Consider the following 108,267-nt stretch of genomic DNA (forward strand, 5'->3'; position numbering starts at 1 on the left):
GGTGCACATGAAGACGTTGAGCACGTCGTGGACATGATGCTCCACTGCGGCCGGATCTGCCTTCAATTCGGTGGCGAGGGCGCGGGACAAGTTGGAGTGACAGCAAAAATCGTAAGCCTTGCCGTTCAGCAGGAGATTCGTATAGGGATCGCAGCGCGTGCCGATCACATCGTGAATGCCGGCGCCGTCCGCGTCGAAGCCGTACCAGCCGAGCGTGTCGTGACTGATGGTCGCCATCGGCCGAAGATAGGGCATATTGCTCCAGAGCCGGTCACCGATGCCGACATGCGTGCCATGGAGCGCCCGCGTCTTGCCGCTGAAGAAGCGCTCGGAGAGATTGTGGGCGTTCCAGAGATTGAGGTCGCCGACCTGAGGACCTTCGATGCTGACTATGCGGAAGAACTGGCCGCGCGCCACGCGAAAAGCACGGGCATCGCGTGGCGGCACGATGAGCTCGTGCGTCTTGATCATCGCACGGCGGGCAGCTTCGAGCGTGGCCATATCCGGCCCGGGCATCGTCCCGGCCGGATAGACGATGGCCGGTTTGGCGGCACGGCGCGAGGCGGCATCGGCGGGGGCGGGTGGGATATTTGGCATTGTTCGGTCTCGGATCGACGCAGCAAGAGAAGGGGGCGGTGCCTCCCGGCGGAAGCGGTTGACCCTACCGCCTTGCCTCAGCCGCCCGCAACACACCCCTCCATGATCCCGTCAATCTCGGCCTTCGAGAGCACGCCGAGCTCGGCGATGAAGACGATCCGTGTCCGCGGCACGCCTTGCGGCGGCGCCTCGCCTGGCGCGAGCGTGGCGCGGCCGGCGGCGAACTGAAACACCATCATGCGGCCGGGCTGCTCGACCGTCTCGAACAGGCCTTTGGCGCGCGCCAGCTTCGGCGCGAGGCGGCTGATGGCCTGCTGCAAGCGCGGCAGCGAGACCGGCTTGTCCGAGATCCAGCTCAGCGTCTCGAAGCGCTCTTCCGCGGGCCGTTTCGGTCCCACCTCGCGCGGCGCCGGAGCGCGGTCGGCGCCGGCGGGAAATAGCAGCGCGGGCGGAATCTCGCCATGGTGTGCGTCGACCACCACGGCGGGGACCCGCTGGGCGCGGATGGCTTCGCGCATCCGGACGCTGGCGCCCGCATCCGCAAGATCGAGCTTGCTGAGCGCCACGATATCGGCGACGCGCAATTGCGACCGCAGCAGCGCGTCGTCCAGGGCCGATGGCGGTGTTCCCGCGTCGATCACGCAGAGCACCGTCTCCAGCGGCGCCTCGCGCAGGATCACCGGGTCCATCAGGTTGCGCACGATGTCGGCGGGATCGGCGACGCCGCTGGTTTCGATGACGATATAGTCGGGCTTGGGATCACGGCGCAGCAGCGTCGCGAGCGTGCGCAGCAGATCGCCCTCGAGCGAGCAGCAGATGCAGCCATTGGCGAGGCTGACCACGCCGTCGCTCGCGCCCGCGATCAGCTCCGCATCGATGTTGATGGCGCCGAAATCGTTGACGACGGCGGCGATGCGCCGCCCGTCCGCATGCGCCAGCAGATGGTTCACGACGGTGGTCTTGCCGGCCCCGAGGAAACCCGTCACCAGGAGAACCGGGACCGGCATGGCTCAGCTCTCCACGACGGGGCGCCGCACCGGTCTTCCCGGCCGCGCCGTCACATCGAGGATGCCGTCGCTGATCAACGGCTGACCGCTGACGATCAGGTGCCGCACGCCTTCCGACGGGCGATTCATCGCCGTGAAGGTCGCGCGGTCAGAGAGCTTCTCATAGTCGAACACGACGATGTCGGCATCCGCGTCCTTCGTAAGCCGGCCCTTGGCGCGCATCGCCGGCGTGCTCTGCGACAGGATCTCGGCCGGGATCAGCGCGCATTTGCGAACGCCTTCCAGCAACGACACCGCCTTGCGCTCGCGCACCCATTCGCGGATGAACTTCGTGAAGCAGCCCGCCGAGCGCGGATGCGAGGTGGCATCATCCGGAAGCGGCCAGGCGTCGCCGGTATATGTCGAGCCGTCGGACAGCGTCCACGGCATCGCGTCGGAGGCGATGGCACCGCCGGGATACAGCACCGACATGTCGAGCAGGTCGCGGTGATGCGCATTGTTCTCGGTGTCGAGGATGTGCCAGAGCACCAGCGAGGACGGCTCTTCGGCCTGCGCCTTCAAGAGCTCCTCGCGGTCGTGGAAGCGGTAGCCGTCGGTGACGCGCTGCACGGAATCGTAGCCAGTGCCGTTGCGCTCGACGAATTTGGGATCGCTGAAGAAGGCGGCGGCCAGCACGGTCGAGCCGGTGCCGTAAGGATAGGCCTCGACCGTAATCGGCAGTCCTTGCGCCTGCGCCTTTTCGATCAGCACGCGGCAGCGCTCGATGTCGGTCTTGCTCGACGAGTTGAAATGGCAGATGTGCATGTGCGCGCCGGTGGCGCCGGCATAGCCGATCAGGCGGATATAGGCTTCCACCGCGCTCTCGGGATCGATGCGCGACATGAAGGCGACATGGGTGAAGGTCGGCACGTCCTTGGCCGCCGCGAGCTGACACACCGCGGTCAGTTCCTGCACGCCGGCGCCGGGCGCATAGGCGTTGAGAATGCCGATGCCGATGCCGCCCTCGTTGAGGCCGCGCCCGAGACGTTCGAGAATGCCTGCGACCTCCGCATCGGTCGCGACGTTGTCCATCCAGCGGCGATCGCGCATGGCGTTGCCGAACGCCTCCAGCGAGCTCTCCGCGTTGGACCCCGTCATCGCGCCGATGCGGGCGAAGGCCCAGTTGGTGGCCGCGCCGTAGTTCAGCACGCGGCCCTTCCGCGCCTGGCGCTCATACCAGGACGCGACCGGCAGCACGCCGGCCTCGAGATCGAGCGTCGTCGTGACACCGTCGAAGGCCTGCATGCGGTCGGCCGGGATCGACTGGCCGTGGGCGTGCAGGTCGATGAAGCCGGGCGCAACCACGAGGCCTGTGGCGTCGATCACCCGCTCGGCGCCGCCGAGACCCGTGCCCATGGCGGCGACCTTGCCGTCCACCACCGCCACATCACCGACGGCGTCCATCCCGCTCGCGGGATCCACCACCCGGCCGCCAGAGATCACCAAACCACTCATCTCGTCACTCCGAAAAGCAAATTGCCAAATCTCCAAAGGCCCGGCAGCAGCTTCGGAGGCGCGTCGGCGCGCATAGTGCATATTCTGGTGAGAACGACCACCACCACTGATGCCGATGCAGCATGCTTGCAAGCGAGGCCGGTGAACGCAGGAGGTGTATCGGGACCGGAGCGCAACAATGCCGCTGCGTCAATCCGCGGGTCCAATCGGCATACGCTCGCATCCTCGCGGCAGGATTTGCCCGAGCTATGCTCCGCTTCACACCCTCAGAGAAGAAAGGACGCAGGGAAGACCGGGCGCCGGCTGGCACCGATTGGATACCGATAGGACCCCTGCGCTGCTATAGGCCCGGAGTTGGTATCTCAGCGAGATACGGAGGTCTTGAAATACGTATCTCGACGAGATACGTATAACGATGATCAGGAGCTTCAGGGGAAAATTCGCCGAGCCGATTCTTCAGGGCCGGTCGATACCGAAGGGCTTTCCGGCAGACCTCGCAAAGATCGCGCGCCGAAAGCTCGTCATGGTGGACGCCGCGGATTTTATCGAAACCCTCAGATCGCCTCCCGGTAATCGCCTCGAAGCCCTCAAGGGCGACTTGGCAGGCAAGCACTCGATCCGCATCAACGATCAATGGAGGATCGTATTCAGATGGACGGACGCAGGCCCGGAAGAGGTCGAGATCATGGACTATCACTAGTTCGGCAGTAGGATTGTAGCCAATAGAAGGAGTTCGCAGATGGCAAGGAAACTTCCGCCGATTCATCCCGGCGAAATCCTGCGCGAGGAATTTCTCGTACCGCTGAAGCTGACGCCCTACGCGGTCGCGGCGGCTTTGAACGTGCCGCGCACCCGGATCGAGCGCATTGCGCGCGAGGAAAAGCCCGTCACGGCCGATACTGCTCTGCGACTCGGAAAATTCTTCAAGACAGGCGCCGCGTTTTGGATGAACATTCAGACGCGCTTCGACCTCGAAACGGCCGAAGACGAGCTTGCACCCCAAATCAGGAAGATCCCGTCTTACGAACCAGTTTGAATGCTGCAGCCACGATGAGATCACGCCAAGCCCGATGCCCGTGAAGTTCGACGACATTTACACGGCCTTCGAGTTCGCCAACACCGACGGCGGCGGGGCGGAGTTTCGCGCCTTCGTGTGCAAACAGACCGGACAGATCTACCACCAAACCGAGGGCCTGGATTCAGAAGATTTCAGCGACGAACTGCCTGACGACATCGACGATCCGACAAAATACATCCCGCTCCCGGACAAGCGCGAGCTCGGCCTGGGCAAGCCGCTGGTGCTCGATTTTGCCCGCGAGTTCCTGCCTGATGATTTCGATGACGTTCGCTATTTCTTCAGCAAACGGGGCGCTTATCCGAAGTTCAAGTCGCTGCTCGCCAGACGAGGCGCGATCGACCGCTGGCACGCCTTCGAGAACGAGGCGACAAAGCGCGCGATAGGCGCGTGGTGCGCGCTCCATTCGATCGAAATCACGAACTGACCTGGCAACTGACTTGCCAAACGACTTGGCGTTCGTGCAAACAGCATGACTTGAACCGACCGGAAAGCTGTTCTGCCGTCTTCTCGCCCCCATTCTCCTTCAGGGAGCTAGGCGGGGCGGCGTTACGGTGGGCAAAGTTCCCTGAGGTTCCGTGTGATCGTCCGACGTCTTCTGCAACGAAACTCACATTCCATGTCGCGCCGCGCGTTTCTCGGCGGACTCCTGCCGGCAGGGAGTGCGCTCGCGCTCGGCGGATGCGCCGGGCTCGGTGCGACCGGGGCGCGCTTTGACGCATCGTCACTGTCCGCTGACCCCACGTTGCTTGTCGTCACCACGCGCAAGCCCGTTAACGGTGCCCGCGCGAAACCCTGGTTCGGGCCGGAGCGTGCGACGAGCATGACGGTCGCGCGGGCGAAGCTGGCGGCGCCGGACGAGAGCCGACTTTCCCTCGCCTCGGTTGGACTCGAGGATTGGCGTCTTGACCGGATCGAGCCGGTGCCGACTGACGCCGGCGATCTCGCTGCGCAGGCCGGCGGAGGAGACGTGCTGATCTATGTGCACGGCTTCAAGCAGACATTCGAGACGGCGGTGCTGGATGCGGCCCATCTTTCCGATGGGATCAAGTTCCGCGGCCGGACCATGGCGTTCTCCTGGCCTTCCAAGGCAGGACTGTTCGACTATGCCTATGACCGCGACAGCGCGATGTGGTCGCGCGACAATTTCGAGCGCGTGCTCTCTGCGCTGGTGTCGGCGCCAGGCGGCGGCCGCGTGCACATCGTCGCGCACAGCATGGGAACCATGCTGACGCTCGAAAGCCTGCGCCAGCTCCATGGGCGATACGGCGACACGGTGACGAGCAAGATCGGCGCGGTGGTGTTTGCTGCGCCCGACATCGACATGGACGTGTTCTCGTCGGCGATCCAGCGCATCGGTCCGCTCGCCGGCAAGATCACGGTGATCGCCTCGACCAACGATCGTGCACTGGCACTGTCGGGGCAGCTCGCAGGCGGCATGACCCGCGTCGGCGCGGCCGAGAAGGCCGCCATCGCGGGGCTCGGTGTGCGCGTGGTCGATGCCTCCCAGGAAGGCTGGGGCATCATCAACCACGATCTGTTCCTGTCGAATACGGAAGTGCAGAAGGTGATCCGCCGCTCGATCGACGGCACGACGGCGTGAAACAGCGCCTGCACGCATTCTTCTAAGCGATCAGCCGCTGCACCAATGCCGATTCGCTCGAATACGTCAGGAGCGCCTCGTGAGTTGCCCGGGTCACCCCGACATAGGTCAGGCGGACACATTCCTCGACGGTCTCGCCGTGGCGGCCGAGCAGGCCCAAGCCGCCAATGGCGACGCAGGGAAACTCCAGCCCTTTCGCGCTGTGCATGCTCAAGAACCGCACGGCCACCCGCTTGACCGAAACCCTGTTGCGATTGTCCTTGGCCATGTCGATCGGCACGCCATGCCTGGCGAGAATCTGCGCGACCCGCCCGCCGATCCAGTGCTCCGGGTAGAGACACGCCATCTGCGACCACTCGTAGCCGGCTTTTTTGCGGTCGAGAAACCACTCGGCGACGCAGTGAGCTTCTGCGTCGATGCTCACGCACCGCCGTACGTCCGGCTCCAATCCCTGCCGGCCCGCATCTTCCGGCAGCAGGATGGCGTGCTCGTCGTCGGCCGTGATGCCGGGAGCGCCGATGACATCCGCGGCGAACCGTCTTGCGAAGGCAACGATTTGGGCGGTGTTGCGATAGTTGACCTTCAAGACGGTCGTTCTGCCTTTGGCTTCAATGCCGAGCTGGCTCCAGACCGGGCGCTCGCGCCCCTTATAGATGGCCTGGATATCGTCGTAGACGACCATCAGCGCCTTGGTGCGCGGGTTCACCATCTTGGCCGCAAGCGCGAGCCATTGCGGCTCGAAGTCGTGTGCCTCGTCGATCAGGACGGCGTCGTACTGCTCCGCCGGGATATGGCCTTGATCGACCGCCTTCACGACCTCTGAAACGCTCGCAGCCAGGCGCTCTGCGTAGTCTGGATAGTCTCGCTCGGATGGGGCGGGAATCCCGTAAGTCCGCAGCATCCGGTAGCACCACGAGTGGAAGGTGAGAACCTGAACGCGGTCCTCGACGCCCCTGCTCTGCATGGCATCCTCGAGCCGGCCGGCAATGCCGTTGGCGTAACACAGGATGAGCACCGGCTTCGCCGCCGCTCGCGCCAGATACTCGGCGCGAAAAGCGAGGATCAGGGTCTTGCCCGATCCGGCGACGCCGCGAATGATGCGATGCCCCTCGCCCAGGCTGCGCGCGAACTGCTCCTGATGCAGGTCCATGACCGCAAGCGTCCGGTCCGAAGAATCGGCGCGAGGCGCATCGTCCAAAGGCAGGGCAATCTGTCGTATCCGAATTTCCGGAAACAGCAGCGCGCGCAGGCGGTCGAATTGCGGCATGGACAGCGGCTCTTCGAGACGCGGATGAACCATGCGCCATAATCTCGACCGGAATTCCTCGGGGTCCGCGCCCTCCGTCATCTCGTCCTTGAACAGGCAGAGATGCTCGGAGAACACCTCCTTGAGATCGGTCTGGTCGAACTGCTTGCGCGTGATGTTGGTGAACACGGCCCCGAAGCCGAACGGAACGATGGACCGGCCCGCGAGGCGATGCCCCCGCGGAAACAACAATTGGCCGTCGCGCTCCAGCGTGCGCACGACCTCGAACGTATACTTACGAGCCTGCTCCAGCGGATTGCTTTCCCGCACCTCACCACGACTTGTCAGCAGCTCGACCTTCGTCTTGTCCGCTGAGACGATCGTCTCCAGGCGCCAGTCCTTCACCTCGAGCACGAGCAGGCCGTTCGCGGGATGAATGATGATGAAATCCGGATGCCGGTTGCGAGGCCCGACAGGCAGGTTGTGCCAAACGACGGCGTTCTCTTCGAGGAAGTCCTTCAGTCGTTCCGCCAGTCGTAGCTCCCCACGACTGTCGAAGCGCGCGAAGCCGAGACTCGGGATCAGGATTGCCATGTCACGACCGCGAGCACCATTAGCGGACCACCTTGTGAGCTACATGCAACAAGGCGTCTCTCCAGGCTCACATGGTTGCCTAGAGTGTGCGGGTTTTCAATGGCTTAGGATTGGATGGCGCGCCTTCAGAACAACATTGCAAACGCTTATGTCATTGAAATTATTATATAACTTCGATGATGCCTGATGTCACCAAACGGAGCGCAGCCGGCGCCGGTTCGAAGGAGGAAGCGCAGTGCGGCATCACCATACTCTCACCGCTGGACAGTACGATTGGCTGACCATCTCGCCATGAAGTTGGTCAACCATGATGAATTGCAGCTTGCGGATGGAAGACCTATGTTGGGTCTCTAGTCAGGCAGCCGCCCATCGTATGGCGAGAGACTGCAGGATCGACCTCACGATGGATGGTTTGCATTCCGCATCGGAGGTGATGCCATGGCCATTGCTCCCACGCTCCAGAAATACCTCGCCGCTGAGAACATCCAGTACGAGGTGATCCCGCACGAACTCAGCATGACGTCCGCTCGAACGGCCGAGGCATGCCATATCTCCGGCGACCGCCTCGCCAAGGGCATCGTGTTGCGGCGCGACGGCGGATACATGCTGGCGATCTTGCCCGCATCGCATCATCTCCGCCTCGCGGACCTGAGGACAAGCCTCGGCGACAATGTCCACATGGCCAATGAAACCGAGGTCAATCGGCTGTTCAGCGACTGTGCACACGGTGCGGTTCCCGCCGTCGGCAAATGCTACGGATTGGAAACCATCGTCGACGACAGCATCGAGGCACAGCCGGACATCTATATGGAAGCCGGCGATCATGAGACGCTGCTCCATATGGGTCACGCGCAGTTTGCGCGCCTGATGGCCAACGCACCGCATGGGCGCTTCAGCGCGCATGACTGAGGATCTTTTGGAGACCGCCCATTGCCGTTGCGATCCTGGGCGGGAACTCTGGCCGCGAGGTCGCCGTCATACTGTTCAGCAGGTGGCCGCGAGAGTGTCTGCGCCTGTCTGGTCGGAGTTCGGAAGATTGGGGGTGCCGCTGCATTGCATCAACGCACTTGATACCCACCAACGGAGGCTCGCCATGAAAGTCAAAGACGTGATGCACAAGGGTGTCGACTGGGTCAGCCCCGACACGCCAATCACCGAGATTGCCAAACTGATGCGGGCGCATGACATCGGCTGCATTCCGATCGGCGAGGATGACAAGCTGGTCGGAATGGTGACCGACCGCGACATCGTCTGCAAAGGACTCGCGAGCCACAGCTTCGATGCCGGCCGCGCGAAGGCACGTGACGTGATGACCGAGGGCATCCATTGCTGCCGCGAGGACGATGACCTCGCCAAGGCGATGCATCACATGGAGAAGCTGCAGGTCCGCAGGCTGCCGGTGATCAACAAGAGCAAGCGGATGGTCGGCATCATCAGCCTGGGTGACGTCAGCCATTCCTCATCGGGTGACATGCTGACCGAGACCGTCAGGAGCATTTCGGCGCATCACTGAACTTGCGGCCAGGAACGTAGGGCCAGGGCTCCTCTCGCGATCCCCCGCTCCCGAACAGGCGGCAAGGGGAGCCCGAGTCATGCGCTCATGCAACCATCGCGCGGCGCAGAAGCAACGTCGCGATATGGCCTATTTTGCGTTTTGCGCTGGGATATCGAGAATTTGGCGCTCCCTAGGGGAATCGAACCCCTGTTTCAGCCTTGAGAGGGCCGCGTCCTAACCGCTAGACGAAGGGAGCGTGAGGGCTAGCCAATAGCCTCGAAATTTGTCCGCCGCAAGGACCCCGACGGGCCTTTTACGGCTCATTGGCGAATTTCAGCCGTCCGGCCGGCTTCAATGTGCGGGCGTCGAAGGTGCGGATCTCGATGATTCCGCCGAGATCCAGCGTGACCACGAGGCGGTCGCCGGCGACCCCGATCGAGACGATTTTGGCGCCCTTCGGCAGGGTTGCGGTGACATCGCCCACCGGCTCGGCCGCTCTTCCCTCGGACTTGAAAAGGCGGTAGCCCACCGCGATCAGCACGGCGCAGATCGCCAGCGCCGTGGTCAACCCCGCGATCAGCATCATCCGCCGCACCCGCGCGAACAGCACGGCCTGCTCGGGGGTCGGTTCGGGAACAGCGGTATCAGACGTCGTCATGGAAAGCTCTGGGTCAGCGCAAAGGTTGGAGGTTGTCGTCGCCGGCTCCGAGGGCTCGCCCCGGCTCGACCGCGTGCTGGCGGCGCGCCTGCCGGAGCTGTCGCGATCGAGGCTGAAAGCCCTGATCCTGGCGGGCGCAGTGCACCTGAAGGCCTCCGCGGTCCGCGACCCCGCTTATCACGTCGCATCCGGCGATACGATCATAATCGACGTGCCGGAGGCCGCGCCCGCCGAGCCCAAGGGGGAGGATATCGCCCTCGATATCGTGTTCGAGGACGACGACATCATCGTCATCAACAAGCCCAAGGGCCTCGTCGTCCACCCCGCGGCCGGCCACGAGACCGGCACCTTGGTGAACGCGCTGATCGCCCATTGCGGCGCCTCGCTGTCGGGCATCGGCGGGGTGCGCCGGCCCGGCATCGTGCACCGGCTGGACAAGGACACGACGGGGCTGATGGTCGTCGCCAAGAACGACCTCGCCCATGCCTCGCTGTCGGCCCAGTTCGCCGACCACGGCCGCACCGGCGCGATGCGGCGCGGCTACATGGCGTTTGCCTGGGGAGCGCCGAACCGCCACCGCGGCACCGTCGAGGCGCCGATCGACCGGCATCCGCATGCGCGGGAGAAGATGGCAGTGCGCCAGGGCGGCCGCGAGGCGGTGACGCATTGGGAAATCCTGGAGAGCTTTCATGGGCGCGACGGCAAGGGCGTCGCCGCCCTGCTCGCCTGCGAGCTCGAGACCGGCCGCACCCACCAGATCCGCGTCCATCTCGCCCATATCGGCCACCCGCTGATGGGCGATGCCGTCTATGGCCCGCATTTCAAGACCAAGGCCAACCAGCTCGGCCCCGAGTCGCGGGCAGCTTTGGCGGCGCTGGGGCGGCAGGCCTTACACGCTTACCTGCTGGTATTGGAGCACCCGAGAACGGGAGAATTACTGCACTGGGAGGCGCCTTTGCCGGAGGATTTGCTTCTCCTCGAACGCACCCTCAAAGCGGCGCTATGACGCAGGCCGCTTCAGAAAGCCTTTACATTACAAAAAGTTATAGCCGCCACACGGGGACGTGACGTCAGCAATCCTTCCCTTTTTGACCCCCGATGGGGTATATTGCGCCTGCGTTGAAATCACCAACGCGGAACATCGCAGCTACGGCCGGCTTTAACACAGCGGTCGTCTGCCTGGCCCGCCGCTATCGGGGGCCTGAACCTTTTGGAGGGCGCACTATGGCCCGTACCGCTGCTTTGCCGGTCCTCAATGGAGAATCCGGCCTTTCCCGCTACCTCGCCGAGATCCGCAAGTTCCCGATGCTGGAACCGCAGGAGGAGTACATGCTCGCCAAGCGTTGGCGCGAGCATGACGATCGCGACGCGGCGCACCAACTCGTCACCAGCCATCTCCGCCTCGTGGCCAAGATCGCCATGGGCTATCGCGGCTACGGCCTGCCGATCTCCGAGGTCGTCTCGGAAGGCAATGTCGGCCTGATGCAGGCGGTGAAGCGTTTCGAACCCGAGAAGGGATTCCGTCTCGCCACCTACGCCATGTGGTGGATCAAGGCGTCGATTCAAGAGTACATCCTGCGTTCGTGGTCGCTCGTGAAGATGGGCACCACCGCGAACCAGAAGAAGCTGTTCTTCAACCTGCGCAAGGCGAAGAGCAAGATCAACGCACTGGACGAAGGCGATCTCCGCCCCGACCAGGTCAAGGTGATCGCCAAGCGCCTCGGCGTCACCGATCAGGACGTGATCGACATGAACCGCCGCCTCGGCGGCGACGCGTCGCTCAACGCACCGATCCGCGACGACGGCGAAGCCGGCGAATGGCAGGACTGGCTGGTCGACAACACGCCCAACCAGGAAGCCATGATGGCGGAGCACGAGGAATATGATCACCGCCGTGACGCGCTGAACGGCGCCATGGGCGTGCTCAACCCGCGCGAACGCCGCATCTTCGAGGCCCGCCGCCTCGCCGATGAGCCGATGACGCTGGAAGACCTTGCTGCCGAGTTCGGCGTGTCGCGCGAGCGCGTCCGCCAGATCGAGGTTCGCGCCTTCGAGAAGGTGCAGTCCGCGGTCAAGGGCACGATCGCAAAGGCCGAACAGGCCGCGCTGGAAGCCGCGCATTAAGCGCGGCGGTTCGGCGGGAAGAGATTGGCGGATCGAAAGAGACAGAAAGCCGGCGGCAACGCCGGCTTTTTTGTTGCTGTGATGGGAGCTGCACCCGATAGCGGTGTGTGCGGGCTCGCCGTCTATTCCCCCCATTCCCTTGCCATCGTCGCGAGGATGCAGCCTTCGCAATAGCGGGCGTCCTTGTAGTCGATCCAGTTGTGCGCATAGACGCGCTCGGGCGGGATGTCGTAGCGCGCGCGCAGCACCCGAACGAGGATCTTCCACGCCGCGACCTGCGCCTCGGTCGGCCCCGCCGTCACGTCGGGATAATTGCCGGCGAACTCGACGCCGATCGAGTTGTCGCGCACGACCTGGCGATAGGTCGGCCGGTTGTCGATGTACTTGTTGTCGTTGCGGTTGGCGCCGTCGCCGTGGGTCGGCACGAGGGTCTCGGCGACCGCCCAATAGACGGTGCCGTCGGTCTCGACCCAGACCGTAACGCCGCGCCGCGTCGGGTTCTTCGCCTGGGCCTGCGCGCCGCCGCGGGCGGAGCCCGCAGGTCCCTCGGTCTGGTGCACGATGATGTTGCGCCAGGGTCTTGCGTTGTGGACCTCGCCCCACGGCGCCAGCCAGACGATCTTCAGGCCGGGGATCTCGGGCGTGCCGGAGGCGCGCGCGAGCCTGGCGAGCTCGACGTCCGCAGCAGCGGCGGCGATCGGAAGGAGAGCGGCCAGGACGGCCGCGAACAGGCGAAACATCATCATGCAGGGCCCCATGCGACGCCGAGCCTAACAGGCTTTACGCGAATGTCCTCACCGTCCCGACAGACTCGGGCGCAAGCGGCGGGGCGGGGTCATAGACCGCAAAATCGTTCTTGCCGTTCTTCTTGGCGGCATAGAGCGCGTGGTCGGCATTGGCCATCAGCCGGTCGGGGAATGCGCCGATGCCGCGATCCCACTCCGCAACCCCGATCGAGATCGCGATCGGAATGTCGCGGCCGCTGCAGCTCGCGGCGTCCTGACGGCAGACCTCGAGCACGCGGCGGGCGATCGCGGCAGCCTCGCGCAGGGACGAGGACGGCAGCACGACGCAGAACTCGTCGCCGCCGGTGCGGGCGAGCATGTCGCCCGGTCGCAGGCGGGTCTGCGCCATCAGGGTGAAGTGCTTCAGGCAGGCATCGCCGGCGGCATGGCCATGGGTGTCGTTGATGGTCTTGAAGCCGTCGAGATCGATCACCAGCAGCGAGAACGGCTCGCCGCTGCGCTCCGACCGTGCGCATTCCTCGGTCAGGCGCTGCAGCAGATGCCGCCGGTTGGCGACGCCGGTGAGATCGTCGAGCAGCGCGAGGTCGGCGACCTCGCCCCGCAAGCTGTCCATCGCCATCAGCAGGAAGCCGAAATTGAGGGTCATCGACAGGAACAGCAGCCCGAGCACCATGATGGCATGGGCCTGGCCGCCGGCGCGCGCCGAGAGATCGTAGCCGAGCAGATTGCCCACGGTGCGCACGAGCAGAATCGCGATGATGCTGAGGATGACGATGCCGGACAGCTTGGCGCCCGGACTGACGCGGCCTTCCGGCGACAACAACAGACGCAGCGCCAGCACCAGCGGCAGGGCCTGACCGAACGTGTAGCTCAGCATGCGCAGCTGCATGTGCTCGAAGCCGACCATGAAGACCACGACGCCGACGAGGCTCAAGCACCCCGTCGCGGTCATCAGGCGCCACGAGACCGGCCGATCGTAGAAGCGCTGAATGCCCATGGCGGCGAGGCAGCTCGCAGCGATGACGCCGCCAGCGCCGAGCAGCAGCGGCAGGGGAGAGACGACGAACAGACGGATCAAGGCGGTCATCGCGCCGGCCGCACCGACGAAGGCCGATGCCATCCAGAACCGCGCAGCCGCGAAATTCGGATAGGAACGCGTCACGTAGGCCCAGATCACGCCGAGCGCCAGGAAGTTGACGACGAAGACCGTCCACAATGTCGGTACGTTCAGCATGGCGCGTACAGCACGCGCAGCGTCCCGCCCCCCGCTCCCGGCAGCCGTCCGTCCATGACCCATCCCCGTTTTCTTGCGGACGACAATGCGACGGTTGCGCTTAATGGAGTCTCACTGCGACCTGCGAAAACGCGCCCTTGGTTTTGGATTCATGAACGACACGCGCCATTGTCGGATCGTTAAGGCTGTCGCCGCCGATGGCCGTGCTGGCACGTGAGGCGGATTCGCGACCAAAAATCACCCGAAAATGCATCTGAGCTGTGGATAACAGGATGACACGGATGTGACGACGCGGGGCAGCCGGCTGCGAATCTGCTGAGTTTGTCGTCGAGGATGTTGCGAGGCTGGCCCTCCGCCGAGCATCCCTCGTGTCGCGTTCCACCATTAACCCTTGAGAGGATACTATGGCTAAGAAAGCGAAGAAGGCGGCGAAGAAGAAGGCGAAAAAGGCCAAGAAGGCGAAGAAGAAGTAACGAGGCTTCTGTTTCTTTGCCCGGGTGGAGTGAGCTCCGCCCGGGCGTCGGGTCGATCGAAGGTGGCGGGCGCAAGGCCCGCTTTTTTATTGCGTGAGAATTCGCTCCTCGCCCCGCCCTTGCGGCAAGAGATGACGAGACACCTACCGCTCCGACAACGCCAGCCTGGCGCCGAGTGCGGCGAAGCCGGCGGCAAAGCTGCGGCGCAGCCAGGCCATGACGGCCGGGCGGGAGATGACGCGCTCGCGCACCGCGGCAGCGCAGAAGCCGTAGAGGACGAACACCGCGAAGGTCATCGCCATGAAGGCGCCGCTCAATTCCAGCATGCGCGCCAGCACATGGGCCTCGTCCGCCGCGATGAATTGCGGCAGGAAGGCGAGGAAGAAGATCGACAGCTTTGGATTGAGGATGTTGATCAGGAAGCCGGTGACGATGACGCGGCTGTTCGATCTTTCCCTGATCTCGCCGCCAACCGCCAGCGCCCCGGTCTCGCGCAGCGCCTGCCAGGACATGTAGAGCAGATAGGCGACGCCGCACCATTTCAGTGCGGCAAAGGCCAGCGCGCTGGTGTAAAGCACGGCGGCAAGGCCGAGCATCGCCGCCGCCATGTGCGGCACGATGCCGAGCGTGCAGCCGAAGGCGGCCGCCACGCTGGCGCGCGAACCGCGGGTCAGCGCCGCAGCCAGCGTGTAGAGCACGCCGGTACCGGGCGAAGCGACGACGATGAGCGAGGTGAGCAGGAAGGACCAGGTCATGGTCCCGACCTTATCACCGCAGCGCGCTGCGAGAAAGCGAGCGCGTCAGGACAGCTGAGCGATCTCGGCCTCGCGCAGCACGTCGAGCGGCGCCCAGGGCTTGGCCCAGAACTTGGCGCCATCGGGCAAGGCCTGCTTCAGCGGGCGGCCCGAGGTGACGACGACGTCGAGCTTGGGATTGCGATGCTTGGCAACATGCGCGAGCTCGACGCCGTTCATGCGGCCGGCCAGCTGCACGTCGGTCAGCATCAGGCAGAGTGCGCCGGCGTTGTTGTCGAGAACGCGCTCGGCGGCCTCGGCGCTTTCGCACTGGATGACCTGATAGCCGCTCTCCTCCAGCAGGACACAAAGCATCTCCCGCTGCATGGCATCGTCTTCAACGATCAGCGCTGTCGCGCGTAATGGCGTCGCTTGTCCCATCGGCGGCTCCCAATGCATGCCCTCATAACGAATGTTAAAAACCGAGGCCGGCTACGGTTCGGTTCCATTCTGAAAAAATGTAAAGCATAGTTCCGGCAACAGGGCTTGACGGGGAACCTCATGACGACGATTCGCGGCGCTGCCGCCATCACGGGAGCCGCGAGCGGCATCGGCCGGGCACTGGCGATCGAGCTCGCGCAACGCGGCTGCGACCTCGCGCTGGCCGATCGCGACGAGGGCGGATTGAAGGCGCTCGGAGCAGAGATCGGAACAACGCGCAAAGTCAGCCTGCATCGCGTCGACATCGGCGAGCCTGATGACATCGCGCAATTCGCAAGCGAGGCGATCGCCGCCCATCCCGCCCTCGGCATCGTCGTCAACAATGCCGGCGTTGCGCTGATGGGCTCGTTCGAGGAGATCGACCAGGCGCAGATGGACTGGTTGTTCGACGTCAATTTCTGGGGCGTGGTGCACGGCACGCGCGCCTTCCTGCCGCATCTGAAGACGATGGGCGAGGCGCACATCGTCAACCTCTCCTCGATCTTCGGCATCATCGCCCCGCCGGGCCAATCGGCTTATGCAGCCGCAAAGTTCGCGGTGCGCGGCTTCTCGGAAAGCCTGCGGCACGAGCTCAGCGTCGCGGGAAGCCCGGTGAAGCTGTCGGTCGTGCATCCCGGCGGCGTCGCCACCGCGATCGCGCGCAACGCGCGCACCGGCGTCGGCGTCACCGACAATGCCCGCCGCGCGCAGTCGATCGAGCGGTTCGAGAACGCGGCGAAGACCTCGCCGAAGGACGCCGCACTGCGCATCATCAGAGGCATCGAGCGGAACGAGCCGCGCATCCTGATCGGCAACGACGCCCGCTTCATGGACCTGCTGCAGCGCTTCCGCCCTGGGACGTATTGGGCGCCGCTGCAGCGGCGGCTGGAGAAGATGGCGAAGGGGACGTGAGGCGCGTGGCTCTTCACCAGCGCTGCGCTGTCGCCCCATCCACCGCTGTCATGCCCCGGCTTGACCGGGGCATCTAGTACGCCGCGGCTTCTCGGCTCAATCGCCGCTCTCTGGGATACTGGATCGCCCGGTCAGCCGGGCGATGACAGCGAGTATGTGGGACGCTCGTGCCACCAGCCCTCACTGCCCCATCAGCCGATCGGCGAAATAGCCGATCGTCTTGCGATAGACCACCGCGCGGTTCCACTCGCGCATCGCCTCGAAATTCGGCGTGCCCTCGCCATAGGGCTGGCCCATTTTGAAGCCGCTCGTTTTCAGGAGGTTCGCGGTCGAGGCGAGCACGTCGGGGATGCTGTGGCGGAGGTCGACATGGCCGTCGCCGTCGAAATCGACGCCGTACTTGATGTAGGACGACGGCAGGAACTGGGTCTGGCCGATCTCGCCGGCATAGGCGCCGATGAGGTCGCGCAGCGGCAGGTCGCCGCGCTGCACGATCTTGAGCGCGGCGAGCAGCTCGCCCTGGAACAGATCGGTGCGGCGGCAATCATGCGCGAGCGTCGCCAGCGTGCGGATCACGGGCAGCTTGCCGGTGTCACCCTTGCCGAAATCGCTCTCCAGGCCCCAGATCGCAACGAGGATGTAGCGCGGCACGCCGAACTGCTGCTCGATGCGCGACAGCAGCGCGGCATGACGCTGCAGCAGCGCACGCCCGCCATTGATGCGGCCGGGGCCGACGCGGGTCGAGACGTACTGCTCAAAACTCTTGTTGAAGGTGTAACGCTGGCGCCGGTCGAAGGCGAGAACCGCAGGGTCGGGCGTCACGCCGCCGAGCGCCGCATTGGTCACGCTTGCCGAGACGCCGCCAGCCTGCGCCTCCTGCGCCATGCTGGCGATGAAGCCGTTGAAGTCGCCGCCGCAGCGAGCGGCCTGCGCCGATCCGCCGGCCAGAGTCACGACGAAGGCGGCGGCGAGAAGCAGTCTCGGCATGTGGAGCAAACCCCCAGAGAATCCCAGTGCGAAGCAGTGCTAAGGATCATGCCCGGGAACGCCGCGAGCGTCAAAGCGACCAGATCAATGATATCGGTGCCCCCGACCGACGGCGCCGAAACAAAAACTGCAAAACAACCCCATGCACAGTAGAAGTCCCGCGATGACACTTGCGCTTTTTCCGAATCCACATTGACTGTCGGGCAAAACAGTGGTATTGTGCCAACATCGCAAGCTCCAGACGTTGAGGCCCGCGCGCTCTCGCTGCGTTGCGAGCGCGCGGCAAGATGAATAAAATACTTCGATGATCCAAAGCATCTGCTTTTCGAAATTTGTGGGAACTCGCGATGTTCATCAGCTGCATATCTGATGCGCCTGCTGCGACATCGTCACGCGACGATTTGCCTTGCCATCGCAGCGCGCAAGCGATAGCCTTCTATTTTAGGTTGTCGCCCCTGCCAGCCCCGGGCGACGCTGAAGAGATAAACGGCGGGCTTCGGCCCGCCGTTTATTGAAGGGCGTGGCGACGGTCCCGAAAGTCATTTGACTGCGGCGTCCTGATCGAGGACAAGCCGCCATGGCCAAGAAACCCGGAACCAACCCCAAAGGCGAATTCGCCTTCTTCAACGTCGTCTACGCCGACGATTCCCAACGCTCCAACCGCCGCGTGCCAGCCGAACTCCTCGGCGGCCTCGACGGCGACGAACCCGCCCGCGCCTTCATCATGGAGCAGGACCGCGAGATCGCGGAGAAGAGCGGCAAGCCGGCGCTGGAGATCAAGCGGATCGAGCGGGTCGGGGCGAAGAAGAAGTAGGCGGGCACAGGCAGGCGCTCACCAGCGCCCGCTCCATCTATTCCAGGCAAACAGCAGATCGGCAAACCGGTCGTAAAAGAATCGCGTGACCGGCAGCGCCGCGCGATTGCCGAGCATCGTCGCAAGCCACCCCTGCCCCGGCGTCAGCCGCCAGAGCGCAATCGCGACATCCGCGCCGACGATGAGCCGCCCGGCCTCATCGGTCGCATGCAGGCGCCGTCTGATGTCATCGAGCGAAGCGCTAAAGCGCGCCAGCGCATCGGGCTGCTCGTTGATGTCCCTGAACTCGACCGTGCCCGCCCGCACCAGCGCCAGCAGCTTGTTGCGCTGCCAGTCGATGCCGGCGTCGCAGACCGGGTTGACCCGTAGCGGACTTGTGTGGGACTCTCGACCTAATTTGTTTTTCGCCATTTCCACGTGGCTGTTAGATATGCGGAAACACCTAAGATCGCGATCCACAGTATGATCCGAATTGGTTTCGATTCGCCGCTATCGACGAGGCGTATAGCGTCAGGAACAAGTATACGATTGCGCATCCTAGCAGGGTCCATTTCAACGCACCTCTCGACATTCCAGAACCCTATTCCTCCCCGGCCGCGTCGAGTAACGATCTCCTTCATACCCTAACGACGTCCACTGTGGCTCATCTCGGAAGTCGGGCACCGTCCGCTCTTTTTGTAGCTGTAGGAATAGAAGCGGACATGGGGCAATCGCCTGGTGAGTACAAGCCGCAACCTGGATTGCTTCGTCGCAAGCGCTCCTCGCAATGACGTGGCGAGAGCCGGGTCAAAGGAAAACGGCGGGCTGTTGGCCCGCCGTTTTCGTTCTGATTGGAATCGGATCAATTATCCAAAAAGCTCCGCAGCTTCCTGCTCCTTGACGGATGCTTCAGCTTCCGCAGCGCCTTTGCCTCGATCTGACGAATGCGCTCGCGCGTCACGCTGAACTGCTGTCCCACCTCTTCCAGCGTGTGGTCGGTGTTCATGCCGATGCCGAAGCGCATGCGGAGCACGCGTTCTTCGCGTGGGGTCAGCGAGGCCAGCACGCGCGTGGTGGTCTCGCGCAGGTTGGACTGGATCGCGGCGTCGATGGGGAGGATCGCGTTCTTGTCCTCGATGAAATCGCCGAGGTGTGAATCCTCTTCGTCACCGACCGGCGTCTCCAGCGACAGCGGCTCCTTGGCGATCTTGAGGACCTTGCGCACCTTCTCCAGCGGCATGCCGAGCTTTTCGGCGAGCTCTTCCGGGGTCGGCTCGCGGCCGATCTCGTTGAGCATCTGGCGGGACGTGCGCACGATCTTGTTGATCGTCTCGATCATGTGCACGGGGATGCGGATGGTGCGGGCCTGGTCGGCGATCGAGCGGGTGATCGCCTGCCGGATCCACCACGTGGCGTAGGTCGAGAACTTGTAGCCGCGGCGGTACTCGAACTTGTCGACCGCCTTCATCAGGCCGATGTTGCCTTCCTGGATCAGGTCGAGGAACTGCAGGCCGCGGTTGGTGTACTTCTTGGCGATCGAGATCACGAGACGGAGGTTGGCTTCCACCATCTCCTTCTTGGCCTGGCGTGCCTCGCGCTCGCCCTTCTGCACGGAGTGCACGATCTTGCGGAACTCGACGATCTCGAGGCCGGTCAGCGCGGCGAGCTGATGCACCTCGTGGCGCAGGTCCTTGATGCGGTCCTTCTCGTGGTGGACGAAGTTCTTCCAGCCCTTGGCCGACAGCTTCGAGACGCGGTTGAGCCAGCGCGGGTCGAGCTCGGAGCCGGTGTAGTTGCGCAGGAAATCCTCGCGCGCGACGCCGTGGCTGTCGGCAAGGCGCATCAGGCGGCCCTCATGCGAGACGAGGCGCTTGTTGATGTCGTAGAGCTGCTCGACGAGTGAGTCGATGCGGGCCTGGTTGAGGCGCAGCGACTTCACCTCGACGATGATCTCGTCCTTCAGCTTCTTGTACTTGCGCTCCTGGTGCGGCGAGAGCGACTCGTTCTGGAGCTGGTTCTGAATGTCCTGCTCCTGAAGCTTGCGCAGCTTCTTGTAGCTGTCGGCGATGCGATCGAAGATCTCGACCACCTTCGGCTTGAGCTCGGCCTCGATCGCCGCGAGCGACATCTGGTTCTCGAACTCGTCGTCGTCCATGTCGGCTTCGGCCGCAGCCTCGCCGGGATCCTTCTCCTCGCCGGCCTCAGCACCGCCACCGGCAGGCGCGGCGCGGAACGGGGTCGGCGACGGCGGCGCGGCGGGCGGCGCGACATGGGCGGGCGCGGCGGCAGACGCGGCGGCTTCGCCACCCTCGGCGGAGGCTTCGCCGCCCTCGCCATTGGGACCTGCGATCATCGCGTTGTTCATGCCGCCCTTGGCGTCCGGGCCGGCATAGGTCGCTTCGAGATCGATGATGTCGCGGAGGAAGATCTTGCCCTCGTTGAGCTCGTCGCGCCAGATGATGATGGCCTGGAAGGTCAGCGGGCTTTCGCAGAGGCCCGCGATCATCGCCTCGCGGCCGGCCTCGATGCGCTTGGCGATCGCGATTTCGCCCTCGCGGGAGAGCAGCTCGACCGTGCCCATCTCGCGCAGATACATGCGCACGGGATCGTCGGTGCGCTCGCCCGGCTCGCTCTTCTTGACCTCGGTGACGGCCTTCTGGGTGACCTCGACGAGCTCGTTATCGGTCTCGTCCTCGCCCTCGTCCTTCTCCTCCTCGCCTTCGCTATCGTCGGCTTCGGTGACGTTGATGCCCATGTCCGAGAGCATCGACATGATGTCCTCGATCTGTTCGGGCGAGGTCTGGTCGGACGGCAAGACTTCGTTGAGCTGATCGAAGGTCACGAAGCCGCGCTTCTTGGCCTGCTTGATCATCTTCTTCACGGCCGCGTCGGACAGGTCGAGCAAGGGCGAGGGCGCGTCCTGGGAATCCTTCTCCGGCGCATCCGCTGCCTTGTCGTCTTTTTCCTTGTCCTTCGCCTGCAGCGTCTTTGCCTTGGTGGCCATCCATTGCTCCTAAACGCGCTTCATGCGAGACGCCCGCCGCGCCTTCGCGTGAATTCACATGAACCTGTTGCTCGACGCTCTCGCTTCGGCAGCTCTCGACACGGAAAGGGCGGCGCACAAACCTCTCGCCACCCCCAACTTTCTCTCGCCGGAATTGCCTAACGCTTCGTCAGCCTCTTTGTCGCGGCGGATGCAGGTGTAGTGCCAACAGCGATTGCGCGGATTCATTCCTGACGCGTCTGTTATGCCTGCGGCCGCCTCTGGGCCAAAGTGCTACAAGACCGTTAAGCCTCGATTAACCCTGTTTTTGCCGCCAAATCATGGATTTGGCGAGTCTTTTAGCGGTTCCGGCCGCGGCCGTCCGCATGATTCTTTCATCACATGCTCTTCTGGAGCCGGCCCGACAGCTCGCCAAAACCCTCGATCAGGGCCTCGGTACCGTCGACTTCCCCTATCCGAGCCTTGACGTCACGCAGCCACGCCAAATTGGCCTCGCTGGGATCCTCCCCCAGGGCCAGCTCGGCGTCTTTCAGCTCTCTAAGTAGTGAATGGTATTGCCGATGCAAGGCAACCAGCTGGTGCCAGGTGGCAAGAACGTCATCCCGGGCCGCGCCCTCGCGGGCGGCCCACACCGCCTGGGTCGTGATGACATTCTCAACCCTTTGAAGAGCTTGAGAAAATCCGCCCTTCTCGAGGTCGCCGCGCATCCTTTCGGCCTGCTCGCCGGGGTCCGGCGAGTGGTGATGGTCGTTGGCGAAGGCGGCGATGATGCCGGCCCGGAGCTTGTGGGCCTCGGGATGGGCCAGCTCCAAAGCGGCGACCTCCTCCAGATGCTCGTGCAGCAGCCAGGGGTGGTTGATCAGGCTTTGCAGGATCAAGGCTTCGCGACGGGAGATGGCGCTGCGCTGGCCCCGCATGATCGGGCTTGCCGCCAACTGGGGGCTCGCCGCCTGGTAGGGGCCGGAGGGCAGCAGGGTCGGACCCGGGGCGCCGCGGCGGCCGCCGCCTAACCCCTGTCCGCCGAATCGATTCGGCCCGCCCCGCGGCTGGAACGGCCGGCCGCCACCGGGGCGGAAATTGCCCCGGCTGCCAAAGCCGCGCCCGCCTTCGGGCGCGAAGGTGCGCTGCAGCCGCTCGACGAAGTCATCGCGATAATAGCGCCGCACCACCTCATCGCGGATGCCGTTGGTGAGGTCCTTGATGCGGGCCTCGAGCGCGGCGCGCCGCTCGGGCGTGGCGAAATTGCCGCCTTCGAGCTCGCGCGACCAGATCATGTCGGCGAGCGGACGGGCGGCTCCGATCACCTCCTCGATCGCGCCGCGCCCGCCGGAGCGCACGAGATCGTCAGGGTCCTGACCTTCGGGCAGCAGCGCAAAGCGCAAGCTCTTGCCGGGTGCGAGGAATGGCAGCGCGAGATCGGCGGCGCGATACGCGGCCTTCTGTCCGGCGCGGTCGCCGTCGAAGCAGAGGATCGGCTCGTCCGCCATTTTCCAGAGCAGCGCGAGCTGGCTCTCGGTCAGCGCGGTGCCGAGCGGCGCGACGCTGCCGGCAAAGCCCGCGGTGACCATGGCGATGACGTCGACATAGCCTTCGACCACGATCAGCGGGCTGCCGTCATGGGTGGCTTTGCGCGCGGTCTGGTGGTTGTAGAGATTGTCGCCCTTGTGGAAGAGCGGCGTCTCCGGCGAATTCAAATATTTTGCCGGAACGTCCTTCTCCAGCGCGCGCCCGCCGAAGGCGATGACGCGGCCGCGCAGATCCGTGATCGGAAACATCACGCGATCGCGGAAGCGGTCGTAAGGCACGGGAATGTCCTCGCCGCCGATGAGCAGCCCGGTCTCGACCATGTCCTCGACGGAGACGCCGAGCTTGCCGAGATGCTCCTTCAGCGCGAATTTTTCACCCGGCGCATAGCCGAGGCGGAACTGCAATTGCGTCGCCGGCGAGATGGCGCGATCGGCGAGATAGCCGCGCGCCTTCGCACCCACGCGCGAAGCCAGCGTCTCGGCGAAGAATTTTGCCGCGAGCTCCATCACGTCATGCAGCGAGCGCCGCCGCTGCTCCTCGCGCGCCGCGTTGGGCGTCACCGCCGGCAGCGGCAGGCCCGCCATGTTGGCGAGCCGCTCCACCGCCTCGGCGAACGGCAGGCCGTCGGTCTCCATCACGAAGCTGATGATGTCGCCGTGCTTGCCCGAGGAGAAGTCGTGATAAAAACCCTTCTGGTCGTTGACGTAGAAGGACGGCGTCTTCTCCTGCTGGAACGGCGACAACCCCTTCCACTCCCGCCCCGCCTTCTTCAGCTTGACGCGCTTGCCCACGACCTCGGAGACCGAAAGCCGGGCACGAAGCTCGTCGAGGAACTGGGGTGTGAAGCGCATGGGCTCTGTGTAGCGCGAACCGGGTGAGTCGGGCGAAGGATCAGGGATATAGGTGCGGCGCGGCCAAAGGCCAGGTTTGTCGGGCTTATCCTGACTATTCGACCTATGCACAGGGCCGTCATTCCGGGGCGATGCGGAGCATCGAGCCCTGAATCCATTTCTCCCAGCATTCCCGCGGCCCAATGGATTCCGGGCTCGCGCCAAGGGGCGCGCCCCGGAATGACGAGCCACTTGAACCGCGCCCAGTTCCACGCTTCCATACCCCCATGTTCAGGACCTTTCGCGGCGGCCACAGCGGGGGCTGGCGGGTGACCTCGATTTCGCCAGTGACGGGCGAGCCCCTGCCCTTCGTGCCGGCGCTGTCGGTGACCGACAGCGACGCCGTCTCGTTGCCGCTGGTGCCCTCGCGCAATGCCTGGCGGCTGGTCGGCGTTGCGAGCAGCCTGCGCTACACCGAGCGGGCCGAGAAGCAGCAGCTCGTCGCCGTGCAAGCCGGCCTCGGCCGGCTGGAAGCCACCAGCGCGGCGTTGATCCCGATCCGCAAGTCGCAGGCCTGGTGGGAGCTGACCCAGGAAGAGCGCCGCAAGATTTTCGAGGACAAGTCGCACCACATCGCCAGCAGTCTTCGTTTTCTGCCGGCGATCGCGCGCCAGCTCTATCACTGCCGCGACCTCGGCGGCCCCTTCGATTTCCTGACCTGGTTCGAATTCGCCCCCGCGCACGCCTCGCTGTTCGAGGAGTTGGTGGCGATGCTGCGGCGGACCGAGGAGTGGACCTATGTCGAGCGCGAGGTCGACGTGCGCGTAGTGAAGGAAGTGCTGTCGGGCTAGTGCTCGAGAAAGCGCCCGGACTCGATGATCGGCAGTTCAGTGACGGGCCAGTTGTAGATGTAGGTCCAGGCCTTCTCGATAGTCCCGTCCGGACGCGTCACGTCAATCAGCCGGCGCAGATATTCGGTCGGCTCGGGAAAGCCCTCGCCGCAGGCCTCGTACATGTCGAGCTCGCGCAAGAGCTCGTCCGGCACGCGCAGGTGAAAGAGCTCGCCATGAACAATGTCCGCCGGCGCCTCGGAGAGCAGCAATCCCGGATAGTGCTTCACCAGAACGAGCCGGCCGCGGCAGGTGGCTTCGCCGAGGAATTCGGCATGGCCCGCGAGCAGCCGCGCCATCGGGTGGTCGAAGCCGCGCATCAGGGTGCCGTAAACGAAGAGTCGATCCGAGCTCATGCTGTTCCAACGTTGCGGCGTCGGTGCGATACCGCTACTCCGTTTACACAGATTGTCATTCCATAGGCAAATCAGGATGGCTTTGGACATTGCCGACGTAGCAGATCAATTGCTCGGAGAGGGCGACATTCCGCCCGTGCATGAGGTGAATGCGGCAGGGACATCGCCGTTCCTGCTCACCGCGGACCATTACGGACGGGTGCTGCCGCGCGCGCTCGGCGATCTCGGCGTCGCGGACAGCGATCTCGTCAGGCACATCGGCTGGGACATCGGCATCGCCGGTGTCGCCGAGCGGCTCGCCGAGATGCTCGATGCGCATCTGATCGCGCAGCGCTATTCGCGGCTGGTGATCGATTGCAACCGCCCGCCCGGTGTCGCAAGCTCGATCCCCGTGATCTCCGAGGCGACCGCCATCCCCGGCAATGAGGATCTGTCGGCCGCGGCCAAGGAGATGCGCCGGCGCGAGATCTTCGACCCCTATCACCGCCGGATTGGCGCGGCGATCGAAGCGCGCGTCAACGCTGGCAAGCCGACGGTACTGGTGGCGCTGCACAGCTTCACGCCAGTCTATTACGGCGAGCCGCGGCCCTGGCACATCGGCACGCTCTATCGCCGCGACACCGTGCTGCCGCGGCTGATGCTGCAGCATTTGCGGGACGAGCGCGCGCTCGTCGTCGGCGACAACCAGCCTTACGCGGTGAGCGACATCACCGACTACACCATCCCGGTCCACGGCGAGGCGCGCGGCCTCGTCAACACCGGCATCGAGATCCGCCAGGATCTGATCACTGAGGAGAGCGGCCAGCAGCAATGGGCCGAGCGGCTGGCGCGGATCCTTAGAGAGATCGAGACAACGCTGCGCAACCAGGGAATGGCGTAAGCGGTCACTTCGCCCGCGTCAGCGCCAGCCAGATGCCGCCGCCGATCATGAAGCCGCCGGAGATGCGCGACATCATCCGCGTGCGCCGCGCCGAGAAGAATTTTCGCGCGCGCCCGGCGGCAATCGCGTAGAGCGCATCGGTCAGCACGGCCGTCACCATGAAGGTGACACCCAGCAGCGCGACCTGCGGGAAGTGCGATTGGCTCATGTCCATGAACTGCGGGATGAAGGCGCCGAAGAACACCAGCACCTTCGGATTCGACAGCAGCACCAGGAAGCCCTGCAGGAAGAAGCCGCCGCGCGGCGGCGGTGGCGGCGCGTCGATATCGACGCCCTCGACCGGCGCCCAGATCAGCTTGATGCCGAGCCAGACGAGATAGGCGGCGCCGGCAAAGCGCACCCAATCGAACCAATAGCCCATGGTCGCCATCAGCGAGGTCAGGCCGATCGCGACGATGCCGATGACGATGGCAAGCCCGGCCTGCGCGCCGGCCACGTTGATGAGCGCCGCACGCGTGCCGTGGCGCAAGCCATTGGCGATGACGAGGGTGACGATCGGCCCCGGCAGCAGCGCCAGCGCAATGCAGGCGGCGACGAAGGCGAGGTAGGCTTGCATGGACATCATGGAAGAGACTCGCTGAAGGCGGTTTTGCCGCATTAATGCATGGCGAGGGCTGGAACGGAAGACGTTCCCTCTCTCTTCGCCTTCTTGACATGCAACCGTTTGGTTGCCTATTATCGCGACCATGGATGAAGTCTTCAAAGCGCTCGCCGATGCGTCACGACGGTCGCTGCTCGACAGGCTTCACACCAGGAACGGCCAGACGTTGAACGAGCTTTGCGAGGGCCTCGCCATGACGCGGCAGGCCGTCACAAAGCACCTTGTCATTCTCGAAGAGGCCAATCTGGTGACGACCATCAGGCAGGGCCGCGAGAAGCTGCATTATCTCAACCCGGTGCCGATCCATCAGATCGGCGAACGCTGGATCAAGAAGTTCGAGCGCAGCAAGTTAGCCGCGCTCAGCGAACTGAAACGCCAGTTGGAGAAGCGCGATGAGTAAGCCGAAGTTCGTCTACGTGACCTACATCGAGACCACGCCCGAGAAGCTGTGGCAGGCGCTGACGTCGAGCGAGTTCACCAGGCAATATTGGTTCGGCGCCGAGGTTCGCTCGGACTGGAAGCTCGGCTCGCCCTTCGCGCTTCTGCTCGATGGCGAGGTCACCGATTCCGGCGAGATCCTGGAATCCGATCGGCCGCGGCGCCTGTCCTACAGCTTCAAGCACCACAAGTTCGAGGAACTGCGCGACGAGCCGGCCTCGCGCGTCGTCTTCACGCTCGAACCGTTCGGCCCGCTCGTGCGTTTGACCGTGCTGCATGACGGCTTTGTCGAGGGCGGCAAATATCTCGGCGCCATCTCCAACGGCTGGCCGGCGATCCTGTCCGGGCTCAAGAGCCTGCTGGAGAGAGGCCAGGTCCTCGCCATCCCGCGCACGGCGCTGAACAAGGGATTCGACGCAAAATGAACCTCGATCAATTCAAGCCGCTGACCGTCTACACCATCTACATCGCCTCGACACCGGAGAAGGTGTGGGAGGCGCTCACATCCGCCGCGTTCAGCCGAAAATATTTCTCCGGCTTTGCGGTGGAGATGGAGCCGAAGCTCGGCGGCAGTTTCATCGTGCACGCGCCCGACGGCTCCGAGCACATCCGTGGCGAAGTGTTCGAGTACGATCCGCCGAGGAGGCTCACGGTGAGCTGGAACGTCAATTGGCCGGGCCTCGTCGAGAAGCTCGGCATCACCATTGTCACCTACGAGATCGAGCAGGCCGGCGAAGCCGTCCGCCTCACCATGAGCGAACGTCACGACCGCGAGCTCAGCGACGACATCCTTTCCGGCGGTCGCACCGGCTGGCCCGCGATCCTGTCGGGCCTCAAGAGCCTGCTGGAAACGGGCAAGGCGCCGCAGATCAAGATGGCCCCGCCGGTGAGGTTGCTGGAGGCGCTGAAGGCGATGGGCATCAAGACGCCGTAGGCGCCGTGGCATTCCGGGGCGCGCGGAGCGCGAGCTATGATGCGCAATTGCGCATCAGAGAATCCATCATGCAGATATCGTAGGGTGGGCAAAGGCGCACTTGCGCCGTGCCCACCATTGACTCAATACAGCACAGAGCGGTGGGCACGCTTCGCTTTGCCCACCCTACGGCACTTCGCGGGGGCCTACACCGGCACCACCAGCCGCCGGTAGAGATGCCAGGTCGCATGCCCAAGCACCGGCAACGTCACGATCAGCCCTAGAAAATACGGCAGCGCCGAGACGATCAGCAGCATCACGATCACGGCGGCCCAACCGATCATCGGCAGCGGGCTCGTCACCACCGCGCGCACGCTCGTCACCATGGCCGTGACGAAATCAACCTCGCGATCGAGCAGCAGCGGGAACGACACCACGGTCAGCGAGAACAGGATCAGCGACAGCACGGCCCCGACCGCATTGCCGATGGCCAGAAACAGCAGGCCCTCGCTGGTCGTCAGCACCACCGTCATGAACTCCTGCAAGCTCGAGAACGAAGCGTTGAGGCCGAGCAGCAGCGCGATCAGGAGCCGCACCTGGTACATCCAGATCACGAACATGAACAACGTCACGAAGGCCATCCAGCCGATCTCGCTGCGCGCGCGGATCGCGAACCAGATCGCAGAGAACGAGACCGGCTCGCCGCGCTCGCGGCGCCGGCTGACTTCGTAAAGGCCGATCGCAACGAACGGACCGATCAGCGCAAAACCGGCAGCGAGGGGATAGACCAGATAGACCATGCCGAAGGCGGTGAGACAGAGCATGATGACGATGCCGCCGCCGGCGTAGAGCGCGCCGAAGCAGAGACCATAGAGCGGCAGCGCCTGGAAATCGCGCAGGCCCTCCACCAGCGCCTCGGCGATGTCGGCCGCCGCCACCGGACGCACCACCGGATCGACCTTGCCCGAGATGGACATCAGCTCCCTCCGCCCATCGGCGCGATCTTCGTCGCGCGCATGCCGCGATATTAGCGCCGCCGCGCGGCGGCGCAACTCGAGGCCGGCCGGCGCGATCGGGAGCAGCGACGCAACACCGCTCCCGAAATCTTAAGCCTTTCGCGCGATTTTCGCGCGGGCGGCTATGGACGGGGCGGATGCTCGTGCCGCAAATTGTACCTCCGAGCACCCTCGCCCGAGAGAGCAGATCACCCACCGATGAGCCTGCGTACCCGGTTACTGATCCTCGTCATCGCGGCCATGCTCGTGCCGGCGATTCTGGTGGGGCTGCGGTTCGTGCAGAACCGGGCCAGCGAGATCGACGCGGCGCTGGCCAATCTCGCCGCATCGGCCGACGACATCGCCAGCGATCTCGGCGAGAAGATCCAGGGCACTTCGCAACTTCATTACGGGCTCGCCCGCGCCCGCGACCTCGACACGCGCGACAAGGCGGCATGCTCGGCGTTTCTGTCGGACGTCCGCGAGGAATATCCGCAGTTCACGGGTATCCTGACCATCGATCCCGACGGCAGACTGTTCTGTGACTCGCTGCGGACCAACCGCACGCTCGACCTGAACGACCGCAGCTATTTCAAGGAGGTCAAGAATCTCCAAGGCGTCGTCGCGGTGGAGCCGGTGTTCGGCCGTCTCACCGGACTGTCGGTGCTGCAGATCGCCTATCCGGTGCGATCGGATACGGGCGCGCTGAAATTCGTGCTGCTCGCATCGTTCAACCTGAACAAATTCGCGGAGTTTCACCACAAGCGGCTGCTCGCCGAGAAGGACATCCTGTTCGTCGACGCCAAAGGCACGGTCCTGGCCGCGCCCAAGGGTGGCGGCTGGAGCGTACCCGTCGGCGGATCCATTGCGGGCTCCGACCTGTTCCGCTTCGCGGCAGCGCCCGATGGCGAGCCATTCCGGGAGATCACCGATCGCGGGGGCCGCACGCAGATCTGGGGCGCTGCCCGCTCGCCGGCGATCCGCAAGGCCGGACTCTACATTTTGGTGGGGCGGTCCAAGGACGGACTGGTCGCGGCAGCGAACCGCCGGCTCTACGAGGACATGGCAATTCTGGCAGTGGCCTCGCTGCTGCTCCTCGCCGGCCTCTGGATTCTCACGACCGTGAGCATCGGACGGCAGGTCGGGCGGCTCGCCGCCATGGCGAAGAGCCTCGGACGCGGCGATCTCAGCGCGCGCATTCCGGAGCCTCACCCGGGCGGCGAGCTCGGCGGATTGATGACCCTGCTCAACAGCACGGCCGAATCGCTCGAGCAGCAGCGCGCCGCCATCGCCGATCTCAGCCACAAGCTCAGCCAGTCCCAGAAGATGGAAGCCATGGGACAGCTCACGGGCGGCGTGGCGCACGATTTCAACAATCTCCTGACCGTCATTCTCGGCAATTCCGAGCACCTCGCCGACAGGCTTGCGGGCAACAAGGAATTACACCGGATCGCCGACGACATTGCCACCGCCGCCGAGCGCGGCTCCGACCTGACACGAAGCCTGCTCGCCTTCGCGCGCAAGCAGCCGCTGCGGCCGCGAGAGATCGACATCGCCGAGCAGGTGACCGGCATGAGGCAGCTTCTGCAGCGGACCCTGGGCGAGCACATCGAATCAAGCTTCACGTTCGCGCCGGATCTATGGCTCGCCAGCGTCGATCCCGGCCAATTGGCGACGGCCGTGCTCAACCTCGTGCTCAACGCGCGCGACGCGATGCCTGACGGCGGCAAGCTGACGGTCGAGGTGCGCAATGCATCGCTCGGCGAATCCGACCTCGACGTCAACGGCGAGCCGCGGCCCGGCGACTACGTCATGCTGGCCGTGAAGGATACCGGGTCCGGCATGAGCAGCGAGGTGTTGGGGCGCGCGTTCGAGCCGTTCTTCACCACCAAGGAGGTCGGCAAGGGGACCGGCCTCGGCCTCAGCATGGTCTACGGCTTTGCGCAACAATCCGGCGGGCTCGTGCAGATGCAGTCCGAACCGGGTCAAGGCAGCGTGGTCCGGCTGTTCTTTCCCCGCCTCGCGACGTCGCCGAACGAGGCGCCGTCACCGGCAGAGCGTGTCGCCGCACCCGAGGGCCACGAGACGATCCTCGTCGTCGAGGACGACGACATGGTGCGCGCCTATGTCGAGAACGAGCTGAAGGCGCTCGGCTACCGCGTCATCTCGACGGCGAACGGACCCGCGGCGCTGGACGCGCTGCGCCAGTCCGGGGACATCCAGCTTTTGTTCACCGACGTCGTGATGCCCGGCGGCATGTTCGGGCCGGAGCTGGCGAGACAGGCCGTTCAACTGCGGCCTGGACTCAAGATGCTCTTCACGTCCGGCTACAGCCAGGATCCGGTCAAGACGCCCGACGGGATCGACGCGCGCATTCTGACCAAGCCGTTCCGGCGCAAGGATCTCGCCGCGATGCTGCGCACGGCCCTGTCGGAGCCGCCGCGGTAGATCAGGACGCGATCGTGAGCTGCAGCGCTACTGCGAGATTGGCCGCGAACAGAGCCGCATCGATGACGAAGATCCGCAGCATCGGGCCCTTCAACACCGGCCAATAGGCCACTCCGACGCGGCCGCCGCGCATCAGCACCGGGACGTTGTAGGCGAACTGGCTGAAATGGCAGGCGGCGAAGAACAGAAACAGCGCGAGCTGCGCTTCGACCGGCTGGAAGAAGGGCGGACGGGCCGCCAGCAGATAGAGCGACAAGAGACCGATCGGCAGATTCATGCCGCCGAGGAACGCGACGCTCGCCGCAAGGGTCGGCGCGATCGGATTGCTGCGCTCTTCCCGCGGCAGCAGGATTTTCAACGTGTTGGTTTGCGCGATGCTGAACTGGATGAACGCCCCGACGAACCAGAGCGTGTTGAGGAGCAGGACGATATATGAAAATCGCATCGCTATTTCCCGTAAAAAGCTTCACTGCGCACTACACGGCCCGCATCGTCGAAGTCCATGAATTCGCTGGCGCGCGTGTCGCCCAATTGCCACCACACCGTCAGCCGCGCGATCGCCTCGTCCCAGCTCCAGCCCAGGATCTTCAGGTCGGCAGTTTCGATGTGGCCGTAGGCTTTGCGCCAGTAGACGCGGATGTTCTCGGCGCCGGTGACGGTCGGAGACCCCGTCAGAGTGAGAGCGAGAGGGCTGCGCATCTGCGCATCGTCGGCGAAATGGGCGACGACCGCGTCGATGTCCACTTTGCACCAGTTCGCGCACCATGCCGCGACGAAGCTTGCGGCGGCCGCGCGGTCCATTGCGTGTCCGCTCACGACACGGATCCTCCCCTTGGCTTGTGGCCGGCAAGGTGGCAAAGCGCACGCCTCATGTCAACTATGTTGACTTGATATATCCATCAATTGTTGTCGGCGATCGCCTCCATCACGCCGATCCATCCCGCCGCACCGCTCGCCCCGGCGCGCACGAACGCCTCGCGCAGGACCTGACGCTCGTGGTCCGAGGCCCGTTGCTCGATGCGCCGCCCCGCTTCCGTCAGGCGCAGCAGTTTCGAGCGGTGCTGCTCCGGCGCGCGCTTTGAAGTCACGAGCTTGCGCTCCACGAGCAGATTGAGCGGACGGTTGAGGGCCTGCTTGGAAATGCCGAGGATCTCGATCAGCGCGCCGATGGCGATGTCGGGCCGGCGCGCCACCACGTAGAGGATGCGATGGTGCGGACGTGACAGGCCCTGCTTGGCAAGATATGCGTCGGCCTCCAGAGTCATGCCGCGCCAGCCGTAGTACATCAGCTCCAGCGCCGCATCGAGCTCGTGCAGCTTTGCAAGTGAGGCGCGGTGAAGCCCCGCGGCTTGAGACGTCTTTGCCATGGTCGGAAGCCAGCCCTTGTAAGAAGTCAGCCTTTGGCCCGCAGCTCGCGGCGCAGCACCTTGCCTGTCGCCGTCATCGGCAGCGTGTCGGCGAACTCGACGAAGCGCGGATATTCGTGCGCGGCGAGTTGCACCTTGACGAAGTCCTGGATCTCGCGCGCGAGTGCATCGCTGCCGGCAAAGCCCGGACGCAGCACGATCCAGGCCTTGATCGATTCGGTGCGGATCGGATCGGGAATGCCGACCACCGCAGCCATTGCCACCGACGGATGTTTCATCAGCGTGTGCTCGATCTCGGAAGGGCCGACGCGGTAGCCGGCGGTGGTGATGACGTCGTCCTCGCGACTGACGTACCAGAAATAGCCGTCCTCGTCCTGCACGCCGAGATCGCCGGTGAGCAGGAAGTCGCCGGCATATTTCTTCGCCGTCGCCTCCGGATTACGCCAATATTCGAGCATGGTGACGGGGCACGGCTGGCGCACGCCGATGATGCCGCGCTGACCGCGCGGCAATTCCTCGCCCTTGTCGTTGACGATTCGAACGTCGAAGCCGGGCGTTGCCTTGCCCATCGAACCCGGGCGGATCGGAAACAGGTTCGCGTTGCTGCCGACCACGAGATTGCACTCGGTCTGGCCGAACACCTCATGTGCGTCGATACCAAACGTCTCGCGCACCCAGCCGAGCAATTCACCGCCGAGCGACTCCCCGCCGGTGAAGATGCTGCGCAGCTTCACGCCGGAATGCTTGACGCCGGCCTGCCGCATCAGCTTCAGGGCCGTCGGCGGCAGAAAGACGTTGCGGACGGAAAGATCGGCCATCATCTGCATCGCGGCCTGCGGCTCGAATTTTCGCGCGCGATGGCCGACCAGCGGAATGCCGTGGTACCAGAACGCGAGCAGGCCGTTGATGAGCCCGCCGATCCAGGCCCAGTCCGCCGGCGTCCACATGAGATCGCCGGGCTTGGGTAAGAAATTGTGGCACATCTCGACATTCGGCAAATGGCCGAGCACGACACGATGCGCATGCAGCGCGCCCTTGGGATTGCCCGTCGTGCCCGAGGTGTAGATGATCAGCGCGGGATCGTCGGCCGAAGTATCCGCGCGCGCGAAGTCGGGCGAAGCGGCTTTCACCGCATCCCAGAACGCTGTCGTGCCGGCGGGGGCGCGCGCGCCAACGATGTAGACGTTCCTCAGCTCCGGCAGGCGGTCGCGGATCTTCGACAGCTTTTCCCAGCCACCCTCGTCGGTGACGATCGCCTTGGCCTCGGAGTTCGACAGACGGAACTCCAGCGCGTCCTCCCCGAAAAGGGCGAACAGCGGGATCGAGATCATGGCGGAGCGAAACGCCGCCATGTGCACGATCGGCAATTCCAGCGACTGCGACAGGAAGACCGCGACGCGGTCGCCGCGGACAAGTCCGTCGGCCTTAAGCACATTGGCGAAACGGCGCGACATCTCCGCGACCACGTCGAACGAGGTGCGGCTGGTGGCACCGGTCTCGTCGACATAGATCAGCGCAAGCCGGCCGCTGCCGTCGGCATGGCGATCGCAGCACGCCTCCGCCATGTTGAAGCGCGCGGGGATGTCCCAACGGAAGTTGCGGACGAGTTCGTCGTAGGTTGCGGCTTCGGTGAGCATGGGCTTGGTCGTTTCCCGGTGTCTTGTTGTTATGGCCCAGTCTAGAGCTGTGAGTGCTCGGGACAAGAGCCCCCGCGACGTCATTCCGGGGCGACGCGTCAGCGTCGAGCCCGGAATCCATTGCGCAGCGTTTCTGCGGCCCGATGGATTCCGGGCTCGCCCTGCGGGCGCCCCGGAATGACAGCGGGGCTTTATCGCACCGTCGCAAAGAACGTCCTGACATCGCGCACGAACAGCTCCGGCTGCTCGAAGGCGGCGAAGTGACCGCCCTTCTCCATCTCGCTCCAATGCGTGATGTTGGGGAAGTTCGGTTCCATCCAGCGCCGCACCGGCGTGATGATCTCCTTCGGAAACACCGCGACGCCCGTCGGCACCTTCACCACCGGCGTGGTGCGGCGCTTGCCGAAGCTCTCCCAATAGAGCCGCGCCGACGACGTCGCCGTCTGCGTCGCCCAATAGAGCATGACGTTGTCGAGCAGCTCGTCCTTGCTGAAGATGTTCTCGGGATGACCATTGCAATCGGTCCAGGCCCAGAACTTTTCCAGGATCCAGGCCGCCTGCCCGCTCGGCGAATCCGTCAGGCCATAGCCGAGCGTCTGCGGCCGCGTCGATTGCTGCTTGGAGTAGCCGGAATCGAGATCGACATAATGCTTGAGGCCGGCAAGCGCGCGCTTCTCCTCTGCCGTCGGCTCACCCTCGACCTTCGGCGCCGCGTTGAAGGCGAGCGTGATATGGATGCCGGCGCAATGAGCGGGGTCCTGCGCGCCGAGCGAGGTCGTCACCGCCGAGCCCCAGTCGCCGCCTTGCGCGCCGTAGCGCGCATAGCCGAGACGGTCCATCAGCTTGGCCCAGGTCGCGGCGATGCGATCGACGCCCCAGCCGGTGGTCCTTGGCTTGCCCGAGAAGCCGAAGCCCGGCAGCGAGGGACAGATCACGTGAAAAGCATCGGCGGGATTGCCGCCATGCGCGGCGGGATCGGTGAGCGGCGCGATCACCTTCTGGAACTCGACGATCGAGCCGGGCCAGCCATGGGTGATGATCAACGGCAGCGCCGACGGCTCCTTCGCGCGCGCATGGATGAAGTGGATGTCGAGCCCGTCGATCCCGGTGGTGAACTGCGCGAAGCGATTGAGCTTTGCCTCGCGGGCCCGCCAGTCGTAATCGTCGGCCCAGTAGGTGCAGATATCCTGGATCCATTTCAGCGGCGCGCCCTGGCTCCAGTCGTCGACCAGTTCGGCCTCCGGCCAGCGCGTGCGGGCAAGGCGCGCCTTCAGGTCGGCGAGGATGTCGTCGCCGATGGCGATGCGAAATGGGTTGATGGCGGTCATCGTGCCTCCCCTGTTCTTTTGTCATTCCGGGGCGCGCACAGCGCGAGCCCGGAATCCATTTCGCAACAAAGGCGGTGGCCCGATGGATTCTCTGATGCGCAATTGCGCATCACAGCTCGACGCTTCGCGTCGCCCCGGAATGACAGCTCAACCTGACAGCGCTGTCTTCACGAGACCAGACGCCTTGCCGAAATCCATCTGCCCTGCGTATTTCGCGCGCAGCACGGCGATCACCTTGCCCATGTCCTTCATGCCGGCAGCGCCGGTCTCGGCGATCGCATCCGCAATCGCCTTCTTCACGTCGTCCTCCGACATCTGCTTCGGCAGATACGCCGAGATCACCGCGATCTCCTCGCGCTCCTGCGCGGCAAGCTCGGCGCGGCCGCCCTTGTCGTAGAGCTCGACCGCCTCCTGGCGCTGCTTGATCATCTTCTGCAGCACCGCGAGGATGTCGCCATCCGACAGCGGCGGCTTGCCGCTGCCGCGCGCGTCGATGTCGGCATTCTTGATGGTCGAGTTGACCATGCGCAGCGTGGACAGCTTGCGCTCGTCCTTGGCCTTCATGGCCTCCTTGACCGCATTGTTGATGTCGTCGCGCAGCATGATCGCCTCGTTTGGAAACAGTCCGGAAAGACTCGTGGTCTACAACAAGATGTCGGGTCAATATAGGTGCTTGCATGAAGACCGGAAAGCATCTCGCCATGTTGGCTGTCTGCCTCGTGGTGCTCTGGGCCAGCCGTTTCGGCCCCTACACCTGCGGCTCGCTTCCGGCCTTCACCGGAGAAACGGGATCGTCCTGGCTTGCGATCGCGGCGAACGGCCTCTTTCTGGTCCTTCTGCTGTACCTGCCGGTCTACGACTTCATATCCCTGCTGACCTACAAGCTCGGCTGGGAGCCAAAGTTCGATCCGCTCGTGGTCTACGAAGGCGAATTCTCGACGAATCCGGTCTCCACGAAAACCCGGCGCGTGCTTTACGCGGTGGATATCGCCGTGGTTGGCTTCTTCCTCGTGCCGCTATGGACCAAGGCCGCCTATTGCGGATGAGTGCTTAGCTCGCGAGCCATTCGGTGAGCGCCTGCACCGTCGCTTGCGGCTGTTCGGCTTGCGGCAGGTGTCCGCAGCGATCGAGGATCACGAGCCTCGCACCGGCGATGCCCTCGGCCATTTCCTTCGAGAGCGCATTCGGGATGGTGTTGTCGGCATCGCCCGTCAGCACCAGCGTCGGGCATTTGATCGTCGCCAAGGTCGGCCGCGAATCCGCCCGTGCGATGATCGCGGTCTGCTGCCGCAGATAACCTTCGACGCCGACGTCCTCGTCTTGCGCATGCACGAGCTCGAGAATCTGGGCATCATCACGCCGCGACGGATGCACGAGCTCCGGAAAGCTCTCCGCGCGGACGGCGCGGAGCTCGCCGCGCCTGGCGCGCTCCATCTGGGCACGGCGGCGCGCGGTTGCCTCCGGCGTGTCGGGCCGCGCCTGCGTGTTGATCAGCGCGAGCTTCGTCACGCGCTCGCTGGCCTGGCGCATGATCTCGAACGCGATGTAGCCACCCATGGAATGGCCGGCGAGGGCGAAGCGCGGCGGCGCCTCGGCGAGGATGCGGCGGGCGATCGCCGCCATGCTGTCGTCGCGGATGTGGTTGGCAACCGTCACCGGTCCGAAACGCCAGAGCGCGGGGATCACGGGCGCATAGATGCGGGCCGAGGATGCCAACCCCGGAACCAGCACAATCGGGGTCGTCCGGTCCATAATTGCCTCGCAAGCCCCAAGATTTGCCGGAAATTAGCCGGCCGAGCTTAAGGCGCCGCGGGGGCCTGTCAAATATGCAAAAACGCATGTGAATCGGCCCTTCTCCGCTTTGACGGGCGTGCGCGAGGGGCTTATGAAGCGGGCTCATGACACAACATGACAACGATCCCGCCTGGCCGGACCACAAACCGACCGCGCTCCTCGTGCTTGCCGACGGCACGGTGCTCGAGGGCTTTGGCCTCGGCGCCGAAGGCCACGCCGTCGGCGAGGTCTGCTTCAACACGGCGATGACCGGCTATGAGGAGATCCTGACCGATCCCTCCTATGCCGGCCAGCTCATCACCTTCACGTTCCCGCATATCGGCAATGTCGGCACCAACGAGGACGACATCGAGACGGTGAACATGGCGGCGACGCCGGGCGCGCGCGGCGTGATCCTGCGCACCGCGATCACCGATCCCTCGAACTATCGCGCCACCAAGCATCTCGACGCCTGGCTCAGGGCGCGCGGCATCATCGGCCTCTCCGGCATCGACACCCGCGCGCTGACCGCGCTGATCCGCTCCAAGGGCATGCCCAACGCCGTGATCGCGCATTCCAAGACCGGCGAGTTCGATCTGCATGGCCTCAAGGAAGAGGCGCGCGAGTGGCCGGGCCTCGAAGGCATGGACCTCGTGCCGATGGTGACGAGCGGCCAGCGCTTCACTTGGGACGAGACGCCCTGGGCCTGGGACAAAGGCTTTGGCCGGCAGGACAAGCCCGAATTCAACGTCGTCGCCATCGACTACGGCATCAAGCGCAACATCCTGCGCCTGCTCGCCGGCGTCGGCTGCAAGGTGACGGTGGTGCCGGCGACGACCTCGTCCGAAGACATCCTGGCGCTGAAGCCCGATGGGGTGTTCCTGTCGAACGGGCCCGGCGATCCGGCTGCGACCGGCAAGTACGCCGTGCCTGTGATCCGGGACGTGATCAAGTCGGGCACGCCGACTTTCGGCATCTGCCTCGGCCACCAGATGCTGGGGCTCGCCGTCGGCGCTAGAACCAAGAAGATGCATCAGGGTCATCACGGCGCCAATCATCCCGTCAAGGACGAGACCACCGGCAAGGTCGAGATCACCTCGATGAACCACGGCTTTGCGGTGGACGAGACGACGCTGCCGAAGGGCGCGACGCAAACCCACATCTCGCTGTTCGACGGCTCCAATTGCGGCATCCAGCTCGACGGCAAGCCGGTGTTCTCGGTGCAGTACCACCCCGAGGCCTCACCCGGCCCGCGCGACTCGCACTATCTGTTCCAGCGCTTCGCCGACCTGATGCGGCAGAAGAAGAGCGCGTAAGGCGCGTTCATCCCTGATACTTCACGACAAAAGCCCGGGCTCGCCCCGGGCTTTTCGTCATTCCGGGGCGCGCGTAGCGCGAGCCCGGAATCCATCTGGCAACAGACTCTGCAGCGAGATGGATTCCGGGTTCGACGCTGCGCGTCGCCCCGGAATGACGGTGGAACGAGGAACACCGTTTCGCTCCTCTCGTTGATTCCTGCTACCCTTGCACCGGAGCCCAGGCATGTCCGTCGTCCGCGACAAGGCCGAGCCGCTCGCCATCGTGTTCGAGGATGACGGTCTCGTGCCGAACAACATCCTTCCGTTCCTGGTCTACCAGGGCGCGGTGAAGCTCGACCCGAAGCGCCCGGAAGAGACGATCGAACTTCTGTTCGAAGCGAACGGCTGGGGCGGGACGTGGCGCAACGGCGTCTACGATTATCTGCATTATCATGCGACGGTGCATGAGGTGCTCGGCGTCGCGCGCGGCAGCGCCCGCGTCCGCTTCGGCGGCGACCATGGCCAGGAGCTTCAGATCCAGGCCGGCGACGTTGCGATCCTGCCCGCCGGCACCGGGCATCAATGCATCAAGGCGAGCGATGATTTCTGCGTGATCGGCGCCTATCCACCGGGCGCGAAGATGGAGATCACGCGGGCAACGCCGGAGAATCATGCCAAAGCGCTGAAGACGATTCCACACGTCGCGCTGCCGCCGGCTGATCCCGTGACGGGGAAGGATGGGGCATTGATGCGGTTGTGGCGGTAACTGCGAGCGCGGCGCAGCGGTGCGGTAGGGTGCGCAAAGGCGCGCCGTTGCGCGCCGTGCCCACCGCTCCATCCGTACAATCCAGTTGGTGGGCGCGCTTCGCTTTGCCCACCCTACCGCCCTGTGTCCTACGCTTCGTTGCCACCTTCCTGCCGGGTCGCTTCGAACAGGAACCAGGTCCGCCGCTCGGTCTCGTCGATGAAGTTTTCCAAAATGCTGGCGCTGGCGACGTCGCCGGCCTCGTCGCAGACATCGTGCGCCTTGCGCATCGCGGCCGCGACGAGCTTGTTGTCCTGCATCAGCTCGCGCAGCATCTCGCGCGGCGGGACGTAGTCCTCGTTGTTGTCCTTGATGGTCTGGAGCTTTGCGACCTGGCCGATCGACTTCAGCGTGGTGCCGCCGATCTTGCGGACACGCTCGGCGAGCTGGTCGGTGGTGGCGAAGATCTGGTCGGACTGCTCGTCGAGCAGCAGGTGGTAATCCCGGAAGTGGCGCCCGCTGATGTGCCAGTGGAAATTCTTGGTCTTGAGATAAAGCGCGAAGGCGTCGGCCAGAAGCACGTTGAGCGCCTCCGAGACTTTCTTGACCCCGTCGGGCGACAGATCGGTGGGGGTATCGAGTTCGGGCGAGACCTTGTTGTTGGTTTTGCTCACGGGAGACCTTCCTGTTAGGACGCGGACATTGACGGCGCGCCGTCGCACCCCTAACGCAAGGCGGAAAGCGCCGGTTCCTCTATCGGAACCGTTTGGCCGGGACCTTCGAATACCATGGACGATTGGATCGATTATTACGACTCGACGCATACGATCTATGTCAGCAAGCTGCATCGCGACTTGCACTTCCAGATCATTGCGCGGGACATCATCGGCTACATCCCCTCGCCCGATGCGACGGTGCTGGACTATGCCTGCGGGGAAGCGCTGTCGGCGAGCCAGGTGGCAGCCGCCTGCGGCAAGCTGATCCTGGCCGAGCCCGCGCCCGGCGTGCGCGGCCGGCTGATCGCGCGCTTTGCCCCGAACACCAAGATCCGCGTCCGCTCGCTCGACGACGTCCGCAAGATGCAGGACCAATCGATCGACCTCGTCGTGATGAACTCGGTCGCGCAATACATGACGCCGGACGAGCTCGATGCGGCGCTTTTGAACATCCGCCGGATCCTGAAACCCTCCGGCAAGCTGGTGCTCGGCGATATTCTCCAGCCGCAGGTCGGCATGGCCAGGGACGTGATGGCGCTGCTCGGCTTCGGCCTGCGCCACGGCTTTCTGAAGGACGCGCTGATCGGGCTGATCAGCACCGCACTGTCTGATTATCGCCAGCTGCGCTCGAAGATCGGGCTGCAGCGCTACAGCGAGGACGAGGTCGCGGCCAAGCTGAAGGCGGCGGGCTTCGCGGCCCAGCGCGCCCACAGCAATATCGGCCACAACCGCTGGCGCATGACCTTCATCGCCAGGCCGCCTCTGATCCGTTAAGCATAACAATTAGCCGTTGTGGCTTGTCGCACTGCAATCGGTAATGATCGCCGCGGCCCGGTGGCGGAAGCGTCTACGCGAGGGCGGTGCAACGCTCTACATCCTGGTTCAAATCCAGGCCGGGTCTCCAGCCTTCGCTGCTACCGCAGCTTCGGCTCGGCAAGCCAGCCTTGCCGCGCCATAGCTCGCAGAGCGGCGGCGGGGCAACCGTCTCATTTTCGGTCGACCTCGATCAAGTCGCAGCCGGACACGAGCGGAAGCCGGTCGGCATCCTTGGCTGCGGAGCTGAGCACCGCATCGAGCAAGCCCGGGAAGCGCGCCTCCAGATCCTCTCGTCGCAGCCGCATGAAGCGGTTGGTGCCGGCGATGCGCGTCTGCATCAGGCCGCATTCGCGCAGCTTGGCGAAGTGATAGGCGAGGTTGGACTTGCCGCTCAGCGCGCTGAAGTCGCTGCAGCGGAGCTCGCTGCTGACACGTTCCTGCTGGGCGAGCTGGTAGACGATCGCCAGACGGATCGGATCGCTCAGGCAATCCAGGACTATCGGCAGTTCGATCTGCTCGCGGGTGGGATGGTGCGGCGTGCGGCTCATGGTCCGGGAATCATAGCGATGCGACCGCAATGTTCAATAGTTCTTGAACCAATTGACAGCGAAATCGCCTCGTTCGATAGTTCAATGAATCTTGAACATAGGGATCATCTCCAATGAGCGTGTTCTGGCTGGCCCTGGCGGCCTTCGCGATCGGCACTGAAGGCTTTGTCATCGCTGGGCTTTTGCCGGCGATCGCCACCGACCTGTCGATTTCCGTCTCGGCCGCGGGCCAATTGGTCACGGCCTACGCCCTCACCTATGCGGTGGGCTCGCCCATCCTCGCGGTGGCATTCAACAATATCGATCGCCGGACCGTGCTGGCATTGGCGCTTTCGACCTTCATCGCCGGCAACCTCGCCGCGATGGTCGCGTCCAACTATGCCCTGCTGCTGGCCGCGCGGATGCTGATGGCGCTGGGCTCGGGGCTGTGCATGCCGACGGCGCTTGCCGTCTCCGTGGCGGTCGCCGCGCCCGAACGGCGCGGCCGCGCGGTGGCGCTCGTCACCACGGGCCTCACGGTTGCGACCGTGGTCGGCGTTCCCTTCGGCAATCTCGTCGGCAGCCTGTTCGGCTGGCGTGCAACCTTTGCCATGGTCGCCCTGATCGGCGCCGTTGCGCTCGCCGGCCTGCTGCTCGGGCTGCCACGCGGCCTGCCGCGCAATACGGCCTCTCTCGGCGAGAGGCTGGCGGTGGCGCGCCATCGCAACGTTGTGGTCGCGCTGCTGATCACGATGTTGTGGGCCCTGGGCGGCTTCACGGTGTTCACTTATTTCGCAGTCCCGCTGCGCGGCCTCGGCTTCGACGCCTCGCAGATCAGCCTTGCTCTGCTGGTGTTCGGCGGCGCGGCGGCGATCGGGAACATGTTCGGCGGCGTCTTGGCCGACCGGCTCGGCACGCTCGCGACCGCAGGCCTCGGGCTCGCCGGCATGGCGGGCGCCCTGATCCTGCATTCGCTGGTCCTGAAGCTGATGCCCGCACAGGCGCATTATGCGGTGCTCGGCACGATCTTCCTCTGGGGCCTCTCGGGCTGGGCGTTCTATCCAGCCCAGATCGCCAGCATCATCCGGATCGAGCCGCAGGCCTCGATGATCGCGCTCTCGCTCAACGCCTCGTCGATGTATCTCGGCTTCGCCATCGGTGGAGCGCTCGGCGGCGCCGTGCTGGCCACCCTGTCGCCCACCGACCTCGGCTGGATCGGTGGAACGAGCGTTGCGGCCTCGCTTCTGGTGCACCTCGCCCGCGGCTGGCAGGCACGGCCAAAACCGGTCAAAATTGCCGGTTGATGGGCGTTTTTCGGGGTTTCGCCGCCCCGAAAACTGGTCTAAGACCCACCCGCGCGCGAGGGAAGACCCCGCGCTCTCGCAAAAGGGACGCGCGGCAAGCGCGCCCTTTTTTTGTGCCCAAATTCCACTTCGGCGAGAGTTGATGCCCAAACGTACAGACATCACCACCATCCTGATCATCGGCGCCGGCCCCATCGTGATCGGCCAGGCCTGCGAGTTCGACTATTCCGGCACGCAGGCGGTGAAGACGTTGAAGGAAGAGGGCTATCGCATCGTCCTCGTCAATTCCAACCCGGCCACCATCATGACCGACCCGGAATTGGCGGATGCGACCTATATCGAGCCGATCACGCCCGAGATCGTCGCCAAGATCATCGAGAAGGAACGTTACGTCATTCCCGGCGGCTTCGCGCTGCTGCCGACCATGGGCGGCCAGACCGCGCTGAACTGCGCGTTGTCGCTGCGCCGTCAGGGCACCCTGGAGAAGTTCGACGTCGAGATGATCGGCGCCACCGCCGATGCCATCGACAAGGCCGAAGACCGCCAGCTGTTCCGGGAGGCCATGACCAAGATCGGGCTCGAGACGCCGAAGTCGCGGCTCGCCAACGCCTCCGCCCTGAAGAAGTCTTTCCGCGACAAGCACCAGGCCGAACGCGAGAAGCTGTCAGGCGCAGCTCTCGAAGAGCACGATCGGCAATGGACGCTGGGCGAAGGTGACCGCCGCAAGCGCTACCAGGAATACGCCTTCGGGCAGGCCATGATGGCGCTGTCCGAGATCGGCCTGCCCGCGATCATTCGTCCCTCCTTCACCATGGGCGGCACCGGCGGCGGCATCGCCTACAACAAGGAAGAGTTCCTCGACATCATCGAGCGTGGCCTCGACGCGTCTCCCACCAACGAAGTGCTGATCGAAGAATCCGTGCTCGGCTGGAAAGAGTACGAGATGGAGGTGGTGCGCGACAAGAAGGACAATTGCATCATCGTCTGCTCGATCGAGAACCTCGACCCGATGGGCGTGCACACCGGCGATTCCATCACCGTGGCGCCGGCGCTGACGCTGACGGACAAGGAATACCAGATCATGCGCGACGCCTCGCTGGCGGTGCTGCGCGAGATCGGGGTCGAGACCGGCGGCTCCAACGTGCAGTTCGGCGTCAATCCCGAGGACGGCCGCATGGTCGTCATCGAGATGAATCCGCGCGTGTCGCGCTCCTCCGCGCTGGCCTCGAAAGCCACCGGCTTTCCGATCGCCAAGGTCGCCGCCAAGCTCGCGGTCGGCTACACGCTCGACGAGATCGCCAACGACATCACCGGCGGCGCAACACCGGCCTCGTTCGAGCCGACCATCGACTACGTGGTCACCAAGGTGCCGCGTTTTGCCTTCGAGAAATTCCCGGGCGCCTCGACCACGCTGACCACCTCGATGAAGTCGGTCGGCGAAGTCATGGCGATCGGCCGCACCTTCCAGGAAAGCCTGCAAAAGGCGCTGCGCGGGCTCGAGACCGGATTGACCGGGCTCGACGAGATCGAGATCGAGGGCCTCGGCCGCGACGACGACAAGAACGCGATCCGTGCCGCGCTCGGCACGCCGACGCCGAACCGCATTCTCCAGGTCGCCCAGGCCATGCGGCTCGGCTGGTCGAACGAAGACATCTTCAACTCCTGCAAGATCGATCCGTGGTTCCTTGCCGAGATGCGCGGCATCGTCGAGATGGAGGAGAAGGTCAGGAAGAACGGCCTGCCTGGCAATGCTTTCGGCATGCGCACCCTGAAGGCCATGGGCTTCTCCGACGCGCGGCTCGCCGTGCTGGCCGAGACGACTGAGGCCGAAGTCAAGGCGAAGCGCCACGCGCTCGGCGTTCACCCGGTGTACAAGCGTATCGACACCTGCGCGGCCGAGTTCGCCTCGCCGACCGCCTACATGTACTCGACCTACGAGGCTCCGTTCGCGGGTCTACCCGCGGACGAGAGCACGCCGTCCGACAAGAAGAAGGTCATCATTCTCGGCGGCGGTCCCAACCGCATCGGCCAGGGCATCGAGTTCGATTATTGCTGCTGTCACGCCTGCTTCGCGCTGCATGACGCCGGCTACGAATCCATCATGGTCAATTGCAATCCCGAGACGGTGTCGACCGATTACGACACCGCCGACCGGCTCTATTTCGAGCCGCTCACCGCCGAGGACGTGCTGGAGATCATCGCCAAGGAACGCAGCAAGGGCACGCTGCACGGCGTCATCGTGCAGTTCGGCGGCCAGACGCCGCTGAAGCTGGCGCGCGCGCTGGAAGCCGCCGAAGTGCCGATCCTCGGCACCTCGCCCGACGCCATCGACCTCGCCGAAGACCGCGACCGCTTCAAGCGCGTGCTCGACAAGCTTCGCCTCAAGCAGCCGAAGAACGGCATCGCCTATTCGGTCGAGCAGGCCCGCCTCGTCTCCGCCGATCTCGGCCTGCCGCTGGTGGTGCGCCCGTCCTACGTGCTGGGCGGCCGCGCGATGCAGATCATCCGCGAGGAGAACCAGCTCAACGACTATCTGCTCGGCACGTTGCCGGAGCTGGTGCCGGCCGACGTCAAGGCGCGCTATCCCAACGACAAGACCGGGCAGATCAACACCGTGCTCGGCAAGAACCCGCTGCTGTTCGACCGCTATCTGTCTGACGCCACGGAAATCGACGTCGACTGCCTCTGCGACGGCAAGGACACCTTCATCGTCGGCATCATGGAGCACATCGAGGAAGCCGGCATCCATTCCGGCGACAGCGCCTGCTCGCTTCCGCCGCACTCGCTCGATGCGAAAATGATCGAGGAGCTGGAGCGGCAGACCCGCGAGCTCGCGCTCGGCCTCGACGTCATCGGCCTGATGAACGTGCAATACGCCATCAAGGATGGCGAGATCTACGTGCTCGAGGTCAATCCGCGCGCCTCGCGCACCGTGCCGTTCGTCGCCAAGGTGATCGGCACGCCGGTCGCCAAGATCGCCGCGCGCATCATGGCCGGCGAGAAGCTCGCCGATTTCAGGCTGAAGAAGGCGACGCTCAAGCACGTCGGCGTCAAGGAATCGGTCTTCCCGTTCGCACGCTTCCCCGGCGTCGACACCGTGCTCGGCCCGGAGATGCGCTCGACCGGCGAGGTGATGGGCATCGACCGCTCGTTTGCGGTGGCCTTCGCCAAGAGTCAGCTCGGCGGCGGAACGCGGGTGCCGCGCAAGGGCACGGTGTTCGTCTCGGTGCGCGAAAGCGACAAGACGCGCATTGCGGATGCCGTCCGCGAATTGCATTCGCTCGGCTTCAAGGTGCTGGCGACCTCGGGCACCGCACGCTTCCTGACCGACCAGGGCATCCCGACCGAGAAGGTGAACAAGGTGCTGGAGGGGCGGCCGCACATCGTCGATGCCATCACCAATGGCGACGTCCAGCTCGTCTTCAACACCACCGAAGGCCCGCAGGCACTGGCCGACAGCCGCTCGCTGCGGCGCGCGGCCCTCTTGCATAAAGTGCCATATTACACCACTCTTTCCGGGGCCGTGGCGGCCGCGCAGGGCATCCGCGCCTATCTGGGCGGGGACCTTGAGGTTCGTACCCTGCAGAGCTACTTTTCGGAAACCTGATCGCTAGTGGCAGCGAAGCTTCCGCTAAGTGATTGGCAATGAAGCCACAATGGCCGGAGGAACTGTCCGGCCAGGTGGCAGTTCTGTTCCGGCGCGAAAGCCCATATCTGTCAAGGTCCGGCAGCCCCTCTTTGGGCTCTGGAGGACTGACGAATCAAGGTTGCGGCGCCCATCCGCATTCTGGGGCGCACGATCGAAGGACGAGAGAGACGATGGAAAAGGTTCCGATGACCCAGGCCGGCTTTGTCGCGCTCGGGGAAGAATTGAAGCAGCGCCAGTCCGTGGACCGTCCGCGGATTATCGAGCATATCGCCGAGGCGCGCTCGCACGGAGACCTGTCGGAGAACGCGGAATATCATGCCGCGAAGGAAGAGCAGTCGCACAATGAGGGCCGCATTGCCGAGCTCGAGGACAAGCTCGCGCGCGCCGACATCATCGACATCTCCAAGCTCTCCGGCGACACCATCAAGTTCGGCGCCACCGTGACGCTGGTCGATGAGGACACCGAGAAGAAGACGGTGTGGCAGATCGTCGGCGAGGTCGAGGCGGACGCCAAAAAGGGCCGCATCTCGATCACCTCGCCGCTCGCACGCGCCTTGATCGGCAAGAAGAAGGGCGCCACGGTCGAGGTCAACACGCCAGGCGGCGCCAAGGCGTACGAGATCACCAAGGTGGAGTGGCGGTAAGGATTTGCCGCTGCGCTGACGTTTCGAAAGGCCGCGCGACGCGCGGCCTTTTTGTTTCAGCGGGTTGCTGGGGTTGTGGTGGACACACGCTCTCACCACACGTCCTCGCGAGTGCAGCGAAGCAATCCAGACTGCCGCTGCGGAAAGACTCTGGATTGCTTCGCTGCGCTCGCAATGACGGAGTGTGGAGCAACAACACGCAACAATCTCATGTCCCGGACGCGCTGCAGCGCCTTTGGCGTTGCTGCGCAGAGCCGGGATCCAGAAAGCAGTGTGTCACGCGGTGATAAGATGGGCCCCGGCTCTGCAGCGCATCGCCGAAGAGCGCTGCGCTGCGTCCGGGGCACGAGAACGCGCGCGCTATCGCCGCCCCTTCACCTCCAGCGGCACGGCCGCCTCGTATTTCGAATTGTGCAACACCAATGACGTGCGCACGTTGCGGACATGCGGCGCCGCGGTCAGGTGCGTCACGAAATCCTGGAAGGTCGCCATGTCGGGGGCGACGCATTTCAGGATGAAATCGACCTCACCGGACAGCATCCAGCATTCCCGCACCAAAGGCTCGGCGCGGACGAACTCCTCGAACGCGCGCAAATCCGCCTCGGCCTGACTGGACAGGTGCACGGCGGCAAAAACGGTGACGTCGAAGCCCAACTTGCGTGCGTCCAGGAGGCCGCGATAGCCGTGGACATAGCCCTCCTCCTCCAGCGCCCGGACGCGGCGCAGACAGGGGGGCGGCGAGATGCCGACGCGTTTGGCCAACTCGACATTGGTGATTCGACCGTCGGCCTGAATCTCGGCGAGAATTTTCAGGTCGATCTCGTCTAGGTTCCGCGACACGTGATTGGAACTCCTGGCCTTTGCGGCGGTATTGGATGATTTGTCGAAATCCTCATAGCCTAACCCGCACAGCTAGCGCAATTTTATTGCGCGTGCAGCGCAATCGACTTTTGTTCCCTGTTGGAAAAATCCGCCGAGAGGGAATGCAATTCTTGCATGGCTCGCCAGAAGGCTTAGATTAGCTCTGATATTTCAGCGCCTCCGCGAGGCCTCCCGGCACATTCCGCGCCCGCGCTGCAAATCCCCCGTGAAAGGCGTCCATCGAAATGTCCGCTCCTGTTCATGCAAAGGTCGTCATCATCGGCTCCGGCCCGGCCGGCTATACCGCCGCGATCTACGCCGCGCGCGCGATGCTGGAGCCGATCCTGATCCAGGGCATCCAGCCCGGCGGACAGCTCACCATCACCACCGACGTCGAGAACTATCCCGGCTTCGCCGACGTGATCCAGGGCCCCTGGCTGATGGAGCAGATGGAGAAGCAGGCGGTCCATGTCGGCACCAAGATCGTCACCGATCTGGTCACCAAGCTGGAGACGGCGCGGCGGCCGTTCCGCCTCACCTGCGACAGCGGCGACGTCTATCTCGCCGAGACCGTGATCCTGGCCACCGGCGCGCAAGCGCGCTGGCTCGGGCTGCCGTCGGAAGCCAAGTTCCAGGGCGGCGGCGTGTCGGCCTGCGCCACCTGCGACGGCTTCTTCTACCGCGGCAAGGAGGTGATCGTGGTCGGCGGCGGCAACACCGCGGTCGAGGAAGCCCTGTACCTCACCAACCATGCCTCGCAAGTCACGATCGTGCATCGTCGCGATCACTTCCGGGCCGAGCGCATCCTGCAGGAGCGTCTGTTCAAGCATCCGAAGATCAAGGTGATCTGGGACGCCGCCGTCGACGAGATCTGCGGCACCGAGAACCCCAACAAGGTCACCCATGTCCGGCTCAAGAACGTCAAGACCGGCGCGCTCACGGACGTGAAGGCCGACGGCATCTTCATCGCCATCGGCCATGCGCCGGCGACCGAGCTCGTCCAGGATCAGGTCAAGCTGAAGCCCTCGGGCTATATCGAGGTCGCCCCGAACTCGACCGCGACCTCGGTGCCTGGCCTGTTCGCCGCCGGCGACGTCGCCGACGAAACCTATCGCCAGGCCGTGACGGCCGCCGGCCTCGGCTGCATGGCCGCACTCGAAGCCGAACGTTTCTTGGCCCTTCGCGCCAGCGAGCGCGCGGCAGCGGAATAGAATCATGCCCCGAACACGCGACGGATTTACGGATATGGACTGGGACAAGCTGAAGGTGTTTCACGCCGCGGCGGAAGCGGGCAGCTTCACGCATGCGGGCGAGCAGCTCGGCCTGTCGCAATCGGCGGTATCGCGCCAGGTCTCGGCGCTGGAGCAGGAGCTCTCGGTCTCGCTGTTCCACCGCCACGCCCGCGGCCTGATCCTCACCGAGCAGGGCGACCTGTTGTTCCGCACCGCGCATGACGTGTTCATGCAGCTGCAGGCGGCGCGCGCCAAGCTGACCGACAGCCGCGAGCGGCCGAGCGGCGATCTCAAGATCACCACCACGCCCGGCGTCGGCATCAACTGGCTGATCCCGCGGCTCGGCGAATTCACCGCGCTCTATCCCGAGATCCGCATCTCGTTGATCGTCACCGACGAGGAGCTCGATCTGTCGATGCGCGAGGCGGACGTTGCGATCCGCACCCGCAAGCCGACGCAGCCGGATCTGATCCAGCGCAAGCTGTTCGCGATGGGCTTCCACGCCTATTGCTCGCCGGAATACATCAAGCGCTTCGGCACGCCGCGCACGCTGGAGGAGCTCGACTCCCACCGCATCATCACGCTGTCGGACGGCAACTTCGCGCCGCACCTGCAGAACCGCAACTGGCTGATCGAAGCCGGGCGCAACGGCTCGGGTCCGCGCGAAGCCTATTTCAAGGTCAACAACATCCTCGGTCTCGTGCGCGCCTGCGCGCAGGGCCTCGGCATCGCCGCCCTGCCCGATTACCTGGTCGAGGAGCAGAGCAAGCTCGTGCAGCTGTTCGGCGAGTCGGATTCGATCCAGCTCGACACCTACTTCGTCTATCCCGAGGAGTTGAAGACGGTCGCGCGCGTGCAGGTGTTCCGCGACTTCGTGGTGAGCAAGGCGCAACGCTGGCCGTCCTGATTTCCGCATGACTGACATGCGGCCTCGGCGGTTGCTGCAAGGCGCTCGGCAAGCTCATAATGTTTGCACGCTGAGCCTTCGCGTTGCGCATTTGTCCCCCTCCTCCAGTGGCGCGGGAGTTCAGTAATCCCTCTTGGAAGGTGATTGTGTCGGCCTCACGTGGCCAATACCTAAGCCGGGCCCTCGGGTCCGGCTTTTTTTCGTCAAAATGTGGCTTCGCGCTCCGCGTGTATTGACAGTTCCACCTATCCCCCGCATCATTTCCGAATGATCACGAAGTCGTGCGCAATCTCGTTCGAGGCCATCGTCTCGAAAAAAGGCCCCCATCCCGGGGCCTCGGATCTTTGCGCGCATTAGCTGACTTCGTCATCGCTGCAAATCTTCGAAAACCCCGCCGCCTGGACGGGGTTTTTTCATGTGCCCTCCGTCTCAGGCTTTTTCCCGAGAAGGAGATGGAAACATGACCGGACTACGAGATCATTTGCACGGGCTGTGGCTGCCGCTGGTGACGCCGTTCCAGGACGGCGCGCTGGATGAGAGGTCGCTGCGGCGGCTGACCCGGCACTACGGCGCGCACGGCATCGACGGCTTCATCCTGGGCGCGACCTCCGGTGAAGGCATGACGCTGCGCGCGGCCGAGCTCGAACGTCTCGTCGCCGTGGTGCGGGAGGAGATGGCGGCCGGCGGCTGCAACCTGCCGATCTGCCTCGGTCTGTCGGGCGCGGACACCTCGCGTCTGCAGGAGCGCCTCGACGAGACCGCGGACTGGCCGATCGACGGTTACCTGATCGCCAGCCCCTATTATGTGCGGCCGTCGCAGCGCGGCCTGCTGGCGCATTTCGAGACGCTCGCCGACCATGCGGCATGGCCGATCGCGCTCTACAACATTCCCTATCGCTGCGCGGTCAACATCACCAACCAGACCATGCTGCGGCTGGCCGAGCACAAGAACATCATCGGCCTGAAGGATTGCGGCGCGAGCCGCGAGCAATCGATCGCGCTCTTGCGCGACCGGCCGAAGGACTTTCGCGTGCTCACTGGCGAGGACGCCAATTATCTCGAGGCGCTCGGTGACGGCGCCGACGGCGGCATCGTGCTGTCAGCCCATGTCGAGACCGCGACGTTCGCAGCCGTGTACACGGAGGCGAAGCGCGGCAACCACGATGCGGCGCTGGCGCGCTGGCACGAGGTCGCCGAGCTGACGCGGCTGTTGTTCGCCGAGCCGAGCCCCGCGCCGGCGAAGTACTGGCTGTGGCGATCAGGCCTGATCGACAGCCCGGAGGTGCGCCTGCCGATGGTGGAAGTGAGCAGCGAGCTCGCGGCAACGATCGATCGCGAGATCGAGCGACGGATGAAGGTCGCGGCGTAGCGGCTTGCTTCGCCTCTCCCCGTAAGAACGGGGAGAGGGAGCGAGAGCGCTGCGCGTGGTTAACCGCGCCCCAACGGCCTTCGCAGCTGCCGCAATCCGCATCCACGTCTCGTTTACGCGACCGCGCCTATCGTTCTCTTCAAAGTCACCGAAGGGGGAATGACCATGGGGTATCGCAACCGGCCTACGGCCGCGAGCCAGTTCGCGCCCGCCGATCTCTTGCGGGGAATTCTCGTCGTCTCGTCGTTCGGGTTCTGGGCCGTGATGCTCGGCCTGATGCCGGTGTTGCTGTTTCGCGTCTGGCTGGTCGGCTGAGGCCGGCGCGCGGGATGGTTAATCCGTGGTAGCGCCTGTGTTCAAAATCCACTGGTCGATGCGATCCGGATCTTAAAACATCGCTGCTATCACTGACGCCCATAAGCGAAGAAATCGCGGGGGCGTTTGTGAATAGTCAGAATGAAGTGGCGTCGCATTTCGACGCAGAACAGCAGGGCTTTACCACCGAGGACATTGTCTGGGCCGTCGGCATCTGGTCGGTGATCCTGACCCTGTCGCCGGTCATCGTGTTCTACATGCTGATGGTGGCGTGAGGGAAAGCCCGGAAACGCAAAACGCGCGGACGTCCCGCGCGTTTTTCGCCGCTCGAAATGAAACAATGAAAAATCAAGCAGCCTGCTTGTGCATTGCGCCGGATGCCGACGCCGTGCCGCGAATAGCCTTCACCGAACGCTCGATCGCCGCCCAGAGCCTTGCGATTTCCTGAGCCGCACGGCTCTCGGCCTGATACTCGCGCGCGCCTTCGCCGTGGCTCAGCGCCATCAGCAAATCCGAACGATTGGTGATCTGGCCGCCCCACACCGGAGCGCGGAATTTCGCCAGGGCTTCGCGGGCGATGGTGACGATCGGGCTTTCGGCTTCGTCGCGCTTGGCCGGAGCACCGTTGAGCACGACCGCGTAGGGCTTGCGCGCCGCGCGGCACATCTGGATGGTTTCCTGCACGGCGTTGACGTCGAACACGCCGGGACGCGCCGGGATGACCACCATGGTGGCGTTCTTGATCGCGTCGTCGACGACGGCCGACAGGTTCGGCGGCGTGTCGATCAACACCCATTCATAACCGTCGCGCTTGGCAGCGGAGACGATGCCGCTGACGGAGTTGACGGCCGCCTTGATCGGCGGCTCGTTGGTGCCGCGCAGCTTGTGCCACAACGTGAGCGAGCCCTGCGGATCGGCATCCACGAGCATGACCTGCTTGCTTGCCTTGATCTGCGCAGCAAGATGTGCAGCCAGGGTACTCTTGCCCGAGCCGCCTTTACGCGATGCAAAAACAATGACGTTCATACCTTCGGCCTCCAGATTGACCCCAGGCCGCGAAAATGAATCACGCCGCTGATTCGGGAAAGAAAAATTTGTCGGGGGCCGCGCGACAGCCACGAAATAACAAGACGTGTTGGCTTTTGAGTCACACTGCTTCGCAGGATAAAGACACGGGCCGCAACGAAAGGCCGCTCGTGGAGGGCGTCTGTGTGTTTTTTGAGCAACGAGGCGGAAAATGAAATGCAACCTTGCCGCGTAAACCCGCCAGCGACTCTTTTCGAGCGCCCACGCGCGTCAATCGGCGAAGGCCTGCCGGCGCTGTGCGAACAAAACGAGTCCGGCGGCCTAGGCGCCTAGCCTTGGCTGGATTTCTTCTTCGCCGCCGGCTTGCTGTTCTTCTTGGCGGTCTTCGGCGCGATGCTGGTCGGCTTGCCGGCACGGGACTGGCCGGGCTCCGGTCCGCGGCGGAAGAACACCGCGCATTGCGGCGAGAGCTGCGCCTTCTTCTTGATCATGCAGGCGGTGATGGCATCGACATTCGGGACGAACTCGCCGCACAGCCGCATCGCATCCGGCGTGCAGGCCTGCTGCTCCTCCTGGGTGTAGGCGAAACCGGCGCGCGGCAGCGCCAGGACGGCCAGGGCAAGCGCGAGGCTTGCAACGGCCGAGGGCTTAGCAAAGGACTTCAAGCGAAACGCCGGCATCGATCCCCCCACATGACGAGTCGGTTACGAATAGTGGGTGAACGGCGGTTCGTTGGCAACCGAGGGGGGATGCGAAAGGTCGGACGTGTGCGGTCTCGGCAACAGGGCGGGGGCGGGCTCCCAGCCGCTGTCGTCGCCCGGCCTTGTGCGCAATTGCGCACTGGACCGGGCGACCCAGTATTCCAGAGACGTCGAACGTTCCCTGAGAGGCCGCGGCGTACTGGATCCCCCGCCTGCGCGGGGGATGACGGCTGTGGGCGGAGAGAGTCTGTGCCCTCAAACAAAGAACTGCGAAAACAACCCCATGCGCAGTAGCCAAGTCATTGCAAACACTCACGTCGCCAAATTTTAGGATTTTTCGAAGCCAGGTTTGACTCGTCGGGCAAAACAGGGGCAAGATGTCACCATCAAAATGCGCGTGGATGGTGCTCGTTCTCCCGCGCTGATCAGAAGCGAGCGGGAGTGGAGGCGATCACATGACGGGGAATGAGGCGGAGCTGCCGCTGTCGGGCGTGACGGTGGTTTCGCTGGAGCAGGCGATCGCGGCGCCGCTGGCGAGCCGGCACCTCGCCGATTGGGGCGCGCGGGTGATCAAGATCGAGCGGCCGGGCACTGGGGATTTCTGCCGCGACTACGATCATGTGATGAACGGCATGTCGAGCCAGTTCGTCTGGACCAACCGCTCCAAGGAAAGCCTCGCCATCGACATCAAGAGCCCCGAAGGGCGCAAGGTGCTCGACGCCCTGCTGCCGCGGGCGGACGTGTTCATCCAGAATCTCGCGCCCGGCGCGGCGGAGCGGCTCGGCCTCGATGCCCCTTCGCTGCTGCGCAAGTTTCCGCGCCTGATCGCCTGTGACGTCTCGGGCTATGGCACGGGCGGGCCCTACAGCGACAAGAAGGCCTATGATCTGCTGGTGCAGTGCGAGGCCGGCGTGCTCGCCATCAACGGCACCGAGGCGGAGCCGGCCAAGGTCGGGCTTTCCGTCGTCGATATCGCCACCGGCATGTACATCCTGAACGGCGTGCTGATGGCGCTGTACGCCCGCGAGCGGACCGGCAAGGGCACGGCGTTCCAGGCCTCGCTGTTCGATTCCATCACGGACTGGATGAGCTATCCCGCGTTCTACACCGAGAGTACGGGCCGGCCGCTGCCGCGCACCGGCGCCAGGCACGCGACGATCGCGCCTTACGGCCCGTTCCGCGTCGGCGACGGAACGACCGTCTTCTTCGGCATCCAGAACGACCGGGAATGGCGGTCGCTGTGCCGCATCGTGCTCGGCGATGCCGCACTTGCCGACGACCTGCGCTTCCGCACCAATCCGCTGCGCATGCAGAACCGCGACGATTTGCAGGCGCATATCGAGCGGCGCTTTGCAGCCATGACCAGCGAGGAGGTGCTGCGGCTGCTGGACGAAGCCGCGATTGCCAACGCGCACCTGAATTCGGTCGAGGCTTTCCTGCAGCATGAGCAGCTGCATGCCCGCGCGCGGGTGAGAAGCGTGGGATCGCCGTGCGGACCGGTGATGAGCTTCTTGCCCGCGCTCACCCTTCCCGGCGTGACGCCGCGGATGGATCCGGTGCCTGATGTCGGCGAGCACAACGCGTCGATCCTCGGCGAACTCGGCCTCGGTGAGGGAACGTGAGAATGGCTTCGCTCCGGCCGACGCGGGCCTATCTCGCCGTTCCCGCGCATCGCGCCCGTCTCGTCGCCAAGGCGGCGGCATCATCGGCGGACGCGGTGTTCATGGACCTCGAAGACGCCGTGCCGGCAGGCGAGAAGGCGCTCGCGCTGGCGGAAGCCGTCCGCGCGCTGTCCTCGCTGGACTGGGGCCACAAGCACGTCGCGGTCAGGCTCAATGCGGTCGACAGCCCGTTCATCGCCGAGGAGATCCGCACCCTGGCGGCCCTGCCCCGGCTGGATGCCGTGATCGTGCCGAAGGCGGAGCGGGTGAGCGACATCGTCGCCATCGCCGATCGCTTCCGCGCAGCCGCGCCGGATCGCGCCGCGCCTGTTACGCTCGAGCTGCTGATCGAGACGGCGCTCGGTCTCGTCAATGTCGACGCCCTCGCCGCCTGCCACGACAGCGTCGCCGCGCTGCATCTCGGCGTCGGCGACCTCGCAGCCTCGCTCGGCGCCCGCACCTCCGACATCGGTATTTCGCCGGATGGCTACCGCCATGTCGGCTCCGCGCAGAGCGGCTACGCCGCCGCGCCGCTCGACCTGTTCGCCTATCCGATGATGCGCCTCCTCGTCGCGGCTCGCGCGCGGGGCCTGCGCGCGATCGACGGCCCCTGCGGCGCGTTCCGCGATGCCAGGCTGACCGAGGCCAGCGCGCAAAAGGCCGCGGCGATGGGCTTTGACGGCAAGCAGGTGATCCATCCCGACCAGATCGAGCCGACGCTGCGCGCGTTCACGCCCTCGGCCGAGGAGCTGGCCCAGGCGCGGCGGGTGGTCGAGGCGATGGAGACTGCCGAGGCGAACGGCCAGGGTGCGGTGACGCTGGACGGCAAGATGATCGACTATGCCAATGTGCGGATGGCGCGCCGGATCATCGAGCTGGGATCGTAGCGGCCTTGAGGCTGAGTCCCCCTGCGGCGCATCCTTCGAGACGCCCGCTTCGCGGGCCCTCAGGATGAGGACGGAGTGCGCGGCAACAGTTTCGAATGCGCAACGATGCAGCTGAGCCTCATCCTGAGAGGCTGCGAAGCGGCTTACTGCTTCGGTTCAGCTCGCGCTTCCAGCCCGCGAAGCTGTGTCCCGACAGTCAAGTCACCGATCTTACGGCCCATGTCCTTTCCGACCTCCGTCGAGAAACGGTAATGGAAACCGGCATAGATGCGGGCATTTGCGACCTCATCGCTATAATCCTGGAGCTTGGTCCATTTGCGAGTCACCCCTGGCGCAGTGGGGCTGGTCATCGTCAGCTCTCCGACCTCGTCGCCCGCGATGGACCGGAGAACCGTGGAAACCGCCGCCGATACGATGCAGTGGGCGCAGGGGTATTCGGGATGCAACGGCGTTTCACCCAGCGGCAACCAGGACGGTTCGCGTGGCGTCATCGGGTTGTGCGTGATGTCCGCATTGCGTATGGCCGTTACAGGACGCCAGAAGTTGTAATGGTACTTCGCATCAAGGACGGCAACGATTGCGTCGTTCGCAGCGATCTCGGTGAGGGCGAAGAGGCGCGAGCAGTCAACGACGTCCATGTGCTTGGCCAAGGCGACCTGCCGGACGATTGGATTGAAGCTGGGAGGCCCGACCAGAAACCAGACTCGTCCGATCGCGGTCTGCTCTGCCGTTCGGGTGGTGCTGTTGCGAGCGCCGAGCTCCCGAATTTCGTTGACGTCTCTGGTCCAGGTCTCGGAATCAAGCGCCGGTGGTGGCGCTGGACGGAATTGTGAGACGGATGTCATGACCCAAGGGGACATTCTTCCAACCGTCGTGCCGATCGGCACCACGGTCGGCACATAGGCCCCCGGGGCTGTATAGGGACGATAGGTCTCCTGGACGTCACTGCCGTCATCCCTGCGCAACGCTATCACGCCGGAAGCGGCAATCTTTCCAAGCTCGATTCCATTCGCCTTTCCCTCCGTGTCCGGAATGCCGGAAAGCGATGCAATCAATGCCGCATCAAGGGCAGATTTCTGGTCCGGATAGATCGTGAGAAGAATGTTGTAAGCCGCAGTCGATGCTGCGGCTTCCTTGGACGTGGAGCGGTCTGCTACGAGATCCAGCTTGTATGGCGTGTATCGCCTGTCGATCGCGTTGACGGCCTCGAACATGGCAACGTGAAGCATCGACATCGTGCGGGCCTGTGGCACAGGCAGCACCTTCTTTTCGGCGGCAATCGCATCTGCTTTCGCGTTCCAGTCCATGATGACATCGGCACGCGCAGTGCCGATGCAGACTGCAAGAGTGGCGACGATCAGGAATGGAGATTTCGTTGCAAGAAACGTCTTCATCTTCATGCTCCTCGTTGTTTCAACAGAGAGCGACATCTTGTACGGATGAGCCGCGCAAGAACGTAGAAGTGCAGAACGATCTTAAGATTGCAGCAAGCCCGCTGCTGTGAAACAGCTTACACTGTCCTCGCTTTCGCCGAAAAAGAGTTTGAGGTCGCGCCCCAAAGAGTAAGATCGACTGCCTTACGTGATGCACGACCTGCAATCTCGGCAGTCTTCGAACAATCATCACACCCTTTGCGCACTCGGGCTCGCCGCCGGCGCTGATCAAGCTCGGCATCTATTTCGTCTCGCGCGAGGTGAAGAGCGAGCGGCTGAGCATTTTGGTGATGCGTGCCGCTCCAGCTTTCGGCAATGCCAGTCGCTGCGTTCGTCTGGCAAGATTGCTCGACCCGGCCGCCGGCGTCATCGTGCTGTTCGCGGCGATGCCGACCGGCGCGAACGCGTACATTTTTGCTGTGCTGTATCAGCGGCTGGTGAACCCGGTGTCGGGCGCAGTGGCGCTGGGGACGCTGCTGGCGGCGGTGACGTTGCCGGTGGTGGTGCAGGTGGTAGCGAGGTGAGGTAGCGCCGCGCCGACAGAAACTCAGCTGCCGGGTTTACAATGCTCGGCATCACCAACCGACGGCGAGCATTTTGACTCTGGCCTAGGCAGCCCAGTCCATGATCGCGTCGATGAAGGTCTTGGCCTGGCGGATCGCGTCGAGCCTCGTCGCACAGACACCGACCGACACTGTTCGGCCCTTTCCGACAGTCCACTTCCAACCAGCTGGGTAGCTCATTTCAACGATTGTGAAGCTTACGCCGCGATGTTCCACGGAGAACCTCCGCTAACATGTTGCTGTGTCTGAAAAGGCTACTCCAAACGGCAAATTTGTCCAGCCGAACGCAGGCCCACAATCCGCTCGCGCGGCTTGGATATAAGCGTTCAGGAGAGCGGAGACTTTCCGGGAAACTCAAGCGGCTCGCATAGCACTGCGCGGGATTACGGCGACAGGAGTTGCGGTGACAAAATCGATGTTGCCCGATGTTGAGTTTCTTGCACTGTCACCGAAATAGTGTCCGGCGCAGTGGCGCTGGGGACGCTGCTGCGGCGGTGACGTTGCCGGTGGTGGTGTGGCTGGTAGCGAGGTGAGGTAGCGCAGCACGGTTCCAATCATTTTGCCTTTGCACGCAAAGGTCGCTAGGCTGCCCCGATACACATTGCAGGGAGGGGCCCATGGCACAGCGCGAAGAGATGCTCGCATTGATCAAGACCGCTTACGACGCGCGCGGCAAGGGCGACATCGAGGGCTTGGTGACGGCTTTTCATCCCGAGGGCCACTTCACCTTGATGGGCGACAAGGGCGCGCTCGAACTGACGGGACGCATGGAGGGGCACCCGACCCTGCGCGCGGCTTTCGCTCAATTCGCTGACACCTTCGGCTTCGAAAGCCGCGAGATCCTGGCTGAACTGGTCGACGGAGATCGCGTCGCAGGTCCATTCCCGGGTCGTCGTTCGCTACAATCCAGGCGGAAAGACTTTCAGCACCGAGATCCTGGACCTGTTCAGATTTCAGGATGGCAAGATCGTCGAGTTGATCGAGTTTGCGGACACGGCGCAGATCAAGGCGGTGATTGCGTGACGGGCGACGATGGATTGAAGCGTCCTCGCGCTACGCCAGATGATGAATGTCAGTCGGCTCCGGTTCTGCACCGGCTGCCGTCAACATCGCGTGGATCTGCCCTCGATGGTGGGTCTGGTGATTGAAGAGTTGAATAGCAACGAGGGTCTTTGGCTTCTCGATCCGAGTTGAACCGTCCCCAGGATACCAAACAAGCATCCCGTTCAGGTCCGCGTCGCGCAACCGCGCTGACCACGCTTCGATGTCCTCGTTCCGTTGCAACCGGAGCGCCTTGAAGGCCTCCCAATCCGACGGATTTGTGAGGGAATGCTTGATGATTTCCTCTGGACGCTCGTTCCCCTTCAGTCGCTCCAGTATCAGGGCATCAGCCCAATAGAGATGGTTCAATGTAGCTGCGATCGACCGGAAGAACGCACCCCGATCCTTCCAGCGATCCTCGTGGCTCAGCCCGTCCGCGGCAGTTACCAAAGAGGCGTTCTGCCAAGTGTTGTAGCGGGCCATAAGGCGGCAGTATTCGGCTGAGATCATTTTCTCAGGGTCCAAAGGTAGGCGATGTTGGTGGCACGCCCCGCGGAATCTGAAGTTTGACGCACTGTCACCGCAATTAGACGATCTTCAATCCGACGAGTTATACTCAGTTTCTCGAAATGAGTATAACTCTCGGAGTCTTGTGCACGGTCATCGTAATTGAGAGTGCTCGGAGAAGTGCCTTAGGCCGGAAATTCATATCTAATGGGTGTGTAGGGCCGTCCAACTTGAAAGCTATAAGCTTCGGATGGATGCCAGGCAGGCGCTTCCGCCAATTCGAAGAACGAGTTGATATCTTCTCGATACTTGAAACCGCTTCGTCCGAACTGAGCAAACAACATCACCGCACAACCGCATAGGGCCTGCAGCGCGTTTATCAGCGTCGCCCGAGGGAACTGGTTCTCCCGATCATGTTTCACTGCCTGGTAAGCATCATACCAAGCCAAGTCTTTCGTCGGTGTCGTGCTGGTTGATCGCCATGCATCGAAAGGCCTGAATGAGCCGAGCCAGGGATAAAATGGAAGCCGAATTGCGTACTCTCGTAGCCTGAGCACATCGGCCAGTTTGACATAGTCTGTTGTACTGTTGGCTCGAACACCGTGCGTCACAAGCACGCCCTTCCAATGTGCCTCCACCTCAGTCGCCGCCAAGATAAGGAGATTGCGTATCTCGTAGCCGAACGCACTGAAGTTGGTTTCCGCTGGATGGATAACCCTGAGGATGGCATCAAGTTGGTAACGAAGTGCAGCAAGTTGGCCACGACTCAGCTCGATGAGAGCGCGCTCGTCATGGTTGGCTGGGTTGCTACCCGGACTTTCTGAGGGATGCTGAGAGTTGGGTCGAGACATCCGGGGGTAATACTGCCCAGGCGCCAAGTCTAGTAGGTGGAACGACCATCTTTCTCTCGTTGCCTTTATTGCATCCAGCGGATCCGTACCTTCCGGTACTTCGGCACTCTCTTGCGCACCGTCGGCTCTTGCGACGACCCGTGCTCCGTCTTCCACAGCCCATAGAGCCGTCGTTCCCGTGGGGTGAAGTCCAAGGTAATACCGCATGCTATCGGGCCAATATCGGTGAGATCGCCAGAATTAAAATCTTGCTACGCCGAGCTTATCATAGGTGATCCATTTCGATGATATTAGGTAATTCCGCAGGGCCGGATTGGAGGGCTCGTCGCGGAGGTCAAGAGTGCGACCCTGAATGAGATGCGCGCAACTACAGGTTAGAAGAGCCCGGGAACCATCGAATCGGGTAGAAAAAGGGGATGACGCCGTTTGAATTGAGCCTCGGACACGAGCTGGAAATCGAGCGGCAGCGCTTCGATAGTGATTGGTTATTCCAGTGGCATAACATTCGCTCCGAAAAGCGGATTGTAGACGTTCCTGATTATCGGGGCGGTCGAATAGCAATAGGCGGCCTCAGGTTTGAGGGCCAGCCCCAGTCGATCTATTGGCAGGCTCTGGGGCGATACATGAGCGGCAAGGTCCACGAGATATTCCAAAGATGGGATCGGGACACCGGCACCTACCCACCAGCGCTGAGGCGATCGTCGTTAGAAGGAACTGAGAAGCTGTTGCGGCAGTTCGTAGCGGCGCTGATGGAGCGCGCGCACTCGACAGATCAAGCCCTCCGTGGAGAAGGTACCCCCAAGACTGACAAGGCCCTAGAAGGCAGCGCCGCACACAGTCACGCCAACGTCGAGATTCTTCGGTTGAAGCAAGCTCACGAGGCTCTGTTACCGGCTGTCAGCGAGTCTCCTAGCGGACCGAATTTTCGTAGCAGGATAATTGAGGCTTTGAATATCAAGCCGGGCATGTTCGGGATGAACATCGATCTCAAGAAGCTATTTTGGCGAGAGAAGAGATAGATGGAGACTTGGCAAAATGATTGCCACCGCTGGTACAGTTGGGTGGGCTCGAACCACCGACCTCCTGTTCCACAGACAGGCGCTCTAACCAACTGAGCTACAACTGCATCCTTGCGAGCCGCGCCTTGGGCTGCCTGAAAAGGCCTGTTGCCTGAGGGGGCTGAACGGGGCGGAAACTAGGTGCAACGGCCCGGTTTGGCAAGGCCGCAAAACCCGATATTTCCCCTCTTAAACACCAGGAAACCAGGTCGATCGGCCGGGCGGGATCACCTCTACCCGGCGGGGAGAGGTGGACGGAGTGCTGGGCGCGAGCGGAGCGAACCCATTCAAAAGAAAAAACCCGGGCCTTTCGGCCCGGGCTTCGCAACTCACACCAATCCGACCGCTCAGGCGGCGGACGGATAGTACTTCGAAGCGCTGGCCTTGATGGGCTCGGCGGTCTCGGCGGCGACGCGCTGGGTGAGCTCGACCAGCTCCTTGGCCTGGGCCTGGTAGGTCTCGAGCTGCTTGCGGGCGTGGCCGGTCCACAGCTCCATCGCTTCCGTCGGCGACTTGGCGCCGAACAGGTGCTGGGCGAAGTCGAGCTGGGCGCTCGAATTGGCCTTCATGAACTCGACCAGCTTGGCGGTGTACTCGCTCGCGCCCTTGGAGGCGGAGGTGAACACGGCCTCGACGGTGCCGTTGTGGGTCTCGGCGGCGTCCTTGAACTTGGCGTAGTTCTCACGGGCCTGCGCCGCGCCCTTCTCGGCGAACGCACGCATCTGCTCGGGAACCTCGAACGGGATGATCGAGGCAGAAAACGGATCAGTCGCACCTGTCATGTTGGTCCCTCACGCTAATTGAAAAAATGGAGTGAGCCTTCTGGCGCGCCCGCCGGCCCCGACCATGGGCCCTCGCATTGAGCGGGAACGAAGACTGGAAACGCGAAACAATTCGAGATGGCTCGCCCAGCGCCAGCAGTATGGCTGCCTATCATGTCAACATTGTGCATCGCAACGCGGCAGCGACGTGCGGTGCGATTTAATCTCGGGGAGGATGAGGTTCCTGGGCTGGGGAACCGGGGGTTGAGGGGCAGGTGGGGCGGCTCTTCAATTCCGCTTGCGGGAGAGGTCGGATCGCCCCGGCGATGCGAAGCATCGTCCGGCGCGATCCGGGTGAGGGCTCTTTCTTCTGGGGGAGTCTTCGTCGTCGAGACACCCTCTCCCCAACCCTCCCCCGCAAGCGGGGGAGGGAGCGCACCTTTGTCGGGGCACTCAGCGCGTCTAACCCGCCGGCCCGGCCCGCACCCTACGAATCCCTTGGATGCAACATCGGCTCGGCTTGCGAGGTGGGCGGGATTAAGGTTATCGCCGCTTGGGGGGCGCTTGCGGGCTTTGGGCCGTGGACCTGGTCGCGCCTTCCGGGCGATACTAACCCTTTCTTAAGGCTGTCATTCCCGGCAGCCGCCACACCTGATGCGTGAGATGCAGCCGGCCTGATGACGCGTTCGGATTTCCAGTTGCGAGGGGTGGGCGATCCGCGGCTGGCCGTGCATGCGACCTCTGCCCTGCCGGCCTGGCTGTGGTCGACCGACGGCGCGCGCGTGCTGTGGGCCAATCCGGTCGGCGCAAAACTGTTCGGCGCGGCCAACAGCGCCGGCCTCGCGGACAAGGTGTTCGGCCCCGCCGACAGCCATCGCCGCCAGGTCGTCAGGCTGGCCCGCCAGCTGCCGGCGAACGGCGCGGTGCGGCTCGAGCGGCTGCGCGGCTTCGGCGCCCGGCTCGGCACTCTGATGACCTGCGGCTGCGCGCGGCTCGATTTTGCCGATGGCGGCCATGCGGTGCTCGTCATCGCGATGGACCCGACGCTGCGCACGATGCCGCTGGTCGAGCGGCTGCATCGGCTGGTCGCCGGCGCCAAGGTGCCGATGGCGGCGTTCGCGCCGGACGGTTTGTTCGTCGGCGCGAGCGAGGCCGCCCACGCCCTGCTCGGCTTTCGCGATCTGTTCGAGGCCGGTCTCGACCGGGCGCGCAACGATGCGCTGGCAAGCGGCCGCGCCGCGACGCCGATCGGCATCGGCCAGATGGTGCTGCAACGGGTCGGCAGCGGCGCCGATGTCGGCCTGGTCGCGCTGATCGAGCCGGGCGCCACCACAGGGGCGCGTGATGCCGCGCCGGAGGTCACGCCCGTCGCACGGCCGGACCCAGTGCCGGATCACGCGCAGCCTGCGCCGCCGGACGAGGCGCCGTCTGCGATCGCGCTGTTCGATGCTTTCGCCGAGCCGGCCGAGGCACCGGTCGAGACGAACGCGCCTGATGTCCCCGAGGCGCCCAAAACTCCGGTTGAAAACCAGCCGCAAGCCATTGTGTCGCCGCAGCCCGCGCCGATCAATGCGGGCATGGTCGAGCCGACTTCGGGCCAGCATTCTTCGGGCCAGCACTCTTCAGGCCATGACTCTTCGGGCCAGCAAGAGCCGGCCGCACCGCGTCAGCATCCGCTGCGCTTCCTCTGGCAGATGGATGAAGAGGGCCGCTTTGTGCTCGGCTCCGATGACTTCATCCGCCTGATGGGCACGCACACCGCCGCCGGCTTCGGCCGCCCCTGGCGCGAGATCGCCGCGGAATTCTCGCTCGATCCCGAGGGGCGCGTGGCCAAGGCGCTCGACAGCAAGGATACCTGGGCCGGCATCACAGTGAACTGGCCGGCCGACGGCGGCGAGCACATTCCGGTCGAGCTCGCGGGCCTGCCGGTCTACGACCGCAACCGCAACTTCGCCGGCTTCCGCGGCTTTGGCGTCTGCCGCGATCTCGATGCGCTCAACCGGCTCGAGGCGCTCAGGCGCTTCGAGCTGCTCGTCGAACCTCTGGCGCAGGATCGCTCCACTGAGGCCGTCGCGCCCGATGCGGCGGCCGAGCCTGAAGCGGCGGCGGAAACAGAGGTTGAGGGCGAAGCAGTGGCGGCGCCGCCGCCGATCGCGCCATCCGAGCCCGAGCCGCAAGCCGAGCCTGACCTGCCCGAGTCCACAAGCGAGACGACTTCACACCCAACCGAACTGGACACGCCCGTGGAAACGCCTCCCAATGTCGTGCCGTTCCGCCCGCACGGCGATGCGCGGTCCCCGACGCTGACGCCGGTCGAGAACAGCGCGTTCAACGAGCTCGCGCGGCAATTGTCCGAGCGGCTCGAACGCGAGCGCGAGAGCATCGCCACCGACGCGGCCGAGCCGGTGGCGGAAATCACAGCCGAAGCGCCAGTGCCCGAGCCGGAGCCGCCGCAGGCTGCAGCCGAGTGGCTGACCGAGCCGGCAATGCCACCGCGCGGGATGAGCGCACGCGACCGCACGCTGCTCGACCTGTTGCCGACGGGCATCCTGATCTATCGGCTCGACCGCCTGCTCTACGCCAATCCAGCCTTCCTCGCGCGCATGGACTATGACAGCCTGACCGCGCTGGAGCACGCCGGCGGGCTGGATGCGCTCTATGTCGAGCCGGGCGTGTCGGCGACCAGCAGCACCTCGCAAGGCGGCACGCCTGTGACGATCAGCGCGGCGGTTGCGAATGGCGACGCACCGCTTCCGACGACGGAAGCGCATCTGCACACCATCGACTGGGACGGCGACGGCGCGCATGCGCTGATCTGCGCGCTGCCGGAGGCGGCACCGATCGCCGCGCCTGCCGTTGCGGAGACCGTGGTGGAAGCAGAATCTGACGCAGCTGACGCAGGTGACGCAGCTGACGCGGAGCCAGCGGCCGGCGAAGCCGAGGCCGAGGATCTCGCCGCCATCCTCGACACCACGGCCGAGGGCATCGTGATGTTCGATGCCGAAGGCAACATCCACGCCTGCAACCGCAGCGCGGAGGCGCTGTTCGGCTATGACGGCGAGGCGCTGCTGCAGCAGAATCTGCTGACGCTGTTCGCGCCCGAGAGCCAGCAGATCGTCGCCGATTATCTGCAAAGCCTGAAGAGCCAGGACATCTCCAGCCTGCTCGATCACGGCCGCGAGGTGCTGGGCCGCGAGAAGAAGGGCGGCGTCATTCCGCTCGCGATGATCATGGGCCGCACGCGCCCCGAAGGGCCGAACTTCTTCGCCGTGTTCCGCGATCTCTCGCACGCCAAGAAGGGCGAGAGCGAATTGACCCAGGCCCGCCGCCTCGTCGACGGTGCGGCGAATGCCAAGGCCGACATGCTGGCGCGGATCAGCCACGAGATCCGCACGCCGCTCAACGCCATCATCGGCTTTGCCGAGGTGATGATCTCCGAGCGCTTCGGCGCACTCGGCAACGAGCGCTACGGCGAATACATGAAGGACATCCGCGCCTCCGGCGAGCGCGTCATCGCCATCATCGACGATTTGCTGGAGCTGTCGCGGATCGAGACCGGCAAGCTGGATCTGAATTTTTCGAATCTGAACCTCAACGACCTGGTCGAAGCCTGCGTGACGGTGATGCAGCCGCAGGCCAATCGCGAGCGCATCATCATCCGCACCTCGCTCGCCCATGCGCTGCCGCAGGTGAGCGTCGATGCGCGCGCGATGCGGCAGATCACCATGAACCTGATCTCGAACTCGATCCGGCTTGCCAGCGCCGGCGGCCAGGTCATCGTCTCGACCGCGCTGACCGACCGCGGCGAGATCGCGCTGCGCATCCGCGACACCGGCCATGGCCTTTCCGAGCGCGAGGTCGCCGCCGCCATGGAGCCGTTCCGCACCCCGCCGCCGGGCGACGCCGCCGACAGCTCGGCACTGAGCCTGTCGCTGACCAAAGCGCTGGTCGAAGCCAACCGCGCGCGGTTCAACATCAAGAGCGCCGGCCATGGCACGCTGATCGAGGTGGTGCTCGCGCCAGCGCTGGCGGGGGCGTAGGGCTCCGCCGTCATTGCGAGCGGAGCGAAGCAATCCAGGCTGCCGCCGCGGAAAGACTCTGGATTGCTTCGCTGCGCTCGCAATGACGAAGGGCACGGCTTGCGCCGTGCCCTTCGCAATTCAGGCGATGATTCGGATCAGCTGTAGATCTCGAACAGGCCGGCGCCGCCCTGGCCGCCGCCGATGCACATCGTCACCACGCCCCACTTGGCCTTGCGGCGGGCGCCTTCCTGCAGCAGATGGCCGGTGAGACGGGCGCCGGTCATGCCGAAGGGATGGCCGATCGCGATCGAGCCGCCGTTGACGTTGTACTTGGCGGGATCGATGCCGAGCTGGTCGCGGCAATACAGGCACTGGCTGGCAAAGGCCTCGTTGAGCTCCCACAGATCGATGTCGTCGATCTTGAGGCCGGTGCGCTTCAGGAGCTTCGGAATCGCGAACACCGGGCCGATGCCCATCTCGTCCGGCTCGCAGCCGGCGGTGGCCCAGGCGACGAAGCGGCCGAGCGGCTTGAGGCCGCGCTTCTCGGCGTCCTTGGCCTCCATCAGCACCACGGCGGCGGCGCCGTCGGAGAGCTGGCTGGCGTTGCCGGCGGTGACGAACTTGCCGGGGCCCTTCACCGGCTCGAGCTTTGCCAATCCTTCCATCGTGGTGTCGGGGCGATTGCATTCGTCGCGATCGACGACGTAATCGACGATCGACTCCGCCTTGGTCTGCTTGTCGACGACCTTCATCTTGGTCTTCATCGGGACGATCTCGTCCTTGAACTTGTTCGCCTGCTGCGCCGCAGCCATGCGGCGCTGCGATTCCAGCGAGAACTCGTCCTGATATTCACGGCTGAGCTTGTAGCGCTCGGCAACGATGTCGGCGGTGTCGATCATCGCCATGAAAATGTCGGGGGCGACCTTGAGCAGCTCCGGGTCGATCGATTCCTTCGGCGAGCCGCCGCCCGGGATCGAGATGCTCTCGACGCCGCCGGCGACGATGCAATCGGCGCCGTCGGAGCGGATCGAGTTCGCGGCCATCGCGATGGTCTGCAGGCCCGAGGAGCAGAAGCGGTTCACCGACACGCCGGCGGTGGTCTTCGGCAGGCCGGCGAGCAGCGCGGCCTGGCGGCCGATGTTCGGCGCGCCATGGGCGCAATTGCCGAGATAGCAGTCCTCGACATAGTCCTTCTCGACGCCGGCGCGGTCCACCGCGTGGTGAATGGCGTGGGCCGCGAGCGACATCGGCGGCGTGATGTTGAACCCGCCGCGGCCGGATTTCGCCAGGCCCGTGCGCGCATAGGAAACGATGACGGCTTCACGCATTGTTTTCTCCCTTGTCGAACGATTTTGAACGGAGCGTAGGTACGAGGCGTTCTGGCGCCATTGGTACACAAAGTCAGGAGGTCGCGGGAAAATAAAACGCCGCCCCCCGGTGAAGGAAGCGGCGTTGTTCCGCGGGTCGGAATATGTCTGTAGAGGGCGAAGGAAATCGACTCCGTCGGCTCGCTGTATCACCTCTCCCCGGCGGGGAGAGGTCGGATTGCTTTGGCGCGCAATTGCGCGCCTGAGCAATCCGGGTGAGGGGCCGCAGCAACCGGTGAGAGCCTAACCCCTTACCCGGATCGCATCTCGCGATGCGATCCGACCTCTCCCTTCGGGAGAGGTGAAGATCAGAACGTCAGCGCCTTGGCCTGCTTGACCTGCGGCAGGGCCTGCACCTTGGCGAGCACGTCGGCCGGTACCACCCCGTCGACCTCGACCAGCGCGATGGCATCGCTGCCGGGGGCGACGCGGCCGAGATGGAAGGTCGCGATGTTGATCTTGGCGTCGCCCAGAAGCCCCGCGAACTTGCCGATGAAGCCGGGCTTGTCCTCGTTGGTGACGTAGATCATCGACTTGCCGAACTCGGCATCGACCCGGATGCCCTTGACGTCGACGAGGCGCGGCTTGCCGTCGTGATAGACGGTACCGGAGACCGAGCGCTCCTGGCGTTCGGTCGCGACGGTGACGGTGATCAGGCTCTCATAGTCGCTCTGGGCGGCGCGGACGATCTCGTCCACCACCATGCCGCGCTCCTTGGCGACGACCGGCGCGGACACGACGTTGACCTCGCCAAGCATCGGGCGCAGCAGGCCCGACAGCACGGCCGAGGTGATCGCCTTGATCTTCATCTCGGCGACGTGGCCCTCATAGGTGATCTCGACCTTGAGGATGCCGCTCTCGGTGAGCTGGCCGGCGAACGAGCCGAGCTTCTCGGCGAGTGCGATGAACGGTTTCAGCTTCGGGGCTTCTTCCGCCGTGATCGAGGGGAAGTTGACCGCGTTCGAGATCGCGCCGGTGAGCAGGTAATCCGACATCTGCTCGGCGACCTGCAGCGCGACGTTCTCCTGCGCTTCCGTGGTGGAGGCGCCGAGATGCGGCGTGCAGATCACGTTGGGATGGCCGAACAGCACGTTCTTGGTCGCGGGCTCCTCGACGAAGACGTCGAAGGCGGCGCCCGCAATGTGCTTGGCGTTGAGCGCTTCGACCACCGCCTGCTCGTCGACGAGGCCGCCGCGGGCGCAGTTGATCAGGCGCACGCCCTTCTTCATCTTGGCGATCGCCGTCGCATCGATGATGTTCCTGGTCTTCTCGGTCAGCGGCGTGTGCAGCGTGATGAAGTCGGCGCGCTTGAGCAGATCGTCGAGCTCGACCTTCTCGACCCCGATGTCCTTGGCGCGCTCAGGCGACAGGAACGGGTCGAACGCGATCACCTTCATGCGCAGGCCAAGCGCGCGGTCGGCGACGATCGAGCCGATATTGCCGCAGCCGACGACGCCCAGCACCTTGCCGGTGATCTCGACGCCCATGAAGCGGTTCTTCTCCCACTTGCCGGCCTGCGTCGACGCGTCCGCCTGCGGGATCTCGCGGGCCAGCGCCAGCATCAGCGTGATGGCGTGCTCGGCGGTCGTGATCGAATTGCCGAACGGCGTGTTCATCACGATGATGCCCTTGGCCGTGGCGGCCGGGATCTCGACATTGTCGACGCCGATGCCGGCGCGGCCGATCACCTTCAGCTTCGTCGCCTTCTCGAGGATCTTGGCGGTCGCCTTGGTCGCGGAGCGGATCGCAAGCCCGTCGTAATTGCCGATGATCTCGGCGAGCTTGTCCTTGTCCTTGCCGAGGTTGGGCTGGAAGTCGACCTCGACGCCGCGGTCTTTGAAGATCTGCACGGCTGCGGGCGAGAGGGCGTCGGAAATGAGAACTTTGGGTTTGGTCATGAGGATGTCTTCCTTCACACCCTCCCCTGGAGGGGGAGGGTCGGCGCGAAGCGCCGGGGTGGGGTGAAGCTGCAACAAAGAAAATCGCCGGTGCGCCGTGTGGAGAGATCACCCCACCCGCCGCACCTGACGGTGCGTCGACCCTCCCCCTCCAGGGGAGGATAAGAACTTACGCTGCCTTGGCGAGCGTGGCCTTGGTTTCGGCGAAAGCCCAGTCGATCCACTGCGTCAGCAGCTCGACGTCCTTTGCTTCCACCGTGGCGCCGCACCAGATGCGCAGGCCCGCGGGCGCGTCGCGGTAATAAGCGAAGTCGTAGCCCGCGCCTTCCTTCTCGACGAGGGCCACCAGCTTCTTGCTGAACTCCGCCTGCGCGTCCTCGGAGAGCGAGGTGATCGCGGGATCGGTGAACTTCAGGCACACCGAGGTGTTGGAGCGGATCGAGGCGTCCTTGGCGAGGAAGTCGATCCAGGGCGTCTTCGCCTTCCAGTCGGCGAGCACCTTGGTGTTGGCGTCGGCGCGCGCGATCAGCGCCTTGAGGCCGCCGATCGACTTGGCCCAGTTCAGCGCATCGAGATAATCCTCGACGCAGAGCATCGACGGCGTGTTGATGGTCTCGCCGACGAAGATGCCTTCATTGAGCTTGCCGCCCTTGGTCATGCGGAAGATCTTCGGCAGCGGCCAGGCCGGCTTGTAGGTCTCGAGCCGCTCCACCGCACGGGGCGACAGGATCAGCATGCCGTGCGCGGCCTCGCCGCCGAGCGCCTTCTGCCAGGAGAAGGTGACGACGTCGAGCTTGGCCCAGTCGAGCGGCTGTGCAAATGCGGCGGAGGTCGCGTCGCAGATGGTCAGGCCTTCGCGGCTCGCGCTGATCCAGTTGGCATCAGGCACGCGCACACCCGAGGTGGTGCCGTTCCAGGTGAAGACGACGTCGCTCTTGGGATCGACCTTCGACAGATCCGGGATCTCACCGTAAGCCGCATTGAGCTTGGTGACGTCCTTGAGCTTCAATTCCTTGACGATATCGCTGACCCAGCCCTCGCCGAAGGATTCCCAGGCGAGCGTGGTGACGGGCCGTGCGCCGAGCAGCGACCACAGCGCCATCTCGACCGCGCCGGTATCGGAAGCCGGCACGATGCCGATGCGGTAATCGGCGGGGACCTCGAGCACTTCGCGGGTGAGGTCGATGGCGAGCTTGAGCTTGGTCTTGCCGATCTTCGCGCGATGCGAGCGGCCGAGGGCTGCGTCCTTGAGATTTTGGGCGTTCCAGCCGGGGCGCTTGGCGCAGGGGCCGGAGGAGAAATGCGGCACATTCGGCCGCGAAGCGGGCTTCGCTACAGTCATAATCTACCCTTCCAGATAGTAAGCCTCCCGTTGGGGGGAGGTGTCCCGCCGCGGCTGATACGGGAATCGGGAAGGCCCGTCAAGGAAGTTCCGGGGCCCCACGCCCCAATGATGGCGCTTCCGGTGCAATATCAGGGGACTGGACAACGGCGAGCGCGTTCAGCAAGTCCGTGGCATCGCTGATCAATTGCGCGGCCTTGCGGCGGCTGCCGACCTTCAAAATGCATTTGTCATTGGCCTGCACGACGTAATCGTTGCCGACCTTGATGATGGAATAGCTTGTCATCGAAATCCCCGAACCGACCGAGCTCGGTGCCTGACGCTGCGTAGCACCGTTCGTTCCTTCATCAACGTGAACGACGGAGCGGTAGTTTACCGGCTCTTAACACGAACGAACGCGAAGCCCGATTTCGCTGGGTGCGCAGTGCTCGCGGTGCGCTGCCTCAAAAGCGAACAGTCATGCCGACGTGGCTCGCCGTGAAGCCGAGCCGTTTGTAGAAGCGCTGCGCATCGACACGCGTCTGATGCGTCAGCAGCTCGACCAGATTGCAGCCGCGCGCCTTTGCTTCCGTCACGGCCCATTGCACCAATCGCTCGCCGATGCCGCGGCTGCGACAATCAGCGGCAACGCGAACGTCCTCGAGCAGGCCACGAATGCCGCCCTGCGAGCTGATGCCCGGCAGGATCGCCAGCTGCAGGCAGCCGACCACCCTGCCCTCGCTCTCGGCAACCACCAACGTGAGATTCGGATCGCGCTCGACCCGCGCGAATGCGTCGTAGTAGACGGCGGGCAACGGATCCTCCACGCGCTCGCGCGCGCGGCCGAGATGATCGTCGGCGAGCATCGCAACGATCGCGGCGACGTCCTCGCGGCGCGCGGGACGGATGGAGACCGTTTCGGCACTCATGTCGGACAGCTCCGGATTCAACGCGCCGGCGGTAGGCCGAGAAACGCTTCGACTTCGCCGATCCAGCGGCGGACGGACGCATAGCGGCCGAGGTCGAAGGCGCCTTCATGCGCGAGGCGGGTATAGGCGAGCAGCGACACGTCGGCGAGCGACACCTCGTCACCGGCGAAGAAGCGGCTGGATGAGAGATGTTGCTCCATGCGATCGAGCGCCGCATAGCCGCGCTTGACCTTTTCAGGATCGAGCTCGGAGGCGTCCTTGCCGAGATAGACCATGAGGAAGCGGCACACCGCGATGTAGGGCTCGTGGCTGTACTGCTCCCAGAACAGCCATTCGTCCATCTTGGCCGCCGTGAAGGCGTCGCGCGGCACGAGCACGCTGTCGCGGGCGAGATAGCGGATGATGGCGTTGGACTGCGCCAGCGTGCGGCCGTCGTCGAATGCGACGGTCGGCACCTGGCCGGCGCCGTTCATCTTCAGGAATTGCGGCGTGCGCGTCTCGCCCTTGCGGGTGTCGATCTCGATCCACTGGTAGGGCAATGCGAGCTTGTCGCAGACCCACTTCACCTTCAGGCAGTTGCCGGAATTGCTGTCGCCGTAGATCTTCATCACCGCCGCCCCGTTTTCTCGGGCGACAGAGCATCAGGACGAAGCGAAGCTGTCAACAGGGAGCGGACGGTTTAGAACTTGTAGCCGAGGCCGAGGCGGGCGTTGTTCAGCGTCACCTGCGTGTTCATCACGGGAGAGAATCTCACATATTCATATTCGATGCGGGCGAACAAGCCGTCCCAAACGCAGTATTCGAGGCCGAGGCCCGCGGTCCAACCCACTGCGTAAGTGTTGGTCCTGTGCTGACCTTGCGTGCCCGACTGCGCGGGAACGGGGGTCCAGGCGCCAAGTGTCGTCGTCGTGTTGCCGAAGAGATCCGTCGTCGTCGTGTCCTGTCGCAGCGACACGCTGCTGGTTACGGTGCGTGAGACGTCCATTCGGCCGACGGCAGCGCCCATGAAGGCATAGGGCATGAAGCTGCCGCCGTCCCAACCCACGCGGCCGCGGAGCGTCACCATGTCCTTGACCTGTGCCGCCGCGGCACCCGTCAGTGTCACGGCATAGTTGTTGGTGATGCCGGGGGCCCGCACCTCACCAGGAGGATTGACGATGACGAGCGAGTTGCTTCCCGACGTCGAAGTCGCCATGTTGTTGAAGTGACTGTAGGTGCCCTCAAGACTGAGAACGGCATCATACCATTGCCAGTTGCGGCCGACGAAGCCGCCGAAATTAGTGCTTTGAGTGTTGGTCTTGTTCAGCAGCGACCACGTCGAAGTCGGCCCCTGGAGCACGCTGTCGCGGAAGATGTAGTTGGTGAGCCCGACCACGCTCTGGCTGAAATCGGTCGCGTTTGCGGTATAGCCGGCATGGCCTCCGACATAGAAGCCGTCCCAATTGACGGAGGACTTCGACAGACCGTCGGTAAAGCCGCCGCGCAGGATCGGCAGGTCAGGCATGTCGGCCGCCTGCACGGCAGAGACCGTCCCCAACATCGCCGCTGCCAACACCAGCCTACGCATCACCACGCTCCATCGGACTCGAACTGTCGCGATGATCATCGCCTGTTAACCTTAACCAATGGTTGCGTCAGGCTCCTGCATCGCTGCTCGCCATGAAAAATACGCAAAGCAAAACGGCGCGGGATGATCCCGCGCCGTTAAGAAGTCTTAAGCGATGAGCTTGCCGGTCAGCCCTTGGTGACCAGCGGCGGCGGCGGCACGTAGGCCGGCGGGCTGTTGAGATCCCAGCGCACGCCGAGCTTGACGTCGTGCGAGGTGAGCTCCTTGATCTTGATCGAGGTCGGGCCAGAGGCGCTGTTGTCGAACAAGCGGAAGTTGCCCGGCGCCGCGTCGCCGAGGTTCATGTAGCTGTAGGCCAGTTCGACGGTGAACCCGGGATTGACCTTGTAGGCGAGACCGGCGTGAGCGGCCCAGGCGAAGTTCCACTTTCCGTTATCGGCGAAGTAGGCGACGCTGTTGCTCAGCAGCGGGTTGAAGGACACACCGTCGTCACGGAAGCCGCTGATCTTGTTGTAGGAGCCGCCGACGCCCGCGCCGATGAACGGCGTGACGCACCACCAGGTGCCGAGATCGACATAGGCGTTGGCCATCACGACCCACTCGGACTTGCTGCCGGTGTAGTTGTTGACGCCCACGAAGCCGGGCCCAACGACGTTATCGCTGCCGTGCAGATTGGCTTTGCCCCGGTACTGGCCGATCACGTCGGCGCGGAACCAGTTATTGAAGCGATAGCCGACGCCGAGATCGAACAGCGGGGACGAGTCGAAGCCGAGGCCCTCGGTCGTCTTCGTGAACCCTGCCGGCAGGGTGCTCTCGATGCGCTTGGCGCTCTGGTTGGTCATGCCGATGTCGCCGCGCAGATACCAGCCGCCGAAGTCGGCGGGCGGAGCCGGCGGCGCGTACATGGGAGGGGGGGCGGCGATCGGCATGTCGGCGGCGAACGCCATCGACGAGATCAGGGTCGCCGCACCCGCGGCAAGGAGAGACTTAACGCTACGCATTGGCTTCGTCCTTATGGCCGGTGAGGCAAAATACGGGCGCCTCACGTTCTGGAAACTCACGGGGAGGACGATGCCAGCAAATGTTTAAGCGCCACTTAACCCTAATTTTTAAGGTTGATTTTTTCTGACCCTACACGCGCGCGCCGCGCGAGCGTTGCAAAATTGCCGCGCAAAATGCGACATCGGCGCCGCATTCCCTAACGATGTGTGAAGCCGCAACGCAGCAAGAGAGGATGCGTTAACGCACGTGCCGCGGCAGCTTGGGCAGGAATACCGCGAGCAGCCCGATCGCCGGCAGCCAGGCGCAGACCTGGTAGACGAACTCGATCGAAGTGTGGTCGGCGAGCTTGCCGAGCACGGCCGCGCCCAGGCCCCCGATGCCGAAGGCGACGCCGAAGAACACGCCGGAGATCATGCCGAAGCGATGCGGCACCAGCTCCTGCGCGAACACGATGATCGACGACGTCGTCGAGGAGATGATCAGGCCGATCGCGACGCTGAGCACGGCGCTAGCAGCGAGCCCGGCATAGGGCAGCGCCAGGGTGAACGGCAGCGCGCCGAGGATCGAGATCCAGATCACGATCCTGCGGCCGAAGCGGTCGCCCAGGGGACCGCCGAGAAACGCACCCACGGCGTTCGCCGCGAGGAAGACGAAAAGATAGAGCTGGGCGGCCTGCGTCGACACGCCGAAACGGTCGATCAGGTAGAAAATGTAATAGCTCGACAGGCTCGAGACGTAGAGCTGCTTGGAGAACAACAGGGCGACCAGCACGAGAAGCGCGAGCGCGACGCGGCGCGAGCTCGGCGCGCCCGGAAGGGTGTGGACGGGCGCCGCCTGCTTCGTCGTGATCTGCGGCGCGTACCAGCGCCCGATGCGCCAGAGAATGAGGATCGCGAGAAACGCGATCGATGAGAACCAGGCGATGCTGCCCTGCCCGAACGGCACCACGATCAACGCAGCGAGCACCGGCCCCATCGAGGTACCGAAACTGCCGCCGAGCTGAAACACCGATTGCGCAAAACCATAGCGGCCGCCGGAAGCGAGCCGCGCGATGCGCGCCGATTCCGGGTGAAACACCGCCGAGCCGAGGCCGACCAGCGCGGCGGCAACGAGAATGACGAGATATTGGTGCGCGACGCTGAGCAGCAGCAGGCCGAAGAAGGTCGAGGCCATGCCGACCGCCAGCGAATAGGGCTGCGCCTTCTTGTCGGTGTAGTGCCCGACCACCGGCTGCAGCAGGGAGGCCGTGAACTGGAACGCCAGCGTGATCATGCCGATCTGCGCGAAGTCGAGCGCGTAGGTGTCCTTCAGGATCGGATACACCGAGGCGATCAGCGACTGCATGGTGTCGTTGAGGAAGTGCGAGACGCTGATGCCGGCGAGCACGATGTAAGCCGGCCCCGCCGCCTTGGCGGCAGCCGGCGCCACGTCGGCGACGACGACGGGCTCGGTCAGCGTTTCCTCTGAGACGACGACAGGCTTGTTCAAGACGGCAATCCCGGCAGGCGCGGCGAACCGCAGCATCCGCTCATTACGATGCAAGCCGCGGTGAAACCACCGTCAATCGCAAATGGCTGGGATGCGCCTCTTACCCTCTCCGCGAGTCCGGTATCGTAGGGTGGGCAAAGGCGCCCTTGCGCCGTGCCCACCATCTTTCCGATACCAGAAGCGTGGGCACGCTTCGCTTTGCCCACCCTACGATGCTCGTCGCTCACCTCTCCTGGAGGGTAAGAGAGACCTTACGCCGCCGCCTGCCCCAGCGCCGAAACGATGGTGTCGACGACGTCCTCGACGAGGTGACGGTCCTCGCCTTCGCCCATGACGCGGATCACGGGCTCGGTGCCGGAGGAGCGGATCAAGAGACGGCCGTGGCCGTTGAGGCGCTTCTCGCCGTCGGAGATCGCCGATTTGACGTCCGAATCGTCGAGCGGCTTGCCGCCCTTGTGGCGGACATTCTTGAGGATCTGCGGCAGCGGATCGAAGCGGTGGCAGACTTCCGACACCGGACGGCGCAGCTTCTGCACCACGGCGAGCACCTGCAATGCGGCGACGAAACCGTCGCCCGTCGTGGCGTAGTCGGACAGGATGATGTGACCGGACTGCTCGCCGCCGAGATTGTAGCCGCCGTTCAGCATCTGCTCGAGCACGTAGCGGTCGCCGACCGGCGTGCGCACCAGCTCGAGCCCCTGCCCTTTGAGGAAGCGCTCGAGGCCGAGGTTGGACATCACCGTGGCGACGATGCCGGGACGCGAGAGGCGTCCGTCCTCCTTCCAGCTCTGCGCGATCACCGCGAGCAGCTGGTCGCCGTCGACGACATGGCCGCGCTCGTCGACCAGGATGACGCGATCGGCGTCGCCGTCCAGCGCGATGCCGATGTCGGCGCGCATCTCGCGCACCTTCTTCGACAGCGCCTCCGGCGAGGTCGAACCGCAATCCTTGTTGATGTTGAAGCCGTCGGGCTCGACGCCGATCGGCACCACGTCGGCGCCCAATTCCCACAGCGCTTCGGGCACCACCTTGTAGGCGGCGCCATTGGCGCAATCGATCACGACGCGCAGGCCCTCGAGCGAAAGGTCGCGCGGTAGCGTGCGCTTGGCGAACTCGATGTAGCGGTCATGCACGCCGTCGATACGGCGGGCGCGGCCCAAGCTCGCGCTCTGCGCGAGCCTCTTGTCGAGGGTTTCGTCGAGCAGCTGCTCGATCTGCCGCTCGACATCGTCGGAGAGCTTGAAGCCCTGCGGGCCGAACAGCTTGATGCCGTTGTCCTCGAACAGATTGTGCGAGGCGGAGATCATGACGCCGAGATCGGCGCGCATCGACTTGGTCAGCATCGCGACCGCCGGCGTCGGCATCGGGCCGACCAGCAGCACGTCCATGCCGACCGAGGTGAAGCCCGCGACCATGGCATATTCGATCATGTAGCCGGACAGGCGGGTGTCCTTGCCGATCACGACCCGGTGGCGGTGGTCGCCGCGCTGAAACGCGAGGCCCGCGGCCTGGCCGACCTTGAGCGCGAGCTCCGGCGTGATCAGTCCGTTGGCGCGGCCCCTAATCCCGTCCGTCCCGAAATATTTGCGGCTCATATCGTCCCCCAAGCAACAACCAGGGAGTCCCCTCTACAACCACGGGCTGCCCCAACGGGACCCGCATCCCTGATTTGCCGAGGTCTTATAAAGCTATCGCGGCTAACTTGGCTTCAAAAAATATGATGAATCGTTACGGAACCGGCGCCGCGACCGCCCCGATAACATATTGTTAACATTGTAATTCCCGCGTGACCAGCGAAAAGCGGCGGAACTCGCCTAATCCGAGCGCTTCACATGGCTGTCGGCGCGGCTCGGCGCTGGCTGGGTGACATTGACGGGATCGGAGCCCGGGAAGGTCTCCTCCAGTCCCTCTTCCAGCGCCTCCTCGAGATCATGCTTTTCCTTGATCTCTTCCGGCGAAGGTGGCGCGTGCGGCTTCGTCATGACGCTCTCCTTGGCGCTCTCCTTCCAAAACGTTCTGCAAACGATTTGGCTGTGCATCCAACCATGCTAGATGACCCCGAAATCTTCCGATGCAAGACTGTTGGGACATGACGGGCCGGGGAAACGACATGAAGCATATTACCTGTATCGACGATCTTCGCACGCTGCATCAGCGCCGCGTGCCGAAGGCGTTCTTCGACTATTGCGACCGCGGCTCCTATGCCGAGGAGACGCTGCGCGCCAACCGCGAGGACATGCAGGCGATCAAGTTCCGCCAGCGCATCCTGGTCGACGTCTCCAAGCGCGATACCTCGACCACGATCCTCGGCGAGCCCTCGACCATGCCGCTGATCCTCGCGCCGGTCGGCCTGCTCGGCATGCAGCACGGCGACGGCGAGATCCACGCCTGCCGCGCTGCGCAGGCCGCCGGCATCCCGTTCACGCAATCGACCATGTCGATCTGCTCGATCGAGGACATCGCCGCCAGTGTCGAGAAGCCGTTCTGGTTCCAGCTCTACGTGATGAAGGACCGCGGCTTCATCAAGGAATTGATCCAGCGCGCGATGGCTGCCAAGTGCAGCGCGCTGGTGCTCACGGTCGACCTGCAGGTGATCGGCCAACGCCACGCCGACATCAAGAACGGCATGACGGTGCCGCCCGAATGGTCGCTGTCGAAGCTGCTCGACTTCGCCAGCAAGCCGGCCTGGGTCTCCGGCGTGCTGCAGGGCAAGCGCCGCACCTTCGGCAACATCGCGGGACACGTGAAGAACACCGAGGATCTCAACCGCCTCGCCGAGTGGACCGCCTCGCAGTTCGACACCTCGTTGAACTGGAAGGACGTCGAGTGGGTCCGCAGCATCTGGCCGGGCAAGCTCATCATCAAGGGCATCCTCGACGTCGAGGACGCCGAGGAAGCCGCCAAGACCGGCGCGCAGGCGCTCGTCGTCTCCAACCATGGCGGCCGCCAGCTCGACGGCGCGCCGTCCTCGATCGAGGTCTTGCCGGAGATCGTGGACGCGGTCGGCGACAGGATGGAGATCATGTTCGACGGCGGCATCCGCTCCGGCCAGGACGTGATGCGCGCGCTCGCGCTCGGCGCAAAGTCCTGCATGATCGGCCGCGCCTATGCCTATGGCCTCGGTGCCGGCGGCCAGGCCGGCGTCGCCAAGGCGATCGACATCATCCACAAGGAGCTGCTCACCACGATGGGCCTGTGCGGCGTCAACCGGATCGAGGAGATCGACGATCACGTGATTGCGGTGTGAGTGCGCGGCGGTGCCGTAGGGTGGGCAAAGCGACTTGTTCGCCGTAGCTCGAAGAGCGAAGGCGGAAGCGTGCCCACCAATTTCACGAATGCGGATAAAATGGTGGGCACGGCGCAAGCGCGCCTTTGCCCACCCTACGAGTTCAGCGCTCGATCATTCACATCGGCGGCGTCAGGCCGTCACGGCCGACGCTGACGCGGTTGGTCTCGAAGGAGCCGTCCGGCAATTGCTTCATGAAGGCGATCACCTTGGCGCCGGCCTTCAGCTCGGATTTGTCGCCGGGCACGAAGGTCACGACTGGCGTGTCGTCGGCGACGAACACCTTCTTCTCGCCGTCCTTGTACTTGACCAGCAGCGTGTGACCGTCATTGCCGACGACGCTCTCGGCCACGGTCGCATTGGTCATGCTGGAATTGGGCTTGAGGTCCCAGGGCCGCGAGCCTTCGCCGGTGCCGCGCATGGCTTCCGGAAACACGTGCACCTCGACGGCGTTCTGGCTGCCGTCCGGCCCCGGCACGGTGGTCGCGCCGATGAACGAGCCCGGCTTGATGTCGGCGAGCGAGATCTTGGTAACGCCCGACACGTTCACGTCGGAGGCGAGGCGAAGCTTGACCTCTTCACCGCTGCGCGACTTGACCTGCATGGTGTCGCCATTGACGCTTTCGATGGTGCCGCGCACGCGCGTCGGCACCGGCGCCTTCTGGGCGAAGGCGCAATAGGTCGAGACGGCCACCATCGCGACGGCGATCAGCGGACGTGTGAAACTTGCACGTTGAACAGGCATGACGGTCTCCGATTGTCCCCAGGAAGAGAGAACTCCGAAAGACCCCGCACTATTCTCTCAAGACTTCGTGAGATCGGCCTCGATTAATGCGCGCAGCTCGGCCGTGACCTCGGGCCGCCGCCCGAACCACAGCTCGAAACCGCGCACCGCCTGATGCAGCAGCATGCCGAGCCCGTCGGCGGTCTTCAGGCCGCGCGCCATGGCCGCGGCGAGCAGCGGCGTCACCAGAGGAACATAGACGAGGTCGGCGACGACGGCGTCTTGCGGCAGGCGCGCGACGTCGATATCGAGCGAAGGCTGGCCATGCATGCCGAGCGAGGTCGTATTCACGAGAAGTCTTGCGCCCGGCAGCACGTCCCCGATCGCGTCCGACGGCAGCGGATGCACGTTCGGACCGAACTCTCTTGCAAGAGCCTCGGACCGCGCGATGGTGCGATTGGCGAGATGAATGCGCTTGATGCCGCGCTCGCGCAGCCCGAACACGACCGCACGCGCGGCGCCGCCGGCGCCCAGCACCAGCGCCTCCTCGGCCATGTCCCAGCCGGGCGCGCTGGCGTCGAGATTGTTGATGAAGCCTTCGACATCGGTGTTGGTCGAGCGCAGCTCGCCCTCGGCGAACCACAGCGTGTTCGCAGCGCCGACGGCCCGGGCGCGCGCGTCGGGGATCGACAGCGCCAGCACGGCTTCCTTGTGCGGGATGGTGACGTTGGCACCGACGAAGCCACGCAGCGACAGCCGCAGCACGAAATCGCGCAAATCTTCGGGCGGCACCGCCTCGATGACATAGCCGCCCTCGATGCCGAGCGTGCGCAGCCAGTGACGGTGGATCAGCGGCGAGCGCGAATGCGCAGCCGGCCATCCGATCAGACAGGCTGCGGGGATCCTGGACGCGGTCATCTTTCCCTCGGGTCGTTTCCGAGGCGATCCATTTCGCGTCGCGCCCGCTCTGTCAAGCGCGCGGTCAGCTCGCAGCGGACTCGTCGGCGGCCCGGCCCTTGATGTCGGCGATGGCCCGCTCGAGGCTCGTGCGGTAGCGCGCCCGCGGCGGCGTGACGCCATGGGTGAGCAGCGCGCGCCGGACCGCGGGCGAGGCCCCCGTGATGAACAGCCGGATGCCCTGGCGGTGCGCCTTGGCGGCAACGCGGCCGAGCACGTTGGCCGCGGTCGAATCCAGGAACGGCACCGCGGCGAAGTCGACCACGAAAGCCTTGCGCCGGTCGGCGATGCCGTCGAGCACGCCGCCGATCGCCGAGGCCGCGCCGAAGAAGAACGCGCCGGTGATGCGATAGACCACCACGTCGCGGTCGACCGCAAGCGCGGGATCGTAACGCACGCGGTCGCCGTTGCCGTCGTCGGGACGATCATCCGCAACCAGCGGCGAGCGCTCCTCGATGCCCGTCATCTCCGCCATGCGATGGATGAACAGCACCGCACCCAGCGCGAAGCCGACCAGGATGCCCTCGGTGAGATCGCGGAAGATCGTGAGCAGGAAGGTCGCGAGCAGCACCACGGCATCGCCCCATGACGCGCGCACAAGCGTGGCGAATTCGTGCTTCTCCGCCATGGTCCAGGCCACCACGACCAGCACCGCGGCGAGCGCGGCCAGCGGAATGTAGCTCGCGAGCGGGGCCGCGATCAGCATGAACAGCAGCAGGAACACCGAATGCAGCATGCCCGCGAGCGGCCCGCGCGCGCCGGCGCGGATGTTGGTCGCCGTGCGCGCGATCAGCCCGGTGACGCAGATGCCGCCGAACAGCGCCGAGCCGATATTGGCCGCACCCTGCGCCACCAGCTCGCAATTGGAGCGGTGACGGCGGCCGGTCATGCCGTCGGCCACCACCGCCGACAGCAGCGATTCGATCGCCGCCAGCAGCGCAAACGCGATCGCATCCGGCAGCACGGCCCGTGCCTTCTCCAGCGAGAACGCGGGCAGCACCGGCGAGGGCAATTCGCGCGGGATGCCGCCGAAGCGCGAGCCGATCGTTTCCACCGGCAGCGCGAATATTGCACACACGAATGCGGCGAAGACGACCGCGATCAGGATGCCGGGCCAGGAGGGACGCCAGACCCGCAAGGACGCGATGATGGCGATGCTGACGATCGCGACCAGCACTGCGGATGGATTGATCGTGCTGAGGCCGCCGGCGAGCGCGGCGAGCTTCGGCACGAACTCGCTGGGCTCCTTCCCCGCGAGCGTGATGCCGAAGAGATCGCGGAGCTGGCTGGCAAGGATGATGACGGCGATGCCGGCGGTGAAGCCGACCGTGACGGGATAGGGAATGAACTTGATGTAGGTGCCGACCCTGAGCAGCCCCGCGCCGATCAGGAACAGGCCCGCCATCATGGTGGCGAGGATGACTCCGTCGACGCCGTGCCGCTCCGCGGTCGCCGCGACCAGAACGATGAACGCACCGGCCGGGCCGCCGATCTGGAACCGGCTGCCGCCGAGCATGGAGGCGATGAAGCCGCCGGCGACGGCGGTGTAGAGGCCGCGGTCCGGCGTCACGCCCGAGGCGATCGCGATCGCCATCGACAGCGGCAGCGCGACGATCGCAACCGTCAGGCCGGCGAAGACGTCGGCGCGGAAATCCGCGAGGCCGTAGCCTTCACGAAAGACGGTGACGAGCTTCGGCAGATACAGTTCGGCAAAGGTCGGCTGACGCAGCTGGTGCAGCCGGCCCGCCTGATCGCCTGTGATGCTCATGTCAGCAAAGTGCTCCGCTGGCCCCACGATGCTCCGAAGCATCGTGCGTCCCAAGGTGCGACGATGCGCTAGCCCAACTTGATCCCGGGCACGATCAACGCGCGATCATGCTCCGACGCGGCGCGGCGGCCCCGGCTCCTTCAAGCGAACGCCACGTCCGCCGCTGTCGCTGCGGGCCTGCTCGCCGATCAGCTCGACGCCGGCCCGGTCGAACGCCTCGACCACCTTGATCAGGGTCTCGACCACGCCACGAACATTGCCGGTCGAGGCCTCCATCCGCTGGATGGTCGGCAGCGACACGCCGGCGAGCTCGGCCAGGGTTTTCTGGTCGATGCCGAGCAACGCGCGGGCTGCCCGCATCTGGAACGAGGTGATCACCTTGGCCTCACTTACGAACAATTATAAGTGATATCTGGGACATATACAATGATGTAAAATACATCAAATGCGGCCAAGTACAAGGGGGAGCCTCATCCATCTCCTCCGTCATTGCGAGCGCAGCGAAGCAATCCAGAATCCCTCCGCGGAAAGACTCTGGATTGCTTCGCTGCGCTCGCAATGACGCGTGGAGAGACAGCGCCGCACATCCCTCTCCCCGTTAGAACGGGGAGAGGGCGTGAGAGAGTTCTCCGTCTCTCACTGCGCGCTAGACGGACTCACGCCGCGTGCTGATGTGCGGCGATGATCTGGTCGGCGGCGCGGCCGGTGACTTCGGCCATGTGGTCGAACTGGCGCGTGAAGCTGCCGGCGCCGGCGGTGGCCGAGCGCAGCTCCACGATCAGCTCGCCGATCTCCGCTTCCGGCATCATGGCGCGGACACAGTCCCAGCCGGTCCAGCCATCGCGGGTGTCGAAGCCGAGAATCTGGCCGCGCCGCGCCGACAGGATCGCGTTGATCTTGGCGGTGGCGTCGGTCGGACAGACGATCTCGACCATGTGGATCGGCTCCAGCAGCACCGGCTGGCATTGCGGCAAGCCTTCGTTGAGCCCGACCCGCGCCGCCGTGCGGAAGGCGAGATCGGAGCTATCGACGCTGTGATAGGAGCCGTCGGTCAGTGTCACCTGCACGTCGGTGACGGGGAAGCCGAGCGGACCGCGCGTCAAGCCATCGACGACGCCCTCCTCCACCGCCGGGATGTAATTGCGCGGCACCGCGCCGCCGACCACCTTCTCGGCGAACTTGAAGCCGTCGCCGCGCGGCAGCGGCTTGATGTCGAGCACGACATCGCCGAACTGGCCGTGGCCGCCGGACTGCTTCTTGTGACGGCCGCGCTGGGTGATCGGCTTGCGGATGGTTTCCTGATAGCCGATCGCGGGCGGATGCGAGGTGACCTTGACGCCGAAGCGGTCGCGCAAGCGCTCGCTGGCGACACGCAGGTGCATCTCGCCCTGGCCCCACAGCACGGTGTCGTGGGTCTGGGCGTTCTGCACGATCATGAGCGAGGGATCCTCCTCATGCAGGCGCGTCAGCGCCTGGCCGAGCTTGACGTCGTCCTTGCGGTCGGTAGCCGCGACCGAGATCGCGAGCACCGGCGGCGTCGGCTCGATCGTGATCATTGCCGCGGGCGCCGTCTTGCCGTTCGAAACCGTGTCACCGGTCTTGACCGGATCGAGTTTGGCGAGCGCCACGGTGTCGCCGGCTTCGGCCGAGGCGCGTTTGGTGTCGTAGGCGCCGTTGACGGCGAGGATGCCGGAGATGCGGCCTGCGCCGCCGGAGGAGGATTGCAGCGTGGCGCCGTCGTCGAGATGGCCGGCGAGCAGCCGCGTCAGCGACAGCTTTCCGCCGTGCTGCGAGTGCAGCGTCTTGAAGACGTAGCCGAGCGCGTCCTTGGTCTCGGGAACGCCGAGACGCTTTGCGGTCTCCGCAACACCGGGCGCCTCGTGACGCAACGCCTTCATCAGGCGCAGCACGCCGTTCTCGCGCGCGGCGGCGCCAAGCAGCACCGGGCAAATCAGCCCTTCGCGCAATTCGCGGGCGAGATCGTCGAAGACAGCATCGCGCGGCGGCTGGATGTCCTCGAGCAGCTGCTCCATCAGCGCATCGTCGTGATCGGCGAGCTTCTCCAGCATCGAGAAGCGGGCTTCCTTCTCGCGATCGAGATCGCCGCCTTCGAGCGCGATCACCTCGGAGGCCTTGTGCTCGCGATAGATGAAGGCGCGCTCCAGCGCGAGATCGACGAAGCCCTCGATCAGCTCGCCCTTCCAGATCGGGATCTGGCGCAGCACCAGCGGCACGCGCGAGGCGGGCTGCAGCATCGCCAGCGTTTCGCGGATGCGCTGGCTGGCGCGGTCGATCTTGTTGAGGAACAGGAAACGCGGGATCTTCAGCTCCTCCAGCTCGCGCAGGATGATCTGAAGCTGCGGCAGCTTCTTCTCGTCGGCCTCGCAGACCACGATCGCGGCGTCGACCGCAGGCAACGCGGCGCGCATGTCGTGGGCAAACTCGACGGAACCGGGACAATCGAGGAAGGTGTAGCTGTCGCCCATGAAACTCGTGGTGGCGGCAGTGAGGCCGACGGTCATCTTGTGGTGACGGGCCTCCGGCGTGGCGTCGCCGACGGACGTTCCGGCGTCCACGCTGCCGGCGCGCGGGATTGCGCCCGTTCGCGCCAATATTGCTTCCAGAAGTGTGGTTTTACCGCTTTGGAAAGGGCCCACCAGCGCGATGCACCGTGGACCTCGGGGACTTCTGACGTCTTGTCCCATTCGCCGCCTCCTTCTTGTGGAGCTCGGCCCATGATTGGGTCGGCAAACGCCGATGCTCTGCCCCTCCCCGAGATTTGGCAAGCATCAAACGTCGCTGCGGTGCGTCGTCAATAAAAATCGCGCCGCTTCGCGCGGCGCGATCACACGCAAAAGTGTTAACGGCCCGGACGGAGTTCCAGGCTCTCGAGGCCCGCAGCGATATTGAGGCCGACCTGGCCCTGCACGCTGAGCGGCTGGAGCGCGATCGAATTGTTGGAGCCGCCGACCAGCACGTTGCCGCCGAGGCCGACGCCGATCGAGGCGCTGCCCTGCGCGCCGGCGTAATTGCCGGCGAGGTCGCCGGGGCCGAGCCGCTCGACCGGTGCGAACACGCCCCAGGCCAAAGCCGTCTCCTGGGTGATGCCGATGTCGAGGCCGACCTTGCGGATGGTCGCGACGTAGCGATCGTCAGGCAAGCCGTCGGCGCGCAGCACGCAGCCGAGATGGGTCACCGACCCCACGATGAAGCCGACGCTGGCGCCGCCGCGGCATTCGAGCACGCCGACCCGCGCCATCCGCTGCTGCGCACCAGTGCTCACGACGGAAGCAATGAGGCCGGCAGCGGTGAGTCCGGCGAAGAGGAACGAACGGCGCATGAATATCTCCGGCGATGATGTGATGCGAGCAGGACGGCGCGGCGGGTGCCGCGCGATGGTCTATGCCACAAGAGCCGTGAGCGTGCCAGATCATGCACGGGGATGAACATGCAAACAATAAAAGGCCCGCCGGCGGCGGGCCATTTCGCAGATTTCGTAGGGTGGGCAAAGCGAAGCGTGCCCACGCATCTTTGCGATCGAGAGAGATGGTGGGCACGGCGCCAGTGCGCCTTTGCCCACCCTACCGATTTCAGACTCGCGGAGAGAACTCCCATCCCACAAGAGCGGGAAGAGGACATCGCACCTTTGCGACAGTCTTACCGCAAATTGCCGCAGAAGCGCTGGATGCGCTTGCAGGCGTCTTCGAGGTCCGAGGTCTTGGTCGCGTAAGAGATGCGGAACGCAGGTCCTAGGCCGAAGGCCGACCCTTGCACCACGGCGACGCCTTCGGTCTCCAGCAGCTCGGTGACGAACGTCTCGTCATTGTCGATCACCTTGCCCGACGGCGCGGTCTTGCCGATCGTGCCGGCGCAGGACGGGTAGACGTAGAAGGCGCCCTCGGGGCGCGGACACTCGATGCCCTTGGCCTGATTGAGCATGGAGACGACGAGGTCACGGCGCTCCTTGAACACCTTGTTGTTGGCGGGAATGAAGTCCTGCGGCCCGTTCAGCGCTTCCACCGCAGCCCATTGCGCGATCGACGACGGGTTCGAGGTCGATTGCGACTGGATCGTCGACATCGCCTTGATGAGCTGCGCCGGGCCGCCGGCATAGCCGATGCGCCAGCCGGTCATGCAATAGGCCTTGGAGACGCCGTTCACGGTGAGCGTGCGGTCGTAGAGGCCGGGCTCGACCTGCGCGACGGTGGTGAACTGGAAGTCGTCATAGACGAGATGCTCGTACATGTCGTCGGTCATCACCCAGACGTGGGGATGCTTCATCAGCACGTCGGTGAGCGCTTTCAGCTCCGAGCGCGTGTAGGCAGCTCCGGTCGGATTCGACGGCGAGCACAGGATGACCCATTTGGTCTTCGGCGTGATCGCGCGCTCGAGCGCCTCGGCCTGGAGCTTGAAGCCGGTCGCGGCGGTGCAGACCACCGGCACCGGCTCGCCGCCCGCGAGCGCAACCATCTCGGGATAGCTGACCCAATAGGGCGCGGGAATGATCACCTCGTCGCCCGGATTGATGGTCGCCATCAACGCGTTGTAGAGCACCTGCTTGCCGCCGGTGCCGACGATGATCTGGTTCGGCTTGTAGGCGACGCCGTTCTCGCGCTGAAACTTCGCGATGATGGCTTCCTTCAGCTCGGGGATGCCGTCGACCGCGGTGTACTTGGTCTTGCCGGCCTCGATGGCACGGATCGCCGCCAGCTTGATGTTGGCGGGCGTGTCGAAGTCGGGCTCGCCGGCTCCGAGGCCGATGACGTTGCGGCCCGCCGCTTTCAGCGCACGTGCTTTATCCGTGACCGCGATGGTCGCGGACGGCTTCACACGGTCGAGCGCAGCGGCAAGGAAGGACATCATCATCTCCTGGCGAGCGTCGTGAAGCCCTTGGCCTCACGACTCCAATTGTGGGAATGGGCCACCCTAAAACGTGTGCCGCTGCGCCGCAAGAAACTTTGGCCCGATCCCGGAAAAGTTTACGATCTGGAGCGCTCCGAAGCGCGATTTCCCGCAATTTTGCGCAACTTTGCCAGCCAAACCCCTCATATCCGGCAAAGCCTGTCCTCGGAGCAATTTTGCGTGTTGCATATCTCCGTAAGCCGCTCGTCGTTGCGCCGCATGGCCAAGACGTGGATGGCCGGGTCAAGCCCGGCCACGACGATGGCGAGGCGTTTGCGCTTCACCACGCACGGCGCAATACCTCCGCGCGTTGACGCAAGCGTGAACTAAATTGCATCGTCGCGGAAATGTTCTTCCCAGGCATTGCGGTGCGATAGGGTTTTCGAGTTTTTCTATCGGCCGGCTCTTGCGGCGGATTCGCATCGGCATCATTGTTTAGCCGCCTCGCGGGGCAACGAGCGCCGCGTCTTCTCGTCCTCGGATTCGAACGCCAGAATGTACAAGCTCTATTCGATGCAACGCTCGGGCAACAGCTACAAGGTCCGCCTTGCGCTGGCGCTGCTCAACCTGCCTTACGAAGCGGTGGAGGTGGACATTCTGCGCGGCGAGAGCCGCACGCCGGATTTCCTGTCCAAGAACCCGTCGGGCCAGGTGCCGCTGCTCGAGGTCGGCGAGGACCGCTATCTCGCCGAGTCCAATGCCATCCTCTGGTACGTTGCCGTCGGCACGCCGCTCGCGCCGGAGAACCGCATCGACCGCGCCGAGGCGCTGCAATGGATGTTCTTCGAGCAGCACGCGCTCGAGCCGAATATCGGCGCGGCCTATTTCTGGCTGTCGCTGGTCAAGGGCGGTCGGGACCTGCAGACCCATTCGCTGGAGGACTGGATGGAGCGCGGCTACGGCGCGCTCCAGGTGATGGAGGACCACCTCAAGACCAGCTCCTATTTCGCCGCGCGCCAGCTCACGGTCGCCGACATCGCGCTGTACGGCTACACCCACCTCGCCGACCGCTGCGACTTCGACCTCCAGGCCTTCCCGGCGATCCGGGACTGGCTGAAGCGCGTCGAAGCCACACCCGGTTTCGTGACGATGGACTGGCGCCCGGCCGACATCGATGATCCCGCCAGCATTGCCGCGAGCGCCTGACGGCGCGCCCCGCTCCGGCGAATAGCGGGCACAAGGGCCGCCTTGCCGCAATCCCGCCACTTTCGGCGCGGCCGCCGCCGCAATATTGCCGGTTGAAACTGGGAAATTCTGGAAAGTCGCGGGTGATTCGCTCGCGTGTTGAAGGATTTAGACCATGATGCGGGCGTCCGGCACGGCGGGGTTTCAGACCCCATCCGCTACCGTCGCGTCTTCCCGGCTCACCCATGCGGTCGCGGCCTCGCTCGCCGTCGCCGCGCTCTCGCTGTGCCTGATCGTCACCCTCACGGTGCTGTCGACCAAGGCAACCATGGCGATGGGCCTGCCGGTCTGATTCCCGCTTCATCCTGGACCAGCCTTCAGGGCGCCGTGCGGCCCGCGCCGACCGGCATCGCGACAGGACGTCGATGAAATCACCTGTGGTAGTCGTTGCAATCACCCTGACTGCGGCCATCCTGGTCGCGGCCTCGCTGCTGATCATCGTCGGCACGCGCAAGGGCGCAGGCACGTCGACGCTGAATGCGCCGACGCTGCAGCAGCGCGTCAAGCACGCGCAGATGGTCTAAAGCGCGATGCGATTAGGATGTATCGTCATCGCGCTTTAGGTTGTTGTTTGAGCATGATCTTTTCGGAAAACCGCTTCACACTCTCCCGGATCATGCTCTAAAATCTTCTGAAAGCCTTACGCTTGCGCACAAGCGCGTCTTAAGCACGCCGCATGAAATCGCAGCGCCGTCACGCAACAATCAGCCAGTGTTGCGGCCTTACCTCGTTCGGGAGGAGCGAGACAGGTCCATGCGGTTCGGATGGCGTGCGATCTCCGGTCCGGCGCTGACGGCAGCGGCCCTGCTGCCGGCAATGCTGCTCGATCGCCTCGTCCCCGCGCCCTCGCCCGCCCCGCTGTTCGTCGGCATCGTGGCCCTCGCCGGCGCGCTCGCAGGACTCGCCTCCGCCGTGACGACCGCGATTGTCGCGGTGATCGGCGCGGCACTGTTCTTCCTCCATCGCCACGGCGTTTCCGGCCATGGCGCCACCGATCTGGTGCCGCTCGGCCTCCTGGCCATCACGGCTTTCGGCACCGCCGGCATCACCGGGCTGATGCGCGAGCGGCTGCTCGGCAGCTTCGCGGCCGAGCGCCGCAGCCACGTCACTGCCGCGCGGCTGTCGGCCGCGCTCGACGAGGTCGATATCGGCATCGTGCTGCTCGATGCCGAGACCCGGGCCGAATTCATCAATCGTGCGTTCCGCGATTATTTTGCGGTGCCGGACGAGATCGCCGACGCCAAGCCGCCCTTCATCGCACTGATGTATCACGGCCGCGACACCGGCGCGTTCGAGCTGCCCGAGGACGAGCTCGGCACCTTCATCGCGCAGCGCATGGAGATGGTGCGGGTCGGCGATGCGACGCCGATCAACATCAAGCTGCGCAACGGCGAGGTGCTGCGCTTCGTCTGCACCGCACTGCCCGACGGCGGGCGGATGCTGAGCTACACGCCCGTGACTGACCTCGTTCGCCACACCGATGCGCCGGCAAGGGCCGACTACTACCGCTCGCTGCGTGATCCGACCGGCCGCAAGCTGATCCGGTACTTGCGCGCTGCGGAGTAGAGCTCTGCTGGTTGTTTGAGGTTTACCTCTCCCCAGCGGGGAGAGGTCGGATTGCGCAGCAATCCGGGTGAGGGGCCGCGTCAATCGGTGAGAGCGTAACCCCTCACCCGGATCGCATCATTCGATGCGATCCGACCTCTCCCTACGGGAGAGGTGAACCGAATTCTGAGCCGGCATCAATCCTCATCTTCACGCGATTGATTGCCTCACCCATCATCACGTATGAAGGACACTTCATCCATCGCGGAAATTCACATGTCGCTCATCATTCGCGCCGTCACCAGGCAGGACTACGATCAATGGCTGCCGCTGTGGGACGGCTACAACGCCTTTTACGGCCGCTCCGGGCCGACGGCGCTCGCGCCCGAGATCACTGGGATGACGTGGCAGCGCTTCTTCGATGCCTACGAGCCGATGCATGCGCTGGTCGCCGAGGACAACGGCCGCCTGCTCGGCCTGACGCATTATCTGTTCCATCGCAGCACCACGGCGATCGAGCCGTCCTGCTATTTGCAGGACCTGTTCACATCCGAGGCCGCGCGCGGCAAGGGCGTCGGCTCGGCGCTGATCCATGGCGTCTACGACCGCGCGAAGCTGGCGGGATCGCCGCGCGTCTACTGGCAGACGCACGAGACCAATCTCACGGCTCAGCGCCTGTACGACAAGGTCGCGGAGCGCTCCGGCTTCATCGTCTATCGCAAGCTGTTCTGATCCCTGCGCACAGCCTGTGGATAACTTGGCTTGTCACCGGCGCGTAACATAGCAAGGCTAGGTTGCCCCTGCGTCTGGTCAGGCCCCCGTCACCGATCATGCGCCCCAAGCGGTCCCCGTCAGTCGCCGCGTCTGACAGGGGCCGCATTTTTTTGTGCGCGCTGCCGGCATGGCAGCAGCGCGGCCGCCCGCTTGCTGCTGCGGCGCGTGGTGTCAGAATGCCCGCCGCTCATCTCCGACAGGATCATTCATGGAAATTCGCAATCTCGGCGCCTCCGGCCTTCGCGTGTCCGCGGTCGGGCTCGGCTGCAACAATTTCGGCCAACGCGCCGACCTCGAGACCTCGCGCAAGGTGATCCATCGCGCGCTCGACCTCGGCATCACGCTATTCGACACCGCCGACATCTATTCGAACATGGGCGGCTCGGAGACCGTGCTCGGCACCGTGCTCGGCGATCGCCGCAAGGACATCGTGCTGGCGACGAAATACGCCAAGCCAATGGCCGAGGACGGCACCAAGCAGGGCGCCTCGCGCCGCTACATCATGGAGGCCGTGGAGGCGAGCCTGAAAAGGCTGAAGACCGATTACATCGACCTCTATCAGCAGCACGATTACGACCCGCTGACGCCGATCGAGGAGAGCCTGCGCGCGCTCGACGATCTCGTGCGCCAAGGCAAGGTCCGCTACATCGGCAACTCGAACTTTCCGGCCTGGCGGATCGCGGAAGCCGAATACGTCGCGCGTGCGATGAATGTCAGCCGCTTCGTCTCCTGTCAGGACGAATATTCCCTGCTGGTGCGCGACATCGAGAAGGACCTGCTGCCGGCCGCGACGGAATACAAGCTCGGCCTGTTGCCGTTCTTCCCGCTCGCGAGCGGCCTGTTGACCGGCAAATACCGGAAGGGCGAGGCCGCGCCCAGCGACACCCGCTTCGGCAAGGTGCCGCGGCTGCGCGACCGCTACGTCACGCCGCGCAACGAGGACATCGTCGAGAAGCTCGCCGCCTTCGCCAAGGCCAGCGGCCATTCGATGCTGGAGCTCGCCTTCTCCTGGCTCGCTGCGCGCCCGCAGGTCTCGAGCGTGATCGCCGGCGCGACCCGCGTCGAGCAGGTCGAGGAGAACGTCAAGGCGATCGCCTGGAAGCTCAGCGCGGAGGAGACGGCGGAGATCGACAGGATCACGCTGGGTTGATTTTGCGACGACCGACCTTTGCGGCGCGGCGCTATTTCACGCCGCGCCCCACCGTCTGCATCACCTCGAAACCTTCGAACTGGGGATGGCCGAGATAAAGCGGCTTGTTGTCGCCCGCCCTATGATGCGCGGCGCGAAACGCCTCCGACTTGGTCCAGGCCTCGAACGCCGCAAAATTTGCCCATACGGTGTGCGAGGCGTACAGCGTGTGGTCCTCGGCTTCCGGCCCGCGCAGCAGGTGAAACTCGACGAAGCCCGGCACCTTGTCGAGATGGGTGTCGCGCGTGAGCCAGACCTGCTCGAAGGCAGACTCGGAGCCCTTGGCGACGCGGAAGCGGTTCATGGCGATGTACATGGGGTGGTGTCTCCTGATGTTGCACCATTATCTCGTCATTCCGGGACGCGCCGCAAGGCGCGGGCCCGGAATCCATTTTGCGGCGGAGTCTGCGGATAGATGGATTCCGGGTTCGCGCTGACGCGCGCCCCGGAATGACAGCTAAGCTACCAGCCCCTTCATCGGCCTTGCGCTCGCGCTGTCGGGGAACACCGTCTCGGCCAGCACGCGATCGGACAGGCCGAACTGGTCCTGCAGCACGCCTTTGATCACCGAGCGCAGATCCGTCGTCGGCTTGAGGTCGCGGCCCTCATACAGGTTCGCGAGCTTGAGGCCTGGCCAGTCCGAAATGACGCGGCCGCCTTTCACCGCGCCGCCGGCGAGCAAGGCAATCGTGCCGGTGCCGTGATCGGTGCCCTCGGTGCCGTTGATGCGCGCGGTGCGGCCGAACTCGGTGGCGACGACCACCACGGTGTCGCGCCAGCGATTTCCCAGACCACTCTCGAACTCGGCGAGCGCGCCGTCGAGACCGCCGAGCAGGAAGGCGAGACGCCCCACAGGGCCGCCCTCATTGGCATGCGTGTCCCAGCCGTCGAAGGCGAGCGCGGCGATGCGCGGGCCGTCATCGGCCGCCATCAGCTTTGCAGCGCCGCGCGCGACCTGCCGCATCTGCGCGACGGCGTTGCCGCGTGTCGCCTTCATATCGTCGCCGCTCGCCGCCTTGTCGAGCTGGAGGCCCTGCGACAACGCGGAGGCCAGGGCGGGATCGCGGTGACGGTAGAGCTCGACGAGGCGCATCGCGGTGTCGTCATCGGCCTGCGGCAGCGCGACCGGCGCCCAGCCGACGGTCGGCGCGCTGCCGCGCAGCACCAGCGGCGTGGTGGGACCGACTGCGAGCCCGCTCGACACGCGCTCGCCGCGCGGCAGCGCTTCGAGCGCGCGATTGAGCCAGCCGGACTGCACGCGGCCCGGGCCGGCATAGCCGCTTTCGAGCACGTCCTGGCCGTCGAAATGCGAGCGGTCGCGATAGGGCGTCGCGATCGCATGGATTACCGCCGCGTGCTTGTCGCGATACATGCGCGCGAAATCCGGCATCGCCGGATGCAGGCCGAAGAACGAGTCCAGCATGATCGCGGGATGGGCACCATCGGCCGCAAGCGCAATCGATCCGTGCAGGCCGGCATAATCGGGGTCGCCGATCGGCGCGACGGTCGAGAGCCCGTCCAGCGCGCCGCGCAGGATCACCACGACCAACCGCGGATCGCGCCCGTCGGCCGCGCGGGCGAATTTCGGCAGGTAAGCCCAGGCTGCAAACGAGGCGCCGCCGAGCAAGAGACCTCGGCGGGACGTGAGGAGCCGGTTCTCGACGCAGTCGGCCATCATCATCTCCTCTGCATTTCCGGCGACATCAACAGCAGCGCCAGCGCCTGCTGCCGCGACTCCGCGCGCTCGATGGTCCGCCGCGTCTCGGCCGAGGCGGCATCGGCGGCGGCGAACTCCAGGAGATCGAGCGGATCGATGTTGTTGCCGAGCCGCGCGCCGATCTGCGCCGCGATGTCGAGCCTGAGCTTGATGCCTTCAGGCGCAGCCCAGGCGGCATTGGTATCTGGAAAGCCGTTGGGGCCCGGCGGCGACCACAGCGGCTGGCCGAGCAGATTGAGGTTGTTCAGATAGGCGCCGGGATCCTCCGGCACGCGCGCCAGCAGCCGGCCGCTCGCAACCAGGAAATCGTATGGCGAGCGCATCTTGGTGAGCGGCGCCTTCCAGGCTTCATCGGAATCGACCAGCGCCGTCGCCAGCGCCTTGAGATCACCGTCGGTCTTGACGAAGACGTCGCGCAGGCGCGCAACGAGCGCCGGCGGCGGATCGTCCGCGACGAAGTGACGGACGAACTTGGTGGCGATGAAACGCGCGGTCGAGGGATGCCGCGCGAGGTCGGCGAGCGCGGCTTCGCCCTGTGCGAGGCCGGCCTGATCGTAGGTCTTGCCGAGCAGGACTTGCGGCCCGGGCTGATGCGCATTGACGTTGAAGACGAAGGAGCCGGGAACCCCGAGCTGCCCTTGCCTGCCGGCAAAGGTCCAGCCGGTGATGATGCGCGCGAGCGAGGTGACGTCGCCTTGCGTGTAGCCGGCGCCGACGCCGAGCGTATGCAGCTCCATGATCTCGCGCGCGAGATTTTCGTTCAGCCCACGCTTGCGGTTTTGCCCCGCGCGCGAGTCGGGTCCAAGCGATTGCTGGTTGTCGAGGAAGAACAGCATGGCCGGGTGCTGCTCGACCGCCCTCAGCATGTCGGCGAAGCGCCCGAGCACGTGCGGCCTGATCGCCTCGCGCTCGAACGCGCCGGCCCAGATCCGCGCCAGCTCGCCCTTGCTGGCGGAGATGCAGAAATGATTGGACCAGAACGCGACGAGGCGCTCGGTGAAGCCGCACTCGACGAGCGTGGCGCGCTGCAGCCGCGCCAGCGCCTCGGCGCGAAAGGTTTTCTGGATCACATTGAGCGGCTGCGGCGCGGGCTTGGCGGCGGGCTGCGGCGCGGGTGCGCTCGGCTGCATGGTCTCCGGCTTCGGTGCGCCGTCGGCGGGCTTGGCATCGGCCATTTTGCCGGTGATCTCTGCCGCCGCATTCAGCGAGAGATTGCGGCGCAAGGGCGGCTTCTGATCGGCAGGCACTTGGGCCGGCGTCTCGACGGGCGCGGCGGCCTTCGCCGCCTCACGCGCCTGCTTGACCTCGTCCTGATAGGCAAACACGGCCTGCCCGAGCTGCGGCGTCGATTGCAGGCCCGGCGCTTCCAGCAGCACGCCATTGGGACGCGAAAGCTCCGCCTTCACGAAGCCGCGCGGGTCGGAGCTTGCATTGATGAGATCGCCCGATGCACCGCCGCGGGCGCCGAAGCCGAAGCGGTTGAGCGCGACGAGGGCGGCTTGCGAATCGCGGGCCATCGATGATCTGTCCTTCGCGCGTTGGGAGGTGCTTTCCTGCGACGCGGGCGGCGCGTAATATACCGCAGCGACAGATGAACCCGACATGAAAAATGACGGCGAAGCTTCGACGAAAATCATGACAAATCCGAAAGAAATGCCGTCAGCGCCGGCACTTGCGCGCCGTCTTACCTGTTCCCGCTGCGGCAGCGAATTCGGCTGCGATCTCTCGGGCAATTGCTGGTGCGCGGAGGAGACGGCACGGCTGCCGATGCCGCTCGAGGGCGAGGACTGCCTGTGCCGGGAGTGTTTGCGGAAAGCGGCGGCGGAGGCAGTATCGTAGTATCGTAGGGTGGGCAAAGCGACTTGTCCGCCGTAGCTCGAAGAGCGAAGGCGGAAGCGTGCCCACGCATTCTTGGCGATCAAGAGACATGGTGGGCACGGCGCTTTGCGCCTTTGCCCACCCTACTAAACTACGTGCGTTACACCGCATTCCCCGGCGACTTCCGCGCCATGCCATCGAACGCATCCAGCAGCTTTTCGCGCCAGGCATAGACCGGATCATCCGCGTCGAGCAGCTTGAAGGGGCTGACCACGCGCGCCCATTGGAATCCGCCGAACACGATGTAGTCGGCGTAGTTCGGTGCCTGCCCGCCGAGAAAAGGCTGCGTCTTGAAGGTCTGGCGCATGATCTCGAGCGATTTGCGGAACGCGACGACGCCGGTGTCGCGGCTCGCCTGGACCTCTTCCAGGCCCTTGCCGAACCGCGCCTCGCGCGACTTGCGGAAATAGGCGGCATCGACCTCATTCAGATTCTTCGGGATGTCGGCGATAACAAGCGGAGAGAGACCGCCGACGATCGCGATGTCGCCCCACGCATTGATCATGCGCGCCATGGCGCGGCCGCCCTCGCCGCCGAACAGCGACGGGCGATCCGAAAAAGTTTCCTCGAGATAGTTCGCGATGGTCCAGGAATCGACGACGGCCTTGTCGTGATGCAGCAGCACCGGAACCCTCTCCGAGCCGTGCGGCGCGATCGCGCTCTTCTCGGTGAAGCGCCAGGGCAGCGTCTCCGCCGCAAGGCCCTTGTGCGCCAGCGCCATCCGCGTGCGCCAGCAATACGGGCTGAAGGGGCGCGAAGGATCGGTGCCGACGAGTTCGTAGAGTTTGAGCGACATGATCGTTATTCCGTCATTGCGAGCGCAGCGAAGCAATCCAGACTGCCGCTGCTGAGGCATTCTGGATTGCTTCGCTTACGCTCGCAATGACGATGTGGAGGCGGAATCACCGCCCGTTGGCGCGCAACAGCCTCTCGCCACCTTCCGTCACCGCGATCACCAGCCCGAGACCTGCAATCGTCTCGCGCGCGACGTAGCCGCGCTCGGCGGCGTCTTCCCAGATGGTGAGGCGCGGACACGAGGTCTTCCAGGTCGCGAGCACCTCGGCGTAGGCGCGCGGCTCGCGCGCCACCCATTCGACGAAGTCCAGCACCAGGGGATCGGCGTTACAGCTCATTGCAAACCTCCCTTGTCGAAGGCGGCCAGAACCGGCGCACGCAGCAACAGCCAGCCGCCATAGGCGATGTAGTAGCAGGCGATGGTGGTGATCAGCTTGTTGGACCAGGCGATGAACTGCTGGTCGGTCATGGCCTCGAGGATGCGCCGCGCCAGCGTGGTGCCGAGCATCGAGGCTGCGATCGCGACGGCGGCGAGCACGGGATCGAGGCTCGCGGCCTGGTCGATGATGCCGCCGAAATAGATCAGCTTGGTGAAATGGCTGATCAGCTGGCACATCGCCTTCGTCGCCACCTTCTCGCGCCGGCCGAAATCGCCGCCGAGGAAGAAGGTGTCGAGCAGCGGGCCGGAGACGCCGGTCATCAGCATCAAGCCCATGCAGATCGTGCCATAGACCGTGCCCTGCCAGAGCCTGTCGGGGTCCGGCTTGATGTTCGCGGGCAAGAGCCGCGCCATGAACGGCGTGGCGCCGAGCAGCAGCAGCGCCGTCGGCTTGTCAGGCACGTAACGGGTCAGCGACCAGGCGGCAAGCGCCACAGTCGCGCCGACCATGTAGTTCGCAACCGGCCGCCAGCGGATATGCGCCCGCCACAGAAACGCGCGCCAGCCGTTCGAGGCCATCTGCGTGATCGCATGCAGCACCATCGCGGTCGGCAGCGGCATCAAGGCCAGCAGCACGCCGATCAGGATCAGCCCGCCCGCCATGCCGAACAGCCCCGACAGGAACGCGGTGGCCACCATCAGCAATCCGAGGGCAGCGATCATGATGGGCGTCACGAGGGTGGTCTCCTCTCGGCAAGCAAGGGACGCAAGCTGCATCACTCCCGCGCCCCGCTTGCGGGGAGAGGCGGAGAAGCCGTGGCGTTCCCGACAAATCAGCCTAAAACCTACGTTGCAAGTTGTGCCTCGCTTGCCCCTCTCGCGCAAACTGAGTTATCTTGCCCTGGCATCAGCTTTCCTGAGGGTGGGTCATTTGCGGCGGCTGTTGTTTCTCAACGGCATCAAGGCGTTCGAGGCGGCGGCGCGGACCGGCAGCTTTGCCGCGGCCGGGCTGGAGCTGAGCGTATCGGCGGCCGCCGTCAGCCGCATGGTGCACCTGCTCGAAGAACGGCTCGGCGTCGCCCTGTTCGAGCGCAAGGCCAATCGCCTGGTGCTGACGCAGGCGGGCCGCGCCTATCAAGGCGGGCTGACCCCGATCTTCGATGCGCTGGCGAGCCTGACGGCACAGGTGACGGCGCCTGCCAGCGTGCGCGTGCTCACCATCGGCGTCGGCCACACCTTCGCGATGCGCTGGCTGATCCCGCGCCTGTCGGAGTTTCGCAGCGAGGAGCCCGACATCGAGGTGCGCTTCACCACCGGCGGCGCCGCGGTGCCATTCGGCGAGGACTGGAGCTGCGGCATCAAGCTCGGCACCGGCGACTGGCCCGGCCTCGTCGCCGAGCCGCTGTTCGCCGGCGATCTCACCCCCGTCTGCGTGCCGCGTCTGGCCGGCGGATTGAAGCGCCCGGCCGACCTGAAGGGACCGAGCCTGATCCGCGTCGCGCACTCACCCGAGGATTGGCCGATCTGGCTGAAGGCGGCCGGCACGGCGAGGATCAGCGCGCGCGGGCCCGAGTTCCAGTTCTATGGTCAGGCGCTGCAGGCCGCGGCCGACGGGCTCGGCATCGCCATGGGCATCCGCCCCTATATCGACGACGATCTCGCGGCCGGCCGGCTGGTGGCGCCGTTCGACCTCTCGGTGCCCAAGGGCATGCGCTGGTACCTGCTCTATCGCAGCTTCCAGACCGAGCAGCGCGACTTTGCCGCGTTCCGCCGCTGGATCATGCGGGCAGCATCGGAACCCGCTGCCCGCCCGCGCAAGATCGGCCGCGCTGCAGCGCGGAACTGAAGGCGGGCAAAAAAGCCGCCTGCTTGTGAACGGCTTCACATCCCAAAATCCGCAAATGTGGTCCCCTGACCCTCCGAAAAGAAACGTGGGACCTACACTCATGACGACCCTCTACGACGGCTTTGACATCGAATCCTTCGAAGCTGGCAAAGGGCTGTGGCACGCGCGGATCCGCCGTGCCGATCTCAGCCCGCTGGCCATCGACGGCGTGCTGTTTCCGGCCATGGAAGTCGGCTTCGCCTGGCCCGATCGCGATGCCGCGATTGCCGATGCCAAGCACCACATCGATCGTTTCCGCCTGCGGGCCGGCAGCGACGACGAATAGGCGGTCCGCAGTCGGACCAGCGACAGGGCGGCGAAAAAGGGGGAAACCGGTCATGTCCATCATCGAAACCGATGCAGCGCAGCCGCGGATCTACGCCCGCGCAGTGCTGTCCAATTGCCCGGAATGCGACGGCGATCTCACAGTGCTTCGTGTGATCGGCGGCCGCGCTGGATGCGAGTACTGGACCATGCGCTGCACCGATTGCGGTGGCATTCATCTCGACATCCTCGAGCCGAATGTCGCCGCCGGGAACGACGACGGGCCGCTGCCGGCGGCGTGAACCGCAAGGCTGCTGCCAACCTGCTGTCAGCAGCCTGCATGGCCACGGGCATTCACCCTTTATTGCGGGGCGGACTCGTCCCATATTCGCCTCATGGCGAAGAAACCTGCTCTCCCCAAATCCCCCAAAACCAAGGCTCCGAACTCGAAGGCGCATCGCCCTGACGTGCAGCCGATCGGGCCGGCGCTGGCCGAATTGCTCAATCCCGCGATCAATCGCGGCGATGCGGGCTTGGGATCAGGCACAGGCCTGCAGCCGCCGCCGGACAATTCGCGCGACCGCCGCGCCGGGGGCGAGGCCGCCGCGCATCGCGCGCGGGCTTCGACGCCGAAGGAGTTTCCGCAAGACACGGCGCGGCCGATGCCGCTGCGGCCCAATCCGCAGCCGCCGGGCGCTCGTCAGTCCAGTGAGCTTGCTGGGCTGGAGGAGGCGCCGCAAGCCAATTACGGAACCGCGGCCACGATTCCGACGCTCGATCCGGAACTGGCGCGACAGCTCGGCCTGCCGACGGAGGAGGACGATGCCGAGGCGCTGGCGCGTCCACCGCGTTCCAAGATGGAGGCACTGGGCGTCAAGGCCACCGCGGATGCGCTGGAATCGTTGATCCGCGAGGGCCGGCCGGAGTTCCGCAAGAACGACGGCTCCATGAAGGTGTGGACGCCGCACCGGCCGCCGCGCCCGGAAAAGTCCGAAGGCGGCGTGCGCTTCGAGATCAAATCGTCCTACGAGCCCAAGGGCGACCAGCCGACCGCGATCGCCGAGCTGGTCGAGGGCATCAACCGCAACGACCGTTCGCAGGTGCTGCTCGGGGTCACCGGCTCGGGCAAGACCTACACCATGGCCAAGGTGATCGAGGCGACGCAGCGCCCGGCCCTGATCCTGGCGCCGAACAAGACGCTGGCCGCGCAGCTCTATGGCGAGTTCAAGAACTTTTTTCCGGACAACGCGGTCGAGTATTTCGTCAGCTATTACGACTACTACCAGCCGGAAGCGTATGTGCCCCGCACCGACACGTACATCGAAAAGGATTCCTCGATCAACGAGCAGATCGACCGCATGCGCCACTCGGCAACGCGCGCGCTGCTCGAGCGCGACGACGTCATCATCGTCGCTTCGGTGTCCTGCATCTACGGTATCGGCTCGGTCGAGACCTACACCGCGATGACCTTCGCGCTGAAGAAGGGCGAGCGCATCGACCAGCGCCAGCTGATCGCCGACCTCGTCGCCCTGCAGTACAAGCGCACCCAGGCCGATTTCACCCGCGGCACGTTTCGCGTGCGCGGCGACGTCATCGACATCTTCCCGGCGCACTATGAAGACCGCGCCTGGCGCGTGAATTTGTTCGGCGACACCATCGAGAATATCGAGGAGTTCGATCCGCTCACCGGCCACAAGCAGGACGAGCTCGAATTCATCAAGATGTACGCCAACTCGCACTACGTGACGCCGCGGCCGACGCTGGTGCAGGCGATCAAGTCGATCAAGTTCGAATTGAAGCAGCGGCTCGACCAGCTCAACAACCAGGGGCGCCTTTTGGAAGCCCAGCGGCTGGAGCAGCGCACCACCTTCGATCTCGAGATGATGGAGGCGACGGGCAGCTGCGCCGGCATCGAGAACTATTCGCGCTACCTCACCGGGCGCCGCCCCGGCGAGCCGCCGCCGACGCTGTTCGAATACGTGCCCGACAACGCGCTGATCTTCGCTGACGAAAGCCACGTCACCATCCCGCAGATCGGCGCCATGTTCCGCGGCGACTTCCGCCGCAAGGCGACGCTGGCCGAATACGGCTTCCGCCTGCCCTCCTGCATGGACAACCGCCCGCTCCGCTTCGAGGAATGGGACATGATGCGGCCGCAGACGGTTGCGGTGTCGGCGACGCCGAGCGGCTGGGAGCTGAACGAGAGCGGCGGCGTGTTCGTCGAGCAGGTCATTCGCCCCACCGGGCTGATCGATCCGCCCGTCGACATCCGCCCGGCGCGCACGCAGGTCGACGATCTCGTCGGCGAGGTGCGCGCGACCGCGCAAGCGGGCTATCGCTCGCTGATCACGGTCCTCACAAAACGCATGGCGGAGGATCTCACCGAATATCTGCACGAGCAGGGCATCCGCGTCCGCTACATGCACAGCGACATCGATACGATCGAGCGTATCGAGATCATCCGCGACCTGCGCCTAGGTGCTTTCGACGCGCTGGTCGGCATCAACCTCTTGCGCGAAGGCCTCGATATTCCCGAATGCGCGCTGGTCGCGATCCTCGACGCCGACAAGGAAGGTTTTTTGCGCAGCGAGACCTCGCTGATCCAGACCATCGGCCGCGCCGCGCGCAACGTCGACGGCAAGGTGATCCTCTATGCCGATCAGATGACCGGCTCGATGGAGCGCGCCATCGCCGAGACCAACCGCCGCCGCGAGAAGCAGGTCGAGTACAACAATGCCAACGGCATCACGCCGGAGAGCGTGAAGAAGCAGATCGGCGACATCCTCAACTCGGTCTACGAGCGGGACCACGTGCTGGTCGAGGTCGGCGGTCACGACATGACCGACGACGTCATCTCGATCGGCCACAATTTCGAAGCCGTGCTCGCCGATCTCGAAACAAGGATGCGCGAGGCCGCCGCCGATCTGAACTTCGAGGAAGCCGCCCGCCTGCGCGACGAAGTCAAGCGCCTGCGCGCCACCGAGCTCGCCGTGGTCGACGACCCCACCGCCAAGCAGCGCACCGTCGCGGGCAAGGCCGGCGCCTATGCCGGGGCGAAGAAATACGGCAATGCCGCCAACCTCCCCGTCAGCGCCATGAAGAACAAGAGCGCCGCAACCGCGCTCAAGGCCGGCGGCGGCAAGGGCTCCCGCGTGCACAAGCCGCATCTCGACGAGATGCACGGCCCGGAATCGCTGCCCTATCGCGAGAGCCGCGCACTACCGTCAAAGCCGTTCGGCAGCACCAGCCGGATCATCCAGCCGACGGACTCGCGGCAGTCGGGTCCGGAGTTCGGGCCCGCGCCGAAGTCGACGGGTGGGGCGCCGGGGCGGCGCGGGGGGTGGAAGAAGAGGTAGGCGGCGCAGGTTTATCGGCGACGTTCGTGGTTATGAATTCTCAGATACGCAATTGCGCATCATAGCTCGCGCTCTGCGGCGCCCCGGGATGACACGAAGAGAGATTACCCCTCACCCCAAGCTCGCCGTCACCACGGCCATCACCGACAGCAGCAGCACGATCGTCACCAGTTGCAGCGAGGCGATGGGCTGGGTGCGCCATGCCGTGATCTTGTCGGAGAGCGATAGATGGGCCTCGAAGAATTTCGGCTCGTAGACGGTCTTGAAGAGGTGCGGGAAGCTCGGGCCGAGCGTCACGGCCAGCATTGCGTGGGCGAGCGAGGCGAATGCGACGAAGATGGCGACGCCGGGGTCGCCGACGAGATCGTGGTTGCCGCAGAGCTTGAGCAGGAAGGCCGCAGTGGCGAAGGTCGGGAAGCTCTGCAGGGTCGCGGTCAGCGCGAGGCCTTCGAGCGCGTTATGCAGGCGGGACTTTCTGACGGTGGCGATGGCGGCCATGGCACGTCTCCGTGATGACATGCCGATGACGGTAGTCGCGGCGCCGCTGGCGTGATGTGAGATGGGTCACGCGGGGGCGGGCGGGAAGCCAAAGTCCGGGTTGAGCCCACAGCTGCTCTCCACGTCGTCATTGCGAGCGCAGCGAAGCAATCCAGAAACCCGTCCGCGGAAAGACTCTGGATTGCTTCGCTGCGCTCGCAATGACGTGTTGAAGGAGCGCTGCCTCCCGATCATCGTAGGACTCGCGGAGACTTCCCAACCCTCCCAGCGCGATCCGGCGTCGCGGTGACACTGCGCTCGGCGCCATGCGTGCTGCGCGCCACGCAATCGGAGCGCGAATTCGTGCAGCCATCCCACAACTCAACCCACAGTTGCGCGCCATGAACCGGGTATTGCGCTCATGCGTCAAAACGTCTGCAACATCCCTGTGGTTTCGCGGATTGCCGGTGCGCGGCACCGCGCGTTAGCGTTGCGCGACGTCACGGGGCCCAACGAGGATCGGCGGAATGACGGTGGAGCAGCTGAATCGCCAACGCGTCGTGCACCTGCTCGATGCCTTCGCGCGCGGCGACATCGAGACGGCGCTGGCCTGCTGCACCGACGACGTCTACTTCCTCACCCACGCGCCGATCGACGTGCTGCCGCACATGGTGCCGCGCCATGGCAAGCAGGAGCTGCGCGACCTCTGGCAGACGGTCTGGTCGCGCTACTCGGAGATTCGTTACAAGACGCCGCACATCGTCGCCGAGGGCGAAACCGTCGCGACCTACCTGCACGCTTTTTTCAAAAAGCGCAGCAACGACCGCATCGTGCAGTTCGACATCGCGGTGTTCTACACGTTCCGCGGCGGGCTAGTGGCGCAGATCCGCGAGATCATCGATTCCTACGACCTGGTGCAGCAGGTGCTGGAACGGGAGATCGGGCCGCTGATCACGGGGCGGTGAGCGTCGAGACCAGGACAATTACGGGATCCTATTGTAAATCTCACAAAGAGCGATCAAGTGTGCATTGCAAAAACGTGAATTGCGTTTTGGCCGAAATCTGCTATTTCATTCGTATACAAACGAGTTGAGCCCCGGCGCCCGACTGCGCGTGGGGTTGTTTTCCGTTTCTTCCGCAAAGCCAGCTTCAGGACTGCCCCAATGACAGAGCACAGTCTCTGGCGTTTCTCGCGCGCGTTGCACCGCGCGATCAACGACCGGCATTTTAGGGATATCGAGGCCTTGATCGACGAGGACGTCGAATGGGCGCTCTACGGTCCGATCGACATGTTTCCGTTCCTCGGCGCGCGCCAGGGCAAGGATGCCGTGCTCGACGTCATCCGCCAGCTCGCCGACAATTTCCACGTCCGCCGCTTCGACCGCGAGAGCATCATGCTGGGCGTCGATTCCGCCGCCTCGATGCTGCGCTATTCGCTGACGGCCCTGGATTCCAACAAGCCGATCAGCTTGCGCGTGGCGCAGTTCGCCCAGTTCAAGGCCGGCAAGCTGATCAACATGCGGGTGCTGATCGACACCTTCGATCTGGTCGAGCAGGCACTCGGCCGCGCCATTCATCTGCCGAAGATGACCAGCGTCGGCTGACGCATGATCCGGACCCGAAGGGCCGCGTTAGCGCAAAGTGCGAAGCGGTTTTCCGAAAAGATCATGCACAAACAACAACCTGAAGCGCGATGATGATCATCGCGCTTTAGGGGGACGCCAACGAGGCCCCGCTGTTCGGGACCGATGACGAAGGCGATCGCGACGTCCTGGCCTCCAGCCCCGCCGGATGCCGTCGCATCACGAGCTCGTCATCGGGCGCGCGCCATTCGCGCGGCCCGTTGGTTCGCGTCCCCTTGCGACCCGCCACAATTCCGCAACGATAAATCGGCACTTTCAGCGCCGGAATGGCGCATGGTCATTGCGGCCGCTATAGTGCGGCCGACAGCATGCGCTGGGGTTCGTGGGCAGGACGATGGAATTCTCGACAGGGTTTGGCTGGACCAGGCTGCCGTTGCTGGCGGCCGCATTCATTTTGGGCTCGGCGCTGACGTTACAGGCGCAGATCATTCCGCCCTTCTCCTCACCGCCATCCGACGACGAGGCCGAGGCGGCCGAAGCTCCCGAGGTCAATGATCCCGACATCATGAAGGGCATCGACGTCGACAAGCTCGACTGGAGCCAGCTCGCGGTCGATGCGGGGACCGGCATCGACCCGATGGCCGCCAAGAAGCGCGCCCAGGCCGCCGCCAGGGAAGGCCTCGACTGGTCGTCGAACCCCAATGCCAACGGCTCCTCCGCGGTGACGGTCAAGCAATCCGTGTTCTCGTTCTGGGATACGCGGATCGGCGCCGACATGACGGTGGCCAGCGAGCCCAAGACGATGTCCGAGCTGCTGGCGCAGAAGGCCAGCAACGGCGGCAACCTGCCGCAATCCTCGGGCAGCGCCTGGGCGACGGCAACCGCGCCGGGCGCGGGCGCGATCTGGGACAAGACCGCGGTGGAAGCCAGGGTCGATCCCGGCGCCGAGCACAGCAAGATCGGGGCGTCACTGACCAAATCGGTGCCGCTGTCGGGCGACACCTCGCTGACGCTGCAGAACGGCTACAGCGTCAACCAGCAGGGCACCAGTGCGGTCCCCGGCATCGGCGGCCACGTCACGCGCAATTACGAGACCGACCAGAGCGCCAAGGTCACCGTGACCGACACCGGCACCAGCATCATTGCCGGCCAGACGCTGTCGACCACCGACGACAAATGGCTGCGCAAGGTCGGCGCGGAGCAGAAGCTGTTCGACAACGTCACCGTTTCCGGCTCGGTCGGTGAAACCTCGCAAGGCACGCTGAACAAGAGCGTGACCGCGGGCTTCAAGAAGAGCTGGTAGCTTCGCCTCTCCCCGCAAGCGGGGCGAGGAAGTGAGGCACCGGCCGAGTTGCGCCCTAACCTCGCCGCAGCCGCCGATTCACACTTCCCTAACCATACGCCACGGCAAAACCCCCGAATGGTCCGTCCTTGCCGCATCTCGGCCCATTTGCGGTCAAAATCGGACGCCCTGATGCGGCCTGCCTCACAGACGTCGTCGTGCGGGGGACACTCGCGCTGCGCTCAACGCGAACAGGGGAACAACGATGAACGCCATGCGTCCTGAAAAGGTCGAAGCCACCGAGACCGAGACGGTCGACACCAACCTTGCCGCCGTGACCGAGGTCGAAGCCGGCATCCGCGATTTCGTCCGCAACGACATCGCCTATCTGCGCCGTCCGGCATCGGGCACCACCGACGCGCCGCCGCTCGATCCGAGCGCGGAAGCCACCGTCAACAACGTCAACTCGCTGATCCAGCGCGTCGCCGGCACCTCGCTCGCCGAGATCGAGAATTTGATCTCCGAACTCGAGAGCCTGCGCGACCTGCTCCACGCCGAAGGCCAGCGCGTCCAGCGCGAGATCTCCGGCTACGCCCAGCTCAGCCAGGCCGCAATGAAGTCGACCCGCATGATCGCCGACAACGTCGCGCAGTGGAAGCGCGCCGCCGACGGCCTGCGCAACAGCTGATCGCCCACACGAACGCATCATTGGCCGCCGCGTTCCGGAAGGGACGCGGCGGTTTTGATTTGCGGGTGATGGCTGCACACTCTCCTCAACGAAGGTGTCATCGCCCGGCTTGACCGGGCGATCCAGTATTCCAGAGACGCCAGCGATTTAGCCGAGAAGCCGCGGCGTACTGGATGCCCCGGTCAAGCCGGGGCATGACAGCGAGAATGTGGCGCGGCCAACGCCCACCATTGAACCCACCACCCCTTCCCGGCGACAAACGCCAAGCGCCCGTGCCGTCGCGGCCGGGCTCAGGGGACATGTCATGGAAAGCATTCGGCCCGACACCACGGACCCGATCCCGTTGCGGCCCGCGCCGAATCAGTTCGGCACGATCATGCTGCGCTTTGTCGGGCTGCTGGCGGTTGCGATCGCCATCCTGGCGTTCGTCTACAGCCGCTGAGCTGCGGCCGGATGCCGGCCGCGATCATTAACGACTTCTTACCGGGCCGCTTCCACGGTCGAGGCTTCCAGCGTGTAGGCGCCATCGGCATAGCCCTTCACCACCATGCCGGCGACCAGCATCACGGCCAGCGTCGCAGTCGCGAAGATGAATCCAACAAATTTGAGTGCGCCGCGGTCAGCCATGGTCCTCGTCCCCTGTCTCTGCCAATTCGTTTCAAATAGACAGCGACAGGTTCATAATTAGTTAGCAACTCACTGGTTCCGCCAAAAGCTTCGCGGTCACCATGTTGCGCAGGCTTATGGCAGCCACCCGGAATCGCGTCCATAGCGCGCGGGCAACACTCGCGCACTCATTTGCCCGTTCATCTTGGAACGGATCTAGCCGCCCTTGCGCAGCGGCACGAAGGCGGAGGCGGTGATGGAATAGACCTCCTCGCCGCGCTGGTTGGTGCCGGTGGTGCGGGCCGTCAAAATGCCCCAGCCTGGACGGGAGGCGGAGGTGCGCTTGTCGATGACGACGCTGACGTAAGAGACGGTGTCGCCGGCGAGCACCGGCCTGATCCAGCGCAGATCGCGAAAGCCCGGCGACGGGCCCCATACCGCAACCTCTTCGCCGCGCGAGGCGGCCTCGCGCGCCAGACGCTGGTCGTCGGCGACAAGCAGGCTCATGCAGGCCGAACCGACATGCCAACCCGAGGCCGCGAGCCCGCCGAACAGCGAGTTCTTGCCCTCCTCCTCGTCGAGGTGAAAGCGCTGCGGATCGAACTTGGCGGCGAATGTCTTGATGGATTCCGCCGTGAACGTGTACGCGCCGATCTCCCTGCGCTGTCCGATCGCGATGTCTTCGAAGAACCGCATCAGGCCGCTCCCTCGCGCCGCTTGATCAGGATCGGCGAGGTCATCTCGGCGAGCGCCTGCCCCGCCGCATTGCGCGCGGTGCATTTGAACTTGACGATGCCGAGCTCAGGACGGCTCTTCGAGACCCGCGCCTCCAGGACGTCGACATCGAGCGTGAGATCGTCGCCGGGCCGCAGCGGCGAGAGCCAGCGCACCTCGTCGACGCCGGGAGATCCCAGTGACGCGGCGCGGGTGATGAAGCCGTCGGCCATCATCCGCATCATCAGCGAGCACAGATGCCAGCCCGAACCGGACAGGCCGCGCAGCATGCTTTTGGCCGCGGCCGCCTCGTCGAGGTGCATCGGCTGCGGATCGAACTCGGCGGCAAAGGCCAGGATCTCGTCGCGGGTGACGTGGCGCGGGCCGAACGTTCCGAACCGGCCGGGCGGGAAATCTTCGAAGGTCAGGATCATCTCGGGAAAGCTTTGCGGGAATGACAGATTGTGGCCGCACTTTGCGGCAATCTCAACCCGCCGGCCCGCATGGCTCGTGCTACATACGGGGTGGCCGCGGTTTTGAGTCGGATC

The 108,267-nt window shown here is 64.7% G+C and carries 113 protein-coding genes and 3 tRNA genes (1 of these 116 cut by a window edge); 53 read left to right on the plus strand and 63 right to left on the minus strand.

What is annotated here, in order from left to right; genetic code table 11:
- From XI05_RS30660 to XI05_RS30670, 3 genes are all read right to left on the minus strand, one after another.
- On the minus strand, positions 1-597 hold the 5' portion of the coding sequence (locus tag XI05_RS30660; RefSeq protein ID WP_271508805.1) for an urea carboxylase-associated family protein. 270 nt of this gene lie to the left of the window's left edge; only the first 597 of its 867 coding nucleotides appear in the window; the start codon lies at positions 595-597; its stop codon lies beyond the left edge, outside the window.
- A gap of 77 nt (positions 598-674) precedes the next feature.
- The gene (locus tag XI05_RS30665) at positions 675-1,604 is read right to left on the minus strand and encodes a CobW family GTP-binding protein (protein WP_271508808.1); all 930 of its coding nucleotides are present in this window, start codon (positions 1,602-1,604) and stop codon (positions 675-677) included.
- A 3-nt stretch (positions 1,605-1,607) separates the two neighbouring features.
- Positions 1,608-3,098, minus strand: a complete 1,491-nt coding sequence (locus XI05_RS30670) for an amidohydrolase family protein (RefSeq protein WP_246571975.1) — start codon at positions 3,096-3,098, stop codon at positions 1,608-1,610.
- A 523-nt stretch (positions 3,099-3,621) separates the two neighbouring features.
- Between XI05_RS30670 and XI05_RS39840 the strand changes: the two genes are divergently transcribed.
- From XI05_RS39840 to XI05_RS30690, 4 genes are all read left to right on the plus strand, one after another.
- Positions 3,622-3,798 (plus strand): type II toxin-antitoxin system RelE/ParE family toxin, encoded by a 177-nt coding sequence (locus tag XI05_RS39840; RefSeq protein ID WP_442869335.1) that lies wholly within the window; start codon positions 3,622-3,624, stop codon positions 3,796-3,798.
- 39 nt (positions 3,799-3,837) lie between these two features.
- Positions 3,838-4,134 (plus strand): HigA family addiction module antitoxin, encoded by a 297-nt coding sequence (locus tag XI05_RS30680; protein ID WP_271508812.1) that lies wholly within the window; start codon positions 3,838-3,840, stop codon positions 4,132-4,134.
- 34 nt (positions 4,135-4,168) lie between these two features.
- Positions 4,169-4,600 carry a hypothetical protein gene (locus XI05_RS30685; RefSeq protein ID WP_271509376.1) on the plus strand — a complete coding sequence of 144 codons (432 nt, stop codon included), beginning with the start codon at positions 4,169-4,171 and terminating at the stop codon, positions 4,598-4,600.
- Between the two features lie 192 nt (positions 4,601-4,792).
- Positions 4,793-5,776 carry an alpha/beta hydrolase gene (locus XI05_RS30690; RefSeq protein ID WP_271508814.1) on the plus strand — a complete coding sequence of 328 codons (984 nt, stop codon included), beginning with the start codon at positions 4,793-4,795 and terminating at the stop codon, positions 5,774-5,776.
- Between the two features lie 22 nt (positions 5,777-5,798).
- Here the strand turns inward: XI05_RS30690 and XI05_RS30695 are convergent, their stop codons facing one another.
- Positions 5,799-7,616 carry a DEAD/DEAH box helicase gene (locus tag XI05_RS30695; RefSeq protein WP_271508816.1) on the minus strand — a complete coding sequence of 606 codons (1,818 nt, stop codon included), beginning with the start codon at positions 7,614-7,616 and terminating at the stop codon, positions 5,799-5,801.
- Positions 7,617-8,054: 438 nt separating this feature from the next.
- On the opposite strand from XI05_RS30695, the gene XI05_RS30700 reads away from it, so the two are divergent.
- Together XI05_RS30700 and XI05_RS30705 are read left to right on the plus strand one after the other, a co-directional pair.
- A complete protein-coding gene (locus XI05_RS30700) occupies positions 8,055-8,525 on the plus strand; it encodes an aminoacyl-tRNA deacylase (RefSeq protein WP_271508817.1) in 471 nt (156 codons plus the stop codon).
- A 184-nt stretch (positions 8,526-8,709) separates the two neighbouring features.
- Entirely contained in the window at positions 8,710-9,129 is a 420-nt protein-coding gene (locus XI05_RS30705; RefSeq protein ID WP_260382230.1) for a CBS domain-containing protein, read from the plus strand.
- A gap of 163 nt (positions 9,130-9,292) precedes the next feature.
- On the opposite strand, the gene XI05_RS30710 is transcribed toward XI05_RS30705, so the two are convergent.
- Positions 9,293-9,367: transfer RNA gene (locus XI05_RS30710), tRNA-Glu, on the minus strand.
- A 57-nt stretch (positions 9,368-9,424) separates the two neighbouring features.
- Complete coding sequence (locus tag XI05_RS30715; protein ID WP_271508820.1) at positions 9,425-9,769, minus strand: hypothetical protein; 345 nt, start codon at positions 9,767-9,769, stop codon at positions 9,425-9,427.
- Between XI05_RS30715 and XI05_RS30720 the strand changes: the two genes are divergently transcribed.
- A complete protein-coding gene (locus XI05_RS30720; protein WP_271508825.1) occupies positions 9,768-10,775 on the plus strand; it encodes an RluA family pseudouridine synthase in 1,008 nt (335 codons plus the stop codon). The two genes, XI05_RS30715 and XI05_RS30720, sit on opposite strands and share 2 nt — an antisense overlap.
- Before the next feature lie 218 nt (positions 10,776-10,993).
- Positions 10,994-11,893 (plus strand): RNA polymerase sigma factor RpoH, encoded by a 900-nt coding sequence (gene rpoH / locus XI05_RS30725; RefSeq protein WP_172789022.1) that lies wholly within the window; start codon positions 10,994-10,996, stop codon positions 11,891-11,893.
- Positions 11,894-12,015: 122 nt separating this feature from the next.
- Here rpoH and XI05_RS30730 read toward each other — a convergent pair whose 3' ends face one another.
- The 4 genes from XI05_RS30730 to XI05_RS30745 form a co-directional block, all read right to left on the minus strand.
- Positions 12,016-12,639 carry a peptidoglycan recognition protein family protein gene (locus XI05_RS30730; protein ID WP_271508829.1) on the minus strand — a complete coding sequence of 208 codons (624 nt, stop codon included), beginning with the start codon at positions 12,637-12,639 and terminating at the stop codon, positions 12,016-12,018.
- 34 nt (positions 12,640-12,673) lie between these two features.
- Positions 12,674-13,873, minus strand: a complete 1,200-nt coding sequence (locus tag XI05_RS30735; protein WP_271508832.1) for a GGDEF domain-containing protein — start codon at positions 13,871-13,873, stop codon at positions 12,674-12,676.
- Positions 13,874-14,489: 616 nt separating this feature from the next.
- On the minus strand, positions 14,490-15,101 hold the full coding sequence (locus tag XI05_RS30740) for a LysE family translocator (RefSeq protein ID WP_271508835.1): 612 nt from the start codon (positions 15,099-15,101) through the stop codon (positions 14,490-14,492).
- A gap of 45 nt (positions 15,102-15,146) precedes the next feature.
- On the minus strand, positions 15,147-15,521 hold the full coding sequence (locus XI05_RS30745; protein WP_271508838.1) for a response regulator: 375 nt from the start codon (positions 15,519-15,521) through the stop codon (positions 15,147-15,149).
- A gap of 120 nt (positions 15,522-15,641) precedes the next feature.
- Here XI05_RS30745 and XI05_RS30750 point away from each other — a divergent pair, with 120 nt between their 5' ends.
- Complete coding sequence (locus XI05_RS30750) at positions 15,642-16,472, plus strand: SDR family NAD(P)-dependent oxidoreductase (protein ID WP_271508840.1); 831 nt, start codon at positions 15,642-15,644, stop codon at positions 16,470-16,472.
- A 180-nt stretch (positions 16,473-16,652) separates the two neighbouring features.
- Here the strand turns inward: XI05_RS30750 and XI05_RS30755 are convergent, their stop codons facing one another.
- Entirely contained in the window at positions 16,653-17,459 is an 807-nt protein-coding gene (locus tag XI05_RS30755) for a lytic murein transglycosylase (protein ID WP_271508842.1), read from the minus strand.
- 577 nt (positions 17,460-18,036) lie between these two features.
- On the opposite strand from XI05_RS30755, the gene XI05_RS30760 reads away from it, so the two are divergent.
- The gene (locus tag XI05_RS30760; protein WP_157285020.1) at positions 18,037-18,273 is read left to right on the plus strand and encodes a hypothetical protein; all 237 of its coding nucleotides are present in this window, start codon (positions 18,037-18,039) and stop codon (positions 18,271-18,273) included.
- A gap of 18 nt (positions 18,274-18,291) precedes the next feature.
- Here XI05_RS30760 and XI05_RS30765 read toward each other — a convergent pair whose 3' ends face one another.
- From XI05_RS30765 to dnaG, 3 genes are all read right to left on the minus strand, one after another.
- Entirely contained in the window at positions 18,292-18,684 is a 393-nt protein-coding gene (locus tag XI05_RS30765) for a DCC1-like thiol-disulfide oxidoreductase family protein (protein ID WP_271509377.1), read from the minus strand.
- 430 nt (positions 18,685-19,114) lie between these two features.
- Complete coding sequence (gene rpoD, locus XI05_RS30770; protein ID WP_271508843.1) at positions 19,115-21,256, minus strand: RNA polymerase sigma factor RpoD; 2,142 nt, start codon at positions 21,254-21,256, stop codon at positions 19,115-19,117.
- Positions 21,257-21,633: 377 nt separating this feature from the next.
- A complete protein-coding gene (dnaG, locus tag XI05_RS30775; RefSeq protein ID WP_271508846.1) occupies positions 21,634-23,634 on the minus strand; it encodes a DNA primase in 2,001 nt (666 codons plus the stop codon).
- Positions 23,635-23,900: 266 nt separating this feature from the next.
- On the opposite strand from dnaG, the gene XI05_RS30780 reads away from it, so the two are divergent.
- Positions 23,901-24,464 carry a chlorite dismutase family protein gene (locus XI05_RS30780; protein WP_271508848.1) on the plus strand — a complete coding sequence of 188 codons (564 nt, stop codon included), beginning with the start codon at positions 23,901-23,903 and terminating at the stop codon, positions 24,462-24,464.
- Here the strand turns inward: XI05_RS30780 and XI05_RS30785 are convergent.
- Positions 24,461-24,859 carry a gamma-glutamylcyclotransferase family protein gene (locus tag XI05_RS30785; protein WP_271508851.1) on the minus strand — a complete coding sequence of 133 codons (399 nt, stop codon included), beginning with the start codon at positions 24,857-24,859 and terminating at the stop codon, positions 24,461-24,463. The genes XI05_RS30780 and XI05_RS30785 overlap by 4 nt on opposite strands.
- Before the next feature lie 76 nt (positions 24,860-24,935).
- Here XI05_RS30785 and XI05_RS30790 point away from each other — a divergent pair, with 76 nt between their 5' ends.
- Complete coding sequence (locus XI05_RS30790; protein ID WP_271508852.1) at positions 24,936-25,739, plus strand: N-formylglutamate amidohydrolase; 804 nt, start codon at positions 24,936-24,938, stop codon at positions 25,737-25,739.
- 4 nt (positions 25,740-25,743) lie between these two features.
- On the opposite strand, the gene XI05_RS30795 is transcribed toward XI05_RS30790, so the two are convergent.
- Positions 25,744-26,361, minus strand: coding sequence for a LysE family translocator (locus tag XI05_RS30795; RefSeq protein ID WP_271509378.1), 618 nt, complete (start codon positions 26,359-26,361; stop codon positions 25,744-25,746).
- Between the two features lie 124 nt (positions 26,362-26,485).
- Here XI05_RS30795 and XI05_RS30800 point away from each other — a divergent pair, with 124 nt between their 5' ends.
- From XI05_RS30800 to XI05_RS30810, 3 genes are read left to right on the plus strand one after another with little or no spacing between them, the layout of a single operon-like run.
- Complete coding sequence (locus XI05_RS30800) at positions 26,486-26,800, plus strand: ArsR/SmtB family transcription factor (RefSeq protein ID WP_212259926.1); 315 nt, start codon at positions 26,486-26,488, stop codon at positions 26,798-26,800.
- Positions 26,793-27,263 (plus strand): SRPBCC family protein, encoded by a 471-nt coding sequence (locus XI05_RS30805; protein WP_271508855.1) that lies wholly within the window; start codon positions 26,793-26,795, stop codon positions 27,261-27,263. The genes XI05_RS30800 and XI05_RS30805 overlap by 8 nt, the downstream gene beginning before the upstream one ends.
- On the plus strand, positions 27,260-27,772 hold the full coding sequence (locus XI05_RS30810) for an SRPBCC family protein (RefSeq protein WP_271508858.1): 513 nt from the start codon (positions 27,260-27,262) through the stop codon (positions 27,770-27,772). Before XI05_RS30805 ends, XI05_RS30810 begins: the two co-directional genes overlap by 4 nt.
- Before the next feature lie 185 nt (positions 27,773-27,957).
- Here the strand turns inward: XI05_RS30810 and XI05_RS30815 are convergent, their stop codons facing one another.
- A complete protein-coding gene (locus tag XI05_RS30815; protein WP_271508860.1) occupies positions 27,958-28,728 on the minus strand; it encodes a DUF2189 domain-containing protein in 771 nt (256 codons plus the stop codon).
- Positions 28,729-28,965: 237 nt separating this feature from the next.
- Here XI05_RS30815 and XI05_RS30820 point away from each other — a divergent pair, with 237 nt between their 5' ends.
- Entirely contained in the window at positions 28,966-31,194 is a 2,229-nt protein-coding gene (locus XI05_RS30820) for an ATP-binding protein (RefSeq protein WP_271508863.1), read from the plus strand.
- A 1-nt stretch (position 31,195) separates the two neighbouring features.
- On the opposite strand, the gene XI05_RS30825 is transcribed toward XI05_RS30820, so the two are convergent.
- The 6 genes from XI05_RS30825 to XI05_RS30850 form a co-directional block, all read right to left on the minus strand.
- A complete protein-coding gene (locus XI05_RS30825) occupies positions 31,196-31,639 on the minus strand; it encodes a hypothetical protein (protein ID WP_271508866.1) in 444 nt (147 codons plus the stop codon).
- A gap of 2 nt (positions 31,640-31,641) precedes the next feature.
- Entirely contained in the window at positions 31,642-31,995 is a 354-nt protein-coding gene (locus XI05_RS30830) for a nuclear transport factor 2 family protein (protein WP_271508869.1), read from the minus strand.
- A gap of 98 nt (positions 31,996-32,093) precedes the next feature.
- Positions 32,094-32,561, minus strand: a complete 468-nt coding sequence (locus XI05_RS30835) for a MarR family winged helix-turn-helix transcriptional regulator (protein ID WP_271508871.1) — start codon at positions 32,559-32,561, stop codon at positions 32,094-32,096.
- Between the two features lie 26 nt (positions 32,562-32,587).
- Positions 32,588-34,198, minus strand: a complete 1,611-nt coding sequence (locus XI05_RS30840; RefSeq protein WP_271508874.1) for an acyl-CoA synthetase — start codon at positions 34,196-34,198, stop codon at positions 32,588-32,590.
- A gap of 191 nt (positions 34,199-34,389) precedes the next feature.
- Complete coding sequence (locus XI05_RS30845) at positions 34,390-35,526, minus strand: epoxide hydrolase family protein (RefSeq protein ID WP_271508877.1); 1,137 nt, start codon at positions 35,524-35,526, stop codon at positions 34,390-34,392.
- A gap of 147 nt (positions 35,527-35,673) precedes the next feature.
- Entirely contained in the window at positions 35,674-36,129 is a 456-nt protein-coding gene (locus XI05_RS30850) for a GatB/YqeY domain-containing protein (RefSeq protein ID WP_271508879.1), read from the minus strand.
- A gap of 74 nt (positions 36,130-36,203) precedes the next feature.
- Between XI05_RS30850 and XI05_RS30855 the strand changes: the two genes are divergently transcribed.
- Positions 36,204-36,572, plus strand: coding sequence for a hypothetical protein (locus XI05_RS30855; protein WP_260382212.1), 369 nt, complete (start codon positions 36,204-36,206; stop codon positions 36,570-36,572).
- A 4-nt stretch (positions 36,573-36,576) separates the two neighbouring features.
- On the opposite strand, the gene XI05_RS30860 is transcribed toward XI05_RS30855, so the two are convergent.
- Positions 36,577-37,278: an alpha/beta fold hydrolase gene (locus XI05_RS30860; RefSeq protein WP_271508882.1), complete on the minus strand. Its 702-nt coding sequence runs from the start codon at positions 37,276-37,278 to the stop codon at positions 36,577-36,579.
- 146 nt (positions 37,279-37,424) lie between these two features.
- Here XI05_RS30860 and carA point away from each other — a divergent pair, with 146 nt between their 5' ends.
- On the plus strand, positions 37,425-38,615 hold the full coding sequence (gene carA, locus XI05_RS30865; protein ID WP_271508884.1) for a glutamine-hydrolyzing carbamoyl-phosphate synthase small subunit: 1,191 nt from the start codon (positions 37,425-37,427) through the stop codon (positions 38,613-38,615).
- A 226-nt stretch (positions 38,616-38,841) separates the two neighbouring features.
- Positions 38,842-39,363, plus strand: coding sequence for a cupin domain-containing protein (locus XI05_RS30870; RefSeq protein ID WP_271508887.1), 522 nt, complete (start codon positions 38,842-38,844; stop codon positions 39,361-39,363).
- 128 nt (positions 39,364-39,491) lie between these two features.
- On the opposite strand, the gene XI05_RS30875 is transcribed toward XI05_RS30870, so the two are convergent.
- Positions 39,492-40,016 carry a Dps family protein gene (locus XI05_RS30875; RefSeq protein ID WP_172788994.1) on the minus strand — a complete coding sequence of 175 codons (525 nt, stop codon included), beginning with the start codon at positions 40,014-40,016 and terminating at the stop codon, positions 39,492-39,494.
- Positions 40,017-40,130: 114 nt separating this feature from the next.
- Between XI05_RS30875 and XI05_RS30880 the strand changes: the two genes are divergently transcribed.
- Positions 40,131-40,832, plus strand: a complete 702-nt coding sequence (locus XI05_RS30880; protein WP_271508889.1) for a class I SAM-dependent methyltransferase — start codon at positions 40,131-40,133, stop codon at positions 40,830-40,832.
- Between the two features lie 54 nt (positions 40,833-40,886).
- Positions 40,887-40,962: transfer RNA gene (locus tag XI05_RS30885), tRNA-OTHER, on the plus strand.
- Between the two features lie 82 nt (positions 40,963-41,044).
- Here XI05_RS30885 and XI05_RS30890 read toward each other — a convergent pair.
- A complete protein-coding gene (locus tag XI05_RS30890; protein WP_271508891.1) occupies positions 41,045-41,422 on the minus strand; it encodes an ArsR/SmtB family transcription factor in 378 nt (125 codons plus the stop codon).
- Between the two features lie 113 nt (positions 41,423-41,535).
- Here XI05_RS30890 and XI05_RS30895 point away from each other — a divergent pair, with 113 nt between their 5' ends.
- From XI05_RS30895 to greA, 3 genes are all read left to right on the plus strand, one after another.
- Positions 41,536-42,705, plus strand: a complete 1,170-nt coding sequence (locus XI05_RS30895) for an MFS transporter (RefSeq protein ID WP_271508894.1) — start codon at positions 41,536-41,538, stop codon at positions 42,703-42,705.
- Between the two features lie 142 nt (positions 42,706-42,847).
- On the plus strand, positions 42,848-46,312 hold the full coding sequence (gene carB / locus XI05_RS30900) for a carbamoyl-phosphate synthase large subunit (protein ID WP_271508896.1): 3,465 nt from the start codon (positions 42,848-42,850) through the stop codon (positions 46,310-46,312).
- Between the two features lie 212 nt (positions 46,313-46,524).
- Positions 46,525-46,998, plus strand: a complete 474-nt coding sequence (greA, locus tag XI05_RS30905; protein WP_036009537.1) for a transcription elongation factor GreA — start codon at positions 46,525-46,527, stop codon at positions 46,996-46,998.
- A 360-nt stretch (positions 46,999-47,358) separates the two neighbouring features.
- On the opposite strand, the gene XI05_RS30910 is transcribed toward greA, so the two are convergent.
- Positions 47,359-47,838 carry an Lrp/AsnC family transcriptional regulator gene (locus tag XI05_RS30910; protein WP_172788989.1) on the minus strand — a complete coding sequence of 160 codons (480 nt, stop codon included), beginning with the start codon at positions 47,836-47,838 and terminating at the stop codon, positions 47,359-47,361.
- A 266-nt stretch (positions 47,839-48,104) separates the two neighbouring features.
- Between XI05_RS30910 and trxB the strand changes: the two genes are divergently transcribed.
- The 5 genes from trxB to XI05_RS30935 all read left to right on the plus strand — a co-directional run bounded on the left by trxB (position 48,105) and on the right by XI05_RS30935 (position 51,957).
- Positions 48,105-49,070, plus strand: coding sequence for a thioredoxin-disulfide reductase (gene trxB / locus XI05_RS30915; RefSeq protein ID WP_271508898.1), 966 nt, complete (start codon positions 48,105-48,107; stop codon positions 49,068-49,070).
- 4 nt (positions 49,071-49,074) lie between these two features.
- Positions 49,075-49,998, plus strand: coding sequence for a LysR family transcriptional regulator (locus XI05_RS30920; RefSeq protein WP_025032176.1), 924 nt, complete (start codon positions 49,075-49,077; stop codon positions 49,996-49,998).
- A gap of 460 nt (positions 49,999-50,458) precedes the next feature.
- Positions 50,459-51,367 carry a 4-hydroxy-tetrahydrodipicolinate synthase gene (dapA, locus tag XI05_RS30925; RefSeq protein WP_271508901.1) on the plus strand — a complete coding sequence of 303 codons (909 nt, stop codon included), beginning with the start codon at positions 50,459-50,461 and terminating at the stop codon, positions 51,365-51,367.
- 159 nt (positions 51,368-51,526) lie between these two features.
- Positions 51,527-51,682 carry a hypothetical protein gene (locus XI05_RS30930; protein WP_172788974.1) on the plus strand — a complete coding sequence of 52 codons (156 nt, stop codon included), beginning with the start codon at positions 51,527-51,529 and terminating at the stop codon, positions 51,680-51,682.
- Positions 51,683-51,810: 128 nt separating this feature from the next.
- Positions 51,811-51,957 carry a hypothetical protein gene (locus XI05_RS30935; RefSeq protein WP_271508904.1) on the plus strand — a complete coding sequence of 49 codons (147 nt, stop codon included), beginning with the start codon at positions 51,811-51,813 and terminating at the stop codon, positions 51,955-51,957.
- A 73-nt stretch (positions 51,958-52,030) separates the two neighbouring features.
- Here XI05_RS30935 and XI05_RS30940 read toward each other — a convergent pair whose 3' ends face one another.
- Together XI05_RS30940 and XI05_RS30945 are read right to left on the minus strand one after the other, a co-directional pair.
- Complete coding sequence (locus tag XI05_RS30940) at positions 52,031-52,708, minus strand: ParA family protein (protein ID WP_025032179.1); 678 nt, start codon at positions 52,706-52,708, stop codon at positions 52,031-52,033.
- A 329-nt stretch (positions 52,709-53,037) separates the two neighbouring features.
- Positions 53,038-53,388, minus strand: a complete 351-nt coding sequence (locus tag XI05_RS30945) for a hypothetical protein (protein WP_271508907.1) — start codon at positions 53,386-53,388, stop codon at positions 53,038-53,040.
- Between the two features lie 476 nt (positions 53,389-53,864).
- Here XI05_RS30945 and XI05_RS30950 point away from each other — a divergent pair, with 476 nt between their 5' ends.
- Both XI05_RS30950 and XI05_RS30955 read left to right on the plus strand, forming a co-directional pair.
- The gene (locus XI05_RS30950) at positions 53,865-55,031 is read left to right on the plus strand and encodes a CaiB/BaiF CoA transferase family protein (protein ID WP_271508910.1); all 1,167 of its coding nucleotides are present in this window, start codon (positions 53,865-53,867) and stop codon (positions 55,029-55,031) included.
- A gap of 2 nt (positions 55,032-55,033) precedes the next feature.
- Entirely contained in the window at positions 55,034-55,957 is a 924-nt protein-coding gene (locus XI05_RS30955; protein ID WP_271508913.1) for an HpcH/HpaI aldolase/citrate lyase family protein, read from the plus strand.
- 143 nt (positions 55,958-56,100) lie between these two features.
- Here XI05_RS30955 and XI05_RS30960 read toward each other — a convergent pair whose 3' ends face one another.
- Positions 56,101-57,351: a vanadium-dependent haloperoxidase gene (locus tag XI05_RS30960; protein ID WP_271508925.1), complete on the minus strand. Its 1,251-nt coding sequence runs from the start codon at positions 57,349-57,351 to the stop codon at positions 56,101-56,103.
- A gap of 329 nt (positions 57,352-57,680) precedes the next feature.
- On the opposite strand from XI05_RS30960, the gene XI05_RS30965 reads away from it, so the two are divergent.
- The gene (locus XI05_RS30965; RefSeq protein ID WP_271508931.1) at positions 57,681-57,914 is read left to right on the plus strand and encodes a hypothetical protein; all 234 of its coding nucleotides are present in this window, start codon (positions 57,681-57,683) and stop codon (positions 57,912-57,914) included.
- An 84-nt stretch (positions 57,915-57,998) separates the two neighbouring features.
- On the opposite strand, the gene XI05_RS30970 is transcribed toward XI05_RS30965, so the two are convergent.
- A complete protein-coding gene (locus XI05_RS30970; protein WP_271508933.1) occupies positions 57,999-58,133 on the minus strand; it encodes a hypothetical protein in 135 nt (44 codons plus the stop codon).
- 437 nt (positions 58,134-58,570) lie between these two features.
- On the opposite strand from XI05_RS30970, the gene XI05_RS30975 reads away from it, so the two are divergent.
- Positions 58,571-59,101 carry a nuclear transport factor 2 family protein gene (locus XI05_RS30975; protein ID WP_271508935.1) on the plus strand — a complete coding sequence of 177 codons (531 nt, stop codon included), beginning with the start codon at positions 58,571-58,573 and terminating at the stop codon, positions 59,099-59,101.
- Here XI05_RS30975 and XI05_RS30980 read toward each other — a convergent pair.
- Together XI05_RS30980 and XI05_RS30985 are read right to left on the minus strand one after the other, a co-directional pair.
- Positions 59,007-59,504: a DinB family protein gene (locus XI05_RS30980; protein ID WP_333940039.1), complete on the minus strand. Its 498-nt coding sequence runs from the start codon at positions 59,502-59,504 to the stop codon at positions 59,007-59,009. The genes XI05_RS30975 and XI05_RS30980 overlap by 95 nt on opposite strands.
- 182 nt (positions 59,505-59,686) lie before the next feature.
- Positions 59,687-60,352 carry a hypothetical protein gene (locus XI05_RS30985; RefSeq protein ID WP_271508938.1) on the minus strand — a complete coding sequence of 222 codons (666 nt, stop codon included), beginning with the start codon at positions 60,350-60,352 and terminating at the stop codon, positions 59,687-59,689.
- A gap of 416 nt (positions 60,353-60,768) precedes the next feature.
- Between XI05_RS30985 and XI05_RS30990 the strand changes: the two genes are divergently transcribed.
- Positions 60,769-61,371, plus strand: a complete 603-nt coding sequence (locus XI05_RS30990; protein ID WP_271508941.1) for a hypothetical protein — start codon at positions 60,769-60,771, stop codon at positions 61,369-61,371.
- Between the two features lie 30 nt (positions 61,372-61,401).
- On the opposite strand, the gene XI05_RS30995 is transcribed toward XI05_RS30990, so the two are convergent.
- Positions 61,402-61,478 (minus strand) — tRNA-His (locus XI05_RS30995).
- Between the two features lie 279 nt (positions 61,479-61,757).
- Positions 61,758-62,192, minus strand: coding sequence for a phasin (locus tag XI05_RS31000; RefSeq protein WP_271508943.1), 435 nt, complete (start codon positions 62,190-62,192; stop codon positions 61,758-61,760).
- 656 nt (positions 62,193-62,848) lie between these two features.
- Between XI05_RS31000 and XI05_RS31005 the strand changes: the two genes are divergently transcribed.
- Positions 62,849-66,211, plus strand: coding sequence for a PAS domain S-box protein (locus tag XI05_RS31005; protein ID WP_271508945.1), 3,363 nt, complete (start codon positions 62,849-62,851; stop codon positions 66,209-66,211).
- Positions 66,212-66,348: 137 nt separating this feature from the next.
- Here XI05_RS31005 and XI05_RS31010 read toward each other — a convergent pair whose 3' ends face one another.
- From XI05_RS31010 to XI05_RS31060, 11 genes are all read right to left on the minus strand, one after another.
- The gene (locus tag XI05_RS31010) at positions 66,349-67,521 is read right to left on the minus strand and encodes a thiolase family protein (RefSeq protein WP_172788976.1); all 1,173 of its coding nucleotides are present in this window, start codon (positions 67,519-67,521) and stop codon (positions 66,349-66,351) included.
- Positions 67,522-67,868: 347 nt separating this feature from the next.
- On the minus strand, positions 67,869-69,458 hold the full coding sequence (gene serA, locus XI05_RS31015; protein WP_260380948.1) for a phosphoglycerate dehydrogenase: 1,590 nt from the start codon (positions 69,456-69,458) through the stop codon (positions 67,869-67,871).
- A 169-nt stretch (positions 69,459-69,627) separates the two neighbouring features.
- Entirely contained in the window at positions 69,628-70,800 is a 1,173-nt protein-coding gene (locus XI05_RS31020; RefSeq protein ID WP_271508950.1) for a phosphoserine transaminase, read from the minus strand.
- Positions 70,801-70,879: 79 nt separating this feature from the next.
- Positions 70,880-71,086 carry a hypothetical protein gene (locus XI05_RS31025; protein ID WP_271508953.1) on the minus strand — a complete coding sequence of 69 codons (207 nt, stop codon included), beginning with the start codon at positions 71,084-71,086 and terminating at the stop codon, positions 70,880-70,882.
- Between the two features lie 157 nt (positions 71,087-71,243).
- Entirely contained in the window at positions 71,244-71,708 is a 465-nt protein-coding gene (locus tag XI05_RS31030) for a GNAT family N-acetyltransferase (RefSeq protein ID WP_271508956.1), read from the minus strand.
- Positions 71,709-71,725: 17 nt separating this feature from the next.
- Positions 71,726-72,316 (minus strand): glutathione S-transferase family protein, encoded by a 591-nt coding sequence (locus tag XI05_RS31035; RefSeq protein ID WP_271508962.1) that lies wholly within the window; start codon positions 72,314-72,316, stop codon positions 71,726-71,728.
- Between the two features lie 71 nt (positions 72,317-72,387).
- Complete coding sequence (locus tag XI05_RS31040; RefSeq protein ID WP_271508965.1) at positions 72,388-73,275, minus strand: outer membrane protein; 888 nt, start codon at positions 73,273-73,275, stop codon at positions 72,388-72,390.
- A 167-nt stretch (positions 73,276-73,442) separates the two neighbouring features.
- Entirely contained in the window at positions 73,443-74,276 is an 834-nt protein-coding gene (locus XI05_RS31045; RefSeq protein ID WP_172788712.1) for an outer membrane protein, read from the minus strand.
- 238 nt (positions 74,277-74,514) lie between these two features.
- Positions 74,515-75,765 carry an MFS transporter gene (locus XI05_RS31050; RefSeq protein ID WP_271508968.1) on the minus strand — a complete coding sequence of 417 codons (1,251 nt, stop codon included), beginning with the start codon at positions 75,763-75,765 and terminating at the stop codon, positions 74,515-74,517.
- Positions 75,766-76,016: 251 nt separating this feature from the next.
- A complete protein-coding gene (glmM, locus tag XI05_RS31055) occupies positions 76,017-77,360 on the minus strand; it encodes a phosphoglucosamine mutase (RefSeq protein ID WP_271508970.1) in 1,344 nt (447 codons plus the stop codon).
- 219 nt (positions 77,361-77,579) lie between these two features.
- Entirely contained in the window at positions 77,580-77,747 is a 168-nt protein-coding gene (locus XI05_RS31060) for a hypothetical protein (protein ID WP_172788715.1), read from the minus strand.
- A 128-nt stretch (positions 77,748-77,875) separates the two neighbouring features.
- On the opposite strand from XI05_RS31060, the gene XI05_RS31065 reads away from it, so the two are divergent.
- Positions 77,876-79,012 carry an alpha-hydroxy acid oxidase gene (locus XI05_RS31065; protein WP_271508973.1) on the plus strand — a complete coding sequence of 379 codons (1,137 nt, stop codon included), beginning with the start codon at positions 77,876-77,878 and terminating at the stop codon, positions 79,010-79,012.
- 157 nt (positions 79,013-79,169) lie between these two features.
- Here XI05_RS31065 and XI05_RS31070 read toward each other — a convergent pair whose 3' ends face one another.
- The 7 genes from XI05_RS31070 to XI05_RS31100 form a co-directional block, all read right to left on the minus strand.
- Positions 79,170-79,796, minus strand: a complete 627-nt coding sequence (locus XI05_RS31070) for a hypothetical protein (protein ID WP_271508978.1) — start codon at positions 79,794-79,796, stop codon at positions 79,170-79,172.
- 57 nt (positions 79,797-79,853) lie between these two features.
- Positions 79,854-80,693 (minus strand): shikimate dehydrogenase, encoded by an 840-nt coding sequence (locus XI05_RS31075; protein ID WP_271508983.1) that lies wholly within the window; start codon positions 80,691-80,693, stop codon positions 79,854-79,856.
- 64 nt (positions 80,694-80,757) lie between these two features.
- A complete protein-coding gene (locus XI05_RS31080) occupies positions 80,758-82,500 on the minus strand; it encodes a SulP family inorganic anion transporter (protein WP_271508985.1) in 1,743 nt (580 codons plus the stop codon).
- A 105-nt stretch (positions 82,501-82,605) separates the two neighbouring features.
- Positions 82,606-82,878, minus strand: coding sequence for a helix-turn-helix domain-containing protein (locus XI05_RS31085; RefSeq protein WP_008566993.1), 273 nt, complete (start codon positions 82,876-82,878; stop codon positions 82,606-82,608).
- Positions 82,879-83,156: 278 nt separating this feature from the next.
- Complete coding sequence (locus tag XI05_RS31090) at positions 83,157-85,205, minus strand: elongation factor G (RefSeq protein WP_271508990.1); 2,049 nt, start codon at positions 85,203-85,205, stop codon at positions 83,157-83,159.
- Between the two features lie 155 nt (positions 85,206-85,360).
- Positions 85,361-85,840 (minus strand): DUF992 domain-containing protein, encoded by a 480-nt coding sequence (locus XI05_RS31095; RefSeq protein WP_271508992.1) that lies wholly within the window; start codon positions 85,838-85,840, stop codon positions 85,361-85,363.
- A 317-nt stretch (positions 85,841-86,157) separates the two neighbouring features.
- On the minus strand, positions 86,158-87,360 hold the full coding sequence (locus tag XI05_RS31100; RefSeq protein ID WP_172788722.1) for a pyridoxal phosphate-dependent aminotransferase: 1,203 nt from the start codon (positions 87,358-87,360) through the stop codon (positions 86,158-86,160).
- Between the two features lie 21 nt (positions 87,361-87,381).
- Here XI05_RS31100 and XI05_RS31105 point away from each other — a divergent pair, with 21 nt between their 5' ends.
- The 7 genes from XI05_RS31105 to XI05_RS31135 all read left to right on the plus strand — a co-directional run bounded on the left by XI05_RS31105 (position 87,382) and on the right by XI05_RS31135 (position 92,056).
- On the plus strand, positions 87,382-87,732 hold the full coding sequence (locus tag XI05_RS31105) for a hypothetical protein (RefSeq protein ID WP_271508995.1): 351 nt from the start codon (positions 87,382-87,384) through the stop codon (positions 87,730-87,732).
- A 165-nt stretch (positions 87,733-87,897) separates the two neighbouring features.
- Positions 87,898-88,548 carry a glutathione S-transferase family protein gene (locus tag XI05_RS31110; protein WP_271508997.1) on the plus strand — a complete coding sequence of 217 codons (651 nt, stop codon included), beginning with the start codon at positions 87,898-87,900 and terminating at the stop codon, positions 88,546-88,548.
- A gap of 154 nt (positions 88,549-88,702) precedes the next feature.
- Positions 88,703-88,879, plus strand: coding sequence for a hypothetical protein (locus XI05_RS31115; RefSeq protein WP_271509002.1), 177 nt, complete (start codon positions 88,703-88,705; stop codon positions 88,877-88,879).
- Positions 88,880-88,952: 73 nt separating this feature from the next.
- Positions 88,953-89,111, plus strand: a complete 159-nt coding sequence (locus XI05_RS31120; RefSeq protein ID WP_212259390.1) for a hypothetical protein — start codon at positions 88,953-88,955, stop codon at positions 89,109-89,111.
- A gap of 229 nt (positions 89,112-89,340) precedes the next feature.
- Entirely contained in the window at positions 89,341-90,153 is an 813-nt protein-coding gene (locus tag XI05_RS31125; RefSeq protein ID WP_271509004.1) for a PAS-domain containing protein, read from the plus strand.
- Between the two features lie 255 nt (positions 90,154-90,408).
- Positions 90,409-90,864 (plus strand): GNAT family N-acetyltransferase, encoded by a 456-nt coding sequence (locus tag XI05_RS31130; RefSeq protein WP_271509010.1) that lies wholly within the window; start codon positions 90,409-90,411, stop codon positions 90,862-90,864.
- Positions 90,865-91,114: 250 nt separating this feature from the next.
- Positions 91,115-92,056 carry an aldo/keto reductase gene (locus XI05_RS31135; protein ID WP_271509012.1) on the plus strand — a complete coding sequence of 314 codons (942 nt, stop codon included), beginning with the start codon at positions 91,115-91,117 and terminating at the stop codon, positions 92,054-92,056.
- Positions 92,057-92,087: 31 nt separating this feature from the next.
- Here XI05_RS31135 and XI05_RS31140 read toward each other — a convergent pair whose 3' ends face one another.
- From XI05_RS31140 to XI05_RS31150, 3 genes are all read right to left on the minus strand, one after another.
- A complete protein-coding gene (locus XI05_RS31140; RefSeq protein WP_271509015.1) occupies positions 92,088-92,411 on the minus strand; it encodes an antibiotic biosynthesis monooxygenase family protein in 324 nt (107 codons plus the stop codon).
- A 141-nt stretch (positions 92,412-92,552) separates the two neighbouring features.
- Positions 92,553-93,770 (minus strand): DUF1501 domain-containing protein, encoded by a 1,218-nt coding sequence (locus XI05_RS31145; protein ID WP_271509017.1) that lies wholly within the window; start codon positions 93,768-93,770, stop codon positions 92,553-92,555.
- A 2-nt stretch (positions 93,771-93,772) separates the two neighbouring features.
- Positions 93,773-95,329 carry a DUF1800 domain-containing protein gene (locus XI05_RS31150; protein ID WP_271509019.1) on the minus strand — a complete coding sequence of 519 codons (1,557 nt, stop codon included), beginning with the start codon at positions 95,327-95,329 and terminating at the stop codon, positions 93,773-93,775.
- 118 nt (positions 95,330-95,447) lie between these two features.
- Here XI05_RS31150 and XI05_RS31155 point away from each other — a divergent pair, with 118 nt between their 5' ends.
- Positions 95,448-95,651 carry a cysteine-rich CWC family protein gene (locus XI05_RS31155; RefSeq protein ID WP_172788730.1) on the plus strand — a complete coding sequence of 68 codons (204 nt, stop codon included), beginning with the start codon at positions 95,448-95,450 and terminating at the stop codon, positions 95,649-95,651.
- Positions 95,652-95,790: 139 nt separating this feature from the next.
- Here the strand turns inward: XI05_RS31155 and XI05_RS31160 are convergent, their stop codons facing one another.
- From XI05_RS31160 to XI05_RS31170, 3 genes are all read right to left on the minus strand, one after another.
- Complete coding sequence (locus XI05_RS31160; protein WP_271509022.1) at positions 95,791-96,486, minus strand: glutathione S-transferase family protein; 696 nt, start codon at positions 96,484-96,486, stop codon at positions 95,791-95,793.
- 106 nt (positions 96,487-96,592) lie between these two features.
- Entirely contained in the window at positions 96,593-96,823 is a 231-nt protein-coding gene (locus tag XI05_RS31165) for a hypothetical protein (RefSeq protein WP_271509025.1), read from the minus strand.
- Entirely contained in the window at positions 96,820-97,599 is a 780-nt protein-coding gene (locus XI05_RS31170; protein WP_172788733.1) for a sulfite exporter TauE/SafE family protein, read from the minus strand. Before XI05_RS31170 ends, XI05_RS31165 begins: the two co-directional genes overlap by 4 nt.
- A gap of 196 nt (positions 97,600-97,795) precedes the next feature.
- Between XI05_RS31170 and XI05_RS31175 the strand changes: the two genes are divergently transcribed.
- The 4 genes from XI05_RS31175 to uvrB all read left to right on the plus strand — a co-directional run bounded on the left by XI05_RS31175 (position 97,796) and on the right by uvrB (position 102,369).
- Complete coding sequence (locus XI05_RS31175) at positions 97,796-98,710, plus strand: LysR substrate-binding domain-containing protein (RefSeq protein WP_271509028.1); 915 nt, start codon at positions 97,796-97,798, stop codon at positions 98,708-98,710.
- Positions 98,711-98,810: 100 nt separating this feature from the next.
- Positions 98,811-99,035: a hypothetical protein gene (locus XI05_RS31180; protein ID WP_271509030.1), complete on the plus strand. Its 225-nt coding sequence runs from the start codon at positions 98,811-98,813 to the stop codon at positions 99,033-99,035.
- Positions 99,036-99,087: 52 nt separating this feature from the next.
- Entirely contained in the window at positions 99,088-99,315 is a 228-nt protein-coding gene (locus XI05_RS31185) for a hypothetical protein (RefSeq protein WP_271509033.1), read from the plus strand.
- 93 nt (positions 99,316-99,408) lie between these two features.
- Positions 99,409-102,369, plus strand: a complete 2,961-nt coding sequence (uvrB, locus tag XI05_RS31190; RefSeq protein WP_271509035.1) for an excinuclease ABC subunit UvrB — start codon at positions 99,409-99,411, stop codon at positions 102,367-102,369.
- 111 nt (positions 102,370-102,480) lie between these two features.
- On the opposite strand, the gene XI05_RS31195 is transcribed toward uvrB, so the two are convergent.
- Positions 102,481-102,867, minus strand: a complete 387-nt coding sequence (locus XI05_RS31195) for a hypothetical protein (protein WP_271509038.1) — start codon at positions 102,865-102,867, stop codon at positions 102,481-102,483.
- Positions 102,868-103,373: 506 nt separating this feature from the next.
- Here XI05_RS31195 and XI05_RS31200 point away from each other — a divergent pair.
- The 5 genes from XI05_RS31200 to XI05_RS31220 all read left to right on the plus strand — a co-directional run bounded on the left by XI05_RS31200 (position 103,374) and on the right by XI05_RS31220 (position 106,841).
- Positions 103,374-103,811, plus strand: coding sequence for a nuclear transport factor 2 family protein (locus XI05_RS31200; RefSeq protein WP_271509040.1), 438 nt, complete (start codon positions 103,374-103,376; stop codon positions 103,809-103,811).
- Between the two features lie 198 nt (positions 103,812-104,009).
- Complete coding sequence (locus tag XI05_RS31205; RefSeq protein ID WP_271509043.1) at positions 104,010-104,450, plus strand: nuclear transport factor 2 family protein; 441 nt, start codon at positions 104,010-104,012, stop codon at positions 104,448-104,450.
- Between the two features lie 373 nt (positions 104,451-104,823).
- Positions 104,824-105,732 carry a hypothetical protein gene (locus XI05_RS31210; RefSeq protein WP_271509046.1) on the plus strand — a complete coding sequence of 303 codons (909 nt, stop codon included), beginning with the start codon at positions 104,824-104,826 and terminating at the stop codon, positions 105,730-105,732.
- Between the two features lie 244 nt (positions 105,733-105,976).
- Positions 105,977-106,399, plus strand: a complete 423-nt coding sequence (locus XI05_RS31215; RefSeq protein WP_197953693.1) for a hypothetical protein — start codon at positions 105,977-105,979, stop codon at positions 106,397-106,399.
- 304 nt (positions 106,400-106,703) lie between these two features.
- Positions 106,704-106,841: a hypothetical protein gene (locus tag XI05_RS31220; protein WP_007614812.1), complete on the plus strand. Its 138-nt coding sequence runs from the start codon at positions 106,704-106,706 to the stop codon at positions 106,839-106,841.
- A gap of 38 nt (positions 106,842-106,879) precedes the next feature.
- Here the strand turns inward: XI05_RS31220 and XI05_RS31225 are convergent, their stop codons facing one another.
- The 3 genes from XI05_RS31225 to XI05_RS31235 form a co-directional block, all read right to left on the minus strand.
- Entirely contained in the window at positions 106,880-107,026 is a 147-nt protein-coding gene (locus XI05_RS31225) for a hypothetical protein (RefSeq protein ID WP_027545961.1), read from the minus strand.
- A gap of 195 nt (positions 107,027-107,221) precedes the next feature.
- Positions 107,222-107,701, minus strand: a complete 480-nt coding sequence (locus XI05_RS31230) for a MaoC family dehydratase (RefSeq protein WP_271509049.1) — start codon at positions 107,699-107,701, stop codon at positions 107,222-107,224.
- Positions 107,701-108,153, minus strand: coding sequence for a MaoC family dehydratase (locus tag XI05_RS31235; protein WP_271509051.1), 453 nt, complete (start codon positions 108,151-108,153; stop codon positions 107,701-107,703). Before XI05_RS31235 ends, XI05_RS31230 begins: the two co-directional genes overlap by 1 nt.
- Positions 108,154-108,267: the final 114 nt, after the last annotated feature.

It is taken from the genome of Bradyrhizobium sp. CCBAU 11357, assembly GCF_028128865.1.
GTDB lineage: Bacteria > Pseudomonadota > Alphaproteobacteria > Rhizobiales > Xanthobacteraceae > Bradyrhizobium.

What these genes read in the sequence shown, in the direction of transcription:
- XI05_RS30665 (WP_271508808.1), bottom strand. Translation starts at nt 1,604, where the DNA reads ATGCCGGTCCCGGTTCTCCTGGTGACGGGTTTCCTCGGGGCCGGCAAG.
- XI05_RS30670 (WP_246571975.1), bottom strand. Translation starts at nt 3,098, where the DNA reads ATGAGTGGTTTGGTGATCTCTGGCGGCCGGGTGGTGGATCCCGCGAGC.
- XI05_RS39840 (WP_442869335.1), top strand. Translation starts at nt 3,622, where the DNA reads ATGGTGGACGCCGCGGATTTTATCGAAACCCTCAGATCGCCTCCCGGT.
- XI05_RS30680 (WP_271508812.1), top strand. Translation starts at nt 3,838, where the DNA reads ATGGCAAGGAAACTTCCGCCGATTCATCCCGGCGAAATCCTGCGCGAG.
- XI05_RS30685 (WP_271509376.1), top strand. Translation starts at nt 4,169, where the DNA reads ATGCCCGTGAAGTTCGACGACATTTACACGGCCTTCGAGTTCGCCAAC.
- XI05_RS30690 (WP_271508814.1), top strand. Translation starts at nt 4,793, where the DNA reads ATGTCGCGCCGCGCGTTTCTCGGCGGACTCCTGCCGGCAGGGAGTGCG.
- XI05_RS30695 (WP_271508816.1), bottom strand. Translation starts at nt 7,616, where the DNA reads ATGGCAATCCTGATCCCGAGTCTCGGCTTCGCGCGCTTCGACAGTCGT.
- XI05_RS30700 (WP_271508817.1), top strand. Translation starts at nt 8,055, where the DNA reads ATGGCCATTGCTCCCACGCTCCAGAAATACCTCGCCGCTGAGAACATC.
- XI05_RS30705 (WP_260382230.1), top strand. Translation starts at nt 8,710, where the DNA reads ATGAAAGTCAAAGACGTGATGCACAAGGGTGTCGACTGGGTCAGCCCC.
- XI05_RS30720 (WP_271508825.1), top strand. Translation starts at nt 9,768, where the DNA reads ATGGAAAGCTCTGGGTCAGCGCAAAGGTTGGAGGTTGTCGTCGCCGGC.
- XI05_RS30715 (WP_271508820.1), bottom strand. Translation starts at nt 9,769, where the DNA reads ATGACGACGTCTGATACCGCTGTTCCCGAACCGACCCCCGAGCAGGCC.
- rpoH (WP_172789022.1), top strand. Translation starts at nt 10,994, where the DNA reads ATGGCCCGTACCGCTGCTTTGCCGGTCCTCAATGGAGAATCCGGCCTT.
- XI05_RS30730 (WP_271508829.1), bottom strand. Translation starts at nt 12,639, where the DNA reads ATGATGATGTTTCGCCTGTTCGCGGCCGTCCTGGCCGCTCTCCTTCCG.
- XI05_RS30735 (WP_271508832.1), bottom strand. Translation starts at nt 13,873, where the DNA reads ATGCTGAACGTACCGACATTGTGGACGGTCTTCGTCGTCAACTTCCTG.
- XI05_RS30740 (WP_271508835.1), bottom strand. Translation starts at nt 15,101, where the DNA reads ATGACCTGGTCCTTCCTGCTCACCTCGCTCATCGTCGTCGCTTCGCCC.
- XI05_RS30745 (WP_271508838.1), bottom strand. Translation starts at nt 15,521, where the DNA reads ATGGGACAAGCGACGCCATTACGCGCGACAGCGCTGATCGTTGAAGAC.
- XI05_RS30750 (WP_271508840.1), top strand. Translation starts at nt 15,642, where the DNA reads ATGACGACGATTCGCGGCGCTGCCGCCATCACGGGAGCCGCGAGCGGC.
- XI05_RS30755 (WP_271508842.1), bottom strand. Translation starts at nt 17,459, where the DNA reads ATGCCGAGACTGCTTCTCGCCGCCGCCTTCGTCGTGACTCTGGCCGGC.
- XI05_RS30760 (WP_157285020.1), top strand. Translation starts at nt 18,037, where the DNA reads ATGGCCAAGAAACCCGGAACCAACCCCAAAGGCGAATTCGCCTTCTTC.
- XI05_RS30765 (WP_271509377.1), bottom strand. Translation starts at nt 18,684, where the DNA reads ATGGCGAAAAACAAATTAGGTCGAGAGTCCCACACAAGTCCGCTACGG.
- rpoD (WP_271508843.1), bottom strand. Translation starts at nt 21,256, where the DNA reads ATGGCCACCAAGGCAAAGACGCTGCAGGCGAAGGACAAGGAAAAAGAC.
- dnaG (WP_271508846.1), bottom strand. Translation starts at nt 23,634, where the DNA reads ATGCGCTTCACACCCCAGTTCCTCGACGAGCTTCGTGCCCGGCTTTCG.
- XI05_RS30780 (WP_271508848.1), top strand. Translation starts at nt 23,901, where the DNA reads ATGTTCAGGACCTTTCGCGGCGGCCACAGCGGGGGCTGGCGGGTGACC.
- XI05_RS30785 (WP_271508851.1), bottom strand. Translation starts at nt 24,859, where the DNA reads ATGAGCTCGGATCGACTCTTCGTTTACGGCACCCTGATGCGCGGCTTC.
- XI05_RS30790 (WP_271508852.1), top strand. Translation starts at nt 24,936, where the DNA reads ATGGCTTTGGACATTGCCGACGTAGCAGATCAATTGCTCGGAGAGGGC.
- XI05_RS30795 (WP_271509378.1), bottom strand. Translation starts at nt 26,361, where the DNA reads ATGTCCATGCAAGCCTACCTCGCCTTCGTCGCCGCCTGCATTGCGCTG.
- XI05_RS30800 (WP_212259926.1), top strand. Translation starts at nt 26,486, where the DNA reads ATGGATGAAGTCTTCAAAGCGCTCGCCGATGCGTCACGACGGTCGCTG.
- XI05_RS30805 (WP_271508855.1), top strand. Translation starts at nt 26,793, where the DNA reads ATGAGTAAGCCGAAGTTCGTCTACGTGACCTACATCGAGACCACGCCC.
- XI05_RS30810 (WP_271508858.1), top strand. Translation starts at nt 27,260, where the DNA reads ATGAACCTCGATCAATTCAAGCCGCTGACCGTCTACACCATCTACATC.
- XI05_RS30815 (WP_271508860.1), bottom strand. Translation starts at nt 28,728, where the DNA reads ATGTCCATCTCGGGCAAGGTCGATCCGGTGGTGCGTCCGGTGGCGGCG.
- XI05_RS30820 (WP_271508863.1), top strand. Translation starts at nt 28,966, where the DNA reads ATGAGCCTGCGTACCCGGTTACTGATCCTCGTCATCGCGGCCATGCTC.
- XI05_RS30825 (WP_271508866.1), bottom strand. Translation starts at nt 31,639, where the DNA reads ATGCGATTTTCATATATCGTCCTGCTCCTCAACACGCTCTGGTTCGTC.
- XI05_RS30830 (WP_271508869.1), bottom strand. Translation starts at nt 31,995, where the DNA reads ATGGACCGCGCGGCCGCCGCAAGCTTCGTCGCGGCATGGTGCGCGAAC.
- XI05_RS30835 (WP_271508871.1), bottom strand. Translation starts at nt 32,561, where the DNA reads ATGGCAAAGACGTCTCAAGCCGCGGGGCTTCACCGCGCCTCACTTGCA.
- XI05_RS30840 (WP_271508874.1), bottom strand. Translation starts at nt 34,198, where the DNA reads ATGCTCACCGAAGCCGCAACCTACGACGAACTCGTCCGCAACTTCCGT.
- XI05_RS30845 (WP_271508877.1), bottom strand. Translation starts at nt 35,526, where the DNA reads ATGACCGCCATCAACCCATTTCGCATCGCCATCGGCGACGACATCCTC.
- XI05_RS30850 (WP_271508879.1), bottom strand. Translation starts at nt 36,129, where the DNA reads ATGCTGCGCGACGACATCAACAATGCGGTCAAGGAGGCCATGAAGGCC.
- XI05_RS30855 (WP_260382212.1), top strand. Translation starts at nt 36,204, where the DNA reads ATGAAGACCGGAAAGCATCTCGCCATGTTGGCTGTCTGCCTCGTGGTG.
- XI05_RS30860 (WP_271508882.1), bottom strand. Translation starts at nt 37,278, where the DNA reads ATGGACCGGACGACCCCGATTGTGCTGGTTCCGGGGTTGGCATCCTCG.
- carA (WP_271508884.1), top strand. Translation starts at nt 37,425, where the DNA reads ATGACACAACATGACAACGATCCCGCCTGGCCGGACCACAAACCGACC.
- XI05_RS30870 (WP_271508887.1), top strand. Translation starts at nt 38,842, where the DNA reads ATGTCCGTCGTCCGCGACAAGGCCGAGCCGCTCGCCATCGTGTTCGAG.
- XI05_RS30880 (WP_271508889.1), top strand. Translation starts at nt 40,131, where the DNA reads ATGGACGATTGGATCGATTATTACGACTCGACGCATACGATCTATGTC.
- XI05_RS30890 (WP_271508891.1), bottom strand. Translation starts at nt 41,422, where the DNA reads ATGAGCCGCACGCCGCACCATCCCACCCGCGAGCAGATCGAACTGCCG.
- XI05_RS30895 (WP_271508894.1), top strand. Translation starts at nt 41,536, where the DNA reads ATGAGCGTGTTCTGGCTGGCCCTGGCGGCCTTCGCGATCGGCACTGAA.
- carB (WP_271508896.1), top strand. Translation starts at nt 42,848, where the DNA reads ATGCCCAAACGTACAGACATCACCACCATCCTGATCATCGGCGCCGGC.
- greA (WP_036009537.1), top strand. Translation starts at nt 46,525, where the DNA reads ATGGAAAAGGTTCCGATGACCCAGGCCGGCTTTGTCGCGCTCGGGGAA.
- trxB (WP_271508898.1), top strand. Translation starts at nt 48,105, where the DNA reads ATGTCCGCTCCTGTTCATGCAAAGGTCGTCATCATCGGCTCCGGCCCG.
- XI05_RS30920 (WP_025032176.1), top strand. Translation starts at nt 49,075, where the DNA reads ATGCCCCGAACACGCGACGGATTTACGGATATGGACTGGGACAAGCTG.
- dapA (WP_271508901.1), top strand. Translation starts at nt 50,459, where the DNA reads ATGACCGGACTACGAGATCATTTGCACGGGCTGTGGCTGCCGCTGGTG.
- XI05_RS30930 (WP_172788974.1), top strand. Translation starts at nt 51,527, where the DNA reads ATGACCATGGGGTATCGCAACCGGCCTACGGCCGCGAGCCAGTTCGCG.
- XI05_RS30940 (WP_025032179.1), bottom strand. Translation starts at nt 52,708, where the DNA reads ATGAACGTCATTGTTTTTGCATCGCGTAAAGGCGGCTCGGGCAAGAGT.
- XI05_RS30945 (WP_271508907.1), bottom strand. Translation starts at nt 53,388, where the DNA reads ATGCCGGCGTTTCGCTTGAAGTCCTTTGCTAAGCCCTCGGCCGTTGCA.
- XI05_RS30950 (WP_271508910.1), top strand. Translation starts at nt 53,865, where the DNA reads ATGACGGGGAATGAGGCGGAGCTGCCGCTGTCGGGCGTGACGGTGGTT.
- XI05_RS30955 (WP_271508913.1), top strand. Translation starts at nt 55,034, where the DNA reads ATGGCTTCGCTCCGGCCGACGCGGGCCTATCTCGCCGTTCCCGCGCAT.
- XI05_RS30960 (WP_271508925.1), bottom strand. Translation starts at nt 57,351, where the DNA reads ATGAAGACGTTTCTTGCAACGAAATCTCCATTCCTGATCGTCGCCACT.
- XI05_RS30965 (WP_271508931.1), top strand. Translation starts at nt 57,681, where the DNA reads ATGCGTGCCGCTCCAGCTTTCGGCAATGCCAGTCGCTGCGTTCGTCTG.
- XI05_RS30970 (WP_271508933.1), bottom strand. Translation starts at nt 58,133, where the DNA reads ATGAGCTACCCAGCTGGTTGGAAGTGGACTGTCGGAAAGGGCCGAACA.
- XI05_RS30975 (WP_271508935.1), top strand. Translation starts at nt 58,571, where the DNA reads ATGGCACAGCGCGAAGAGATGCTCGCATTGATCAAGACCGCTTACGAC.
- XI05_RS30980 (WP_333940039.1), bottom strand. Translation starts at nt 59,504, where the DNA reads ATGATCTCAGCCGAATACTGCCGCCTTATGGCCCGCTACAACACTTGG.
- XI05_RS30985 (WP_271508938.1), bottom strand. Translation starts at nt 60,352, where the DNA reads ATGTCTCGACCCAACTCTCAGCATCCCTCAGAAAGTCCGGGTAGCAAC.
- XI05_RS30990 (WP_271508941.1), top strand. Translation starts at nt 60,769, where the DNA reads ATGACGCCGTTTGAATTGAGCCTCGGACACGAGCTGGAAATCGAGCGG.
- XI05_RS31000 (WP_271508943.1), bottom strand. Translation starts at nt 62,192, where the DNA reads ATGACAGGTGCGACTGATCCGTTTTCTGCCTCGATCATCCCGTTCGAG.
- XI05_RS31005 (WP_271508945.1), top strand. Translation starts at nt 62,849, where the DNA reads ATGACGCGTTCGGATTTCCAGTTGCGAGGGGTGGGCGATCCGCGGCTG.
- XI05_RS31010 (WP_172788976.1), bottom strand. Translation starts at nt 67,521, where the DNA reads ATGCGTGAAGCCGTCATCGTTTCCTATGCGCGCACGGGCCTGGCGAAA.
- serA (WP_260380948.1), bottom strand. Translation starts at nt 69,458, where the DNA reads ATGACCAAACCCAAAGTTCTCATTTCCGACGCCCTCTCGCCCGCAGCC.
- XI05_RS31020 (WP_271508950.1), bottom strand. Translation starts at nt 70,800, where the DNA reads ATGACTGTAGCGAAGCCCGCTTCGCGGCCGAATGTGCCGCATTTCTCC.
- XI05_RS31025 (WP_271508953.1), bottom strand. Translation starts at nt 71,086, where the DNA reads ATGACAAGCTATTCCATCATCAAGGTCGGCAACGATTACGTCGTGCAG.
- XI05_RS31030 (WP_271508956.1), bottom strand. Translation starts at nt 71,708, where the DNA reads ATGAGTGCCGAAACGGTCTCCATCCGTCCCGCGCGCCGCGAGGACGTC.
- XI05_RS31035 (WP_271508962.1), bottom strand. Translation starts at nt 72,316, where the DNA reads ATGAAGATCTACGGCGACAGCAATTCCGGCAACTGCCTGAAGGTGAAG.
- XI05_RS31040 (WP_271508965.1), bottom strand. Translation starts at nt 73,275, where the DNA reads ATGCGTAGGCTGGTGTTGGCAGCGGCGATGTTGGGGACGGTCTCTGCC.
- XI05_RS31045 (WP_172788712.1), bottom strand. Translation starts at nt 74,276, where the DNA reads ATGCGTAGCGTTAAGTCTCTCCTTGCCGCGGGTGCGGCGACCCTGATC.
- glmM (WP_271508970.1), bottom strand. Translation starts at nt 77,360, where the DNA reads ATGAGCCGCAAATATTTCGGGACGGACGGGATTAGGGGCCGCGCCAAC.
- XI05_RS31060 (WP_172788715.1), bottom strand. Translation starts at nt 77,747, where the DNA reads ATGACGAAGCCGCACGCGCCACCTTCGCCGGAAGAGATCAAGGAAAAG.
- XI05_RS31065 (WP_271508973.1), top strand. Translation starts at nt 77,876, where the DNA reads ATGAAGCATATTACCTGTATCGACGATCTTCGCACGCTGCATCAGCGC.
- XI05_RS31070 (WP_271508978.1), bottom strand. Translation starts at nt 79,796, where the DNA reads ATGCCTGTTCAACGTGCAAGTTTCACACGTCCGCTGATCGCCGTCGCG.
- XI05_RS31075 (WP_271508983.1), bottom strand. Translation starts at nt 80,693, where the DNA reads ATGACCGCGTCCAGGATCCCCGCAGCCTGTCTGATCGGATGGCCGGCT.
- XI05_RS31080 (WP_271508985.1), bottom strand. Translation starts at nt 82,500, where the DNA reads ATGAGCATCACAGGCGATCAGGCGGGCCGGCTGCACCAGCTGCGTCAG.
- XI05_RS31090 (WP_271508990.1), bottom strand. Translation starts at nt 85,205, where the DNA reads ATGGGACAAGACGTCAGAAGTCCCCGAGGTCCACGGTGCATCGCGCTG.
- XI05_RS31095 (WP_271508992.1), bottom strand. Translation starts at nt 85,840, where the DNA reads ATGCGCCGTTCGTTCCTCTTCGCCGGACTCACCGCTGCCGGCCTCATT.
- XI05_RS31100 (WP_172788722.1), bottom strand. Translation starts at nt 87,360, where the DNA reads ATGTCCTTCCTTGCCGCTGCGCTCGACCGTGTGAAGCCGTCCGCGACC.
- XI05_RS31110 (WP_271508997.1), top strand. Translation starts at nt 87,898, where the DNA reads ATGTACAAGCTCTATTCGATGCAACGCTCGGGCAACAGCTACAAGGTC.
- XI05_RS31115 (WP_271509002.1), top strand. Translation starts at nt 88,703, where the DNA reads ATGATGCGGGCGTCCGGCACGGCGGGGTTTCAGACCCCATCCGCTACC.
- XI05_RS31120 (WP_212259390.1), top strand. Translation starts at nt 88,953, where the DNA reads ATGAAATCACCTGTGGTAGTCGTTGCAATCACCCTGACTGCGGCCATC.
- XI05_RS31125 (WP_271509004.1), top strand. Translation starts at nt 89,341, where the DNA reads ATGCGGTTCGGATGGCGTGCGATCTCCGGTCCGGCGCTGACGGCAGCG.
- XI05_RS31130 (WP_271509010.1), top strand. Translation starts at nt 90,409, where the DNA reads ATGTCGCTCATCATTCGCGCCGTCACCAGGCAGGACTACGATCAATGG.
- XI05_RS31135 (WP_271509012.1), top strand. Translation starts at nt 91,115, where the DNA reads ATGGAAATTCGCAATCTCGGCGCCTCCGGCCTTCGCGTGTCCGCGGTC.
- XI05_RS31140 (WP_271509015.1), bottom strand. Translation starts at nt 92,411, where the DNA reads ATGTACATCGCCATGAACCGCTTCCGCGTCGCCAAGGGCTCCGAGTCT.
- XI05_RS31145 (WP_271509017.1), bottom strand. Translation starts at nt 93,770, where the DNA reads ATGGCCGACTGCGTCGAGAACCGGCTCCTCACGTCCCGCCGAGGTCTC.
- XI05_RS31150 (WP_271509019.1), bottom strand. Translation starts at nt 95,329, where the DNA reads ATGGCCCGCGATTCGCAAGCCGCCCTCGTCGCGCTCAACCGCTTCGGC.
- XI05_RS31155 (WP_172788730.1), top strand. Translation starts at nt 95,448, where the DNA reads ATGACAAATCCGAAAGAAATGCCGTCAGCGCCGGCACTTGCGCGCCGT.
- XI05_RS31160 (WP_271509022.1), bottom strand. Translation starts at nt 96,486, where the DNA reads ATGTCGCTCAAACTCTACGAACTCGTCGGCACCGATCCTTCGCGCCCC.
- XI05_RS31165 (WP_271509025.1), bottom strand. Translation starts at nt 96,823, where the DNA reads ATGAGCTGTAACGCCGATCCCCTGGTGCTGGACTTCGTCGAATGGGTG.
- XI05_RS31180 (WP_271509030.1), top strand. Translation starts at nt 98,811, where the DNA reads ATGACGACCCTCTACGACGGCTTTGACATCGAATCCTTCGAAGCTGGC.
- XI05_RS31185 (WP_271509033.1), top strand. Translation starts at nt 99,088, where the DNA reads ATGTCCATCATCGAAACCGATGCAGCGCAGCCGCGGATCTACGCCCGC.
- uvrB (WP_271509035.1), top strand. Translation starts at nt 99,409, where the DNA reads ATGGCGAAGAAACCTGCTCTCCCCAAATCCCCCAAAACCAAGGCTCCG.
- XI05_RS31195 (WP_271509038.1), bottom strand. Translation starts at nt 102,867, where the DNA reads ATGGCCGCCATCGCCACCGTCAGAAAGTCCCGCCTGCATAACGCGCTC.
- XI05_RS31200 (WP_271509040.1), top strand. Translation starts at nt 103,374, where the DNA reads ATGACGGTGGAGCAGCTGAATCGCCAACGCGTCGTGCACCTGCTCGAT.
- XI05_RS31205 (WP_271509043.1), top strand. Translation starts at nt 104,010, where the DNA reads ATGACAGAGCACAGTCTCTGGCGTTTCTCGCGCGCGTTGCACCGCGCG.
- XI05_RS31210 (WP_271509046.1), top strand. Translation starts at nt 104,824, where the DNA reads ATGGAATTCTCGACAGGGTTTGGCTGGACCAGGCTGCCGTTGCTGGCG.
- XI05_RS31215 (WP_197953693.1), top strand. Translation starts at nt 105,977, where the DNA reads ATGAACGCCATGCGTCCTGAAAAGGTCGAAGCCACCGAGACCGAGACG.
- XI05_RS31220 (WP_007614812.1), top strand. Translation starts at nt 106,704, where the DNA reads ATGGAAAGCATTCGGCCCGACACCACGGACCCGATCCCGTTGCGGCCC.
- XI05_RS31225 (WP_027545961.1), bottom strand. Translation starts at nt 107,026, where the DNA reads ATGGCTGACCGCGGCGCACTCAAATTTGTTGGATTCATCTTCGCGACT.
- XI05_RS31230 (WP_271509049.1), bottom strand. Translation starts at nt 107,701, where the DNA reads ATGCGGTTCTTCGAAGACATCGCGATCGGACAGCGCAGGGAGATCGGC.
- XI05_RS31235 (WP_271509051.1), bottom strand. Translation starts at nt 108,153, where the DNA reads ATGATCCTGACCTTCGAAGATTTCCCGCCCGGCCGGTTCGGAACGTTC.